86 protein-coding genes (2 of these 86 running past the window's edge) are annotated in these 115,343 nt (G+C 71.7%); 39 read left to right on the top strand and 47 right to left on the bottom strand.

Annotation, left to right across the window (positions count from 1 at the left end; all coding sequences use genetic code 11):
- From IPH07_21800 to IPH07_21785, 4 genes are all read left to right on the top strand, one after another.
- A protein-coding gene (locus tag IPH07_21800; GenBank protein MBK6920048.1) for a hypothetical protein crosses the window boundary here: on the top strand, positions 1-547 show its 3' portion. The gene continues 215 nt to the left of window position 1, outside the view; only the last 547 of its 762 coding nucleotides appear in the window; the start codon falls outside the window, past its left edge; its stop codon occupies positions 545-547.
- 19 nt (positions 548-566) lie between these two features.
- Positions 567-1,283 carry a hypothetical protein gene (locus IPH07_21795; protein ID MBK6920047.1) on the top strand — a complete coding sequence of 239 codons (717 nt, stop codon included), beginning with the start codon at positions 567-569 and terminating at the stop codon, positions 1,281-1,283.
- A gap of 78 nt (positions 1,284-1,361) precedes the next feature.
- On the top strand, positions 1,362-2,027 hold the full coding sequence (locus IPH07_21790; GenBank protein ID MBK6920046.1) for a sigma-70 family RNA polymerase sigma factor: 666 nt from the start codon (positions 1,362-1,364) through the stop codon (positions 2,025-2,027).
- Positions 2,024-4,627, top strand: coding sequence for a serine/threonine protein kinase (locus IPH07_21785; GenBank protein ID MBK6920045.1), 2,604 nt, complete (start codon positions 2,024-2,026; stop codon positions 4,625-4,627). The genes IPH07_21790 and IPH07_21785 overlap by 4 nt, the downstream gene beginning before the upstream one ends.
- Before the next feature lie 90 nt (positions 4,628-4,717).
- On the opposite strand, the gene IPH07_21780 is transcribed toward IPH07_21785, so the two are convergent.
- Genes IPH07_21780 through IPH07_21770 form a run of 3 tightly spaced genes read right to left on the bottom strand, consistent with a single transcriptional unit; the run spans position 4,718 to position 7,577 of the window.
- Positions 4,718-5,737 carry an efflux RND transporter periplasmic adaptor subunit gene (locus IPH07_21780; GenBank protein MBK6920044.1) on the bottom strand — a complete coding sequence of 340 codons (1,020 nt, stop codon included), beginning with the start codon at positions 5,735-5,737 and terminating at the stop codon, positions 4,718-4,720.
- Positions 5,734-6,456: an ABC transporter ATP-binding protein gene (locus IPH07_21775; GenBank protein ID MBK6920043.1), complete on the bottom strand. Its 723-nt coding sequence runs from the start codon at positions 6,454-6,456 to the stop codon at positions 5,734-5,736. Before IPH07_21775 ends, IPH07_21780 begins: the two co-directional genes overlap by 4 nt.
- On the bottom strand, positions 6,453-7,577 hold the full coding sequence (locus IPH07_21770; protein MBK6920042.1) for an ABC transporter permease: 1,125 nt from the start codon (positions 7,575-7,577) through the stop codon (positions 6,453-6,455). Before IPH07_21770 ends, IPH07_21775 begins: the two co-directional genes overlap by 4 nt.
- A gap of 169 nt (positions 7,578-7,746) precedes the next feature.
- On the opposite strand from IPH07_21770, the gene IPH07_21765 reads away from it, so the two are divergent.
- The 3 genes from IPH07_21765 (at position 7,747) to IPH07_21755 (ending at position 10,907) form a co-directional block, all read left to right on the top strand.
- A complete protein-coding gene (locus IPH07_21765; GenBank protein ID MBK6920041.1) occupies positions 7,747-8,418 on the top strand; it encodes a TetR/AcrR family transcriptional regulator in 672 nt (223 codons plus the stop codon).
- Positions 8,419-8,567: 149 nt separating this feature from the next.
- Complete coding sequence (locus IPH07_21760) at positions 8,568-10,241, top strand: right-handed parallel beta-helix repeat-containing protein (GenBank protein MBK6920040.1); 1,674 nt, start codon at positions 8,568-8,570, stop codon at positions 10,239-10,241.
- Positions 10,242-10,319: 78 nt separating this feature from the next.
- Positions 10,320-10,907 carry a hypothetical protein gene (locus IPH07_21755; protein ID MBK6920039.1) on the top strand — a complete coding sequence of 196 codons (588 nt, stop codon included), beginning with the start codon at positions 10,320-10,322 and terminating at the stop codon, positions 10,905-10,907.
- Positions 10,908-10,959: 52 nt separating this feature from the next.
- On the opposite strand, the gene IPH07_21750 is transcribed toward IPH07_21755, so the two are convergent.
- Positions 10,960-11,829, bottom strand: a complete 870-nt coding sequence (locus tag IPH07_21750) for a hypothetical protein (GenBank protein MBK6920038.1) — start codon at positions 11,827-11,829, stop codon at positions 10,960-10,962.
- 250 nt (positions 11,830-12,079) lie between these two features.
- Here IPH07_21750 and IPH07_21745 point away from each other — a divergent pair, with 250 nt between their 5' ends.
- From IPH07_21745 to IPH07_21730, 4 genes are all read left to right on the top strand, one after another.
- Entirely contained in the window at positions 12,080-13,042 is a 963-nt protein-coding gene (locus IPH07_21745; GenBank protein MBK6920037.1) for a calcium-binding protein, read from the top strand.
- A gap of 158 nt (positions 13,043-13,200) precedes the next feature.
- The gene (locus tag IPH07_21740; protein ID MBK6920036.1) at positions 13,201-14,787 is read left to right on the top strand and encodes a DUF3380 domain-containing protein; all 1,587 of its coding nucleotides are present in this window, start codon (positions 13,201-13,203) and stop codon (positions 14,785-14,787) included.
- Positions 14,788-14,822: 35 nt separating this feature from the next.
- A complete protein-coding gene (locus IPH07_21735) occupies positions 14,823-16,460 on the top strand; it encodes a metallophosphoesterase (GenBank protein MBK6920035.1) in 1,638 nt (545 codons plus the stop codon).
- Entirely contained in the window at positions 16,442-16,939 is a 498-nt protein-coding gene (locus IPH07_21730) for a hypothetical protein (protein ID MBK6920034.1), read from the top strand. Before IPH07_21735 ends, IPH07_21730 begins: the two co-directional genes overlap by 19 nt.
- Positions 16,940-16,948: 9 nt before the next feature.
- On the opposite strand, the gene IPH07_21725 is transcribed toward IPH07_21730, so the two are convergent.
- Together IPH07_21725 and IPH07_21720 are read right to left on the bottom strand one after the other, a co-directional pair.
- A complete protein-coding gene (locus tag IPH07_21725; GenBank protein MBK6920033.1) occupies positions 16,949-17,467 on the bottom strand; it encodes a TrkA family potassium uptake protein in 519 nt (172 codons plus the stop codon).
- 10 nt (positions 17,468-17,477) lie between these two features.
- Positions 17,478-19,307: a TrkH family potassium uptake protein gene (locus IPH07_21720; GenBank protein ID MBK6920032.1), complete on the bottom strand. Its 1,830-nt coding sequence runs from the start codon at positions 19,305-19,307 to the stop codon at positions 17,478-17,480.
- A 75-nt stretch (positions 19,308-19,382) separates the two neighbouring features.
- On the opposite strand from IPH07_21720, the gene IPH07_21715 reads away from it, so the two are divergent.
- A complete protein-coding gene (locus IPH07_21715; GenBank protein ID MBK6920031.1) occupies positions 19,383-21,530 on the top strand; it encodes an alkaline phosphatase D family protein in 2,148 nt (715 codons plus the stop codon).
- 9 nt (positions 21,531-21,539) lie between these two features.
- On the opposite strand, the gene IPH07_21710 is transcribed toward IPH07_21715, so the two are convergent.
- Positions 21,540-21,746, bottom strand: a complete 207-nt coding sequence (locus IPH07_21710) for a hypothetical protein (protein ID MBK6920030.1) — start codon at positions 21,744-21,746, stop codon at positions 21,540-21,542.
- 153 nt (positions 21,747-21,899) lie between these two features.
- Here IPH07_21710 and IPH07_21705 point away from each other — a divergent pair, with 153 nt between their 5' ends.
- Genes IPH07_21705 through IPH07_21695 form a run of 3 tightly spaced genes read left to right on the top strand, consistent with a single transcriptional unit; the run spans position 21,900 to position 28,313 of the window.
- A complete protein-coding gene (locus tag IPH07_21705; protein ID MBK6920029.1) occupies positions 21,900-22,313 on the top strand; it encodes a hypothetical protein in 414 nt (137 codons plus the stop codon).
- 4 nt (positions 22,314-22,317) lie between these two features.
- Positions 22,318-27,264 carry a hypothetical protein gene (locus IPH07_21700; GenBank protein ID MBK6920028.1) on the top strand — a complete coding sequence of 1,649 codons (4,947 nt, stop codon included), beginning with the start codon at positions 22,318-22,320 and terminating at the stop codon, positions 27,262-27,264.
- Positions 27,265-27,269: 5 nt separating this feature from the next.
- Entirely contained in the window at positions 27,270-28,313 is a 1,044-nt protein-coding gene (locus IPH07_21695) for a hypothetical protein (protein MBK6920027.1), read from the top strand.
- Between the two features lie 4 nt (positions 28,314-28,317).
- Here IPH07_21695 and IPH07_21690 read toward each other — a convergent pair whose 3' ends face one another.
- From IPH07_21690 to IPH07_21660, 7 genes are all read right to left on the bottom strand, one after another.
- Entirely contained in the window at positions 28,318-30,027 is a 1,710-nt protein-coding gene (locus IPH07_21690) for a DUF1592 domain-containing protein (GenBank protein ID MBK6920026.1), read from the bottom strand.
- 43 nt (positions 30,028-30,070) lie between these two features.
- Positions 30,071-30,811 (bottom strand): hypothetical protein, encoded by a 741-nt coding sequence (locus IPH07_21685; GenBank protein ID MBK6920025.1) that lies wholly within the window; start codon positions 30,809-30,811, stop codon positions 30,071-30,073.
- Entirely contained in the window at positions 30,808-31,344 is a 537-nt protein-coding gene (locus IPH07_21680; protein ID MBK6920024.1) for an RNA polymerase sigma factor, read from the bottom strand. The genes IPH07_21685 and IPH07_21680 overlap by 4 nt, the downstream gene beginning before the upstream one ends.
- Before the next feature lie 59 nt (positions 31,345-31,403).
- Entirely contained in the window at positions 31,404-32,453 is a 1,050-nt protein-coding gene (locus IPH07_21675; GenBank protein ID MBK6920023.1) for a hypothetical protein, read from the bottom strand.
- A 109-nt stretch (positions 32,454-32,562) separates the two neighbouring features.
- A complete protein-coding gene (locus IPH07_21670) occupies positions 32,563-33,306 on the bottom strand; it encodes a hypothetical protein (protein MBK6920022.1) in 744 nt (247 codons plus the stop codon).
- Positions 33,303-34,931 carry a sel1 repeat family protein gene (locus IPH07_21665; GenBank protein MBK6920021.1) on the bottom strand — a complete coding sequence of 543 codons (1,629 nt, stop codon included), beginning with the start codon at positions 34,929-34,931 and terminating at the stop codon, positions 33,303-33,305. Before IPH07_21665 ends, IPH07_21670 begins: the two co-directional genes overlap by 4 nt.
- 49 nt (positions 34,932-34,980) lie before the next feature.
- The gene (locus IPH07_21660; protein ID MBK6920020.1) at positions 34,981-36,294 is read right to left on the bottom strand and encodes a hypothetical protein; all 1,314 of its coding nucleotides are present in this window, start codon (positions 36,292-36,294) and stop codon (positions 34,981-34,983) included.
- Positions 36,295-36,756: 462 nt separating this feature from the next.
- Between IPH07_21660 and IPH07_21655 the strand changes: the two genes are divergently transcribed.
- Positions 36,757-37,782, top strand: a complete 1,026-nt coding sequence (locus IPH07_21655) for an FHA domain-containing protein (protein ID MBK6920019.1) — start codon at positions 36,757-36,759, stop codon at positions 37,780-37,782.
- A 307-nt stretch (positions 37,783-38,089) separates the two neighbouring features.
- On the top strand, positions 38,090-38,731 hold the full coding sequence (locus tag IPH07_21650; protein ID MBK6920018.1) for a hypothetical protein: 642 nt from the start codon (positions 38,090-38,092) through the stop codon (positions 38,729-38,731).
- A 13-nt stretch (positions 38,732-38,744) separates the two neighbouring features.
- Here the strand turns inward: IPH07_21650 and IPH07_21645 are convergent, their stop codons facing one another.
- The 3 genes from IPH07_21645 to IPH07_21635 are packed head-to-tail and all read right to left on the bottom strand — an operon-like array spanning position 38,745 to position 41,781.
- The gene (locus IPH07_21645) at positions 38,745-39,524 is read right to left on the bottom strand and encodes a hypothetical protein (GenBank protein MBK6920017.1); all 780 of its coding nucleotides are present in this window, start codon (positions 39,522-39,524) and stop codon (positions 38,745-38,747) included.
- Positions 39,525-39,574: 50 nt separating this feature from the next.
- Complete coding sequence (locus IPH07_21640; GenBank protein MBK6920016.1) at positions 39,575-40,741, bottom strand: sigma-70 family RNA polymerase sigma factor; 1,167 nt, start codon at positions 40,739-40,741, stop codon at positions 39,575-39,577.
- A gap of 44 nt (positions 40,742-40,785) precedes the next feature.
- Entirely contained in the window at positions 40,786-41,781 is a 996-nt protein-coding gene (locus IPH07_21635) for a hypothetical protein (GenBank protein MBK6920015.1), read from the bottom strand.
- A gap of 206 nt (positions 41,782-41,987) precedes the next feature.
- Between IPH07_21635 and IPH07_21630 the strand changes: the two genes are divergently transcribed.
- Positions 41,988-43,049, top strand: coding sequence for a hypothetical protein (locus IPH07_21630; protein ID MBK6920014.1), 1,062 nt, complete (start codon positions 41,988-41,990; stop codon positions 43,047-43,049).
- Positions 43,050-43,076: 27 nt separating this feature from the next.
- Here the strand turns inward: IPH07_21630 and IPH07_21625 are convergent, their stop codons facing one another.
- Both IPH07_21625 and IPH07_21620 read right to left on the bottom strand, forming a co-directional pair.
- Complete coding sequence (locus IPH07_21625; GenBank protein ID MBK6920013.1) at positions 43,077-44,720, bottom strand: hypothetical protein; 1,644 nt, start codon at positions 44,718-44,720, stop codon at positions 43,077-43,079.
- Positions 44,721-44,730: 10 nt separating this feature from the next.
- On the bottom strand, positions 44,731-46,386 hold the full coding sequence (locus tag IPH07_21620; GenBank protein MBK6920012.1) for an MBOAT family protein: 1,656 nt from the start codon (positions 46,384-46,386) through the stop codon (positions 44,731-44,733).
- Between the two features lie 422 nt (positions 46,387-46,808).
- Between IPH07_21620 and IPH07_21615 the strand changes: the two genes are divergently transcribed.
- Both IPH07_21615 and IPH07_21610 read left to right on the top strand, forming a co-directional pair.
- Positions 46,809-48,344 (top strand): hypothetical protein, encoded by a 1,536-nt coding sequence (locus IPH07_21615; GenBank protein ID MBK6920011.1) that lies wholly within the window; start codon positions 46,809-46,811, stop codon positions 48,342-48,344.
- A 41-nt stretch (positions 48,345-48,385) separates the two neighbouring features.
- Positions 48,386-49,180 (top strand): DUF2470 domain-containing protein, encoded by a 795-nt coding sequence (locus tag IPH07_21610; protein ID MBK6920010.1) that lies wholly within the window; start codon positions 48,386-48,388, stop codon positions 49,178-49,180.
- Between the two features lie 13 nt (positions 49,181-49,193).
- Here the strand turns inward: IPH07_21610 and IPH07_21605 are convergent, their stop codons facing one another.
- Entirely contained in the window at positions 49,194-50,651 is a 1,458-nt protein-coding gene (locus tag IPH07_21605) for a catalase (protein MBK6920009.1), read from the bottom strand.
- 90 nt (positions 50,652-50,741) lie between these two features.
- On the opposite strand from IPH07_21605, the gene IPH07_21600 reads away from it, so the two are divergent.
- On the top strand, positions 50,742-51,716 hold the full coding sequence (locus IPH07_21600) for a LysR family transcriptional regulator (GenBank protein ID MBK6920008.1): 975 nt from the start codon (positions 50,742-50,744) through the stop codon (positions 51,714-51,716).
- Positions 51,717-51,922: 206 nt separating this feature from the next.
- Positions 51,923-53,428 (top strand): peptidase M1, encoded by a 1,506-nt coding sequence (locus tag IPH07_21595; GenBank protein MBK6920007.1) that lies wholly within the window; start codon positions 51,923-51,925, stop codon positions 53,426-53,428.
- A gap of 86 nt (positions 53,429-53,514) precedes the next feature.
- On the opposite strand, the gene IPH07_21590 is transcribed toward IPH07_21595, so the two are convergent.
- Together IPH07_21590 and IPH07_21585 are read right to left on the bottom strand one after the other, a co-directional pair.
- Positions 53,515-54,810 carry a VCBS repeat-containing protein gene (locus IPH07_21590; GenBank protein ID MBK6920006.1) on the bottom strand — a complete coding sequence of 432 codons (1,296 nt, stop codon included), beginning with the start codon at positions 54,808-54,810 and terminating at the stop codon, positions 53,515-53,517.
- Positions 54,811-54,857: 47 nt separating this feature from the next.
- Positions 54,858-55,547, bottom strand: coding sequence for a hypothetical protein (locus IPH07_21585; GenBank protein MBK6920005.1), 690 nt, complete (start codon positions 55,545-55,547; stop codon positions 54,858-54,860).
- Between IPH07_21585 and IPH07_21580 the strand changes: the two genes are divergently transcribed.
- Positions 55,537-56,121, top strand: coding sequence for a hypothetical protein (locus IPH07_21580; GenBank protein ID MBK6920004.1), 585 nt, complete (start codon positions 55,537-55,539; stop codon positions 56,119-56,121). The two genes, IPH07_21585 and IPH07_21580, sit on opposite strands and share 11 nt — an antisense overlap.
- Positions 56,122-56,271: 150 nt before the next feature.
- Here IPH07_21580 and IPH07_21575 read toward each other — a convergent pair whose 3' ends face one another.
- The 6 genes from IPH07_21575 to IPH07_21550 form a co-directional block, all read right to left on the bottom strand.
- Positions 56,272-57,030, bottom strand: coding sequence for a hypothetical protein (locus IPH07_21575; GenBank protein ID MBK6920003.1), 759 nt, complete (start codon positions 57,028-57,030; stop codon positions 56,272-56,274).
- A 108-nt stretch (positions 57,031-57,138) separates the two neighbouring features.
- A complete protein-coding gene (locus IPH07_21570) occupies positions 57,139-59,013 on the bottom strand; it encodes a hypothetical protein (GenBank protein MBK6920002.1) in 1,875 nt (624 codons plus the stop codon).
- Positions 59,014-59,114: 101 nt separating this feature from the next.
- Positions 59,115-60,275: a hypothetical protein gene (locus tag IPH07_21565; GenBank protein MBK6920001.1), complete on the bottom strand. Its 1,161-nt coding sequence runs from the start codon at positions 60,273-60,275 to the stop codon at positions 59,115-59,117.
- A complete protein-coding gene (locus IPH07_21560; protein MBK6920000.1) occupies positions 60,272-60,940 on the bottom strand; it encodes a hypothetical protein in 669 nt (222 codons plus the stop codon). Before IPH07_21560 ends, IPH07_21565 begins: the two co-directional genes overlap by 4 nt.
- Positions 60,937-61,935: a hypothetical protein gene (locus IPH07_21555; protein MBK6919999.1), complete on the bottom strand. Its 999-nt coding sequence runs from the start codon at positions 61,933-61,935 to the stop codon at positions 60,937-60,939. Before IPH07_21555 ends, IPH07_21560 begins: the two co-directional genes overlap by 4 nt.
- Positions 61,932-62,588, bottom strand: coding sequence for an RNA polymerase sigma factor (locus tag IPH07_21550; protein ID MBK6919998.1), 657 nt, complete (start codon positions 62,586-62,588; stop codon positions 61,932-61,934). Before IPH07_21550 ends, IPH07_21555 begins: the two co-directional genes overlap by 4 nt.
- A 163-nt stretch (positions 62,589-62,751) precedes the next feature.
- Here IPH07_21550 and IPH07_21545 point away from each other — a divergent pair, with 163 nt between their 5' ends.
- Positions 62,752-63,357, top strand: a complete 606-nt coding sequence (locus IPH07_21545; GenBank protein ID MBK6919997.1) for a PepSY domain-containing protein — start codon at positions 62,752-62,754, stop codon at positions 63,355-63,357.
- A gap of 30 nt (positions 63,358-63,387) precedes the next feature.
- On the opposite strand, the gene IPH07_21540 is transcribed toward IPH07_21545, so the two are convergent.
- Complete coding sequence (locus tag IPH07_21540; GenBank protein ID MBK6919996.1) at positions 63,388-65,826, bottom strand: hypothetical protein; 2,439 nt, start codon at positions 65,824-65,826, stop codon at positions 63,388-63,390.
- Between the two features lie 215 nt (positions 65,827-66,041).
- Between IPH07_21540 and IPH07_21535 the strand changes: the two genes are divergently transcribed.
- The 3 genes from IPH07_21535 (at position 66,042) to IPH07_21525 (ending at position 69,503) form a co-directional block, all read left to right on the top strand.
- Positions 66,042-67,223, top strand: coding sequence for a DUF4215 domain-containing protein (locus tag IPH07_21535; protein MBK6919995.1), 1,182 nt, complete (start codon positions 66,042-66,044; stop codon positions 67,221-67,223).
- 163 nt (positions 67,224-67,386) lie between these two features.
- Positions 67,387-67,992 carry a hypothetical protein gene (locus tag IPH07_21530; protein ID MBK6919994.1) on the top strand — a complete coding sequence of 202 codons (606 nt, stop codon included), beginning with the start codon at positions 67,387-67,389 and terminating at the stop codon, positions 67,990-67,992.
- 59 nt (positions 67,993-68,051) lie between these two features.
- Entirely contained in the window at positions 68,052-69,503 is a 1,452-nt protein-coding gene (locus IPH07_21525; protein MBK6919993.1) for an NADH:flavin oxidoreductase, read from the top strand.
- Between the two features lie 19 nt (positions 69,504-69,522).
- Here the strand turns inward: IPH07_21525 and IPH07_21520 are convergent, their stop codons facing one another.
- Positions 69,523-72,429: a DUF4215 domain-containing protein gene (locus tag IPH07_21520; protein ID MBK6919992.1), complete on the bottom strand. Its 2,907-nt coding sequence runs from the start codon at positions 72,427-72,429 to the stop codon at positions 69,523-69,525.
- A gap of 103 nt (positions 72,430-72,532) precedes the next feature.
- On the opposite strand from IPH07_21520, the gene IPH07_21515 reads away from it, so the two are divergent.
- Positions 72,533-73,030 carry a GAF domain-containing protein gene (locus IPH07_21515; GenBank protein MBK6919991.1) on the top strand — a complete coding sequence of 166 codons (498 nt, stop codon included), beginning with the start codon at positions 72,533-72,535 and terminating at the stop codon, positions 73,028-73,030.
- 10 nt (positions 73,031-73,040) lie between these two features.
- On the opposite strand, the gene IPH07_21510 is transcribed toward IPH07_21515, so the two are convergent.
- From IPH07_21510 to IPH07_21500, 3 genes are all read right to left on the bottom strand, one after another.
- Positions 73,041-73,577, bottom strand: a complete 537-nt coding sequence (locus IPH07_21510; GenBank protein MBK6919990.1) for a hypothetical protein — start codon at positions 73,575-73,577, stop codon at positions 73,041-73,043.
- Positions 73,570-74,172, bottom strand: coding sequence for a sigma-70 family RNA polymerase sigma factor (locus IPH07_21505; GenBank protein ID MBK6919989.1), 603 nt, complete (start codon positions 74,170-74,172; stop codon positions 73,570-73,572). Before IPH07_21505 ends, IPH07_21510 begins: the two co-directional genes overlap by 8 nt.
- 163 nt (positions 74,173-74,335) lie before the next feature.
- Complete coding sequence (locus IPH07_21500; protein ID MBK6919988.1) at positions 74,336-76,453, bottom strand: protein kinase; 2,118 nt, start codon at positions 76,451-76,453, stop codon at positions 74,336-74,338.
- A 292-nt stretch (positions 76,454-76,745) separates the two neighbouring features.
- Here IPH07_21500 and IPH07_21495 point away from each other — a divergent pair, with 292 nt between their 5' ends.
- Positions 76,746-77,672 (top strand): PEGA domain-containing protein, encoded by a 927-nt coding sequence (locus IPH07_21495; GenBank protein ID MBK6919987.1) that lies wholly within the window; start codon positions 76,746-76,748, stop codon positions 77,670-77,672.
- 29 nt (positions 77,673-77,701) lie between these two features.
- On the opposite strand, the gene IPH07_21490 is transcribed toward IPH07_21495, so the two are convergent.
- Positions 77,702-79,111: a L,D-transpeptidase family protein gene (locus tag IPH07_21490; protein MBK6919986.1), complete on the bottom strand. Its 1,410-nt coding sequence runs from the start codon at positions 79,109-79,111 to the stop codon at positions 77,702-77,704.
- 132 nt (positions 79,112-79,243) lie between these two features.
- Here IPH07_21490 and IPH07_21485 point away from each other — a divergent pair, with 132 nt between their 5' ends.
- Positions 79,244-80,038, top strand: a complete 795-nt coding sequence (locus IPH07_21485) for an SDR family NAD(P)-dependent oxidoreductase (protein ID MBK6919985.1) — start codon at positions 79,244-79,246, stop codon at positions 80,036-80,038.
- 4 nt (positions 80,039-80,042) lie between these two features.
- Here the strand turns inward: IPH07_21485 and IPH07_21480 are convergent, their stop codons facing one another.
- Together IPH07_21480 and IPH07_21475 are read right to left on the bottom strand one after the other, a co-directional pair.
- Positions 80,043-81,158 carry a penicillin-insensitive murein endopeptidase gene (locus IPH07_21480; GenBank protein MBK6919984.1) on the bottom strand — a complete coding sequence of 372 codons (1,116 nt, stop codon included), beginning with the start codon at positions 81,156-81,158 and terminating at the stop codon, positions 80,043-80,045.
- A gap of 76 nt (positions 81,159-81,234) precedes the next feature.
- Positions 81,235-82,179, bottom strand: coding sequence for a hypothetical protein (locus IPH07_21475; protein MBK6919983.1), 945 nt, complete (start codon positions 82,177-82,179; stop codon positions 81,235-81,237).
- A gap of 232 nt (positions 82,180-82,411) precedes the next feature.
- Here IPH07_21475 and IPH07_21470 point away from each other — a divergent pair, with 232 nt between their 5' ends.
- Positions 82,412-83,038, top strand: a complete 627-nt coding sequence (locus IPH07_21470) for a sigma-70 family RNA polymerase sigma factor (GenBank protein ID MBK6919982.1) — start codon at positions 82,412-82,414, stop codon at positions 83,036-83,038.
- On the top strand, positions 83,028-83,981 hold the full coding sequence (locus IPH07_21465) for an AgmX/PglI C-terminal domain-containing protein (GenBank protein ID MBK6919981.1): 954 nt from the start codon (positions 83,028-83,030) through the stop codon (positions 83,979-83,981). The genes IPH07_21470 and IPH07_21465 overlap by 11 nt, the downstream gene beginning before the upstream one ends.
- Positions 83,982-83,992: 11 nt before the next feature.
- Here the strand turns inward: IPH07_21465 and IPH07_21460 are convergent, their stop codons facing one another.
- Positions 83,993-86,890, bottom strand: coding sequence for a serine/threonine protein kinase (locus IPH07_21460; GenBank protein MBK6919980.1), 2,898 nt, complete (start codon positions 86,888-86,890; stop codon positions 83,993-83,995).
- A 218-nt stretch (positions 86,891-87,108) separates the two neighbouring features.
- On the opposite strand from IPH07_21460, the gene IPH07_21455 reads away from it, so the two are divergent.
- The gene (locus tag IPH07_21455; protein ID MBK6919979.1) at positions 87,109-88,827 is read left to right on the top strand and encodes a hypothetical protein; all 1,719 of its coding nucleotides are present in this window, start codon (positions 87,109-87,111) and stop codon (positions 88,825-88,827) included.
- Between the two features lie 52 nt (positions 88,828-88,879).
- Here IPH07_21455 and IPH07_21450 read toward each other — a convergent pair whose 3' ends face one another.
- Positions 88,880-90,649: a DUF885 domain-containing protein gene (locus IPH07_21450; GenBank protein ID MBK6919978.1), complete on the bottom strand. Its 1,770-nt coding sequence runs from the start codon at positions 90,647-90,649 to the stop codon at positions 88,880-88,882.
- Between the two features lie 100 nt (positions 90,650-90,749).
- Here IPH07_21450 and IPH07_21445 point away from each other — a divergent pair, with 100 nt between their 5' ends.
- Positions 90,750-93,359, top strand: coding sequence for a serine/threonine protein kinase (locus IPH07_21445; GenBank protein ID MBK6919977.1), 2,610 nt, complete (start codon positions 90,750-90,752; stop codon positions 93,357-93,359).
- A 10-nt stretch (positions 93,360-93,369) separates the two neighbouring features.
- Here the strand turns inward: IPH07_21445 and IPH07_21440 are convergent, their stop codons facing one another.
- Together IPH07_21440 and IPH07_21435 are read right to left on the bottom strand one after the other, a co-directional pair.
- Positions 93,370-94,281 carry an FHA domain-containing protein gene (locus IPH07_21440; protein ID MBK6919976.1) on the bottom strand — a complete coding sequence of 304 codons (912 nt, stop codon included), beginning with the start codon at positions 94,279-94,281 and terminating at the stop codon, positions 93,370-93,372.
- Between the two features lie 51 nt (positions 94,282-94,332).
- Entirely contained in the window at positions 94,333-96,015 is a 1,683-nt protein-coding gene (locus IPH07_21435; GenBank protein ID MBK6919975.1) for a hypothetical protein, read from the bottom strand.
- A gap of 23 nt (positions 96,016-96,038) precedes the next feature.
- On the opposite strand from IPH07_21435, the gene IPH07_21430 reads away from it, so the two are divergent.
- Positions 96,039-97,973: a hypothetical protein gene (locus tag IPH07_21430; protein ID MBK6919974.1), complete on the top strand. Its 1,935-nt coding sequence runs from the start codon at positions 96,039-96,041 to the stop codon at positions 97,971-97,973.
- On the opposite strand, the gene IPH07_21425 is transcribed toward IPH07_21430, so the two are convergent.
- The 6 genes from IPH07_21425 to IPH07_21400 all read right to left on the bottom strand — a co-directional run bounded on the left by IPH07_21425 (position 97,957) and on the right by IPH07_21400 (position 105,870).
- Positions 97,957-99,306, bottom strand: a complete 1,350-nt coding sequence (locus IPH07_21425) for a right-handed parallel beta-helix repeat-containing protein (GenBank protein MBK6919973.1) — start codon at positions 99,304-99,306, stop codon at positions 97,957-97,959. The two genes, IPH07_21430 and IPH07_21425, sit on opposite strands and share 17 nt — an antisense overlap.
- The gene (locus IPH07_21420; GenBank protein ID MBK6919972.1) at positions 99,303-100,718 is read right to left on the bottom strand and encodes a sigma-70 family RNA polymerase sigma factor; all 1,416 of its coding nucleotides are present in this window, start codon (positions 100,716-100,718) and stop codon (positions 99,303-99,305) included. Before IPH07_21420 ends, IPH07_21425 begins: the two co-directional genes overlap by 4 nt.
- Before the next feature lie 200 nt (positions 100,719-100,918).
- Positions 100,919-101,845, bottom strand: a complete 927-nt coding sequence (locus IPH07_21415; GenBank protein MBK6919971.1) for a hypothetical protein — start codon at positions 101,843-101,845, stop codon at positions 100,919-100,921.
- Between the two features lie 84 nt (positions 101,846-101,929).
- Complete coding sequence (locus IPH07_21410) at positions 101,930-103,555, bottom strand: right-handed parallel beta-helix repeat-containing protein (GenBank protein MBK6919970.1); 1,626 nt, start codon at positions 103,553-103,555, stop codon at positions 101,930-101,932.
- A 152-nt stretch (positions 103,556-103,707) separates the two neighbouring features.
- On the bottom strand, positions 103,708-104,712 hold the full coding sequence (locus tag IPH07_21405) for an endo alpha-1,4 polygalactosaminidase (GenBank protein ID MBK6919969.1): 1,005 nt from the start codon (positions 104,710-104,712) through the stop codon (positions 103,708-103,710).
- A gap of 120 nt (positions 104,713-104,832) precedes the next feature.
- The gene (locus IPH07_21400; GenBank protein ID MBK6919968.1) at positions 104,833-105,870 is read right to left on the bottom strand and encodes a DUF3472 domain-containing protein; all 1,038 of its coding nucleotides are present in this window, start codon (positions 105,868-105,870) and stop codon (positions 104,833-104,835) included.
- 134 nt (positions 105,871-106,004) lie between these two features.
- On the opposite strand from IPH07_21400, the gene IPH07_21395 reads away from it, so the two are divergent.
- Both IPH07_21395 and IPH07_21390 read left to right on the top strand, forming a co-directional pair.
- Positions 106,005-108,056: a serine/threonine protein kinase gene (locus IPH07_21395; protein MBK6919967.1), complete on the top strand. Its 2,052-nt coding sequence runs from the start codon at positions 106,005-106,007 to the stop codon at positions 108,054-108,056.
- A gap of 172 nt (positions 108,057-108,228) precedes the next feature.
- Positions 108,229-110,655 (top strand): hypothetical protein, encoded by a 2,427-nt coding sequence (locus tag IPH07_21390; protein ID MBK6919966.1) that lies wholly within the window; start codon positions 108,229-108,231, stop codon positions 110,653-110,655.
- Positions 110,656-110,739: 84 nt separating this feature from the next.
- Here the strand turns inward: IPH07_21390 and IPH07_21385 are convergent, their stop codons facing one another.
- Positions 110,740-113,610, bottom strand: coding sequence for a serine/threonine protein kinase (locus IPH07_21385; GenBank protein ID MBK6919965.1), 2,871 nt, complete (start codon positions 113,608-113,610; stop codon positions 110,740-110,742).
- Between the two features lie 275 nt (positions 113,611-113,885).
- Here IPH07_21385 and IPH07_21380 point away from each other — a divergent pair, with 275 nt between their 5' ends.
- Both IPH07_21380 and IPH07_21375 read left to right on the top strand, forming a co-directional pair.
- Entirely contained in the window at positions 113,886-114,950 is a 1,065-nt protein-coding gene (locus IPH07_21380) for a hypothetical protein (GenBank protein ID MBK6919964.1), read from the top strand.
- A protein-coding gene (locus IPH07_21375; GenBank protein MBK6919963.1) for a sigma-70 family RNA polymerase sigma factor crosses the window boundary here: on the top strand, positions 114,947-115,343 show its 5' portion. The gene runs 176 nt beyond the window's last position; 397 of the gene's 573 nt are visible here — the first part of the coding sequence; it begins with the start codon at positions 114,947-114,949; its stop codon lies beyond the right edge, outside the window. The genes IPH07_21380 and IPH07_21375 overlap by 4 nt, the downstream gene beginning before the upstream one ends.

The following is a 115,343-nucleotide window of genomic DNA, read 5'->3' as shown; positions in this document are numbered from 1 at the left end:
GTCGCGGGAGCAGCCCGCGGCGCGCGAGCTGGCGCCGCTGCAGCGTGGGCCTGGCATGTCACCGCAGACCGTCGAATCGAACACGCCGCCGGCGCGTGCGCCCGAGCCGGCGACGTTGCCCGAGATCGTTGCCGCGCCCGCCACGGGCGATGCGGACGTGCCGGCAGCGGAGCACGTCGATGCGGATCGCGCTGGTGCGGCCGCGCGATCCGGGCGGGCTGCGGGCGCCGAGCCGCCGGCAGCCCCTCGCGAGCCGGGCGCCAGCGAGCTCGAGCTGGTCCGCGCCGCGACCGCGGCGACGCGGCAGGGCGATGCAGCGCGTGCGCTCGCGCTGCTCGCCGAGGCACAGCGCCGCTTCGGCGACGGTGCGCTGCTGCCCGAGCGGGCCGCCGCGCGCGTGCTGGCGCTGTGCGCCGATGCCCAGCGTTCGCAGGCGCGCCGCGAGGCCGACGCATTCGTCGCGCGCTGGCCCGACTCGCCGCTGGTCGCCCGCGTCCGCCGCGTGTGCACCGACGACGTGACGGACGGACCTACGGGCGGACTATGAGCGTTCGAGGAGTGTGGTGATGACGATGCGTTCGATTGGATTGGTGGCGACGGTGATGATGACGGCCGCGGCGTGCGATCTGCCGCCAAAGAACCTCGGCAACGAGACCGAGGGCAGCGGCTCGGACACCGCGGGTGGCTCGGGCGGCGGCACGGATACTGGGGGTGGTTCGGGCGGCGGCGGCAACGAGTGCCAGCCCGGCGACAGCAAGATGGTCGATTGCAACACCTGCGGCTGCCTCGACGGCTACTGGGCGTGCACCGAGCTCGGCTGCGACGGTGGCGATGGCGGCCCCGCAGAGTGCGAAGACGGCGCGACGCAGGTCGACGAGTGCAACACCTGCGAGTGCTACGAGGGTCACTGGGGCTGCACCAAGATCGACTGCGTCGATCCAGTGCTCGAGGTGTGCGAGGGCCCGAAGGATCCGCTGTTCGTGCAAGGCGCCATGATCGTCGACGATACCCTCGAGGTCGCGGTGAGCTACGGTGGTGGTTGTGAGCCGCACGTGCTCGGTGGCTGTTGGAGCGGCCTCTTCGCAGAGTCGGATCCCGTGCAGATCTGGGCCTTCGTGTCGCACGAATCCAACGACGACCCCTGCGAGGCGGAGCTGAGCGACACCGTCACCCTGGATCTGTCGTCGGTGCGTGCCGCGTACGAGAGCGGCTACCAGACCACCACCGGCGAGATCGTGATCCACCTCGATGGGTGGGCCGACGCGCTGGTCTACAGCTGGTGAGCGAGGGCGTGCGCGGCCCACGGCCCGCCGCCGGCGCGGCCGTGCGCGCGCGGCCGCTCGGCTGCTATCGTGGGGCCGGTGGTCGATGCGACCGATGACGATGCAGCCCTGCTGCTGGCCTGGCGCGGCGGCGACGCGCGGGCCGGCAGCGCGCTGGTGCGGCGCCGGATGCCGGAGATCATCCGCTTCTTCCGCAACAAGGTCACGGCGGAGTCGGACATCGCCGACCTCGTGAACCAGACCTTCCTCGGCTGCGTCGGCAGTCGCGACGAGTTCCGCCACGAGACCAGCGTCCGGCGCTTCATCTACCAGATCGCCAACAACGTCCTGTTCGCGTACATCCGCAAGCGGGCCAAGCGCGAGCGCGAGGGCCTCGACTTCGCGGTCGTGTGCGTGCACGAGCTCGCACCGCAGTCGGCGAGCTCGATCATCTCGGCACGCCGCGAGACGCAGGCGCTGGTCGAGGCCCTGCGCGAGATCCCGATCGAGGACCAGGTGGTGCTCGAGCTGATGTACTTCGAGGGCCACAGCGGCGCGCAGATCGGTGAGCTGCTGGCGCTGCCGGAGGGCACCGTGCGCGGTCGTGTCCGTCGCGGCCTCGCGCGGCTGCGCGAGCGCGTGCACGCGCGCCTCGTCGGGCCCGGTGACGCCTCCCCGCCGAGCGAGGATGACCTGCTCGCATGGGCCGAGCAGGTGCGCCAGCAGATCGCGGGCAGCGGCGGCAACGACGAGTCGCCGGGATGACCACCGGCGGTCCCGGCAAGCCGCTGCTCGCCGACAGCTTCGCCGACGCGGTGATCGCCGCGCAGGTCCACGCCGCGCTGTTCGGGGCCGACGCTCCCCCGACGACCCTCGGTCGATTCCGCGTGGTGCGTGCGCTGGGCTCGGGCGCGATGGGCACGGTGTGGCTGGCCCACGACGACGAGCTCGATCGCGCGGTCGCGGTGAAGCTGTTGCGCACGCCGTTGGCCGGTGATCCCGAGCTGCAGGCGCGGCTGCTCGGGGAGGCGCGCGCGTTGGCGAAGCTGGCCCATCCCAACGTCGTGGTCGTGCACGAGGTCGGCACCGCCCACGGCGGTGGCTTCGTCGCGATGGAGTACATCGAAGGTGAGAGCCTCGCGCAGTGGCAGGCCGAGTGCGCCCGCTCGCCCGACGAGATCGTCGCGATGTACCTGCAGGTCGGCGCCGGGTTGGCCGCGGCCCACGAGGTCGGCGTGGTGCACCGCGACTTCAAGCCCGACAACGTGCTGGTGGGTCGCGACGGACGACCGCGGGTGGTCGACTTCGGGCTCGCGCGGCCCAGTGGCGCCCGCGAGGGCGCCGATCCGCTGTCGCTGATGCAGACCCACGCCGGCGCGCTGCTGGGCACGCCCGCGTACATGGCACCCGAGCAGCTCGCGGGCGCGACCGCCGACGCGCGCTCGGATCAGTTCTCGTTCGCGGTCGCGTTGTACGAGGCCATCGTCGGTCAGCGACCATTCGTGGGTGACGACCTCGCGTCGTTGCGCACCGCGATGGCCCGCGACGGCGTGCCGGCGTGGTCGCCGAAGCTGCCCCGCGCGCTGCGGATCGTGCTCGGGCGCGCGCTGGCGATCGCGCCGGCACAACGCTGGCCCGACATGCGGTCGCTGTTGACCGCGCTGGCGGCAACGCGCCGCCGGCGATGGCGACTCGCGGTGCCGCTGTCGCTGGCCGCGGTCGCGGGGGCGTGGGCGCTCGGCCGCGATGATCGCTGCCGCGACGCCGGATCGGCGGAGCGCGACGCGTGGGGCGAGTCGCGGCGCGCGGCGCTGCACGACTCGTTCGAGCGCTCGTCGATGCCGTTCGCGACCACCGCCTGGGCCACGACCGCGGCGGGTCTCGACGCCGCGTCGGCGCGCATGGTCGACGCAGCCAGGGCCGCGTGCGTCGCCACCGGTGTGCGCGACGACGCCGACTTCGCACCGGCGAGCGCGTCGTGCCTGCGTCAGAGTCGCGACGAGGTGGAGCGCGTGCTCGCGGGCATGGCGAGCGGGTCCCCGGGGGCGATCGCGGCCGCGCCCCACCGGGTGCTGAGCCTCTCCGATGCAACCGCGTGTGCCGACCCGCGTCGCGCCAAGCTGGTCGCGCTGCTCGATCCCGACGACGCGAGCAGCCTGGCGGCGGCGGCCGATGCACTCGCGGCCGCGCGCTTGGTGCACGCGGAGCTGGTGTTCGCGGCATCTGACGACTTCTCGGCGAGGCTCGAGGGCGCGCTCGTCGACGCACGCCAGGCCGCAGCGGGGGCGGAGCGCCTCGGCGCGTGGGCGACCGCGAGCGGGGCCCGTGTGCTCGAGGCCAAGCTGCTGCAGCGCCAAGGCGACATGCTCGCGGCCGAGCGCGCGGCCGCCCGCGCCGTCGAACACGCGACGGTGATCGACGATCCATCGCTGCGCGCGCATGCGACGATCCAACTGATCTACGCCATCGCCAGCGATTCCACCCGCGCCTCGGAGGCCCGCGCGCTCGCGGAGCAGGCTGCCGCGTTGCTGGCCGCGATGGGTGATCCGCCGCTGCTGCGCGGACAGCTCGAGAACGACCTCGGCCTGCTCATCGCACGCGGGGGTGGTGACGATCGCGAGGCCGCGGTCACCCACCACCGCAACGCCATCGCGGCGTTCGAGCAGAGCCTCGGCGCGGCGCATCCCGACACCCTGGCCGCACGCATCAACCTCGCGAGTGCGCTCGGCCGACTCGATCGCGCGCGCGAGGCCCTGACGGAGCTCGAGCCCGCGGTGCCGCAGGCGCTGGCGGTGTGGGGCGAGCACCACCCGAGCACCGCGCGGCTGTTCGGGGTGATTGGCAATGCGTGGCTGCGCGAGGGCGACCTCGAGCAGGCCGGGACTTGGCTGCGCCGTGCGCTCGCCAGTGCGCGGGGTGGTGCGGCCGACGACCTCGAGGTCGCCAACGCGCTCTACAACCTGGCGGCCGTGCTGCGCCGCTCGATGCTGACCACCCCCGCCGACGCCCGCGAGGCGGTCGCGGTGCTGGAGGACGCGATCGCGATCCGCGAGCGCATCGAGGGCGCCGCATCGTCGAACCTCGCGGCCTACCTGGTCGCGCTCGGCGAGTCGCAGCTGGCCGCGGGTCAGCCGGTCGCGGCCGAGCAGGTGCTGCGCCGCGCGCTGCGGGGCTGGGAGCGCGAGGGCGCGGCGGCGGCCGACTTCGCACGGGTGCGACTGATGCTCGCCGAGGCGCTGGTCGGCCGCGACGACGCCGAGGCCCGCGTGCTAGCCCGCGACGCGCGGGCCGACTTCGCCGCGCTCGGCCGCACGAGCGCGGTCGAGCGCTGCGACGCGCTGATCGCCTCGCTGCGGGGGTTGTGACCGCGCATGCGAGGGCCCGACGCGGGCGGTTGCGCCGTTGGTGTGCGGCGGGTTCGCACGGCAACCCGCTGCGGGCCCCGATGCTCGGCTTCAGTCCACCACGAACACGTCGACGCGCAATCCCACGGGTAGCTCGCTGCCCGGATCGAGCTCGATCATCGCATCGAGGACCTTTCGATCCTGGCGCTCCTGCGGGCGCTCGGTGGTGACCGTCTTGCCGCCGACCCGACGCCCGACCCGCGTGACCCGCCCGCCGTAGCGCTGGCCCGGGTACGCATCGGCGACGACCTCGACCCGATCGCCCTCGTGGATCCGCGCGACATCGACTTCGTCGACCTCCGCGCGCACCATGCGATGCGAGAGATCGCCGACCACGAAGAGCACCGTGGGCGGCTGCGTGCCGACGGTCTCGCCTTGGCGACGGAACCGGCGCAGCACCGTGCCCGCCACCGGCGAGCGCACGTACGACTTCTCGATGGCGGCGTCGATGGCCTCGAGCCGCGCCTCGGCGACGGCGATCTGCGCGTCCGCGATCTTCACGTCGTCGGAGCGCGTCGCCGCCTGCAGCAGGGCGAGCTGCTTGCTGGCCTCGGACGACTGCGCGGTCGCGGACTCGACCCGCTCGAGGGCACGATCGAGCTCCGCCGCCGTGAGCACGCCGGTCTGCGCGAGCGGCTCGATGCGCGCGTGCTCCTTGCGAGCGAGGGCGAGCGAGGCCTCGGCCGCGGCGACCCGGGCCTTCGCCGCCTGGCGCTCCTGCGAGCGGGCCCCGTTGACGAGCCGCGCCCGCTCGGCCTTGCGCAGCTCGATCGTCGCGAGCGCCGCGGTGCGCTCGGCCTCGAGATCCGAGCGATCGATCTCGGCGAGTACCGCTCCAGCCTCGACGACGTCGTTCTCGTCGACGTGCACCGCGACCAGCAGGCCAGGCATGCGGGCTCCGATCTCGCGCTCCTCGCCGGCCGGCTCGACGCGTCCCGGGGCGGCGAGGCCCAGCGGCGCCGCAGCGACCACTGGCGCTGCGGGCTCGTCCTGCGCGCGCAGGTTCAGGCTCGCGCCACCTGCAACCGCCGCGGCCACGGCCGCCATGCCCACCCATCGTGACGTCTTCATGCGTGTGCTCCCTGGGCGTCGGCCCCGTGCGCGACGGCGTGATGCGTGCCGGGCACGACCACGCCGTCTTCCATCTCGACGATGCGATCCCCCGCGCCGAGGATGCGGCTGTCGTGGGTGACGATGACCACGGCGCGACCCTGATCGGCCAGGCGTCGGAACAGCCCGACGACCTTTGCGCCGCTGTGCGAGTCGAGCGCGGCGGTGGGCTCGTCGGCGAGCACCACGGCCGGGTCGGCCGCGAGGGCGCGGGCGATCGCCACGCGCTGTTTCTGGCCGCCCGACATCTGCGCGGGAAAGCTCTCGGCCTTCTCGGCGAGGCCGACCTCGGCGAGCAGCTCCCGCGATCGCCTTCGTGCGTTCGCGCCGCGGATGCCGATGAGGTCGAGCGCGACCTCGACGTTCTCGGCGGCGGTCAGCGTGGGGAACAGGTTGTACGCCTGGAACACGAAGCCGAAGTTGGCCAGCCGCACCCGACCGAGCGCCTCGAGGTCGAGGCCGTCGAGCGACTGCCCGCCCAGGGTCAGCGTGCCCGAGGTCGGGCGCAGCAGGCCGCCGATGACCTGCAGCAGCGTGGTCTTGCCCGAGCCCGACGGGCCGAGCAGCAGCACGACCTCGCCGCGCTGGATCTCGAACGAGACCCCGCGCAGGGCCTCGAACGCCGTCGGTCCGCTGCCGTAGACGTGGCGGATGTCGGTTGCGCGCAGGATCGATGTCATCGGAACACCCCCACCGGGTCGATCGCCATCACCTTGCGGATCGACAGCACTGCCGCGCCGATGCACATCACCAGCGTCAACGCGCCCAGGCCGAGCGCGAGCGACACCGGCAGCACCGGCGCCGCACTGGCCTCGCGTGACGCGAACACGAGACCGATGACGATCACGATGCCCGCCGCGTAGCCGATCACCGCGCCGATGCCCGCCTGCGCGACGATGATGCGGTACAGGTACGAGTTGGGCGCGCCCATCGCCTTCAGGGTCGCGTACTCGGGCAGGCGATCGATCGTCGAGGCGTAGAGCGTCTGCGCGACGATCACGATGCCGACGACCAGGCCCAGCAGCGCCGAGATGATGAGCGAGAAGCCGGCCCCGGTCGTGAACAGCCAGTACGATGACGACGACTCGGCGAACGCCGCGCTCTGATAGACCTCGACCTCGGGGATGCGCGCCTCGATCTCGGACTCGACGGCCGCCGCGTCGGCACCGGGCGCCAGCGCGAGCAGCACGTAGCCCACCGTCGTGCCGGGCAGCCCGACAAACTCGCGGGCGTTGGGCAGCGACGTGAACACGTAGGGCGACTGCGTGAAGGTGCGGATGCCCCGGGTGAAGCCGACGACGCGCGCGCGACGGCCGTTGATCTCGACGGTGTCGCCCACCGCCGAGACCCCGAGCTTGCCGGCGTAGAGTCGGTCGACGATGACGCCGTCGGGGCGCCGCAGGTCGTCGATCGATCCGACCTCGAGGTTCCACGGTCCGCCGAGCACGTCACCGAGCTGGTGACCCACGAGCTGGATCGACTCGGTGCCCCCGTCGGGCTTCTTCCAGCGGGCGAAGTTGACGAGGTAGGGTTCGGCCTTCGCCACGCCAGCGACCGCGAGCGCCTGGTAGCGCCGGCGCTCGTCGAGCGGTCCGCCGAGATCCACGTCGAGCGTGCCCTTGGGCACCATCCACAGGTCGGCCCGCGCGTTGTCGACCAGCCCGGTGGTCGTGCGCGTGAAGCCGACCAGCAGACCCGACTGCATCCCCATCAGCACCACCGAGAACACGATGCCGACGAGCGTCACCACCAGCCGCACGCGATCGTGCGCGAGGTTCCGCCACGCGAGCTTCGTGGTCATCGACCACGTCCACGGCGACGCGCGCGAGGCCGGGGCGGCGGGGGCACTCTCGAGGGCGGTGGCGGGCATGGCGAGTCGGAACCGCTCGGTTACCAGTGTTCAGTGAACGCCGTTAACATAGCCGATGTTACCCGTGCCGCAGGGCCGATTTCGTGGCATGAACAGGGGGATGGCGGCGAAGCGGCCCGTGACCCGGCAGCGCAAGAAGGCCGCGCCCAAGAGCGTGCGGAAGCGCCGGGGTGAGGGGGCCGACCGCAAGGACGAGATCATCGCGGCCGCGACCAGTCTGCTGGTGTCCGACGGCTACGAGGGCGTCTCGATGCGCAAGGTCGCGGCGGCCGTGGGCATCTCGTCGACCGCGCTCTACCTCTACTTCCAGGAGAAGGACGAGCTGCTCGACACGGTCTGCCATCAGGTGTTCTCGCAGATCGCTCCGGCGCTCGACGCCCTGTTGGCCCGCGACGACGCGCCCATCGATCTCCTGCGCGAGGGGCTGCGTGCGTACCTGCGCTTCGGGCTGGCCAACCCCGATCACTACCGCGTCGTCTTCTTGACCCGGCGGCCGCGCGACGACTGGGATCACCGAGCGCCGCTGCAGCACATCGATCGCTGGGGGCGGCCGCGCATCAACACGTTCATGTACCTGGTCGAGGGCCTGCGTCGGTGCCAGGAGGCCGGTCAGGTGCGTCAGGGCGATCTCGTGACGATGGCCGAGACCGTGCTCGCGGCCCAGCACGGGCTGCTCGCGCTGCTGATCCTGTCGCCGCAGCAGAAGTGGTCGGATCCCGAGGTGCTGATCGAGGAAAACGTCGGTCTGATCCTCCGCGGGCTGGCGCCCTGAGCCAGCGGATGTTGATCGCGGCGTTCGTTCGCGCGCGCGGGGCCGGTCGGGGCGCCGCAGCGAGGGCACTTTGGGGGGCCGTGGGCGGGAGCTCGACGTTCCCATGAACCGATCGACGCGCCGCGGGTCTTCACCTCCCGAGGTTCACCGTGCCGCGACGCATCACGACCATCCCGTTCCCGCACCTGCTCGCCGTGGCGTGCGCCTCGGATCCCGCCGGCGACTCGGCCATGAGCGACTCGGCCGTCACGGTCTCGACCACCGGCGGTGCCTCGGACAGCGCGTCGAGCACAGCGTCCACCGCGGACGGCTCCGGCACCCTCGACGACTCCGCCTCCGATCCGACCACGGCCACGAGCGACGACACCACCACCGGTGACGCGCCGGATGAGTGCTCGCCGCCACCGGCCGAACCTCCGTGCGAGGCGAGCGGCGACGGCCGCTGCTTCTACATCGATCCCGTCGCGGGCGACGACACTGGCGACGGCTCGGCGGCGTCACCGTGGCGCAGCTTCGTCAACCTCAACAGCAGCATCTACTACGGCGTCTATCCCCCGCCGGCGCAGTGGACTGCGCTCGCGCCGGGGGACGTCGTCTACGTGCGCGACGGCACCCTCACCGACGTGTTCCACCCGGGTGACGACTCGGGCCCCGAGGGCGGCGGCAGCTACGTGCTGTACCTGCGCGGCGTCCACGGCGAGGGCGCACCGATCACGATCAAGCGCTATCCCAGCGAGCGGCCGATCCTCGCACCCGAGGGCGACGCGCTCGGGGTGCTCGTCGCACAATCCAGCGACATCGTGATCGAAGGTCTCGAGGTGCGCGAGGCCCATGGACGCGGCATTCGCATCGAGGAGGCCGAGCGCGTCGACATCGGGAGCGTGCTCGTCTACGACACCGATGGCGTCGCAGCCGACAACGTCGCGGGGCTCGAGATCCTGGGCAGCGGCGACGTCGTCGTCCACGACAGCGTGTTCGCCGACAACTACGACCGTACCGCCGCCGCCGCCGGCACCCAAACCGAGAACAGCGGCAACTTGGTGCTGTTCTCGAACGACGGCGCGGTCGAGCTCCGCCACTGCGCCTTCTACCAGAGCGAGGGCCCCGACTCGCAGTCCTCGGGGTTCGGGGTGAAGTACAAGCACGCGAGCCCCACACCCGCGGGCACCTTCGAGGTCCACGACTGCTACTTCGAGGGCAACGTGTTCGGCGTCGGCATCGGCACGGCGCACGCGCACGTGCACCACAACGTCGTGGTCGACAGCGCGGTCGGGATCTCGAGCATCGACTTCGGCGGTCCCACGCACCAGTGGGATCAGTGGATCGAGGCCAATACGTTGATCACCACGGTGGGGATCTACGTGTCGCCGACGCTCGATTGGCAAGGCGAGGGCTGGGCCGATCTCACCGACAATGCGATCGAGCGCAACCTCGTCGTCGACACCAGCAGCGATCACAGCGGCGAGCGGCGCACCGTGCTCTTCAATCCTTACATGAGTGATGCGCTGCACGACGCCTACGCGGTTGGTGTCACGCTGGCGGCGAACTGCTATCACGCCGAGTCTGGCGCCGCGTCGTTCGGCTTCGCGGAGGCCGAGAACTACGGCGCGGCGGGGGGCGCATTCGACCTGGCTGGGTGGCGCGCGACCTACGGCTTCGATCTCGACGCCGTCGAAGCCGATCCGGATCTCACGGGCTTGGTCCCCTCCGCCCAGGGTCCATGCCAGGCCATGGGCGCGATCGTGGGCGGCCACATGCCGGCCGTGGACCTCGCGGATCCGCTGGCGTGCGGTGATGCGGCGTCCCTGCGACGGTGGGAGTGAGGCCAAGGCGCGATCGAACGCGCCCTGTGAACCGCAGTCGCGCCGGGGCATCCCATCGTCTGCAGCCCAACAGACACCATGAGCACCGACTCGAAGAAGCGTTCCATCCATGTGTTCACCGCGATGCCGTCGAACGACAACGACCAGACTCGCGCGTGGATCCCCGACGGCGGCGCGCTGGTGCTGAAGGACCACCAAGGCGGCTACTTCACCAACGCCTACCTGGGTGCGGTGGACATGGACGACAGCAACATCCAGGCCGGCCAGGGCCAAGGACACATCTCGTTCACCATCGAGGACGGCGGCGACGAGGCCGGCAAGATGCTGATCGACGAGTGGCGACAGGGGCGCATGGAAGTCATCGTGGTCTACCGCGAGTGGAAGCTCGAGGGCGGCACCGGCGTGTGGGAGAACAAGAAGGTCGTGACGGTGTGGGGCTACCTCGACGGCTCACGCCTCGCGCGCGGCACGTCGACGATCTCCCTCGAGGCCCACGTGTTTCGCAGCACCAGCGTCAACGATGCGCTCGGCACCCGCGACTACAGCGTCGACTGCATCACCGGCAGCACGACCATCAAGGGCGGCTCGCTCGGTGTCCGCACGCCGATTCACCTGCCGCCGCCCGGCGTGCCCGAGGCGTCGAACTGGGATCCACCGCTGTCGTGAGCGGCTCGAGCGGCGCGGCCCCCCGCCCGCGTGGGGCGGCATGCGGGCGCCATCACATCTCGAGGTCCGCGAGCGAGCGCGGCGCGAGCTCGAAGTCGTCGTCGGTGAAGCGCAGCACGCCGGTGATCGCGGCGTAGGTGGCCCCGGCCGCCGGCGAGGGTGCCTGCGCGCCGAGGAACAGATCGTCGACCCGCAGCGCGCCGGTGAGGGCGAACTCGCCGGGGCATACGCCGTCGTCGCGGACGGTGGGCGTCGCGATGCGCACGAGCGTGCTCTCCCACGGCGCAGGCCCCGAGCTCGGTGCCGCGAGCTCGTCGGCGGCGAGCGTGGTCGCGTCGGGGATCGGTGCGTCACCATCGTCGACGACCTCGCCCAGCACCTCGTCGACGACGATCTGCGTCGAGCTGAGATCGATTGCGACGCGGCCGACGACGCGCACGCGCATGCCCGGGTCGACCGCCGGCACCGAGGCCGGTACGTGCACGGAGATGCCGGAGTACTCGCCGCCGTCCACCGCTTGTACGAACAAGAGGCTGCCAGTGCCCACTGCGACCACCGGAGCGATCACGACCACGTCGGTGATCTCGATCAGCGTGCCGGGCCCGAACTCACCGCCGCGCACCGCGAACACGGTCGCGCCGATGGGGATGTCGTCACCCAGTCCGCCGCCGCTGTCCTCGGCGCTGCCGCCGGTGTCGCTGGTCATGCTGTAGCCGTTGCTACCGTCGTCGCAGCCCGGCGGCACACCGTCGTCGGCGGCACCCGCGGTGTCGCCGGCACTGATGCCCGACGCGTCGTCCGCGACCCCACCACCGCTGCTGCTCGCCTCTGCGCCACCGGACGACGAGCCCGGCAGCGCGTCCGCCGACTCGGCGCCGACACAAGCGCCGACCGAAGCGACCACAGGAGCACAGTGCAGCACCAGCGCGCCCAGCCTCCATCGCCGGCCCCCGCGGCCTCGGCCACTCCACCCGTCCATACCCACCATGCAAGCCAGCGTAGCAGCGGAGCCCGCGGGCTCGCAACGAGGCGAGGGGCGCGCGATCGCCCGGTCGTGGCCCGAGATTTTTTTCTCCCTCGCCAGCGATCGACGGCCCCGAGGTCGACACTCGTACGGTCGAAGGCGCCCACCTGTCGGGGCGCGGAGGCGAAGTTGGATGCGTAGAGTGTGCATGGTTGGCTTGTGCGTGGGTTCGATGGCGGTGGCGTGCGATGTCGAGAAGGACGACGGCAATGACGTGGTGTCGAACCAGGCCTCGGCGAGCCAGGGCGACACCGACGACGATGGCGACACCGACGGCGACACCGACGACGACACCGATGGCGACACCGACGACGACGCAAGTTCGTCGACCGGCAACGAGGCGCCACCGGTCTGCGACGCGGCCGGCGTGTCGCGGACGTGCGCCAGCGACGAGGTCCCCGAGGGCATGCAGTACTGCGATGGCGAGCAGTGGGGTCCGTGTCTGACGCCGGCGTGCAACCCGGGCGACATCTCGGAGTGCCCGGGCAGCGGGGAGCTCGCGCACTGCGAGCTGGTCGAGGGCGCGCCGACGTGGACCTGCGAAGACCCCATGGGCTGCGTCTGCGCCGGCAACGGCGGCGGCGAAGAAGGCACCCCGCTGGTGTTCTCCTTCGATCGCAGCGAACCCGAATACGCCACCGGCACCGCCGCGTTCGACCTCGACGTGAAGGGCGCGTGCCTCGGCACCGACTGGCCCACCGCCACCACGCCGTGGCTCGCGCTCGATCGCGACGGCGACGGCCTCATCGGCGATGGTCGCGAGCTCTTCGGCTCGGGTACGCGGCTGGCCAGTGGCGCCCGCGCGAGTCAGGGCTTCATGGCGCTCGCCGAGCTCGACGACGATCATGACGGACGCATCACGCCCGCGGACGCCGCGTTCGATCGTCTGGTGCTGTGGAGCGATGTCGACGGTGATCGGCGCGGTGTCGCCGGCGAGCAGCTGCCGCTGTCGGCCTTCGGTGTGCTCGACATCGAGCTGGGCTACCAGGTCGAGCAGCGCTGCGACGATCGGGGCAACTGCGGCGTCGAGCGGGCGTCGTTCACCTTCGTCGGACGCGGCGGCGCGATCGAGCACGGTGCGGTGATCGACGTCCACCTCGCCTGCCAGTAGTGCGGGTCTCCCGAGACCAACCTCGGGCCTGCGCGCCGGTACGTCGGCGCGAACGATCCAACGGCCCACGCTCGCGACCACGGTCGCGGGCGCGGGCCGAACGTCGTCAGGTCGCGCGCGCGTCCGCGTCGCGCGGGCTCCGATACGCTAGCGCGGGCATGGCCACGCCCGAGACGTTTCGCGGTTCGCTCGATCTCTCCACGCTCGAACGCCCGGCCATCGACCTCTCCTTGGCGCGCCGCGGGGAGCTGCGTCTCGAGCTGCTGCGCGACGTCGACGACCCCGAGGAAGTGCCGGCGTCGCAACCCTCGCTCAGCCACGACGGCTTGGCGTGGATCGCAGGTCGAAGCCTCGCGGCGGCTGTTGCGGGTGCCTCGCGCGCAGCGGTGATCCAGGACGCCCGCGCGCAGGCGATCGCGACCGAGTCGACCGTGCGTCGCCTCGTGCAGACTCCGCTGTCGCAGCGTCAGCTCGACGCCATCGTGGCCCACGCGCAGCGCATCGGCATCGACGCGTTCCGACACTCGCCGCTGTTGGTCGACCTCGATGCCGGCGTGCTGGATCGTGTGGCTGCCTACCTGGCGGCCGACGAGCTCGCGATCTTCGAGGGCGGAGACTACGGCGACGTGCCCGACGACCCCGAGATCGACTTCGATCGCGAGATTCCGCTGGCACGCGTCGGTGACGTCGAGACCGTGCTCGATCCCGACGCGGTCGTGCGCGGGGGCCCGCCGGCCTTCGCTTCGCAGGGCCGGCGTATTCCTCGATGGGATCGCGTGCGCATCGACGAGCGCTCGGCCGACGACGCCCACGTGCGGGTCTCGACGCCCGCCGGCGCGACGATCGGCTGGACCCTGCGGACCAACCTGGGCGGCTACTTCAAGGACGACCCCAAGCTCGCTGCGGTCGCGCTGGCGCCTCCGCAGCCGCTCGCGATCGACGACGCGTGGCCCAGCGGCAAGGCTGCGATCGCGCGCGCGTTCAATCGCTTGGGCGGTCTCATGTATGCCATCCACGAGCAGACCGGCATCCCCATCCCCGCGGTCCTCGCAGTGTGGAAGGTCGAGAGCGGTGGCGCCGCGCACACGTCGGGCAAGGCCATCATCCGCTTCGAGAACCACCTCCTCTACAACCGCTGGGGGCGCGAACACGTCGCCGCCTACGACGCGAGCTTCCAGCACGGTGGCCACGCCGGCGTCGGCGGCTCGTCGTGGAAGAACCATCGCTTCCGCGTCGATCCGAGCGCGGCGTGGCAGACCTTCCACGGCGAGCAGAGTCGCGAGTACGAGGTACTGGCCTTCGCGCGGCAGCTCGCGGGCGACGCCGACGCGCTGTCGTGCATCAGCATCGGCGGGCCGCAGATCTTGATCAGCAACCGCAGGCTCATCGGCTACGAGAGCGAGCGAGCGATGTACGACGCGTTCCAGGCCGACGAGCGCGCCCACGTGCTCGGCTTCTTCGACTACTGTCAGTACGCCACCGGGTACATCCACCGGCGCCGCGAGCTGTTGCGGGATCTCCGGGCGCTACGGTGGGTCGAGTTCGCGCGCGGCTACAACGGCGGTGGACAGGCCGAGGCCTACGGGGATGCACTCGCGAGCGCGTACGCGACCGCGGCGAGCCTGCCGCTGCCCCCGCCGTCGGCCCACGCCGCGCCGGCCGAGTCACCGCCGCCGACACCGTTGTCGCCGCTGCTGCTCTCGGCGCGCGTCCGCGCGGTGCGGCTCGGCGCGACGCGACCGTGACAGGTTCGACGCGCTGCCGTTACGCTAGCGCGAGCATGAGACTGCAGCTTGGCGTCCTCCCCCTGTTGGCGATCGGCCTCGGTTGCAAGCACGACCCCGCGGCCGGCGATGGCACCACCGGCGATGACGTCACCACCGCCGCGGCCGACAGCTCGTCGGGCGATGCCACGACCACGACCGGGGTCGCCGACAGCGGCGAGTCGAGCAGCTCCACCGGCGAGCCACTGCCCGAGCCGCTGCCGCCGTTGGACGAAGCATTGCTGACCACCGAGGTGCGACGCGTGCCGGTGCACGCGATCGCCGACATGATGGAGAACGACCCCAAGGATCCCGCCCAGCTCGAGCAGATGATCGTCGATGGCTACGGTGACGAGGACGACGCGCCGGGCGAAGACGTCGTCGACGTCACGATGGACGGCACCGATCCCCCAGCGGCCGGTGCGGCGGCGGCCCGCGTCGCGCGCTTCGTGCATCTGGCGGACACCCAGCTCGCCGACGACGAGTCGCCCACGCGCCTGATCGGCTTCGACAGTCCCGGCGCCGCCGCGGGCGCGTTCCGACCACAAGAGGCCTACGCCTGCCACATGGTCAATGCCGCCGCGCGCACCATCAACGCGGTGCACGCGGCCGATCCGCTCGACTTCGTGATCCTCGGGGGCGACAACGCCGACAACGCGCAGACCAACGAGGTGCAGTGGTTCCTGCAGCTGCTCGACGGCGTCGGCGCGGTCGAGTGCGACTCCGGCATCGACGACGATCCCGTGCCCGGCGAGGCCAACGATCCCAAGGATCGCTTCACGCCGGTCGGACTCGACGTGCCGTGGTACTGGGTGATGGGCAACCACGACGTGCTCGTGCAGGGCAATTTCACGATCGCATCGCGGGCCGACGCTGCCATCGGTGATCACGTCAATGCGCTCACGCGCGACTGGTCGATGCCGGGTGGACCGCCCACGATGGGCCCGATCCCCGCCGACGACAACCGTGCGCTGCTCGACGGCGGGGCGTTGCTCGAGCTGGTTCGCGCCAGCGGTGACGGTCACGGCGTCACCGACGACGCAATCGCGGCGGGCAAGGCCAACTACGTGTTCGATGTGCCCGACACCAACGTCCGCTTCATCGCGCTCGACACCGCGGCGCAGACCGGCGGCGCCGAGGGGGTCGTACGGCAGGCCGAGGTCGACGCGTTCCTGCGGCCGGCGCTCGACGCCGCGGTCGACGACGGCAAGTTCGTGTTCGTCGCCAGCCACCATGCTTCGACCTCGCTCGGCGACGGCGGCGGTGTGGGTGGCGCAGTGCAGCCGGATGCGCTCACCACCGACGAGTTCCAGGCCCTGCTCGGCGAGTACGACAACGTCATCGCGCACCTGTGTGGCCACTCGCACGTCCACCGCGTGATCGCGGTGGAGCCGATGGGCGGCCACGCCTATTGGGAGGTCATCACCTCGGCGATCGCCGATCACCCGCACGAGATGCGCGTGCTCGAGCTGCGCAACGAGGACAACGGCTTCATCAGCCTCACCTCGGTCGCGCTCGATCTGGCGTTCGACGGCGATGCACTCGGCACCGAGGGGCGACTGCGTGCGATCACGGATCTCACCTCGGGTTGGCAGCTGACCGGCGAGGGCACGCCCGAGGATCGCAACGTTCGGCTTTGGCTCCCGCTGCCCTGACGCGCGCGGCGGTGTGCTCGCTCGTCCTCGAACATGTTCGTGATCAGTTCGGGCCTTCCCCCGTCCACACTGACATGCGCCTCTTCTCCACCTCCTTGCGAATCATCTGCTTCACATCCCTTGCCCTTGCGATGGGCCTCGGTGCCTGCTCCGCCGACCCGGACGACACCGCCGAGTTCCAGGACCTCGCGGCCGAACTGGCCGACCACGTCGGCGCCGAGGACTACCAGGTCGTGCGGCTCGACGATGAATTCGTGGTCCCCGCGCCGGGCGATGACACCGACGTGCCGCCGAGCGCCTCGCTCCCCGACGAACTCGTCAGTGACGACGAGCCGCTGATGGCCTGCAGGCTGACGGGCTGGATCGGCCACAGCCAGGTCTGCCAGGTGTGCTCGGTCGACTGGATCTGGTGGGGGTGCGTCGAGTCGGTCAGCTGCTTCGACGGCGGCGCGACGACGTACCGCGTGTGCGAGCGCTAGTCCGCTGCCCTAACGCGGCAGCGGCCCGCCGGGCGGCGGCATCGCGCCCGGCGGTGGTGCGCCCGCGGGCGCGACACCGGCGGCGTGCAGCACCGTCGCGGTCGCCTGGCTGGCGAGGTCGGCTCCGCCGGCGAGCTCGCGGCCCAGCGCGCGGCCCATCTCGGCCTCGATCTCGATCACGCGGTTGGCCCCGGCGGCCATCAAGATACGGCCGTGTCGTGGTGAGATCGCGCGGGCGATGATGGTCTGCACGCCCACCTCGCGCAGCGCCGCGACCGTGAGCACGGCGTTCTCGAAGTGCTCGCCGACCGCGACCACCGCAGCGTGGCAGCTGGTGGGATCGATCGAGCGCAGCGCGTTCACGTCGGTCGCGTCGAGCTCGAGCGCATAGGTGACGCGGTTCTTGATCGCGTCGATGTGGTTCATGTCGTTGTCGGCGGCGACGACCTCGCAGCCGTGCTGGGCGAGCGCCTCTGCGACGGCCGCCCCGAAGCGTCCGAGTCCGATCACGAGGATGCGTTTGGCCATGGGTCTTCCTTCATCCGATGGGCAGGCTCTCGCGAGCCAGGCGATAGGGTGGCTTGCTGTGCTCGGCCGAGGCGACCGCCAGCGCGACGGTGAGCGGACCACAGCGGCCGATGAACATGGTCGCGACGATGACGAGCTTGCCGAACGCGGTCAGCGAGCCGGTGATGCCGGTCGAGAGGCCCACGGTCGCGAAGGCCGACACCGACTCGAACAGGAGCTTCATGAAGTCGTGCTCCTCCGTGAAGCTGAGCAGCGTCACGGCCACCAGCACGATCGCGGCCGAGATCGACACCACCGCGGTCGCGCGGCGGAACACCTCGGGGGCGATGGCGCGGTTTCCGAGCACGGGCTCGTGGCCGCGTAGCTCTGCGCGCAGGGTCGCCAGGAGGGTCGCGAAGGTGGTGGTCTTGATGCCACCGGCGGTCGAGCCCGGCGATCCACCGATGAACATCAGCACGCACGTCCACAGCAACGTCGGCATTGCCATGGCGCCGACGTCCACCGTGTTGAAGCCGGCGGTGCGCGTACACACCGAGTGGAACAGCGCCGCGAGGAAGCGCTGCGGCACGCTCAGGTGCACGAAGCCCTTGCGCCACTCGACCGCCAGCGTGATGGCCATGCCGACCAGGATCAAGGCGGCGCTGGTCCACAGCACCACCCGCGTGGCGAGCGACATCAGCGGCACTGCGACCTGATCCGGTCGTCCGCGGGTCAGGCGGTGGGCGACACGAAGCCGCACCAACAGCACCAGCTCGCGCATCACCGGGAAGCCGATGCCACCGAAGATCACCAGCACCATGATCACGCCCTGCACGCCGAAGTCGTCGGCGAACGGCGTCAGGTTGCCGGGAAACAGCGCGAAGCCGGCGTTGCAGAACGCCGAGACCGCGTGGAACACCGCCAGCCACAGCGCCGAGCCCTGCACGCGCGGGTCGCCGTCGAACTGCAGGTACAGCAGCAACGCGCCGACCGCCTCGATCGCCAGGGTGCCGACCACGATGCTCTGTACGGTGGTGCGCAGGTCGGTGAGCGTGCGCGCGTCGAGCATCGCGGCGTAGCGCAGCTGGGTCGCGAGCGCGGTGTCGCGGGCGAACGCAAGCGTGAGCGCTGCCAGGGTCATGATGCCGATGCCGCCGAGCTGGATCGACAGCAGGATCGTGAACTCGCCGAAGAACGTGTACGAGAGCCCGGGGTCGTTCACCGTCAAGCCGGTCACGCACACCGCCGAGGTCACCGTGAAGAGCGAATCGACGAACGAGACGTAGGAGACGTTCTCCACCGAGACCGGCAGCGTCAGCATCAGCGTGCCAACCAGGATCATCGCCGCGAAGCTGCTGGCGAGCATCATCGCCGGGCGCTGCGCGAGCTTGAGTGCGAGCCGCACCAGGCGCTCGGGCATCGCTGCCGAGAAGCCTTGGAGCGCGCCGATGATGAGGAACACGACGTCGTAGATGCGGGCGGCCTTGTCGTACTCGTCGCTGGGACCACCGAACTGCTGCGAAAGGATGTAGCCGCGCGCGATGAACATCGCGAACAGCGTCAGCAAGATGATGGCGTCGGCGCCGACGAGCGCGCTGGCGAGTCGGCGCACCCGCATCGAGCGGCTCCGCAGCATGCCCGCGAGCAATCCGATGAACAGGCCGAACATCGCGAACTCGGCCAGCATGCCGGTGATCGTGCCCGGCCAGGCGAGGTCGAGCCCGAGGCAGCCCAGCGCGATCAGGACCGCGAGCGCACGACGGATGACCGACTGCGGTTCGTCGCCGAGCGGGCCGTGCACGATCCGCGGCGTGTTCGGCCGCATCGGCGGCGGGGCAGCGCCTGCGTCGCGGGGCTCCATGTCGCGTGATTGAAACACGAACCGCGCGGCTTGGGGGTATGCTCCTCGCCGTTCTTGCAAGGGCAACGGTGGACCATGGCGATGCAGCGGCGGGAGTTCTTGCGTGCGACCCTGGCGAGCGTGGGCGGCTTCAGCGTGGCGTGCGGCTCGGGCGAACCGCGCGCGGCCGTACCGGCGCCCGAGCTGTTCCCGCAGTCGGTTGCCTCGGGTGATCCACAGCCCGACGCGGTGATCCTCTGGACTCGCGTGGAGACGGGTGACGACGGCGACGTCGAGGTCGAGCTCGAGCTCTACCGCGACGTCGAGCTGCGCCAGCGCGCGCAGTGGGATCGCGCGCCCCGGGTGCTGGCCACGCTCGACCACGACCACTGCGTGAAGGTGCGCGCCGCCGGTCTCGAGGCCGACACGGTCTACTATTACCGCTTCGTCGCCGAGGTCGATGGCGAGCTCAAGGCCAGCCAGATCGGGCGCACGCGCACCGCCCCTGCGGTCGACGCCGATCGCCCGGTGCGCTTCGCATTCGTCGCCTGCCAGGACTACGGCGGTCGCTACTACAATGGCTACGCCCACCTCGCGCAGCAGCCCGAGCTCGACTTCTTCGTGCACCTGGGTGACTACATCTACGAGACCGCCGGCGACGCGGGCTTCCAGCAGGGCAGCGAAGGGCGCGAGGTCGTGTTCGAGGACACCGCGGGCGTGCTGTCGGTCGATCGCACCGGCGACGGCGGCTTCGAGGCTGCGCGCTCGCTCGACAACTACCGCCAGCTCTACCGGCTGTTCCGCTCGGATGCCGCCCTGCAGCGCGTGCACGAACAGCTGCCGATGCTCGCGATCTGGGACGACCACGAGTTCTCCGACGACTGCTGGGGCGCGACCGCGACCTATCAGGACGGTCGCGTCGACGAGACCGACGTGCAGCGGCGCAGCAATGCCAACCTCGCGTGGTTCGAGTACATGCCGGTCGACTACGCCGGCGACCCCAGCTTCGAGTACGACCCCGCGGTCGCGCCGCCCGACGACATCCGCATCTGGCGGGACTTCCGGTTCGGTCGTCACGTGCACCTGGTGCTGACCGACCTGCGATCACGCCGCTCCGACCACCTCGTGCCCGAGGACGCTTATCCCGGTGCGGTGGTGCTGACGCAGGCGCAGCTCGAGGGCTCCGGTGGCGTGCCCGACGACGCCGGGGCCTACGTCGAGGACATCGCGACCTTCGCCGGCGGCATCTACCGCGACGCGTTGGTGCAGGCCGCTGATGCGGCCGGCTATCCCAGCGATCGCGTGAGCGGTGCGATCGCTGCCTCGTGGATCAACGACGTCGTCGCCGAGCTCGGTGCGCCCGCGGCCATCGACGAGGCGATGCTCGCGACGCTGCCCCTCGGCTACGCCTGGGCCAACCTCATGAAGGGCAGCCTGTGGTCGCGCATCGGCTCGCGCTACCTGGTCGCGCGTGACGCCTTCGCGCGGCTCGCCGCCGTGCGCTGGCAGGATTCCGGTGGCGCCAGTGAGCAGGCCATGGGCGACGCGCAGGAGCAGTGGTTTCTCGACACCATGCAGGGCTCGGACGCGACCTGGAAGGTGTGGGGCAACGAGTTCTGCCTCATGCCGCTGCAGATCGATCTACGGCTGTTGTCGGTGCCGCCCTCGTTCCAGCGCGTCTTCCACATCAACGTCGACGACTGGAACGGCATGGGCAACCGCCGCGACGCGCTGCTGCGGGTACTGTCCGACGTGCCCGGCGTGGTCGCGATCACCGGGGACATCCACGCCTTCTTCGCCGGTACGCCGGCGGTGCGGGATGATCCCTCGCGCTCGGTCCTCGAGTTCGTCACCAGCTCGATCAGCTCGACCACCTTCCAGCGCCTTCTGCAGAACCAAGTCGAAGACGATCCGGTGCTCAGCATGGTCTCGGGCGCCAGCCAGCTGGCGGGTGCGATCCGCGATCTGCTGCAGCTCACCGACGGACCCAACCCCCACCTCGCCCACGCTGACGTCACCTCGCACGGCTACGCGGTGGTCGAGGCCGACGGCCTCGCGCTGCAGGTGACCTTCCACGCCCACGCCGAGGATGTGGTCGCGGTGCAGCACTACGACGACCCCGGGCTCGACGGCCTGTTCGCCACCACGCAATTCCGGGTCGACGCCGGCACCAAGTTCCTGCAGCAGCGCTTCGGCGACACCTGGAAGCGCTGGGATCCCACGACGCAGACGTGGATCGCGTGATGCCGCCCGTCAGTGGACCGGGGGATCTTCGTCGTCGCGCTCGCCGTCGAGGGTCGGCGCGAGCGCGAGCCCGAGCGATTCGAACAGCGTGGTGAGCTGCGCCTGCGCCAGGCGGATCGTGATCGCGCCGACGCTCACGTGGTACACGCCGCAGGAGCAGCGCTCGATGCGACACTCGGGGCGCTGGACCAGCGTCTTGCGTTGATGCCCGCTCACGGCCGGCATCGTAGCAGAGCCGCTCGACGGCGCCCGTCGCCCTGGCCTCGCCGGATGGTCGGGATCGGGCGTCAGGGGCCGCTGGCGCCCGATCCTGCCTCGATGCCGCCGGCGTGACGGAAATCCCGGGTGGCCCCCACTCAACGGGTGGCCATGCGCTACGCCGCCGAACTCGATGCCGTGCTGCGGATCCGTCGACCGCCGGCGATCACGCGCGCCTTCTGGTCCAAGCGCTGCGCCTGGCCCGGCGACAGCCTGTGGCTGCACGTCGAGACCCGCAACGTCCCGGACGACACGCCCATCACGCTGACGCTGCTCGAGGACGACAGCGACGAGGGCAACCCCGACGACGTGCTCGGCACGCTCGCCGGCTCGCGAACGATCCGTGGTGGCAAGTGGTCGGGCGAGTACGTGCTCGATCTCGCCGAGCAGGCACTGGGAGCCCCGCTCGAGGTCGAGGGCGATAGCTACGAGTTCGTGTTCGAGGTCGCGATCGAGCGCTACGGGCTGCTGCGTCGATCGACCCGTCTGTACGTGCCCATCGAACCCTTCGAGCCCTCGCGCTGACGACATGGCCAGCGAACTCGACATCGACCCGCGCCACTTCTGGGACGTCGCCGCGCTGTTCGTGGACTACGACTACGCGTACGCGGAGCACAAGCTGTTGCCCACCGACGAGGCCGGCTATCCGGAGGATCTGCTCGCGCTCGCAAAGGCCAACGGCGCGGGTGGCTTCGATGGGCCCAACGCCGACGCGATGCGCGGGCGCGACGGCCATCGGTTCACCAACTGCTGCATGTTCGTCGAAGCGGTGCTGGTCGGTGCGGCGCTGCGGACCCACGGCAGTGCGTTCGGCTCGCGCTGGGGCGCCGGCCAGCACGACTGGGCGATGAACAACGCCAACAAGCGCTTCGCGTCCGATGGTGGCTTCGGGCCGCCGCGCGCCTACGTCGAGGCTGGGGTCGCCGAGTTGCTCGACCTCGACGATCGACTCGAGCTGGCGCCGGGCGAGATCTATGTGATCCAAGGCGGTCACCACAACTGGTTGATCGTCGACTACGACCCCGCGACGCAGCTGTGCCTGCGCCTCGAGGCCAACTTCGGCGACGACTTCAAGCCCAGCGGAGCGCGCTACTTCGGCGGCGTCGGGCACCGCGGATGGCGCCACGTCGGCGCGCGGCCGGATCGCTCATGGGTCGCCGGGGTTTCCGCCCGCGCGGACAAGGGCGCCAGCAACAGCTGGCCGGCGCTACGCGCAGGACTCTTGGTCGATCAAGCGTCCGCGGGTGGACGCGCGTACGTCTCGATCGCGCGCGTGCACATGCGCAAGGACGGCGGCGGGCCGTGGTTGCCGATCTCCTACGGCGGAGCCGATGCGCCGCCGACCGGCGAGGTGGCGCTCGCGGGCGCATGGGACAAGCTGCTGGGCGCCAAGGCGCCGTTCCCGATCGGCGGCTCGCGAGCGTGGCACGACGGCATCCACCTGCCCGCCGACGGACCCGTCGACGTGCTGCCCTTCGCGGGCGGCGAACTCGTGGCAGCGCGCTTTCCGGCACGCGTCGCGGGTGGCGTGGATGCCGGCGCAGTCATCGTGCGGCATCGCTTCGATCCCAAGGCCCTCGCGCTGGTGCCACCGGCGGCGCCCCGCCGCGCGGGGGAGAAGCTGCTGTTCAGCGCGCTCGTTCACCTCGAAGGCGGCGCAGCAGGGGCGCAGACGCTGTTGCGTGCGTTGTGTCCGACGGGCGCTCGTCCCGACGCGCGCGTGCGCAAGGAGGCCGGGCTCGACGTGATCGCGTTCGACCGCGACGACGTCGCGCACAGCGTGGCCGCCACGGCCTGGCCGTCCGCGAGCGATCGACCGCGACCCGCGGCACGCGCGATCGAGGTCGCCGGCGTGGGCGAGCGCTTCGCGGTGGCGCTCGGCGACGCGGAGCGCCACGCGGGGGCGTGGACGATGGCCAAGCCGCAGCCGCTGACGGCCCCCGACGACGCGGCGGTCGGCGTGCGCAGCCATCTGAGCGGCGCGTTCATCGAGCTGCCCAAGCGCTGGACCACCAAGGCGCTCGCGCTGCGCGTCGATGCCGATGCGGCGCAACACTGGTCGCTCGCGGTGCTCGACGAGCGCGACGATGGGGCCTGGGTCGAGCTCGCTGGCACGCTGCCGCGCGTCGCTGGTACGCCGGTGTGCAGCCACGACGCCAACGAGCGCAACGCGCTCGGGGCCGCGGGCGGTGACGTGGTGATGACCCGTGATCACGCGCTGCGGGTCGAGCTCACCGTCGCCGGGGCGAAGGTGGCCGGCGTGGTCAAGCTGCCGGCGAAGCACGCCGCGGTGGCGGTCGACGACGCAAGTGCCCAGACCCCGCAGACCCGCTGGCGCGTGTGTGCGACGCCGACGAAGGACGAGCGACGCACGGGTGAGTTCGGACGCAGCGCCCACGCGCTGTTCGTTCACGACGGCCAGCGGGTGATGTCGGTGAACGCCAGCCACGGGCTCGCCGGCATCGTGCTCGGCGAGGCTGTGCCCGGCGCGCCGCTGCAGGTCTTCGTCGATGCCACGGTCGCGGTGGTCGTCGACGCGCGTAGCTGCTGTTCGCATCGCGCGGCCGAGGCCGCCGAGCTGGCGGGTAGCTCGACCAAGCTGTCGATCGCGACCCTGCGCGACGACGGCGGCGTCAGCCTCACGGTGGGCACCGTGACGCAACACGTCGCACCGACGACGCTGTTGCTCGAGCGCGATGGTCGCGGCGACCTCGCAGCGGTGCCGTGCGTGTGGCTGGCCCGCGAGGCCCTCGACGCGTTGCGGCAGGAGCTCGCGGCCGCGCGCACCCACGCCGGCGGTGGCATCCGCGATCGCCTCGCCAGTGGTCACAGCTGCCTCGCCGTCGCGCGACTCGGGGCGACTGGCTTCGCGGTCGGTCGCGACGGTTGCGTGTGCCCTTCGCCGAAGGCGAAGGCACTGGTGTTGGCGTTCGATCTCGACGCCGGGCGCCACGGTTGGCGCTTCATCGGCAAGCAGGAGCTCACGCTCGAGGGCTTCCCGGAGGGCCTCGCGTGGCCGTCGCTCGGCCTGGTCAAGGACGCCCATGGTGCCCAGGGCGCGCTCGTCGAGGTCGTGCTGGGCGCCAGCGGCGATCAGTTCGAGGACGACCTCGGCATCGCATGGGATCGCCGTGACGCGCGGCTGCGCGAGCTCTCCGACGCGATGGTCGCGGGCTGGGTCGACGTGCCGTCGGCGGTCGACGCCGACGTGAAGGAGTTCGGCTGCCCACCGTGGCATCACCTCGAGCAGCGAACGATCGGCCGTGCGGGACACATCACGCCGGCAACCCACGGCGTCCACCTCGAGGTCTTTGCCGACCAGCACGTGCTCGCTGGCGCGGCCAACGGTCGCTGGCGCGTCTTCGGTGCGCAACACGACGCCAAGCCGCTGACCCCCGCGTTCGAGCGAGTGATCGCCGAGCTGGCGGCGCTCCCGAGTCTGGGTGCCAACGCGGCCGCCGCACGCTTGCGCGCCGAGCTCGAACGCGGCGCGCACAACCCCGAGACATTCCACTCGTTCTGTGCCGATCGCGAGGTCGCGGCGCAGCTCGCCGAGCTGGTCGCCGTGCACGAGTGCGAGTGGACGCAGCCGTGGGCCGAGCACGTCACCGCACGCGATCGCGGGGGGCCCGGGCACGCCCATCCGCCGCTCGAGCAGGCATGGCCGCCGGACCCCGCGAAGCTGGGGTTGCCCACGGGGAAGCTCCACTTCTACCACCCGCTACGATTGCTCGAGTGGCTCACCACCGGCGTGGAGCTGACGGTGAAGCTGGCCGACACATCGGCGGACGAGGTCGATGCGACGCTCGCCCTGGCCGACAAGGACATCGCAGTCGTTGCCGACCGTCGCGCCGGTGAGGTGCGCTTCACGATGCACGGCCTGCTGCGGCGCTCGTTGCCGTCGGTGCCGGCGAGCGACATCATTGCCGAGCTCGAGCTCTCGCTGCTGAAGGTCGCGGTGCCGAGCATGGCCGTCAAGCTGCATCGCGGGGAGATCACGCGGGTCTCGGTGTGCGAGCCCGGCGTGCGCGTGATGCCGGCGAGCTCCCCCTTCGCGGGCGTCGAGCCGGACAATGGCTTCCTGCTCGCCGACGACACCCGGCGCTTCGGCGACGCGGCGGCCAACGTGGTGGCGGTCTCGATCGCCCTGCAGTGGGCCAAGGCCCCGCCCGACGAGATCGAGCTCGCGCTCGACGGCAATGACTTCCGCATCCTGCCCGTCGACGGCGCGTACGTCGAGCGTGCAGGCGGTACCGACGGCCGTCGTGTGCTGGTCCCCGGACCCGCGCTCCAGCTGCCTGCGGCGCGCGAGTGGCCGGCGCGCCACGGCACGACGGTGCGGGTCGAGGTGGTTGCGCGTGCGGCCGTCGATGCATCGTCGAAGCTCGAAGTGACGGTGTCGGGGGGCGATCTGCCCGAGACACGTCGTGGTGAGCTGTCGGTGGCGACCCGCCTGCTGGGCAAGCGTGCCGGTGAGCACGGCAACGACGTCGGCAAGCTGCAGCTGTATCTGGCGCGCATACTCGCGGTCGGCCTGCCATGTCTGCGCAAGAAGGAGCCGCGCGGCGAGCAGTGGAAGATCCAGCGCGCCGATGGAGGCTTCGGCCCGGGCACCACCGATGCGTTGTGGCGCTTCATCCTCACGTATGGCGGGCGCTCCGGCTGGTCCGCGGGCTTCACCCGCATCGCGTGCGAACGCGGCGAGCATGTGATCCCGGCCGGCGGCTGGCGACCGAGCGTCGACGGTGATGCGATGTCGCTGCTCGAGGACGAGGTCAAGGCGGTGGCGAGGACCCGCGGTCGACCCACCGTCGACGCGGCGATGATCACCGAGCTGGTGCGCTTGGCGGTGTTGCCCAACCTGGTCCCCGCGATGCAGCTCGAGGTCGGGCAACCCAGCGTGCCCGCGGATGTCGCGGCCTTCGTCGCCCGCCTCGACGCTGTCGGTCGCGCGCGGCCGCTGCCGCTGACGGCGGTGGCGCCGACCCAGGTGATCCAAGTCGACGTGCGCGCGGAGCCGGTCGGTGGCGACGCGAACACGTACATGGTCGACATCGCGTACGCCGGGGAAGGCTTCGCGCTACACGGCGCTGCGTCGCGCTCACTTGCGGACTTGCTCACGCACGGCATCGCGCTGGCGCCCAGCGGCACGATCGACAAGCCGGACGCGAAGAACACCCTGGTGCTGTCGCATCTCGGCCGCGAGCTCGCGAGGCTCGAGCTGCCGGCGACCCGCGATCTGCTGACGGCCGGCGACGGCAAGGGCATCGATGCCCTGCTGGTGCAGCACTGGCTCACGCGGTGGCAAGACGCCAAGCGAAAGCCCTATCTCACCAGCGTCGACGGCAATTGGGGTGGCTCCTCGCGCAGGGCGCTGGTCCGCTTCAAGAACGAACAGCTCGAGGCAACCGCGGACTTCGCCGCGGTCGTGCGTCGGCTGGCCAGCACACCACCGGCCGCAGGGGCGACACCGTGAGCGCCATGGTTGCGATCGACGACGACCTACGTCCGTGGGCGCGCGCCAGCGAGGGTGACACCGACGATGCCGCGCGTCCGTGGTGGACGGATGCCGACGTGCGCTTCGCGGTCCCGATGACCATCGACGAGCTCCACCGCGCCGACGAAGCGCCGGAGGGCCTCGATCCCTGGCGCTCGTGGGAGGAGTGCCCCGGTACCCGGCGCCCGAGCGTCGGCGGCAGTGCCGGGCCGACGCCGGTCGAGAGCACGCCGCTCGAGTCGCTGGCGACCCGCCACCGCGTCGCGTTCATGGTGCTGGACGGCAACGGTCGCGCGTATCCCGGGATCGAATACGTGCTCTATCGTGGCCGTGGCGAGCTCGAGCGCGGCAAGCTCGGCGGCGACGCGACGGTGCGGCGCGACGACGTCGGCGACGACGACTACGAGCTCGAGATCGTCGGCGTCGACGCGGTCACGTGGGCGCAGCCGAGCGTGGACGCCGGCGCGACCGCGACACTGCACGTCCGCGCGAGCGGCCTCGACGCAGAGAGCGTCGAGGCGTGGATCTTCGAGGAACTGCGCGAGCGCGACGAGGACGTGCTGCTGCGCAGCAAGGCGACGGTTCGAGGCGGGGTGGCCGTGCTCGAGATCGCGGTGCCACTCGATCGCATCGTCGGTTTGCCCGGGCACGTCGAATGTGTGCCCTTGGTCGCCGAGGTTCGTCACGCCGGCGGCGCGTGGGCCAAGACCGAGACCCCGCTCTCGGTCGTGCGCCCACGGATCGCAGCCGTGGCATGGTCGTGCCGCAGCGCCGCGGTGGGCGAGGCGGTCGACTTGGTGGTGGAGCTGACCGGGGTCGCCGACGGCACCACGGTTGCGCTCGACGCGTGGCGCGTGCCGTGGGCCGGCGACGACGAGCACCTCGAGACGCTCGCCGAGCCGGCTGCGATGGGCGGCCGCGGGACCGCGACGTGGACGCCTCCCGGCGCCGGCGAGTATTGGTTCTCGGCCACGGTGTCCGGTGACGTGTTGCTCACCGCCAACGCAGGCCTGCTGGTCGTGGGCTGACCGCTCACTCGCTGCGGACGTGACGGAACATGGGTGCGTCGACCAGCGAGATCATCATCGTGCGGAGGTCACCGCCGCTGCTGCGCAGGGTCTCGCGCAGGGTCTCCAGCGTGCACGCATCGGCCTGCTCGAGATCGCGATCGAGCGCGTAGCGGGCGTATTGTCGGACCATGCATGCGGCGACGTCGTCGCTTGCGAGCAGCTGGTTCACCAGGTCTTCGCGGTCGGCGAAGTCGAACCCCTCGGTGGTGCCGCTGGGGTCGACCGGCGCGCCGTCGAGCACGTCGGTCCACGCGCCGACGGGATCGAGGTTGTCGAACGGGAACGAAAGCGGATCGAACAGGATGTGACACCCCATGCAATCGGGGTCGCCGACCGCTGCCTGCCACAGCTCCTTGTGGCCGTGCACGTCGGGCGAGGGATCTGGCAGCGGCGTCTCGATCGGTGGCGGCGGCGGCACCGGTGTGCACAGCAGGTTGGTGCGCAGCCACAGGCCGCGCCGCGAGAAGCCGATCTGATCGTCGGCCGAGTGCACCGCGGCGAAGCTCGGCTGTGTCAGCACACCGCCGCGGCGGGCGGGGTCGAGCGCGACGCGCTCGAAGCTGGCGCCGATCGGCGCGGGATCGACGATGTCATCGCCGTAGATCTGCGCGACCGTGGCGTTGGCGTAGGTGTAGGGCGCGTCGAGCAGCGTCGCGAGCGTCGCGTCGCCCTCGAGCATGACCGACCGCGCGAACGACAAGGTCTCCTGCCGCAGGTCGTCGCGGGCGGCTTCGAAGCTGGGGAACAGTTCCGCGTCCTTCGGGACCCCCGCGAGGTACTGCAGGCCGAGCCACTGGGTGTGGAAGTCGTCGACCATGCGCGTCGCACGGGGGTCCGCGAGCAGGCGCTCGGCCTGCTCGTGCAGCGTCGCGGGCTCGAGCAGCTCACCGGAGTCGGCCAGCGCGAGCAGGACCTCGTCGGGCCCCGAGTTCCACAGGAAGAGCGCCAGGCGCGACGCGAGCGCGTGGGCCGAGAGCTCGACGAGTGCGGCGTCGCCCGGCGTCGGTGTGCCGTCCTGCGCGACCAGCAGGAAGCGATCGTCGGCGAGCACCGACGCGATCGCAGCGCGTACGCCGGACGCGAAGTCCTCTGCGCCTGCGAAGGCGGAGTTGGGGCCCTCGAGGTCGTCCGCCACCACTGCGCGACGCCAGGCGGCGCGGGCGAACGGGGCGATGAAGGCGTCGTAGCAGGCCTGCGCGTCGTCACCGGTCACGGTGCTCGGGTCGCACGGGAGCAGCGCGGCGAGATCGACCGCGGCTGCGACCTCGCTGGCGATGGCGCGGGTCGCCGGGGTCAGCGGCAAGCCCACCGCAAAGCCCGCGACCATCCGGTCTGCACCGGTCGCGAAGCTCGTCGAGAGCCCGGTCAGATCGTGCACGAGGTTGTCGTACTGCGTGATCGTGAGGGTCGGTTCGGTGTAGGTCACCCCGAAGGTGTCGATCGGCATGCACGCGGTCACGCCACCGTCGTCGCTGCTGCCGTCGTCGCCGCTCGCGGACGCCGGGCCATCGTCGCCGACCTGGCCGCTGCTCGACTCGCCCGCCGAGCTGCCACCGCCGGCGTCGCCGCCCATGCCGTCGTCGCCGTAGCCGAGTACGCCAGGGCCGGCCACGCATCCCAGCAAGAGGGTCACCGGCAGCCAGGTCGTGGGGGGACGTCGCGTCGTCGTCATCGCAGCTGCTTCCTCGCGTCGTCGGCGATCCGTCACGTCCCGCTCAATCACCGTTCGTACCGCACGACTCGCGGATCGCACGGTGATGGTGCGAACCGGGAAAGCGCCGTGTGAAGCTCGTGCGCAGGTCGTCGCGATCGCGGTCGCCCCGACGACAGGCGAGCTGCACTGCGTACGCGAGGCGCTCCTCCGCCAACACGCCGCCGGGGTAGCGCTGCGCGTGATCGTCGAGCGCTGCGCCGAGGGCCTCGAGGTCGCCGCGGGCCAGCGCCCGCCGGGCGCGGCCGATGAGCTCGACCTCGTCGCTGCCGGGGACGCCGTCGGATGCCGGTGCCGGTGACACCGGCGGACGCGTCGAGGTGCGCGCGCTGACCCGAGGGGGGATCGCGTCGACCGTCCCCGCATCGCGGCCGGGCTCCGCCGCCGTGGTGGCCGGGTCGGACGTGATCGGTGCGTCGTGCAGCGGCGGACCTGCTCGCACCGCGGTGCCGCCGGTCGGATCGCCGAGGTGTCGATCGACCGATTGCGACGCGCCGTCGGCCTCGGCGGGTCGCACGGAGAAGGCGACCAACAGCGTCCGCAGCAGCAGCAGCAGCGCCGCGGCAATCGCCAGCGCGGCACCTGCGGTCCACCACTGCAGTCGCGGTCGGGCACGTGGGGCCGGCCGTCGGTCGCCGGCCACGCGCGCTTGCACGCGCGCCCAGTTGTCGGCCGCGTGGCCAGGGCCCGGGTGCGTCAGGCGATAGCGGCTCAGCAACTCACGGGGTTCGTCACGCGGCTTCATCGATCCCATCCCGTCCGCGCGTCCTCGCTGCGCAGCTCGAGCACCCGTGCAAACCGACGCCGGGCCAGGCGCAGTCGTGAGTACACCGTGTTGAGGTTGCTGCCGACCATGGCCGCGATCTCGGGCGCCGAGTGCCCCTCGATCTCGGCCAGCACGAACACCGTGCGCTGATCGAGGTCCAGCACCGCGAGGAATCGCTCCACCAGCACGGCGGCCTCCTGTCGCGCGAGCTCGAGATCGACGGCGTCGTCGCTGGCCGCCGCGGCGGCGGCCTCGACCGGGGCGGTGCGCGCGAGCCCACGCGCGGTGCGCTCGCGGTGCTTGAGCGCGACGTTGCGCGCGATGCCGTACAGCCACCCCCGCACCGCGGTGCGACCGTCGAAGTCGGCGCGTCGGCGGTACGCGATCACGAACACGTCCTGCAGGGCGTCGTCGATCTCGGTCGACGCGAGGCCGAACTGCGCCAACGACCGCCACACGAAGTCGTGGTGATCGCGGAACGTCGCGTGCAGATCGAGTGCGTGCTCGCCCATGGGTTGCTGCGGATCGCGGGCCCCCGGCGACCCATCTTCCCTGCGGCCGCGGGGATCCGTCACGGGAATCGTGCCTCGAGTCCGAGCCGGGTCCGGAACGCCGCGGGCCAGGCGCGGTAGAGCGTGCCCTCGTTGGCGATCACGAAGTGCGCGCGGTAGGGCACGACCAAGCCCTCGACGTCGAGCTGGACCGCGAAGCGCCGCGCGAATGCCCAGCGCAGGCTGGGCCCAGCGGCGATCGCCACCCACGGCTGGGTGCGTTGCTGCTGACCCCGCACGTCGTGCCCGACGCCGCGCACGCCGCCGAGCTCGAGCTCACCGCATGCACCCATCGCCAGCGGCCCGATCGGCACGTGACCGCACACGAACGGCGCGACCGCGAGGATGCGAACGCTCGCGTACGCGCCGCTGGCCGTGCGCGCGGTCCGGGTCGCGAACCACCAGGTGGCGGCGAGCCCGAACGCCACGCGGCGCCGCGCGGCACCCACGGCCAGGCCCGCGCCACCGCCGGGGCCCGGCACCACGCCGAGTCCGAAGCTGCCGTCGAGGCGCGCGCTGCCCTGCCATCCCCGGGTCGCGCGTGTCGTCGTCGTCGGGATCGACACGCGCGCCGATCGAGCGGTTGCGTCGGTGGCCGGCGGCGCGACCTCGACGTCGTCGACCGCCGGAGCGGGCGGCATCTCGAGCGTCGTGCGGGGCGAGAGCGGCGGCGTCGTGGGGCCCTCGACCGCGGACGCGCCGGTGTCGGCGTCGGTCGCGACGTTCGGGTCGTCATCGTCGGTCGCGGCGTCCTGGTCGTCGTCGTCGGTCGTGCCGATGGCGTCGGCCGCGATCGCGGCGACCAACACCGTCGTGCGCACGATCTCGGCGCAGTCGTCGGCCTCGACCACGCGCTCGCTGTTGCCCCACGGCGCGCGCACGCTGAGCAGGGCGACCAGCCCCTCGCGCGAGGCCGTGACCTGCACGCGCACGTCGATCGCACCCTCGCGCGGCGGCGCGCCGGCGATCGCAGCCTCGATCGCGCCGACCACCTCGTCGTGGCCGGGGCACTCGCGTGGCGCGTCCCACTCGAGGCGCACGGGTACCGCACGTGCGCCCGTCAGCAGCATCAACGAGGTAGCAGCGACCGCCAGCATCGATCGGGCACGCCGCACGCGATGCACCGCCGGCCAGCGTCGTCGCCGTCGAGCACCGTGCGAACGCGGAATGTAGCAGTGATCAGCCCGGGCCGGGCCGGCGTGGGAACGCGGCGTCGAGCTTGGCCTGACAGGCCGCGCCGAGATCGGGATTCGCCGAATCGGTGTTGGCGATGCTGCCTTCGGCATCCTGCATCGGGCAGCGTAGCTCCGTGCAGTGGGGCAGACCGAAGGTGTGACCGACCTCGTGGGTCGCAGTGTTGGCGACGCGCGTGCGCACGTGCTGTCGATCTCGCGCCTTGCGCTGCAGGCGGAACGACGACACCACCGCGGCCTGGCCCGGTGCGTAGCCGAGCCCGAAGATGCCCCAGTCCGGGTATGGATCCTTCGTCGTCGAGATGTCGACGGCCGTGAGCCCGAGGATCCGCGTGGTCGCGGGTGCGTCGGGAATCTGCTCGAGCAACACCTCGAGCAACACGTCGGCGCGGTAGCGCTTGCGCTTCGGGTACCACGCGCGCTTGGGCAGCTCCATCGGCTCGAGCCGTCGCACGTCGACCTGGAGATGCTCGCGCAGCGCAACCTCGACCGCGTCGACGAGATCGGCCTCGACCTCGCCCAACGAGACCAACACGACCTCGCCGCGGGTGCCCAGGGGCGCGTCGACGCGGACCGGCGCGGGCTCGGGCGCGGCGACCGTGGTGGTGGCAGGGGTTTCGACCGTCGGCGCGGCCGGGTTCGCTGGATCGGGGGCCGCAGCGGTGCCGGTGCCGCGATCGCAGGCCCACAGGCCCGCGCACGCCAGCAGCCACGCGCACGCGGTCTTCACGGCGCGCGCTCGGGCGGCGAGGTGGCAGCGCCGGCCGGGCTCGCCGCGCCGGGGCTCGGCGTGGCCTTGCACGCGGCGGGCTCGAGATCGCAGGCAATCGCACGGTAGTACTTCGCCGAGATCGGATCGGCCTGCACCCCGCGACCCTTGTCGTAGGCGAGCGCGAGCGAGGCGCAGGCCTCCGCGTGACCGGCATCGCACGCGACCAAGAACAGCCGCGCGGCCGCGGCCTCATCGCGGGCGATCCCGACGCCGCGCGAGATCGCCGACGCGAGGCGGTAGCACGACTCCGGCGAGTCGGCCGCGCAGCCCCGCTGGTAGGCCTCGGCGGCCGCGGTGCGCTGCGAGCCCACGACCATGCCGCGCTCGTGCACCTCGCCGAGCACCAGACACGCCTTCTCGTCGAGCTCGCACGCGCGCTCGAGCCAGCGCAGCGGCTCGCGGCCGTGATCGTGACGACCCATCCATGCCAGGTGCACACAGGCGTCGGCGTATTGCGCCACGCAGGCGCGGTCGTACAGCCGCGCGGCCGCGGCCGGATCGGCCGGACCACCGACGCCGTCTTGGTACATGCCCGCGAGGTAGTCGCAGGCATCGAGCGCGCCGTCTTCACACGCGGTGCGGTAGAGCACCCGCAGCTGCTCGGCATCGATGCCGCCCGCCCCGACGAATGCGGCGGCGCGACCACAGGCCTCGTACATGCCGAGCTGGCAGGCGCGCGCGTAGGCCTGGCCGGCGGCTTCGCCGTCGGCGGGGGTCGCCAGTGCCCGCGCGTCGCCCAGCAACGCGCAGCCGCGCGCGTCGTCGGCCTCGCACGCGGCGACCAAGAACTCGGCCGCGGTGGCGTCGTCGCCACGCTCGTGGGCCTCGACGCCGAGCTCGGTGCAGGTGGGGCCGTCGCCGAGCTCGCACGCCCGCAGCGCGAGCTCGTCGCGCAGCGCGGGGTCCTTGGGTACGAACGAACCTTCGGCGTGGAACACCGCCAGCTGGCGACACCCGAGTGCCGCACCCCCCTCGCACGCGGCCCGCAGCAACAAGATGCCCGCCTCGGGATCGCGCGGCACGCCGCGGCCGTCGATGACCGCGAGCCCGAGCTGGTGGCACCCTTGCGGATCGCCGAGGTCGCAGCCGCGCCGGAGGTACTTCGCGGCCCGGCGTGGCGCCGGTGTCTCGGCGTCGGCGGCGTTGGCCAGCTCGCCCGAGCGGGTGCATGCGGTCGCACGACCCGCGATGCAGCCGTGGTCGTAGAGCACGACGGCGCGCGCACGATCGCGGGGCACGAACTCACCGGCGAGGTAGACCGCGGCGGCTTGTTCGCAGGCCGAGCCGACGCCGCGATCGCAGGCGTACTGCCACAGCGACAGCGCGTGGAAGCGATGCTGCTTCACCCCGAAGCCGGCCCAGTAGGCGCCGCCGAGCCGCTCGCACGCGGCCGCGTCGTGTTGCTCGCAGGCGCGCGCGGCGGTGTGCGCCTGACGTTGCGCGGGTGGCAGTCGCTGCAACGACGCTGGATCCACCGGCCGCACCGCCGCGGTCGCGGCCGCCGGCGGCTGCAGGCACGCGGTCGCGCCGAGCGCGACGATCGCGATCGCGAGGCGGGCGGTCCATGCGAAGCCAGCGGCCATCGGGCGGCCTCAGCATAACGAACGGACCGCGCTTTCGCCCTGATCTCTGCTACGGCTGCTCGAGCGCGCGGCGGATCGCTCCGCCCAGCAAGCTGGCGCCGATCTCCGAAGCGCGGGGAGGGGCGAGCCTTGGTGCGTCGAGCGTGCCTTCGATGCGCACCGGCAGTGAGGTCGCGTGGCGGGCCACTGCGCGGTAGGCCCCGCCGCCGAACACTGCCACCAGCGGCATGAGGTCGGCGCGCAGGTCGAGCGTGCCGTCGAAGCCCACGCGACCCGTCAACGGCACGTCGACCTGCTCGCCGTCGGTGGTCACGCGCGCCAGCGTGATCCAACCCTGCGCGGCGGTGAATTCGATGGCGACCCGCCGCAGGTGCACGGCATCACTGCTGCGACCGGCCAGGGCGGCGAGGTCGACGAGCAGCGACTGGGCCGGGAGCGCCACGTCGTGCAGGCGTACGACGCCACTGCCGATGAGGCTCTCGCGCACGCGCGGCCAGTGCAGCCCGGTGGCGCTCACGGTGAGCTCGGCACCGAGCGAGCCACTCGCGGCGGTGGCATCGACACTCGCGGACAGCGGAGGATACAGGCTCGACACCAACGGACGCACGTCGCCGGCCAGGTCGACGTCGGCGAGTGAGATCGCGAAGCGCCAGCTGCGATCGCCGCGCAGGAACAGCTCACCGTGGCCCTCGAGTGTGCCGTGCTCACCGAGACTCGCGTGCAGATCCTGCAGTGCGACCGCGTCTCGGCTGGCCCGTGCCGTCGCCACCACGTGATCGAGCGTGACGCCGTGCAGGCTCACGCGGTCGATCTCCAGCGCGACCTCGGCCTGCGGCGCGTCGTCGCGGTTGTCGAGCAGGGCTCGCACGTCGACGCCCTCGAGCTCGAGCGACTCACCGCGATCGGCGTCTTCGATCCGCAGCTTCGCGTCGTGCAATGCAACGTCGAGGTGGACCTGCGCCACGCCTCCAGTGGATGCGCCGCGGCGGGGGAGCAGGCCCGCGAGGTTGGTCGCGCCGTCACGCTTGGTCACGTGCAGCTCGACCGCCTGCACCGACACGACGCCGACGATCTCGCGATCGAGCAGCGCCGACAACGAGACCTCGAGATCGATGTGCTCGGCGTGCAGCAGCTGTGTGCCCTCGAACGGCGCGACGTCGGCGATCGTGACCTCGTACAGGTCGATCATGCCGCGGGGGTCGATTGCCATCCTTCCGATCGTCACGGGCCGACCGAGTGCCTCGGACAGACGCGACGCGACCTCGGCCGTGAAGTCGCGATGGCTCCACCACCACCACCCGAGCCCGAGCGAGGCCACGAGCACCAGCCCGGCGAGCAGCAGCAGTGTCCTGCGCAGGGTCATCGACGAGACGATCCGAACTGGGATCCGTCGCCGTAGATTGCCTGCGGTCCCCCTCCGGCGCCGCGATCGGCGCGGCCGCCCTCGCCGGCGCGGTTGGGCAGCGCTCGCGCGACCGCCTTCCCGACTTGGGCAATCCCGGCGGGCCGGGTGATCCCAGGTCGTACCACCTCGCCCGTGCTTGCTCGCGTTTTCGGGGGGCACACGGGTTGCTCTTGTCATGGGGACATGGACCGGACCGTCGCCGTGCGCGCCTCAGAACCAATCGATCTCGTTGCGCCCGCCGCCCCTTCGCACCTCCGCCTCGCCGAGCTCGTGCACGACGAGCCGGACGGCGACGGTCCCACGCGCATGTTCACTTCCGAATCGTCCTACCGGGGTCCCGGGGTCGAGTCGACCGCTACCACGGTCTCCTCGAATCCGGCCCCCGTGGCCCCGGTAGGGCATTCGACCTCCGTCATCGACATGGTCGACGAGGTCGTGCGCGAGGTGATCGAAGGTCGACTCGATCTCGACGTCGACGCGTTGCCGCCGACGCACCGTGAGCAGACCGTGGCGGCGACCCACGTGCCGCGGCAGCCGATGCCGATCACCAGCACCGCCAAGGTCGCGCAGCAGCTGCTGCGCACGCCCGATGGCATCGCGGCGCCCGAGGGCACGCAGGTGGTCGCGCACCCGGTCGCGCGCGAGCCCGCAGCCACGGGCACGCAGGTGGTCGAGCGTCCCGTGCTGCTGCACCCCGATCGCGGCAACACCCAGCCGCGCACCCGGCTGCCGGTGCACACCCCGGCCCCGACGCCGCAGGCGATGATGATGGTGCCCGCCGGCGAGGCGTCGGTCGCCGGTGGTGTTGCGACCGCCGCGTGCATCACGATCCTCGGGCGCTATCTGATCGATGGCGAGCCGGGTGCCAGCTACCAGCACGGCGTGGGGGGCTCGTGGGTGTTGGGTCGCTCGGCGACGTCGCCGTTCGCCGACGATCCCTACGTCGACGCCGAGCACGGTGCGCTGTGCTTCCGACCCGACGGCGTGGTGGTCGACGACTTCGACTCCACCAACGGCGTGTTCGTCCGCGTGTACGGCCACGCCACGCTGCGCTCGGGCGATCACTTCCGGCTCGGCGAGCAGCTCATCCGCTACACCGCCCGTCGCAGGGATGGCGGCAGCGGCCGCGCTCCGACCCTCGGCAGCCCCGATCCCGGCTACTGGGGTCGCGTCGACGTGATGCTCTCCGTCGACGACAACGCGGCCAGCTACCCCATCGACGACGCCGAGGTCTCGTTCGGCCAGAGCGAGGGCCACGTGCAGTTCCCCGATGATCCGTACCTCGGCGAGCTGCACTGCCGCATCGTGAAGCAGGAGCGCGGCGCGACCCTCGAGGACCTCGGTGCCGCCGCGGGCACCTGGCTGCGCCTGCGCTCGGGCGACGTGGTGCCCTACGGCGCCGAGCTGCTCGTCGGCCAGACCCGCATCCGCGTCGATGCGGTGTGACGAGATGGCCGAGAACGGTGTCGCCGCCCCGATGCCCACGGCCACGTGCTTGCGGCAGGGGTGAGGTTTTTCGTCGCCTTGGAGAATCGGGACGACGACACGGCTCTCGGCTCGGGCTGCGTAGGAGCATGCGACGTGCCACATGGGTCGGAGCCCGCGATCTCGGTGCTTCGGCGGCGAGCGTCGGGGGATCATCGAGGCGAACTGCGCAGCGCTTGGGCGAACCACCGGGCGGTTCGCCCAGCCCCGAAGGGGATCGCGCGCCGTTCGTGATCAGGTGGGCAGGCCGCCCGTCTTGAAGTCCGAGATGCCGCTGCGAATCCCCTCGCTCACCCTCGCGATCCTCCTATTGCTGCCCGGCTGCGATGCGCTGCAGGAGAAGCTCGGCCTCTCCGATCCGGCGCCTGCGCCCTCGTCGACGGTCCCGACCGCCTCACCCGCACCGGTGGCGGCGCTGACGGACGCCGAGATCGCGTACGCCGCGGGGCGCAAGTTCGGCATGGCCTGCGTGTTCGCGTTGCTCGGCTCCGATGGCGAGGCCGACGCATCTCACGCGCAGGCCAGTGCCGCGGCCACGCGGCTCGGCGTGCAGCTGCCGCCGCGGCCGGGCAAGGACGAAGCGATGGAGCACCTGCGCTCGCTCGCAGTGGTGAAGGCGGTCGAGACGGCGCGCGACCGCGAGGCCGCGCTGGCCTACGGACTCGGCATGAAGGTCACCGATACGTTCCTCGGTGCGGCGCTCGGCAGCGACCTCGGTACCCAGATCGGAGACATCGAGACCGCCGCCCTGCAGCTCCCGGTGCCGTCATCGGTGTGGAAGGGCGCCGTCGATGCCACGCGTGCGAGCAGCACCAAGGAGACCGTCGGGACCTTGAGCAAGGCGTTCGATACCCACTTCCGCTACGACGAGAGCCCGAGCGGTCCCGCGTGGTCGTCGAGCGCTTCGTAGTCGCACGGCGCCTTCAGATGCAGATGGGTGGCGTGTCGTTGCACTGACACTCCTCGACGTCATTGACGCCGTCGGCGCACGTGATCCACCCGTACGGTGGCGTCACCCAGGCATCGAAGAAGAAGCGCGGGCGCTCCTCGAAGACGGTGAGGTAGATCTGGTCGCCGGCGTGCTCGGGCTCGCCGTCGGGGAACCACACACAGGTGCCGCCGGTGCCCTCGCACAGGCATGCGTCGCCGTTCCACTCGGGTGATGCGGTCGCGACCCACGCGGTACAGCCAGCGGCCAGACAGCTGGCCTCGTCGGTGAGGATCGCGCACGCCTGCGGGAAGGCGACCTCCGGTGGCATGCAGATCGAGACGTCGGCGTTGCAATCGTCGGTGCCGCCGCAGCTGCACTCACCGAGCTCGTTGTCCTCGCAGAAGGTCGAGCTCGAGCTGCAGCTGCCGATGTCTCCGAGGCGGACGCAGACCATGCCGTCGTCGCAGGGGTTGGCGTCGCCGCAGCGGGGACGCGGGCAACCCTGCGCGTCCAGGCCCGAGCCGAACGTGCCGCACTCGACGACGCCGTCGCACGGAAGCGGGCTGCTGCAGGTGAAGTCCTCCGACTGCGGGCACACCTGTGCGCCGCCGCTGCTGCTGCTCGCCTCGGCGCTGCCGCCTTCGCTCGAGCTGGCCTGGCCGCCCGAGCTCTCGTCGCCCGGGTTGCCGCCGATGTCCTTGGCCAGCACACAGCCGCCGGTCGCGAATCCACCCCACACCAGACACACCATCCAACGCGCGTTCATCATCATGTCCGAGTCCTCTCCGGGCGGTCGTCGATCCGTCACCCGGCTTCGACGATTCACCAGCATGGGGCGCGACGGGCGGTCGCCACCGAGCTGCTGCCGCGTCGAAGCCGTTGGTCCTGTGCCCGCGCATCCTCCGTGCGACCGGCGGCGCACAGCGCTGCGACCAGGGTGCTGTCGCGGACGTCGGCGAGCTGGCCGTGGCGGAATGCGCTGCGATGGCGGTCGAGCGCGGCGAGTGCGGCCTCGGGGTCGCTGCGCGCGAGCGCGGCGGTGGCCTCGTCGATCAGTGCGAGCTCGGCCGCGAGGTCGTGCGCGGGCTCGGGCGGCTGGTCCTGCGCCGCCGCTGCGGTCGCGGCCTCGATCGCGGCGGCGCGCTGTGGTTCGCGGGGGCGTGGCGTGGGTCGTACGGCCGCCTGCGGCGTGGCGCTCGGCTCGGGCGGTGGCGGCATCACGCGGGGGAGCGTCGCGGGCTCGGGCGCCGTGGGGTCGAGGGCGGGCGCGAGCGGCAGGACGGCCTCGGCCGGGGTCGTCGCCGCATCGCGGCCGCTCGGCGCGTGCAGCCCGATCGCGATCGCGGCCGCCGCAGCGACCGCGGCGATCAGCCATGACGTGCCCGCACCGACCCCGGTGCCCGCGGCCACCGCGGCGTGCCCCAGCATCGGCGCCATCGCGGCCCACATGCGTCGCTCGTCGGCATCGCCGGGACGGTCGTGGGCCCGCGCCGAGGCCACCATTCTCGGCAGCTCATCGCTCGCCGCACGCTCGAGCGCCGTGCGTGCCAGTCGTAGCCGCGAGTAGACCGTGTTGACCGACACGCGGTGGCGCGCCGCGATCTCGGGGCCGCTCATGCCCAGCAGCTCCGACATCACGAAGGTCTCGCGCTGCGTCGACTCCAGCCCCGCGAGCATGCGCTCGAGCGCCCGCGCCGCGTCGTGATCGCGCTGCGGCTCGTGGGGCTGCGCGGCGTGGCTGCGCAACAGCTCGTGGCGCCTCGCGGTGCGGGCCGCAGTGCGACGGTGGCGGAACGCGACCCTGCGCGTGACCGCCCACAGCCATCCGCGCGGCGAGCTCTCCCAGTCGAGCTCGTGCCGCCGCCGATGCGCGGTGAGGAAGACCTCTTGCACGACATCATCGAGCAGCGCCGGCTCGACGCCGAAGCGTCGCGCCGCCGCCCACACGAAGGCGACGTGCTCACGGTAGAAGTGCTCGAAGTCGGGCACCTTGGACCATCATCCTAGTCCTCTCCGGCTCGGGCGGTGTTCCGTCACCGCCGGCCGAACATCACGCGAATTCCCGCCACCACCCGCGCGACCACCGGTGCCGGCGCGAACACGGCCACCGCGGGGCCCGGGCTCCGTAGCTGGAACGACGGTCGCTGCAGCGGGACGCTGGCGGTGGCAGCGATCCCGAGGTCGAGGTTGCGATGGACGCGCCCCCAGAGCTCGAGGCTCGCGAGGGCACCGAGCCACAGCCCCACCCGCGTCCGAGACGACGGCGCGGCGCTGCCGCGGCCCCGCATCGCGCCCAGCTCGACGCCCGCGCACAGCGGCACGTCGATGGCGCCACGGGTGAAGCGACCGCAGCCGCGCAGATCTGCGGTGCCCAGCTGCACCGTGACGGAGCCGCCGGCAACCGCGGCCGTCCGCGGCGACAGCCAGTGACCACCGAGCGCGAGGCCGCCTCGACGCCACCACGCACCGGTCTGCACCACCACGGCGGCGGCCACCGCCGGGGTCGCGCCGACGCCCACACCGCCGGCGAACGCGAGTGAGATCGTCGGCGTCCGGCGCTGCCGCGGCGGGTCGTCGTCGTCGAGTGTCGCGGCGCGCGGGGCCACCGGTGCCGACACGTCACGCGGGGCGATGGATGTCGAGGGCGACGCAGCCGCTGGCGCGACCTGCTCGAGCATGGTTGCCGCCTGCACTGCGTCGAGCGACACCGCCGCGATCAGTGCCGCGGCCTCGGTGAGCGCGCTGCAGTCGGCCGCGGCGAGCGTGCGGGTGCTGGTGCGATCGCCCGTCGCGAGCTGGAGCGTCACCGACCACGCGTCGAGGTCGTTGGCCACCACACCCGAGAGCCGCAGCTCGTCATCGGCGAGCGGACGCCCGAGCCGGCGCTCGATCGCACCGCGCAGGCGCTCGACCCCGGGGCACGCGGCCGGGGCGACCCAGGAGATCGACGGACCCTCTGCCGGCTCGGCATGCGCATGCGATGCGGTGACGAACATCGCGAGTACCAACGAGTCGGCCACGAGCGTCACGCGCGTGACGTCGATCGTACACGAGCATGCGTGCGGCGCGTCGACTTTCGAGGCCTTCGCGCGACGCGCGATGCGGTCGCGTTCTGGGCGAGGGGGCCGATATGACCGTGCTGCGCCCGACGTTGTCGTGCCGCATGGAAGTCCGCCTCATCGTCGCAACGACGCTTCTCGTCGCCGCGTGTGCCCGCTCCGGTCATGACGCCAGCATGCGTCCACCTGCCGCGCCGTCGGCAGCTGCGGCGATTCTGCCTCCGCTCGAGCGGGGTGCCGTCGTGGTCTTCGGTGAGATGCACGGTACGCGCGAACTCCCGGCCTTCGTCGGCGACGTCGTGACCGAGTTGGCCGGCCGCGGCAACGTTGTCTTGGCGCTCGAGGTGCCCGAGAGCGACACGGCTGCACTCACGCGATATCTCGCCAGTGACGGCGGCGACGCGGCGCAAGGCGAGCTGCTCGCGCAGCCATTCTGGGCCGCCGAGTACCAAGACGGTCGGCGCAGCGTGGCGATGCTCGGGCTGCTCGATCGCGTGCGCAGCCACGACGCGGCGGTCGATGTCGTCGGCTTCGACACCGATCGATTCGAGTCCGCCGAGCAGCGCGACCGGCGGATGGCCGAGAACCTCGCCGCATTGCGCAAGCAGCGACCCGACGCTGCCATCGTCGCGCTGGTCGGCAACCTGCACGGGGCACGGGGGGAGCTTCCCGACTTTCCTGGACGCGGTTGGATGGCCGGGTTCTTGGTCACCGCCGGCGTCGAGGTGGTTTCGCTCGACGCCCGCTACGACGGCGGGTCGGCATGGACCTGCGTCGATGGAGATGCGTCGCACTGCGGCGTCGGTGAGGTGCGGGTGGCATCCGCGGAGGCGGGGATCCATCTCGCGCCATCGAAGGACGGCAACTACGACGGATGGTATGGCGTGGGTCGAGTCAGCGCAGCACCACCGGCGATCGCGCCCGACCGCACGACTGCACGCGCGCAGGCACCGGCCATGAATCCCGCGCTCGAGCGCGCATTGGCGGCGTACCGTGCCGGTGACTTCGCGTCGTGTGCGGCGGCGTACGCCGAGATCACCGAACCGACGCCGGTCGACGCGTACAACCATGCGTGCTGCCACGCGCGCGCAGGCGCGGTCGAGGCCGCGTTCGAACGACTGCAGTTCGCGCTCGACCATGGGCTCGACGATCTCGCGACCATGCAGGCGGACGAAGACCTGGCGGTGCTGCGTGCCGATCCGCGTTGGCCCCCCCGTCCGCGGGGCGCCGGGCGCTGACCCGCGTCGAGCTGCCCCCGCGCGGCTTCAATCGCCCACCACGTCGGTGCGGCGGCGGTACTCGACGTAGCGCTGCAGCAGCGCGACGTAGATCATGTGCCCGATCACCTTCTGTCCCGCGTCGGTGAGGTGGGCGAGGTCGCCCGAGATGAGCGGCGGGTTGGTGCGACGCCAGCGGGCCACGGCCCCCTCGCCGCCCATCGCGGCCTGGCTGTCGAAGAAGGCGCAGCCCTCCTCGACGGCGACCTCGCGCTGGATGGCGGTGATCTTCGCGACCATCGGGTTGCTGATGATGCGCTGGGCCTCGCGGATGCCGTGGTCGACCGGCGAGATCACCAGGCACGCCGGCGGATCGTCCTGGGCGCGTAGCCGCTGCAGCACGGTGCGGAAGTCGTTGCGGTAGCCGTCGAGCCGGTGCTCGGGCAGCAGCAGGTCGTTGCCGCCGAACATCAACACCACCAGCTGCGCGCCGCGGTGGGCGACCTGATCGCGCAGGTGGGTGGGCTCGAAGTTCAGCATGCGGCTGGTGAACGCGCCGAGCTGCTCCATACCGTCCCACACCACGCCGGGACCGTCGCGTTCGATCACCACACCGTAGAGGCGGACCTTGCCACCACCGGCGGCGCGCACCTCGAACTCGTGGGCGTCGTCGGGTACTTCGATCGTGTGCCACGCGTCGGCGGCGGTCTCGGACGCCGTCGAGACGATGGTCGGCTCGCCCTTGTCGACCCGCACGCGCACGTCGCCGCCCTTGGGCTCGGCGCGGTACCACAGCTCGAGCTTGCTGGCCTTGCGGCCGTTGGGCGTGCTGTCGGAGGTCTCGAACCGCGAGGTCGCACCGCCGGCCGACCACACCGTGGTGCCGCCGAGGCCGTAGAGGCCGTCGCCCTTGCAGTTGTTGATGATGTAGCAGCGCGACCAGTCCTCGCCGCCCTTGAACGACACGCCCTTGTGGATGTAGCTGGTGTTGGCCTTGGCCAGCAGGTGGAAGCCGTGGCCGGCGTCGCCGAAGCGTTGCTGCAGCTTTGCGCGCAGCGTCGAGGTCACGTGGTCGGCCGCGATCGCCGAGTCGCCCCACTGCACAGCGCGCGTCACCGCACCGGCGTAGCCGGCATCGGTGCGCGCGAGCGCGGCGAAGTAGCGATCGAGCGCCTCCGGGTTCGGCAGCTCGAGCGGCTGCTCGGGCGTCTCGGCGTCGTCCGGGTGGGGGCGGTACGGCGGTAGGCGATCGCCGGCCGGCGTGACGACCTCGCGATCGGCGATCGGTGCCAGATCGGCGTCGTCGACCGCCAGCTCGGCCTCGGCAATCGCGACCGCCTCGTCGGTGTGCTCCTGCGCGGCGGCCTCGGCCGCGGCCTCGCCCATGAACTCGCGCCCGAGCAGGTTCCAGAACGGCACCGCATCGTCGCGCTCGCCGGCGAGGAACTCGAGGCCCGCCGGTGGCGTCGGCGAGGTCCACGGCCGTGCGAACGAGAGATCGGGCACCACGTAGGTCGCCGCGATCGCGAGCACGACGGTGGCCATCCCGCTGCCGACCTTGGTGAAGGTGCCACGCGGTGCGTTGCGCCCGCCATCGTCGTCACCCGTCAACACCACGTCGACGCGGCGATCGTCGCCATCGAGCAACCCGGCGGGGCCCTGGTCGTGCACGGAGGTGGGATCGTTCGGCATCGGCGTCGTGTCAGAAGTTGAAGTAGATGAAGGCCCGCGGCTCGCCTTCCATGAGCAGCATCAGCCCCAGGCACAGCGCCGCGAACGCGAGCCCCAGCACCACGCCGGGCGTGCGCCGCACGATCAGGAAGCCGTAGGTGTCGACCCAGCGCTTGGGCGTGAAGTGGTATGCGCAGCCGAACAACAGCAGGGCCCCGAGCTGCGGCGTGATGAGGCCCGGGCGGATGCCGTGGCCGTCGAACGCCAGCAGGCCCTGACACATGCGCTTGGCGACGTCGAAGCTCTCGGCGCGGAAGAACACGCGCGAGAGCACGGTGAAGTGGAAGGTCAGCAGCACGTGCAGCGCGGCGTTGCCCAGCGTGCTGCGCTCGGGCAGCCACGCGACCACCAGGAACATCGCGATCGCAAAGCCACCGACGCCGGCCGCCATCGGCCACGGGATGTCGAGCACGGCGTGGGTGAGCCCCGCGATCAGCCCACCCAGCGCGAGCACGGCAGGGCTCCAGCGCGCGAGATCGGCGACCGGCGAGCCGGTGCGCACGCGGATGCGGTTCCAGCGGTTGAAGAGGATCGCGCCGGCGTGGAGGTTGGCGTAGATGACGAAGTTCCAGCTGGTGCCCTGGCTGTAGTGCCACATCCCGACCAGGAACATCGTCAGCCACAGGTTGAAGTAGGTGCGCGCCGCCGAGCCCTTGCTGCCGCCGAGCGGGAAGAACAGATAGTCGCGCAGCCAGGTCGACAGCGTCATGTGCCATCGTCGCCAGAACTCGCCGAGGTTCTTGGCCTGGTACGGACGATCGAAGTTCTCCGGCATGTCGTAGCCGAGCAGCCGTGCCACGCCGATCGCGATGTCCGAGTAGCCCGAGAAGTCGGCGTACAGCTGCAGCGTGAAGGCGTAGAGCGCCAGCATCAGCTCGGCCGAGGTGTAGTGCTCGGGCGAGGCGAAGATCGCATCGGTCAGCTGTGCAGCGATCCAGTCGCCGAGGATGACCTTCTTGATGAGGCCCTTGCCGATGCGGAAGAGGCCCTCCTCCATGCGCGCGGCCGTGAGGTGGGGCGCGCGGTGGAGCTGGGGCAGGAACTCGTCGGCGCGCACGATCGGCCCTGCGACCAGCTGCGGGAAGAAGGTCACGAACATCGCGAACTTCACCAGCGAGCGCTCGGGCGTCAGCCGACCGCGCCACACGTCGATGGTGTAGCTGAGGCTCTGGAACGTATAGAAGGAGATGCCGACCGGCAGCAACAGGCGCAGCGAAGGCGCGGCCCACTCGATGCCCAGCGCACCCGCGACGTCGGTCGCGGTGCGTAGGAAGAAGTCGGTGTACTTGAAGTACCCGAGCAGGCCCAGGTTGCCGACCAGCGAGATGCCGAGGATGATGTTCTTGCCGCGTCGGGTGCGGGCCTCGTCCTGGTCGCCGCGACCGCGGCGCGCATCTTGGGCGGCGATGCCGAGCCCGCACGCGTAGTCGAGCAGGGTCGAGAAGACCAGCAGCCCGACGTAGTACCAGGGCGTCGGCGGGGGATCGGTCTTGGGTCCGCCGACATAGAAGAACAAGCTCGCCGCCAGCAGCAGCAGGGTGCGTGCCTTCGGCCGATGCGACAGCGCCCACGCTGCGAGCAGCACGGGCATCGCGAAGATCAGGAAGTCGAAGGTCGGGAACAGCATCGCGGGCCGCTGAAGCCGTCGCGTCGGGGGGGTGGCGGCCAAACCTAACCGCGACCGATCGCCGACGCGAGAAAAGCCGCCCTTTGGCCGCTGCCGACGTGCGAGCGCCCGCCCTGGCTTCCCGCGGGCCCGGCGTGCCGAGGGCGCGCGTGCGGGCGAACTCACGGGCTTCGCGCCGCGGGATCGCGGGGCTCCAGCTCGGGTCCGTGATCGAATCGTCCCCCGGGCTGTCTCCGAGATCGTCGCACGCGTTGCTCCCGCGTCGCGGCGGAAGCCCTCCGATGCCCCACGCCGTGCCCGTGCTCCCCGCTCGGATCCGCCTTCGGATCCGCCCTCGGATCCGCCCCCAAATCCACCCTCGGATCCACCCTCGGATCCGGCCCCGGATCTGGCCCCGGCTCCGCGCCGCCGCGCTCGGTCTCGTGCTCGCCAGCGCCGCGTGCTTCGATCCCGGCCGCGCGATCGTGGTGACCGACGACGACGCGACCACGGCTGGGCCCGACGGCTCGTCGGGGACCGGCGATCCCGTGGCCGACGACAGCGGCGCACCCGCGACGACCACCGGCGCCGAGGGCAGCGACGGCTCCGAGAGCACCGGCGTGCCGAGCGGAGCGGTGTGCGGCAACGACGTGATGGAGGGCGAGGAAGCGTGCGACGGCGACGACCTCGGCGGCCAGGACTGCACCGCAATGGGCTTCGGCGGCGGTGTGCTGGCGTGCGCGGCGGACTGCAGCGTGGACGTCGGTGCGTGCATCACGTGCGGCAACGGGGTCATCGACGGCGACGAACCCTGCGACGGTGAGGTCTTCGCCGCCGCCGACAGCTGCGACGAGGTCGGGCTCGGTGACGCGTCCGAGCCGCTGCACTGCACGGCATGGTGCACCCTCGACTTCGCCGCGTGCTCGGCTTGCGGCGACGGCATCGTCACCGCGCCCGAGTCGTGCGAGCCCGGCATCCTCGGGACCGCGAGCTGTGCCTCGCTCGGCTACGACGGTGGCACGCTCGCGTGCGGCGACGGCTGCAGCTTCGACCTCGCCGGCTGCACGCAGTGTGGCAACGGCGTGCTCGAGGCCGGTGAGGCCTGCGACGGCAGCGAAAGCAACGCGACCTGCGACAGCCTGGGTTGGAACGGTGGCGAGCTCGGCTGCACCGCTGCATGCACCTACGACACCTCGAGCTGCGGCAGCTGTGGCGATGGCGAGATCGCGGGCAACGAGGCCTGCGAGGGCGCCGATCTGGGCGGGGCCACATGCGCGTCGCAGGGCTTCTTCGGCGGCGCGCTGTCGTGCGGGGCCGACTGCAGCTTCGACACCAGCGGCTGCAGCGGCTCGGGCTGCGGCGACGGGGTCGTCGATGCCGGCGAGGACTGCGACGGCAACGCGTTCGGCCACACCTGCCTGGGCGAGGTCGGCCTGCCCGATGGCCTGGTGGTTTGCTCGCCGACGTGCACACTCGACACCAGCGGCTGCTCGGGCACGCCGCCGCTGCGGGTGTTCGTGAGCTCCGGCCACTTCGCGGCCAACTTCGGCGGTGTCGACGGCGGTGACGCGCTGTGCCAGGACGCCGCCGACGATGCTGGCCTCGGCGGCAGCTGGCGCGCATGGCTGAGCGACGGCAGCAGCACCGCAGCCGCGCGTCTGAGCCACTCCGACGGCCCGTACACCCTCGTCGACGGCACGTTGGTGGCGAACGACTGGAACGATCTCGTCGACGGGCACCTCGCGCACGCGATCGACACCACCGAGCTCGGCGTGCTCGCCGACGTGCCCTCGACGTGGGTCGCGACCGCCACCACCGCCGCCGGCGCGCTGCAGATGTTCAACGGCACCTGCGCCAACTGGACCACCACCGCCGCCGGCTCGGCCGGGGTCGGCAACGTGCAGAACACCAGCACGTGGTCCGACTCGGGTGCGATCGGCTGCGGCACGGCGGTCTCGCTGTACTGCTTCGAGCAGTGACGGCCCACGCGCCGCGGGATCGTGCGATGGTGCGGCCTCGCATGAGCAACGACGCGCACGCCTCACCGCCCAGCACCCGACTCGCGCCGCTGTACGACGAGTCGGTGCCGACGCCCAGCCACGCCGAGCGCGCGCGCACCCTCGCGGCGCAGTGCAAGACCGGCACGCTGTGCACGCTCGCGCAGGATCCCGCCGGGCACCCCTACGGCTCGTTCGTGACGGTCGCGTTCGATCGCGGCCACCCGGTGTTCCTCATCAGCGAGCTCGCCGAGCACACCAAGAACCTCCGCGGCGATCCGCGGGCCTCGCTGCTCGTGAGCGCCGGCGAGGCCGTCGATCCGCTCGCCAACGGTCGCGTCACGCTGCTCGGCGAGTGCCGCCCGGCCAGCGATCGGGCCGCGGCTGCGGCGGCCTACCTCGAGCAACACCCCAACGCGTCCTACTACGCCGACTTCGCGGACTTCGGCTACTGGCGACTCGAGGTCACCGGCGTGCGCTACATCGGCGGCTACGGCCGCATGTCGTGGGTTGACGCCGGCGACTGGCTTGCCGCCGTGCCCGACCCGCTCGGGCCCCACGCCGTCGGCATCGTCCGGCACATGAACGACGACCACGCCGACGCGCTGCCGCTGTACTGCCGCGCGTTCTCGAAGGGCACCGCGGTCACGGTCGCCACCATGACCGGCATCGATCGCTACGGCTTCGAACTCTCGGCGCAGACCCCCGAGGGGCCGCGGCCGATCCGCATCGGCTTCGCCGCGCCCATCGCCACGCCCGCCGATGCGCGGCGCGTGCTGGTGGCGATGTTGCACGAAGCCCGCGCCGCGCTGGCGTGAGCGACGACGGACCTCAGACCGCGAGCCCCAGCGCCGCCGCGACGCCGGCGCCGTAGGCCGGATCGGCCTTGGTGCAGTTGGCCACGTGACGGCGCTTGATCGGCTCGGGCGCGTCGCCGAGTGCCCGCGCGGTGTTGTCGAACAGCAGCTGCCGCTGCGCCGGACTCATGCGCTCGAACAGCGCGCGCGGCTGTGAGTAGAAGTCGTCGTCGTCGTCACGATGATCGAAGTGGCCGGCGGCGCCGTGCAGCGGCAGCGGCGGCTCGCGGAAGTCGGGCTGCTCGCGCCACTGCCCCTGCGAGTTCGGCTCGTAGCCCAGGGTCGCACCGGCGTTGCCATCGACCCGCATCGCGCCGTCGCGGTGGTAGCTGTGGAACGGACAGCGCGGGGCGTTGACGGGGATCTGTCCGTGGTTCACGCCGAGCCGGTAGCGCTGCGCGTCGCCGTACGAGAACAGCCGCCCCTGCAGCATCTTGTCGGGTGAGAAGCCGATGCCCGGCACCACGTTGGCGGGGTTGAACGCGGCTTGCTCGACCTCGGCGAAGTAGTTGGCAGGGTTGCGATCGAGCTCGAGCACGCCGACCTCGTGCAGCGGGTAGTCGGCATGCGGCCACACCTTCGTGAGGTCGAACGGGTTGTAGGGGGTCTTGGCGGCGTCGGCCTCGGACATGATCTGCACGTACATGGTCCAGCGCGGGTGCTCACCGCGGTCGATGGCGTCGAAGAGATCGCGCTGATGGCTCTCGCGGTCCTTGCCGATGATGGCCTCGGCCTCGGCGTCGGTGAGGTTGCGGATGCCCTGCTGCGTGTGGAAGTGGAACTTCACCCAGTGACGCTCCATCTGCGCGTTGATGAAGCTGAAGGTGTGGCTGCCGAACAGGTGCATGTGGCGATAGCTGGCCGGGATGCCGCGATCGCTCATCGTGATCGTGATCTGGTGCAGCGCCTCGGGCAGCAGCGTCCAGTAGTCCCAGTTGTTCTTCGCGCTGCGGAGGTTGGTCCGAGGGTCGCGCTTCACCGCGTGGTTCAGGTCGGGGAACTTCAGCGGGTCGCGCAGGAAGAACACCGGGGTGTTGTTGCCGACCAGGTCCCAGTTGCCCTCCTCGGTGTAGAACTTGATCGCGGCGCCGCGGATGTCTCGCTCGGCGTCGGCGGCCCCGCGCTCACCCGCCACGGTCGAGAAGCGCACGAACACCTCGGTGCGCTTGCCGACCTCGGCGAACAGCTTGGCGCGGGTGTAGCGGGTGATGTCCTTGGTGACGGTGAAGCTGCCGTAGGCACCCGAGCCCTTGGCGTGCATGCGGCGCTCGGGGATGACCTCGCGGTCGAAGTGCGCCAGCTTCTCGAGCAGCCACACGTCCTGCAACAGCACCGGGCCGCGCGGTCCGGCCGTCATCGAGTGTTGGTTGTCGGCCACGGGGGCGCCCGCGGCGGTCGTGAGGGTCTTGCGGTCGGTCTTGCCGTCGGTCATGGGGCTAGCCTGCCGCCGTGGTCGTGATTGGTCCAAGACAACGAAACGACATCTGTGATAGGCATTGACTATGAGTGGGAGCCGGGGTCGATGCTCGAGGCGCGCCGTGGTGATGCGCGTGGGAGGGCGCTCGTCGTGACGGGGGCGCCGCTGCCGTTCACGCTGCGGCAGCTGCAGTACGCGGTCGCGGTCGCCGACGCGCTCAGCTTCCGGGCGGCGGCGCAGCTCTGTCGCGTGGCGCAGCCCAGCCTCAGCGCACAGATCGCGCAGCTCGAGGATGCGCTGGGTGTGCGGTTGTTCGAGCGCGACCGCCGACGCGTGCTGGTGACCCCCGCGGGCGCAGAGCTGTTGACGCGCGCACGCGCGCTGCTGGCCGCGAGCGACGATCTCGCCGTGCTCGCGCGTCAGGCCGGCGATCCGCTGGCGGCGACCTTGCGGCTCGGCGTGATCCCGACCGTCTCGCCGTACCTGCTGCCGCCGCTGTCGACCCGGCTTCGACGTCGGCATCCGCGGCTCAGGGCGCTGTGGGTCGAGGACAAGACCGACGTGCTGGTGTCGTTGCTGCAGGCCGGCAAGCTCGATGCGGCCGTGCTCGCGCTCGAGGCCGACGTCGGCGAGCTCGATCACGAGGTCATCGCCCGTGATCCGTTCGTGCTCGCGATGCCGAGCGGGCACGTGCTCGCGCGACGCAGCGCGCCGGTCAAGGCGACCCAGCTGCGCGACGCCGACGTACTGCTACTCGACGAGGGCCACTGCTTCCGCACCCAAGCGCTCGCGTTCTGCGCGCGGGCGCGGGCCCACGAGCTCGAGTTTCGTGCGACCAGCCTCGGCACGCTGGCGCAGATGGTCGCCGGTGGCGCGGGGGTCACCCTGCTGCCGATGCTCGCGGTGGCGACCGAACGTCGCCGCGCTGCGCTCGAGATCCGTAGCTTCGAGGCGCCGGTCCCCAAGCGGACGCTGGCGCTGGTGTGGCGCCCGCGATCTCCGCTGGCCGCAGCGCTGCGGAGCCTGGCGGCGACGATGCGTGACGCATACCCCGCCGATGCCCGCGCGCCGACGGCGTGAACCGTGGCGTGCGCGCCACACCGCAACGCGTCGACGCGATCAGTCGGGCATGGCGACGTGCCGATCGATACCGCGGTTGCAGCGATGATGCGTCGAGTACGTAAACGCGACGCTTGGTCGTGCTGGATCGTCAACCGAAGTGCATGAAGCGGAACGACAGGGGGCGGCGGGCCATCGCCCGTCGCTACGGCAGGAGAACACACGACATGAGACATGCACTTCGCAACCTATGCCTTGGCGCCGGACTCGTCGCTGGCTGCACCAGCGATGGTGGCGGCGACGGAACCGACACCGATCCCTCGAGCTCGACCGGCAACGACAGCGACTCGAGCGCGACCACGGTCTCGGCCAGCAGCGCCGAGACCTCGACCGGCAACCCCACCTCGGACTCGAGCAGCTCGCAGGGCCCGACCAGCGGCACCAGCACCGACACCGATGCCGACACCAGCGCGGGCTCGAGCTCGACGGGCGTCATCGATCTGCCGCCGCCCAGCGAGGACTGGACGCGCGACATCCTCACCACCGACCTGCAGCTCGACCTCGGGGCGCTGTCGGGCGTCGCGACCATCACCATCGCCGGCTCGGCCGACTCCACCGGCGCGTCGCTCGAGATCGGCGGCCTCACCATCGACAGCGTCACCAGCGATCTGGGCGACGTGATGTTCGACGTCCACGACGGCCAGCTCGATCTCGGCATCCCCAGCGGTGGCGACTTCACCTTCGTCGTCAGCTACACGTTCGCATCGGTCGACGGCAGCTTCGATGGCTGGGACCCGACCTCGCAGGTGACGTTCCTGTGGCCGTACTTCTGCGGCAACCTCTTCCCGTGCAAGTCGGATCCGTCCGACGGCGTGCAGTTCACGATGAACGTCACCGGCTTCGCAGGCGATCAGACTGCGATCTATCCCGCGTCGATCCCCGGCGATGCGCCGTCGTATCAGCCTGCGGTCGCGGTCGCGGCATTCACCGAGCTGGTGCTCGATCCGACCACCAACGGCACCGCGGTCTCGACCTGGTACCTACCCGGCGGCCAAGCCGACGCGACCATCGGCTCGCAGCACCTGAGCGCCGTGTTCGACTTCTACGAGCAGACCTACGGCGACTACAGCTTTGGTGATCACGTCGGCACGGTGTCGGCCGACTGGGGTGGCGGCGACTACGGTGGCATGGAGCACCATCCGTACTGGCATGTCTCGAGCGGCTCGATGGACCGCGAGGACGTGCACGCCCACGAGGCCGCGCACGGCTGGTACGGCGACGGCGTGCGCATCGCCTGCTGGGAGGACTTCGTGTTGTCCGAGGGCACTGCGACCTACCTGGCCGCGCGCGGCCTCGCCGAGTCGGGCGTGGATCTGTGGCCCGACTACGAGTGCGGCCTCGTCAGCGTGTGCGACGGTGGCGTGAACCCGGTCGTGCTGCCCGACTCGACCTGCAACGGCATCGACATCCTCAACGACGACCTGTGGTCGTACGCGCCGTACATGAAGGGCGCGTGGTTCTACCGCGGCGTGGCCGAGCTCATCGGCGAGGACCAGCTCGACACCGCGCTCGCGGAGTTCTACGCCGACCACGTCGGCCAGGCCGCGCGCATGCAGGACATGATCGATCACCTGCATGACTACGGCGACGCCGCGGCGATCGACGCCCTGGCGGACGCATGGCTGCGGCAGGTCGAGTGCCCGGTCGACGTCGGCAGCCTCTGCGCGGGCTGAAGACGTCGCCGACTGGAGCGTCGTCACCCCGCATCGGGTGGCGGCGCGTCGCGGTGGGCTCACGGCAGCGCGGTGCTCGACGAGCGTCAGCCCCCGGACAGCAGCAGCGTGATCGACTCGTCGTCGTAGGTCGCGGCGATGATGTCGTGCTGGCCGTCCTCGTCGAGGTCGGCGGTGTGGACACGGATCGCCGGCGACGGCAGGCTGCGTTGCGCCGGCGCGCCGAAGCCACCCGCACCATCGCCCGGCCACCAGTGCACCGACGCGACCGCGTCGTCGACGGTGACGAGGTCGAGCGAGCCATCGCCGTCGACGTCGCCGAGCGTCGCGGCGTAGGGCGATGCACCGCCGAGATCGAGCACCGCGTCGCCCTCGAAGTTGCCGCCACCGACGGCGTGCTGCACCTGCGCTGCACCCTCGTCGTTGCTGGTGACGACGATCTCGTCGAGGCCGTCGTCGTCGAGATCGCCCACCAGTGCGGCCCACGGCGAGAGTGCGACCCCGAGCTCGAGCGGGAACGCGAACGCCGAGGGCGGCGGACCACCGATCAACCGCACGACGTCGTGGCCCTGATCGACCAGCGCGACGTCGAGCACGACGTCGTCGTCGAAGTGGCCGGCCACGAGCGCGTTCGGATCGAAGCCGCTCTGTGCCACGTTGCCGAGCGAGATGGTGCCGCCGGCCCAGAAGCCGGTGCCACCATTGGACTCGAACAGGTCGATCGCGAGCACGTGCTCGATGAAGTCGTCATTGACGCGAACCGACATCACGTCGCCATCGCCGTCACCCTCGAGGTCGGCGATCACGCTCGAGCGCACGCCGATGGCGTCGACGTCGGGCCAGATCGACCACGGCGACAGCGTTGCATTGGCCGCAGCGACCAGCGCGGTGACGGGATGACCGTTGCAGCCGGCCACCAACACGTCGTCGCGGGCATCGTCGGAGAGGCGACCGACCACCGGGTACGCGCTGCAGCCGACCAGGCCGTTGTCGAGCGGTGCCGCGAAGGTGCCGTCGCCGAAGCCGAGCAGCGTCGCCGAGCGCACGACGGTGGACTGCACGCCGGTCACGAGGAGATCGACGTGACCGTCGCCGTCGAAGTCGCCGAGCTCGAGCGACAGCGGCGTGAAGTCGAGGTCGAGCGGGATGACCGTCGCGTCCCCCGGGCTCACGCCGCCGCTGCCACCTCCGCCGGCGGGCTCGCCCGAGCTGCTACCGGCGTCCTCGGTCTCGACGTCGGGCGACGTCGATGGGCCCGAGCCGTCGGTGTCGCTCGTCGCCGCAGTGGCCGACGGATCGTCGCCACCGTTGCCGCCGCCGGGCAGCTGGCAGCCCCACACCGAACCAACGAGCAGCAGACCCGAGCCAGCGATCCTACGCATGCCCCCCGCCATGGTCGCCGCGATGGCGATCCGTGTCGTGCGACTCGCTAGAACCTCGCCACGCCGATCTGGAACGACACCGACTGCAGCGGTCGGGTCTGGGCCAGGATCGCGAGGTCGTAGCCGATGCCGACGGTGAGCGTGAGCTCCTGGGGCAGCGGGATCAGGCCCATCAGCTTGAGCGGCACCGCGAGGCCGGTCTCGCGCAGCGCACCGTCACCGGGGCCACGACGGCCCGCGACCGCGAGGCCGATGCCGGGGATGAACGCGATGTACTTGCGTCGCGCGAGGAAGCTCAGCGCGAAGTGGCCGTAGTGCCCCTTCACGGTCTTCGACGCGAGGTTCGCACCGACGGCACCGCCGACCAGCGCGTATACGCCGAAGCGCTCGCTGAAGTTGAAGCCGACCGCGGCATCGAGGTTGTACGAGGCACCACCGTCGCGCAGCGTCGGCGTGCGCCAGCGGGTGTAGCCGATGCCGTGCAGGGTGAAGAGCCCGAGCTTGTGGTACTTCCACGTCGGTTTGGCGGGCTGCTTGGCCGGTGGCGTCGCGTCGGCCGGAGCCGGCGTCGCCGCCTTGGGTTCGTCGGACGCGAGCGAGGCGACGTCGGCCTTGGCGATCGATACCACCTTGCCGTCTTGCTGCTGCACGACCGCATGCGTGCCCTCGTGCGCGATCAGCTTGCCGCGGACGGGCTCGCCGTCGCGGCGCTCGAGCACCACCGGCTTGTCGCGCATCGCCGCCCATGCGGCGTCGTCGATCGGTGCGGCCGGTGCCGTCGCCGTCTCGGGCGCGGCCATCATCGGCGCGACCTCCGACGCCGGAGGCGTGGCGGCCGGAGGCGTGGTCGCGGGCGGCGTGGCGGCCGGAGGCGTGGTCGCGGGCGGCGTGGCGGCCGGAGGCGTGGTCGCGGGCGGCGTGGTCGCGGGCGGCGTGGCGGCCGGTGGTGTGGTGGCCGGAGGCGTGGTGGCCGGAGGCGGCGTGGTGGCCGGAGGCGTGGTCGCCGGAGGCGTGGTCGCCGGAGGCGTGGTCGCGGGTGGCGTGGCGGTCGGAGGCGTCGCGGTCGGCGGTGGATCGGCCGGTGGTGGCGCGGCGGCGGGCGGCGTCGCGACGGGTGGCGTCGCGGAGGGCGGCGTCGTGACGGGTGGTGGCTGTGGCGTCGGAGCGACCGCGCTCGGTGGTGCGGCCGCAGCGGGTGGGCTCGCACTCGGTGCGGTCGGGCTCGCGATCGCATGGGGCTCGGCCTGGGCCGAGCTCGGCCACGCCAGCAGCCCCAGCGACGCGATGATCACCAGCCGTTGCACCCCATGAGTGTGGCCCGAGCGTGGGTGACCGGGCAACCCGACAGGGACGCTTTGGCGAGCTACATCACAGTGCAACAGGCCCTTGGTGACACGATGGACCGCATCCGGACAGCGTGCTCGCGTCGCGCCGCCGTGGTCGCGCTTCGCTGCGCGCGCGTCAGAGGCAGTTCGCGATCGCGCCGTCGCAGTCGAGCCCTGCGCCGCCCGGGTCGTAGTACGAGCCGAAGCACGCGACCACGGGGTCGGTCTCCTGGTAGCACCACTGGTAGTACTCTTCGCTCTGGTCGTCGGTGCACGGGGTGCCGACGAGGTCGTCGAAATAGCAGTAGCAGAGCACCTGCATGTCGAGCTCGCAGTCGGCATCGGCGAACCCATCGCAGGTGCAGCGCTGTTGGTCGGGCGCGCAGTCGGTGCCGGTGTGCCCGGTGGTCAGGCACGACTCGGCGCAGGTCGATGGAAGCCACTCGCCATCGATGCACTCCTGGAACGTCTGCGTGCCTGCGGCGCAGTAGGTGTCGCCTTCGAAGCAGGACGGCTCGCCGCCGGAGCTCGACTCGCCGGCCCCACCCGAGGAGTCGCCCGGTGCATCACCCGACGAGCTCTCGGCGGCGGCGGTGGTGCCTTCGCCGCTGCTGTCGTCGCCGCTGTCGGTGGGCACGAGGACGCAGAGGCCCGAGTAGCAGGTCAAGCCGTCGAGGCAGACCTCACCGTCGACACACGGGCACGTCTCGTAGCCGGGGATGCACAGAACGTCGCCCGTGGTGGTTTCGACCGCGACCGTGGTGTCGGCGGTGGTCGGGCTCGACGGCGAGGTCGAGCCCGAGTCGCCGTCTGCCGACGTGTTGCCGCCGGTGTTGCAGGCGAGCGTGACGAGGAACCCGAGAAGAAAGGGGGCCAGCAGGGGCGAGTGGTGCACGGGTCATTTCCCCCACGGGCGGGGGGCTCCGACTCCCAGTGTCGTGTCGCGGGATTTCGATCCGTCGGCGCAGCGCTGCGCGTGCGACCCCTGCGGATCGATGCCGCGCTAGTAGCGGATCTCGGTGCGGAACCACACCGCGCCCGAGGGCTTGTCCGGGTTGCCGGCCGCGTTCGCCAGGCCCGGGCCCGGCAACAGCACGCCACCCTGCAGGCCCGCCATCAGCCACAGCTTGCGGATGTCCACGCGCCCGCGGATGCCGACGTCGAGCTCGGTGCCGTAGTAACGCTTACCGCCGTCGCCACCGGAGCTGTTGGTCGGCACGCCGCCGTTCAGGCGTGTGGTGTACGGGTCGATGATCGGCACCGGTGCGACCGCCAAAAGCGGGCCGCCCCAGATCTCGAGGCGCTCGCGGAAGGCCCAGCGCGCCTTGGGCTGGATGTACAGCGCGTTGCTGACTCCGCCGCGCGTGGGCAGGTACTGCGTGCCGTTGAGCGGCACGCCGGTGAGCTGCCCATCGGTGGCGAGCATCTCGGTCTGCGCGCTGCGCCAGGCGTTGACCTGGTTGAACAGCACCAGCCCGACGGTGTGGCCCGGGTCCATCGTGAAGTTGTTGATGAAGCGATCGCTGGGGTTGGGATCGCCGCTGGCGTAGCCGGCATCGAAGCCGACCAACCAGCTGTCGTGCTTGCCGATGTAGCCGCGCGCGACGCCGCCGCCCTGGACGATCTTGTGGGGGCCGTTCTCGTCGCGCGCGATGGTCGAGCGCCCGAAGATGATCGCGGTCTCGAATGCACCGATGAGCTGCAGCTTGTCCGACAACCAGCGCGTGCCTTGGCCCTCGATGTCGACCACACCGACCTCGGTGGTGTCGTCGTGGGGGTACACGTCGCCATCGTCGGCCTTCTTCTGCTTGCGGTAGACCGCGTAGGCACCGATCTGGTTGCCAGGGTTCTTCTCGGGGGCGTAGCGCAGCAGCAGCAGCGCCTGGCCAGCGAGGTCGCCCTTGGTGAGCTCGACCAGCTGGTCGCGGAACACGAGGTCGCCGCCGACGCCGATCACGAGGTCACGAACCTTGCCGCCGCGGTACTGGAACGGCTTGGTCGCGAACAGCAAGCGCTCGTAGATGCCGCCGCGCCCGTCGTCGCCGAAGCGCAGGTCGCCGAATCGATCGACGTAGTTGCCGCTGTTGGCCAGCATGCCCTGGCCCCACGTGAACGCCTGCTGGCCCAGGCGCAGCAGACCAAAGCTCAGGCGGTACTCGAGGTACAGCTCGCGGGGGTCGACGATGCGGAGCTTCGTGCGCTCGGGCGGCTGACCGTCTTGGATGATGCGATCGACGACCGGGTCGTCGCTGCCATCGGGCGCCCAGCGTCCGTTGGCGAGGTCGAGCATGCCGACCAGCTTGAACTTCTTGCCGATCGCCAGCGTGGGGTTCCAGCGGATGCGACCGGTGGTCATGCCGTGATCGCGGTAGCGGTGGCCGAAGCGATCGAGGGTGAACGGCGTGACGGTGCCGACCTGGTTGCGGACCTGGAAGCCGGGCGTGAACTTGACGCGCCGCTTGCCGACCACCGCGATCTCGTCTTCGGGGTAGCCGTAGCCCTCGATGGTCGCGAGTGCCCGCGGCACTGGGCGCTTCTTCTTGGGTACGTAGCCGGGCTCGGTCGGCGGCATGAGGCCGCCCGCGTCGGCACCGGTCGTGGTGCCCGCATCGGCACCGGTGGTGGTGCCCGCGTCGGCGCCGGTCGTGGTACCCGCGTCGGCGCCGGTCGTGGTGCCCGCGTCGGCACCGGTCGTGGTGCCTGCGTCGGCGCCGGTCGTGGTGCCCGCGTCGCCCGCCGGCGCCACGACCTCCGGCATTGCGACGCCGCCTTCGGGCACGACCTGTCGTGGACCCTCGTAGTCGCGGCCAGCCGGGGCTGCCGCGGTCGCAGGCGCGGGGGCTGCAATCGCGAGTGCAAGGCAGACGCTGACGAGCATGCGCGCGGGAGGCTATCCCGCTTTGGGTGCGAGGCTCAAGCGCGGGGGCGTGCACAAGCAGGCGCCCGTGTTCCAACACACGCACGCGGGGCCCCTTGCGTTCAGTGTTCGTGGCGCGACCCGAGTCCGAACCACGCGACCAGCTCGAGTCCCAGCACCACCTCGAGTCCACCCATGCGCAGAACCGACGCGGTCCCGTTGGTCGACGCCACTGCGACGTCGACCGTGCGTGCGCCGTGCTCCGGCACGAACGAGCCGGCCAGCTCGATGCGCGGCCCGATTCGCAGCCAGCTGTCGCCCTGCCGATCGGCCGCGATGCGCAGACCGGGTGAAATCTGCAGCGCACCGCCGACGAGCGGCCGTCGACGCGCCGTGGCGTCGCCGAGCTGCAGGGGTGCTCGCGCACCGTCGCGTCGCAACGCCCACGGCTCGACCGTGAGCGCGCCACCCAGCGCGAGCTCGAAGGCCCGCGCCCGCCACACCCAACCTGCGCCGACCTCGACGCGCGCGCGTAGCAACGACAGCCCCGAGGGCCCGTGTCGCCGCCCGGCCATGCGGACGCCGGCGGTCACCGCTGCCCCGGATCGATGTCGCGCCACGATCGCGACCCGACCGGCGCCGGCGGCCAGCGCATCGGCCTGCACCCGTGGGGCCGCGCCGATCACCACCGCGGCGTCGAGGCTCGGCCCGAGCTCCCAGATCGGCACGAACGCCGGCCGCGGCGGTGGGTCGGCGGGCGGCGGCGCAGCGGCGGGCGGCGGCGTCGCGGGTGGCGTGGGGGCGGGCGCGGGCGCGGGCTCCGGTGGCGGCGGCTGCTCGACATCGACGCGATCGGGCTGCACCTCGCCGGCCTCGATCGCAAACGTCAGGTTGGCGAGCGTGGTCGCGGTCGGCCGCAGCGGATCGTCGCCGGGCGCGAGCGTGATGCGGCGATCGAACGCCGCACCTTCGGCGGTGATCAGCGTGAACACGACCGCATCGTCGTGCCGCTCGACCACGACGTAGTCGGCCACCGGCGGCCGCTCGGCTTGCATCGCGAGCAGCGGCCGCAGCGGCAGGCGCAGCGCCAGCGAGGTTCGCAGGGGCGTCAGCTCGATGCCGTGCACATCGAGCACGAGCGGCCGCGTGCGCATGTCGTTGCTCGGCGGGTCCGCGGCGGTGGCCGGAGGGTCCGCGCTCGGTGCGTCGCCGTCGGTGATCGTCGGCGGACTCGCCGGCGCCGCTGCCAGGTGCAGCGCGAGCACGGTGCCGAGCGCATTCATGCCGGGGTCCTGCACTGCCCGCCGTCGCAGACCTGCGCGGGGTGACACTCGTAGTCGCAGGCGCCACAGTTGCGAGGGTCCGAGCTCACGTCGGTGCAGGCCTTGTCGCACGCGTCGGGGAAGCCATCGCAGCTGGTGATGCACTCGCCGCCACCGCAGAGATCTCCGCCGCAGCCACGGTCGCACTCTCCGCAGTGATTCGGGTCGATCTGCAGGTCCACGCAGGTCGAGCCGCACGGCGCGAGGCCGACGCCACAGGTGCAGCTACCGTCCACGCACAGCATCACGTCGTCGTCGCAGGACTCGTCGCACGTGCGCACGCACGAGCCGGCCTCGCACACCTCGTCGCCGTCGCACCAGCGGTCGCACGCACCGCAGTTGGCGGGGTCGTCGTCGAGCGAGACACAGCTGTTGCCACACACCGTCGTGCCGGTCGTGCACGCAGCCACGCACTCGCCCTCGACGCACAGCTGATCGTCGCTGCAGGCCACTCCGCAGGCGCCGCAATGGTTGCGATCCTGCTCGAGGTCCACGCACCGCTCGCCGCACACGACCTCGAGTCGCTCGCAGATCGCGTCGTCGTCGAGCGGCACGACGTACTGCAGCGCGCATCCCAACGACAGCGAGAGCGCGAGTGAGGCGAGGCGAGCCGAGTCGAACGTCATGGTGGGGTCGCGCGCCAGCGCTCCGCCTCCGAGACGTGTGCGCCGCGGGGATGATGCACGAGATAGTCGGCCCAACACGCGCTCACAGCGTTGGTGTCGCTGGCGCGGTGACAGATGCCGGCGCGCGCGTCATCGGCGAACTCGCCGCGAGGAAAGCGTGCGAGGTAGGCCTTCCACATTGCGACCTGGCCGGCGCTCCCACGGCGCTGGCGCGCGAGCGCGAACAGATCGGCGTAGGCCAGCTCGGCCCGCCGCGAGCGTCCGGCCTTGCGGGCGATTCGCTGCAGGGTCCGCTCGGCGAGCTCGAGCTCACCGGCCTGCCATGCGCGCTCGGCCTCGGCCTCGAGCGCATCGAGATCGTCGGCGGGCCGGCGAGCCGTGGGCATCGGGGTCGGCGCGGGCGTCGTGAGCTGTTCGGTCGGTGGCGGCACGACGATGGGCGTCGGTCGCTTCGGCGTCGGCGCAGCCGCGCGGCGTGCCGTCCACTCTGCGCGGGCCCGGTCGCGCTGCAGTGTGCGACTGGCGGTGTCGCCGTCGATGCGCGAGCGCAGCTGCGGCGATTGCAGGACCGCGGGGCTGGCGAGCCACAGCACCAGCGCGGCCGCCATCGCGAGCACGGTCGCGCCTGCGGCGGCCCACACCGCTGGTCGTCGTCGTCGCAGCGCGGGTGCCTGGGGAATCGCGGCCAAGTCGCGCTCGTGGAGGTCGCGTTCGACCACGCCGCGCAGCGCCGCGGCGAAGCTCGCCACGCCCGGATCGCCGCCCGCCTGCATCGCACGCATGCGCGACAGCGGCATCACGTCGTCGTCGTCGACCTCGTCCGCGAAGGCGTCCCAGCCCGGTGGCACCGCTGCGGGATCCTGCGCGCGGGCGCGTGCGAACACGTCGGCGAGGTCGGGCACCGGCGCGAAGCGGGCGATGTCTCGCTCGGTCGCATTGGCCAGCGCGCGCGCCCACGGCTGCAGCCGCTGCTCGTCGTGGTCGAGCGTGCTCACGACGCACCCGCGGGGCTGGGGTCGAGCCAACCGAGCCGCTCGAGCTCGGCACGGATGATCGTGCGCGCCCGGCTCGCGCGCACGCGGACGTTGCCGACGCTGACGCCAAGTCGCCCGGCGGCGTCGGCGGCCGAAAGCCCCTGCACGTCGATCAACAGGAACGCCTCGCGCAGCGAGACCGGCACCTCCTCGAGCACCGCGCGCAGCACCTGTGCACGGCGGTCCTGCAGGTGGTGCTGCTCGGGATCGTCGGGGGCGTGCCCGAGCGCGCTCGGGGTGACGTGCTCGAGTCGTTCGTACGCGCGCCCGCGTCGGCCCTGTGTGCGCCAGTGCCTGCGCACGAGGTTGTGGGCGATGCCGCGCAGCCACGTCTCGACGCTCGCGCGGCCGTCGAAGCCCTGCAGGCCGGTCAGCGCCGCTGCGAAGGTCTCCTGCACGATCTCCTCGGCGAGCGCCGAGGCCCCGACCATGTACGCGACGTCGCGGAAGACGCGATCGAAGCTCTGTTGGTACAGCCGCGCCCACGCGCGCCCATCGCCCGCCTTTGCCCGCTGCACCAGCTCGGCGGCGCCGTCGGCCGGGCGCACGCCGGTCGATGTGCCCGCTGCGTTCGGCGCGCCCGGCAGGGGCGTGATGGTGTGCGGGCCGCTCATGGGTCTCGTACGCAGGGTGCCCGCACGGCTCCGATCATTACAAGCGCACCCGTGGCGCAGCTGCGGCGGCGGCGGCCGGCCGAGGATGGGCCGTAACGTCGGCCCGGCAGCGGGCACGAGGGGGTCGAAGCGAGCCCACCGGCCGCCGACCCGGAGCCCCACCATGAACCGACGCATCCTTGCCTTCGCGATCCTCTCGACCCTCGCCGCCTGCGACGCCGCCAGCGACGACGCGACCGCGCTTCGCGAGAAGTTCGCGGCCGAGATCGAGAGCTCGTCCGTCGCGTTGACCGACGCAATCGCGACCGCCGAGGCGGCCAGCGGCGGCGTCGCCGTCGAGGCCAAGCTCGAGCTCGAGCACGGCGCGTTCGTCTATCGCGTCGAGGTGGTCGCCGACGCCGGCCAGCGTCGTATCGAGATCTCGAGCGACAGCGGCGAGATCGTCCGCGATCGCGCGTCGAGCTCTGGCAACGCCGACGAGGCCGCCGCCAACGCCGAGCTCGCGACGGGGGCCGACTGGGCCGCGCTCGCGGCCGCGGCCGAGGCCCACGTCGGCGGCGAGGTCTTCGAGCTCGAGGCCGACGACGGTGTGTTCGAGGCCAAGGTCATGGTCGACACGACCGTGATGGAGCTCGAGCTGGCCGCCGATGGCACCGTGCTGAAGTCGCAGGAGGACGACGACTTCAGCGGCGAGTCGGAGGACGAGAGCGAGCACGAGAGCGAAGACAGCGACGACGATCACCACGGCGGCAACGACGACGGCACCTGATCGCCGTCCTCGCCCCGACGCCGCGCGCCGTCACTGCCGCGCGGCCGAGAGCTTCAGCGTGCAGGCCACCAGCGCCACGTAGCAGCCCGCACCGATCGCCAGCGTCGCGGGGATGCCCCACGCCATCGAGCTGGTCAGCGCGAGCCCGCTGGCGACCACGCCGCAGGCCCCGTTCAGGCCCCACATCCACGGGCCCAGCGGCGGCTTGTCGCCGCCGCCGATGCGCTCGCACAGCCGCAGGCCCAGCGGGAAGCACAGCCCCATGCCGAGTGCCGCGACCGCGACCAGCGACACGCCGGTGAGCACGCGCACCGGCGTCGCCGAGGCCGACAGCGCGTGCATCACCGGATCGAGCGCGAAGCCGACGACCGCGATGCCGACCGCCGGCAGCAGTGGGAACCACTTCGCGCCGGCACCTGCGCCCAGTCGCACACGCGAGCTGAGCAGGCTGCCCATGCCGGTGAAGAAGATGATGCCGCCCAGCAGCACCGCGAGCGCCAGCGTCGGGTGGCCGAGGAATACGTTGAGCCGCGACAACAGGCCCATCTCGACGAACATGAAGCCGAGCCCGATGAGCGAGAAGTACGCGCACGCGGTCAGCAGATCGCCGCGGCGGTAGCCCGCCAGTGCGCGCCGCCGCCACGCCAGCGGCACCACCACCGCCAGCAACGTGAGCAGCGCGCTGGCGAGCGTCGCGTAGACCAGGGTCTGGGTCGCGTGCAGGTTGCCGAGGAAGCCGAGATCGAGCTCGTCGATCTCCGGCGGCGGTGCGAACCACGTCGCCGGCCGCAGCATGTTGAAGAAGAACGGACGCGCGTCGGTCGGTGCGCTCAGGTCGAGCAGCTGCGTCGCCGACCAACGCTCGAGGGTCGCCGAGTCGGGCAACTCGGCAACCTCGCGCAGCAGCGGGTTGGACGGCAGCTTGCGCGGCGTCAGCATCATGTTGAAGCCGCGGGTGACCGCGACCTTCTGCATGTGATCGAGATCGGCGCCCGTGAACGGCGTCGGCGACATCAGCAGCGTCGCGATGTGCTGGTTCTGCAGCAGGATCACGTGGCCGCGCGGCTTCTCGACGCCGAGCTGCCACAGCGTCTCGTAGGCGAGCGCGAGCATGCGCGCGGTCTCGCCGGGGGAATCGGGCTTGTACCAGCGCGAGACCGTGAAGATGCCGTCTTGCTGCAGCCGGCGCATGAAGATCTTCCAGCCCTCGACGGTGTACAGCCCGTTCTCGCTGAGCGCGTAGGCGCCGGCGCCGGTCGCCGCCCAGGTGTCGATGAGCGACATCGTGATGACGGCGTAGCTGCGTCGATCGCGGGCGAGGAACGAGCGCGCCTCGTCCTCGACCAGCTCGACCCCGGGCAGATCGGCGAGCCCGGAGAACTCGCGCATGACGTTGCGATGCAGCGCGACGATGAGGCCGTTGAGCTCGATGCCGACCACCGGCTCGTGGCCGACGCGGGCGGCCTCCAGCACGTCGCGGCCACCGCCCACGCCGATCACCGCGGCGGGACCACGCGGTCGCATCGCGTGGGCGAAGGCGGTGACGTCCCACGACAGGTACTCGTGCTCGGCGGGCGAGCCGGGCTGGCCGTCGTCGGGGGTGGTGTCGAGGCCGGCCATCGAGGTGCCCGCGGCCCCGTCGATGAGCAACCACCGCTGCGGGATCGCTCGCATCATCTCCGGCGGGATCGTGCGACCGGCGGCCCAGAACGTCGGCGGGAACTCGACCTGCTGATCCACCGTGACGCGCGAGTAGGTGTTCCAGCCGATGAACGAGTAGCGCGACGGCACCTCCGGGAAGCCCTTGATCCACTGCGGACGCAGCAGCGCGCCGTCGGCCGCGACGTTGACCACCGCCGACAGTGAGAGCGCGATCGCGGCCAGCCAGCCGGCCCGCTGCAGCTTGGGCGAGACCCCGGCGCCGCGGGCAAAGCCCCAGCCCGCCAGCGCGGCCACGGCTGCGGCGACGAACACGGCGCTCGGCGCATCGATCCACGCCAGCAACGGCACCACCGCCGCGCAACCGAACGCGGCGCCGCACAGATCGACGCCGTAGACCACGCCCTCGGGCAGGCCCGCGCGGGTGAGCGCCAGCGTGAGCACGACGCCACCGACCGCGAACGGCAACGCCAGCAGGCAGCCGTACGAGAGCATCGCGACGAAGCCGGCGAGGTCGGCGATCGGTGACAGCGCGATCGACAGCGCCAGGCGCATCGCCAGCGGCATCGCCAGCGAGAAGCCGATCGAGGCCTGGGCCATGCGCTCGCCGACCCGCTCGTCGGGGAACCACTGCGGGCGCATGAAGACGAGCACCGCGCCCGCAGTCATGCCCAGCATCGCCAGCGAGATGACGAAGAACGCCAGGTGGTACCAGGCCACCACCGAGGTGATGCGGGTCAGCAGGATCTCGAGCACCAGCGTGGCGGCGGCCACGAGGAACACGGCGACGTAGGTGTGGCGGCGCGACATCGTGATGTGGCTACGGTGCGCGCGACGTCGAGGGGCCGGTCGCGGGCGGCGCCAGCATACGTCAGCGGCCGCAGGGCTGGCCACGTGGTCGGCCCTTCGAACCGCCGAACCGGTCGACGACCGTGATCCCGCGCGGGAGCGCGCCGCACGAAGGGCACGAGCGGGTGATTGTGCTTGCCCTCGCGCCGCCCCAAGCCCGAGCATGGTGATGGGGCATGGCGATCGTGGGCGACATGTGGCGGAGACTGATGGCGCTCGCGCTGGCGACCTCTGCGTGCGCCGGGGGCCTCGGCAGCGAGGGCAGCGGGGGCGCGTCGATCACCTTCGGCCCGATCACGTTCGGTGACGGCAGCGGCAGCGACAGCAGTGGCGGCGGCAGCGATGGCACCGTGAGCAACACCGGTAACGTCAGCATCACGACCAGCGATGTCACCACCGACACCGCGGGCACCAGTGGCGGCGACGACAGCAGCGACTCGGACACCGACACCGGGGTCCCGCCGGGTTGTGGCGATGGCGTCGTCGATCCCGGTGAGGAGTGCGATCTCGGCCCGGCCAACGCCGACTACGGGCCGTGCAAGAGCGACTGCACCAACGCGTACTGCGGCGACGGCATCCCCGGTCCCGGTGAGGCCTGCGACGACGCGAACATGATCAACGACGACGCGTGCACCAACACGTGCATGCTGACCAGCTGTGGCGACGGCCTGGTCACCGGCGGCGAGCTCTGCGACGACGGCAACACCAACGACGACGATGCCTGCCCCTCGAACTGCCAGCCCGCCAGCTGCGGCGACGGCTTCGTGCAGGCGGGCGTCGAGCAGTGTGACGAGGGCGCCGCGACCGGGACCTGTGACGGCGACTGTACGCTCGTGAGCTGCGGTGACGGCACGCCCAACGGCAACGCCGGCGAGCAGTGCGACGACGGCAACGGCAACGACGGCGACGACTGTCCTGGGAACTGTCACGTCGCGGCCTGCGGCGACGGCTACCTGCATGCGGGCGTCGAGCAGTGCGACGACGGCAACGTCGCGTCGGGCGACGGCTGCTCGGGGAGCTGCGCCGCGGAGTTCCCCAACGTCTGCGACGGCGGCGTGGATCCGGGCAGCGGCGCCGCGTGGGTGGTCTGCGCGGCGGATGCGAACAGCGCGTGGATCTCGGCCAACAGCGCGGGGAACTACCACCCGGTGCAGATCTGCCAGAGCCTCGGCTACGACAACGTCGGCCAGTGGGGTGGCACGTGCGGCAACGTTTGCGGCTACTGCGAGGGTCCGACCTCGTGCGGCGCGACCGGTCAGCAGTACTTCGACAACGGTGCGTGGGGTGGCGTCGGCAACTGCGGTGCCGATGGCATCGGGCAGATCCTCTGCATCACCGTGATGTGGACCTGCGTGTAGTCCCCCCCTTGTGTGGTGCCGCGCGGGCAAGCACGCGCACGCGTTCGGCATCCTCGGGCCCGCGTCGCGTCTGAGCGAGGGGAATCGCGGGCGACGCTCGGTCGCACGCGTTGACCGGCTTCCATCGGCCGCTCTACGCTGCTCGGCTCTGGAGGTCTTCGACATGAACCTACGACTCGATCTCGTGTTCACCCTCGCGCTCGTGGTCGGCTGCGGACCCGGCGAGTCGAACGATGGCGGCAGCAGCGGCAGCGACTCCTCGGGCAGCACCGGCGCCTCGGCGACGATGACCGGCTCGACGGTTTCGGCCACGACCGACACCACCACCGCGAGCACCAGCGCCAGCACGACCGACACCACCGGCATGATGACGAGCTCGCAGGACACCGGCTCGTCGGAGACCACGGCGGCGGACTCGGGCTCGACCGGGCAGGCCGACAGCGGCGGCTCGAGCAGCGGCGGCGGCTCGAGCAGCGGCGGCGCCGAGGGCCTCTACGGCATGTGCGACCAGAACGAGCCCCAGTGCCCCGGCGACCAGCTCTGCGCCGAACTCATGATGGGCAACCTCAACTTCTGCACCGTGCCGTGCATGAACGACGACGAGTGCCCGGCGCCCACCAGCGGCGATGCGGTGGCCACGTGCGGCGGCCCGCCGATGGGCGACACCCGCTGCGAGCTCGACTGCACCGGTGGCGCCACGTGCCCCGACGGCATGATGTGCCAGATGTTCGGTGGCGGGAACTTCGGCCTCTGCGTCTGGCAGGCGTGATGCGATCGCGGCGCGGGTGAACCAGTGTCATTCGCTGGTACGATCGCGCCGCCCTCGCGATGTACAAGCCGCCCGAACGCATCAAGCACGTCCACCCCGACGGCGGCTGGCCCACCGCCGGGGTCGCCGCGACCTCGCGATGGTTCTCGCCGGTCGAGATCGGCGCGCTGACGCTGCGCACGCGGACGTGGGTTCCGGCGATGGTGCCGTGGCGCGCCAGTGACGAGGGCTTCGTGACGCCCGAAGTGTTGTCGTGGTACGGCCGCTTCGCGCAGGGGCGGCCCGGTGCGATCGTGGTCGAGGCCACCGGCATCCGCGATGTCCCCAGCGGTCCGCTGCTGCGCATCGGCCACGATCGCTTCGTGCCCGGCCTGCGATCGCTGGTCGAGACCGTGCGCCGCGAGAGCGACGGGCACACGCGCTTGTTCGTGCAGCTGATCGACTTCCTGACCATCCGTCGTCGCCCCGAGCCGGCGACCTACTTCCGACGTCACCTCGTGCTCGGGGATCACCACCGTCGCGCGGTGCCCCAGGCGCAAGGCGACGCGGCCGTGCGCGAGGCGTTGCTCGCGATGCCCGACGACGAGCTCGCGTCGGTACTGACGGCCCGCGAGCTCGAGTCGCTACGCATGGGCTTCCGCGAGCGCGTCACGGACCTGCACCTGCCGCACATCCGCGCGCTGCCGCAGCAGCTGCCCCTCGACTTCGCGGCCGCGGCCGTGCGCGCGCAGGCGGCCGGCTTCGACGGCGTCGAGCTGCACTACGCCCACGCGTACACCATGGCCTCGCTGCTCTCGCGGCGAAACGATCGCGACGATGGCCACGGCGGCTCGCGCGAGGGCCGATTGCGGGCCCCGCTCGAGGTCTTCGCCGCGGTGCGGACCGCGACTGCGCCGTCGTTCGCGGTCGGCTGTCGCTTCCTCGCCGACGAGTGCATCGAGGGCGGCAGCGACGTCGACGATGCGACCGCCTACGCGCTGGCGTTCGCGCGCGCGGGCATGGACTTCCTGTCGCTCTCCCGCGGTGGCAAGTTCGAGGACGCGCAGCAACCCAAGCCCGGCGCCGCCGCGTATCCGTACACCGGCCGCAGCGGCTACGAGTGCATGCCGACGGTGTTGTCCGACGCCCAGGGTCCGTTCGGTCGCAACCTCGCAGCCGCCGCGACCATCAAGGCCGCGCTGGTGGCCGCGGGCGAGCGCGTGCCGCTGGTGGTCACCGGCGGCATCTGCAGCTTCGCGCAGGCCGAGTCGATCCTCGCGGCCGGCCACGCCGATGTCGTCGGTGCCGCGCGGCAATCCCTGGCCGACCCGGACTGGTTCCTCAAGGTGGAGCTCGGTCGCGGCGATGCCGTGCGCCGCTGCAAGTTCACCAACTACTGCGAGGCGCTCGACCAGCAGCACAAGCCGGTTACCTGCCAGCTGTGGGATCGCTCGTCGCAGGACGACGGCCCCGACGTGCCGATGACCGCCGATGGTCGTCGGCGGCTCATCGCCCCGCGCTGGCAGCGGTAGCCATCGCGCGCGTGTTGGGTCAGCGACGTCGACGTCGACGTCGCGCGAGCAGGGCGAGGCCGAGCACCGCCCAGGCGGGCGACTCGCCGTCGTCGCGCAGCTGGCAGCCGCAGCCGCGGCCCAGCAGGCCGCCGCCGTCGAGGCTCGGATCGCCATCGGTGTCGCCGTCCGTTTCGCCGTCGGTATCGGTGTCGCCGCCACTGGGATCGGTGGTGCCGCCGCTGGGGTCGGTGGTGCCGCCTTCGATCACGCACGCGCTGCTGCAGCCGTCGCCGTCGACGAGGTTGGCGTCGTCGCACTGCTCGCCGGCATCGAGCAGGCCGTCGCCACAGCTGATGAGCGGGGGCTCGCCGACCGAGACCACGCACAACGCGTCGAGGTTCCAGCCGCCGAACTGGAGCCCACCGTCGGCTGCGAGGTCGAACTCGAGATCGATGATGCCGTCGGCCGCGGCCGCGCTGAGATCGAGGTCGTGGAAGCGCCACTCGCGATCGACGTGGTGCAGCGTGGCGAGGAAATCCTCCGACGAGGCGTGGTTCTGCCAGATGTCGGTGCCGTCGACCTTGATGCTCGCGCGGTCGAAGAAGCCATCCTCGACCGTCAACCATCGCCAGTACTGCAGGCGCACGTTGGTCGCGCCCAAGGTCGCGATCTTCGGCGCGAGCGCGGCCGAGAACGACGATGGCAGGTAGAGCCCGGACGCGTTGACGTTGGTGCCGGCGATGACGTCGTCACCGTCGAAGCTGCTGACCGGGTCGCGGTTGCCCGCGTTGCCGGCGGGGTTGCCCACGTTCCAGTCACCGAGGAAGCTCCACTGGCCGGAGATGTCGGTGAAGCCGGTGCAGTACAGCGGCGTGACCTCGCCGACCCACGCCTGGTAGAACGGATCAGCGGCGTTGTCTGGCAGCGTCCGCTCCGCGCCGTTGTCGTAGTTCATGCGGACCTGGTACTCGAGGTGCGAGTTCGCGGGGATGTTCGAGATCGTCGTGCTCCACGCCCCCGAGGCTCCGTCGAGCTGCACGCCGCCGCCCTCGCCGGTGGTGACGTTGTTCCACTCGAGCGTGGGCGTCGCGGACACCGGGCACTGGGGGAAGTTGGGCAGCGCCGCCTGCACCGTGATGGTGAGGCTATCGGTGCCCGCCTCGGCGACGACCTGCTCGCCGGCCTCGCCGATGCTGAACAGGCCGTGGGGCCCGTAGGCGTCGTTGATCTCGCAGACGTTGGGCGTGCCGTTGGCGAGGTTGCCGTCGTCGTCGTCGACCAACAACGCCTCGACGTACATCGACGGGATGTCGACCGCGCGCCGGGTCGACTCGTACCAGATGCGATCGGTCGCGAAGACCCCTGCGCTCTGGCCGTACTTGGCGATCATCGCCTTGCGGAGGTCCCACAGCGCGCCCGCGATGATGCGACCTTCGTCGTGGACCTCGCCGCGATCCTCGGGCCAGCGGAACTCGTAGCCCTGCGGGTCGGCGTCGCGCAGCGGCGTGTCGTCGTAGAAGAAACCACGGGCCATCGGCGACTCGCCCACGATCGTCATCGCGAGGTAGTCCGAGATGCCCTCCGACAGCGCAGTGTCGAAGAACCCGACCCCGGGGATCAGCGATTGCTGGTGCACCGAGTGACCGAACTCGTGGTACATCACATCGGCGATGCGCCCGGTGTTCTCGCACGAGTCGCTCGCGAGATAGAAGTACACCGAGTCGCCGTCCGACATCGCGTTGCACTGGTCGTTGACGTTGACGTGGGCCTGCAGCTGGTTGTCCAGCCACGCCAGTCCCGGCGCGATGCCGCGAACGTAGGCCTTGACCAGCGACAGGTGCACGAACGCGGTGAGCTGGGCGTCGAGCTCGGAGTCGTCGCCGGCGGCCCACACCCAGCCGCTGCCCGGCGAGGCCTGGAACTGCTGGCTCGCGACCGCGCCGGCCTCGTTCACGATGCGCACGAACGGGCCGACCGGCGCGTTGGAGCCGGCGAAGCCGGCGGTCTGGTACTGGTACACCCCGACCGCATCCGTCTGCAGATCGACGCCGTCGAGCTGCAGATCGACGAACGCCGCGCCGTAGTCGGCCGGGGCGGTCTGCGGTGAGCGGACCGGCACGCGGTAGACCAAGCCCGCGGTCTCGAACACGAGGTCCTGCTTGCGCGCGACCGGCTCGCCGCTGGTCGCGTCGGTGAACACGGTCCAGCGACTGCGCGGCGACTCGACCTCGATCGTGACCGGCACGACCTCGCGGTACTCGAATCCGCCGCCCGTGCGTGGGACCGGCAGGATCTCGATCGGCGCGGTCGAGGCCACGACATGCTTGCCGCCATCGACGTCGCCACGGACCCAGTCGCGGGCGCGCGTGCCTGCGAGCGCGGCGGCGGCGGTCGTCGAACGCGTCGCGACCTCGACGTCGGGCAACGCGTCGGAGCCGATCATCACCAAGCGGTCGTGGGCGTAGCGGAACTGGATGGTGCCGCCGCGCACCGGCACGCCGCGATGGTGCTGGGCGAACGCGATCGATCGCTGGCCGCCGGAGAGGTCATCGGTGACGAGCACGAAGTCGTCGGCGCTCGCGCCCGGGGCCAGCAGGGCCACGTGCCGTCGCAGCAGCGCGCGGGCGTGGGCCTGCGCGATCGTGGGGTCGAGCATCGCGCCCGGCACGTCGATGCCTTCGAGCAGGATGCGGTGCGGCGTGCCGGCGTGCTGGTCCCAGGCGATCCACGCCGGTCCCAGCTCGCGTCGCAGCGCGTCGACGCGGCGCGCGGGTGCAGCCGAGGGATCGGCGCGCCACTGCACGTCGCGATCGCGGGCCACCGCGCGGCCATCGGGCGCGCGCAGGACCTGGCCCGCGTGCAGCGTCGCGGCGCGATCGGCCGCCGCTGCAACAGTCGGGACGACGAGGGGGACGAGCGCGAGCGCGGAGAGCAGCCGGATCACAAAACGACGATAACCCACATCCATCGCCGCCGCATCGCGCCTGGGACGCGCGCCGCCGACGCCGGTGCGTGCGCGACGGAGCCGTGCGATCCATGCCGTCGCCATGTTCGACCCGCTGCCCGCCGACGCCGACGATCTCGCCCGCGCCCGACGACACGCCGAGGTGCGCGCGACGATCGAGGCCCTGCTGGACGGCGAGGACGACTGGGTGGCGGCGATGGCGACGGTCGTGTGCGAGCTCCACCACGCCTTCGCGCATCACCACTGGACCGGCTTCTACCGCGTGATCGCACCCGAGCTGCTCGCGGTGGGGCCGTATCAAGGGGGCCACGGCTGCCTGCGCATTCCGTTCTCCCGTGGGGTCTGTGGCGCCGTGGCGCGGACCCGCGCCACCGCGCTGGTCGCCGACGTCGAGGCCTTCGCCGATCACATCGCGTGCTCGTCGACCACGCGATCGGAGCTCGTGGTGCCGGTGCTCGGCCGCGACGGTGCGTGCATCGCCGTGCTCGATCTCGACTCCGATCTGCCCGCGGCGTTCCGCGAGGTCGACAGCGCCGCACTCGAGTCGCTGTGCGCGATGCTCGGGCAGCGGTTCGGGTGAGCGCTGCGCCTCAGCCGTCGAGCGGATCGCAGGCGAGACCGCTCGGCGAGGTGTCCTCGCAGGCGTTGGCGCCGTCGTCGAACGCGGGCTCGGGCATCGTCATCATCGCGATCGCACCCTCGAGCTCGAAGCCGGTCTCGGCGCACTGCGGGCCGCCGAAGCCATCGGGCACGTCGCACGCGGGCGCCTCTTGGGCCACCGACATCGCATGGGTCGCGGCCGAGGCGATGCCGCTGGGCTCGCCGGCATCGAGGGCGATCCACCGCGACGGTAGGCCGAGCCCGAGCACCAGCGAAGCCGCCAGCGCGAGGCCGGCACTCGGTTGCGCCGGCTTGCGCCGCGGCTGCAGCCGCACCGGCTCGGGCGTGGTCGCGACCCCGCCGGCGGCTTCGGTCATGGCGACCTCGAGCCAGGCGTGCTGGCGCAGTCGCTCGGCACACAGCGCGCACGCCATCACGTGGGCCTCGAGCGGCAGCGCGTCGGCATCGGCCATCGCGCCTTGCACGTAGGCCACCAGGCTCGACTCGTCGGGGTGACGCTCAGTCATCGCTCGGCCCCCCGAGGACGCCGCGGATCCGCTTGCGCAGCTCGCAGGTGATCTGGCGGACGCGCTGCAGCGAGATGCCGATCTCCTCGGCGACCTCGCCGGCGCTCTTCTGCGGATCGCCGTAGGACAGCTCGAACACCCGGCGCGCCGTCGGCGACGCAGCCTCGACCACCTTCGCGACCTTGCGTAGCTGCGCCCGCGCGAGCAGCTGGTGCTCGACGTCGGGCGGCTCGCCATGCATGCCCCAGTCGCCGGCGATGCGGGTCTCGACGTTGGCGCGGCGCATCGCGATGCGCTGGGCGTCGCGGGCGAGGAAGAGCGCCTGCATGATCACGATGCCGGGGATCTTGAGCTCGGGCAGGCGGCCGGCGCGGTGCTGCTGGATGATCCGAACCCACGCGTCGTCGGCGAGGTCCTTGGCGCGCTCGAGCGGGAGCCCGCGGGCGAGCAGCGCGACCACCACGCGACGGCCGTGCTGCTCGATGAGCCGATCCCACGGCACGCTGGCGGGGCTCGACTCGGCGGCGGCGCGCTCGAGCGCGCCTTCGGCGAGGTCGGCGAGCCAGGGGACGGCGTCGAGGGTGCGGGCAGTCATCGAGCGGCGTGCGACGGGGACAACGTCGCGTCGCGGCGAAGCATATCGTCGGGTACCGGGCCGTGGCCAACCCCCAATCCGACCATGCCCGCCACGGCAGCGCGCGAGGCCGCGCCGGGACCTCGGCCGCCGGCAGGTGGTCGGTCGGCGCGGGGCGCGGCCGTCAGCCGTCGAGCATCGCGAGACGCCGCTTCGCGAGCGCGTGGCCGAGTCGCTCGGCCTTCTCGTACTGCGCCTTGGCGTCGGCGCGTCGACCCAGCTTGAAGTACGCGTCACCGAGCGCGATGCGATTGCGCGCGCTGCCAGGTGCGGCCGCCACTGCGCGCTTGCCCCATCGCACCGCCTGGGTGAAGTCGGCGCGATCGAAGGCGAGGCGCGTCAGCGCTTCGAGGGCCTGCAGGTTGTCGGGGTCGAGCTCGGCGACCTCCTTGAACGCGTGCGCCGCCTCGGCGCGGCGGCCTGCGCGTCGCGCCGAGGCCGCGCCGGCGAGCAACTCGGCGATCCGCTTCGGGGTGCCGGGCTCGACCGTCGCGTCGACGGGCTCGTCGGCATCGGCGAGCGCGACCGCATCGTCGATCGCGTCGTCGAGCGGAACGATCGGTGCGGCGCCGTCGGTCGCGACGTGATCGCCATCGTCGGTCGCGACGTGATCGCCATCGTCGGTCGCGCTCGGCTCGCGCGCAGCGATTGGACTCGCGCCGACCTCCGCGTCGTCGCGGGGCGTGGATACGACCGGCGGCTGGGGTCGCGACGTCGGTGACACCGATGCCGTGCCGGCGGCCGTGGCGGTGCGTGCGTCGGACACGGCCGCGAGCGCGGACGACTCACCGTGGGTCGCGCCGTCAGGGGTGCGCGCGACCGACCACGAGGTCGCGAGCACACCCAACAGCAGCAGCGCCGCGGCGCCGATGCGCACGTCGGTGCGCTGCCACCATGGCGATCGCGGCGCGAGGGCGCCGGGGGGCGCTGCGATGACGCGATCGGTGGCCGGTGCCGCGCGTGTGGGCGCCGCGGCCAGCCCCGGATCGGGCGGTGCGCCGAGCACCTCGTCGCCGGCCTCGCGCGCCGCCGTGGTGGCCACCGGCGGCGGTGCAGGCTCGGGTGGTGCAGGCTCGGGTGGTGCGGGCTCCGGCGGCGCGATCGCGGTCGCGGGCTTGGGCGGCGCGATCGTGGTCGCGAGCTTGGGCGGAGCCGGCGTGGTCGCGAGCTTGGGCGGAGCCGGCGTGGTCGCGGTCGCGGGCGGCGCGATCGCGGTCGCGAGCTTGGGCGGAGCCGGCGTGGTCGCGGTCGCGGGCGGCGAGATCGTGGTCGCGAGCTTGGGCGGAGCCGGCGTGGTCGCGAGCTTGGGCGGAGCCGGCGTGGTCGCGAGCTTGGGCGGAGCCGGCGTGGTCGCGGGCTTGGGCGGTACGATGCGCGTTGGCGCGGGCGGTACGACCGCTGCGATCGTCGCGGGCTTCGCCGGTGCGTCGGCGGGCTTGCCCGCGGCGGGCAACGGCGGCAGCGCCTCGAGCACGGCCGCCATCGAGGCGGGACGATCCTCGGGGTCCTTTGCGAGACATCGATCGAGCAGCTTCGCGAAGGCGCGATCGATCGCGAGATCCGGACGCCGCGACAGCCGCGGCGGATCCTCGATCGCGTGGCGTCGTCGCAGGCGCACCGCGTCGTCGTCGACCAGCGGCGGTTCGCCGGTCGCGAGCAGGTAGCCCAGGCATCCGAAGGCGTAGATGTCGTCGGAGGCCGAGGGCGGCAGGCCGAGCACACGCTCCGGTGTGATCGGATCGAGCCGCAGCTCGGCCGCGGGCGAGTCCTGCCGCAGCAACATGCCGAGCCCGAAGTCGAGCACGCGCACCTCGTCGTCGCGCCCGACCAGCACCGCCGCCGGCGAGAGCGCTCGATGCAGCACGCCGCCGGCGTGCGCGGCCGTCAACGCGCGCGCGATGCCGTGCAGGATTGCGAGCATGCGCGCGGCGCTCGGGCGCGCGCGCGCGACCAGGCAGTGCAGCGGCTCACCCTCGAAGCCGTCGCAGCGCAGCACCAGGCGCCCCTGCGCATCGATCGTGATCTCGCGCAGCGCCAACAGCCCCTCGCCGACGGTCGCGGCGAGTCGTCGCTGCAGGGCCGCGAGCTGCTCGAGCTCCTTCGCACCGGGCCGCAGCGACGGCGCGAGCACGGTCTCGATCGTGCCGACCTTCGGGAACACGTCGCCAAATGGGTGCGCCCAGGCGCCCGCGATCGCTGCACCCGTAGCCGCGCTCCGCTGCACCGCATCCGCATCGTCCACCGTCGCTCGATGATGGCAGATCCGCGCCGAACGATCATCGCCCGCGCACTCGCTTTCCACGGTCGCGGTGTGTCGAGCACACTCGCCGACATGGCTTACACGCGTCGAGCACTGCGGCACCGATCGCGACGACGCCGACGCATCCGCGGTGGCGCCGATCCACGAAGCGGGTGGGAGCCGTCGGCACCGCGACGCACGAAGGTGGCTCCAAGCCCACGCAGTCCGCCCCTACAGCGGCTTTCACGAAGGTTTCGCTGGCGGCACGCGCGATCGCGGCCTACGATCGAAGACGATGGCGCTGCTCGCCTGGGTGCTGACGCTGGTGCAGGCCGCGGGTCCGACCGACCCCGCTGCTGCGCCCGGGGATGCGCTCGCGATCGAGCCGGTCGGCGCCGACGCAGACGCCAGCGCGCGGCTGGTGACCCAGTTCGAGGAGGCGCTGCACGCCGCGCTCGCAAAGGAGCACGCGCTGCAGGCGTGCACGGGCTCGCCCTGCGAGGAGGCCGCCGCCGACGTGCCGCGGGTGCGCGTGACGCTGCACGAGCGCGAGCGCGACTACGCGGTCGAGATCGTCGTGCGCGATGCCGAGGGGAACACGCGGGCACAGGAGGAGGTCCGCTGCGAGGTGTGCACGCCCAAGGAGGCGGCGCAGCACGCCAGCGAGCGTGTCACCGCGATGCTGCGTCGCCCGGCCGCGGTCGAGCGCGCGAGCCTCATCGTGATGAGCAAGCCGAGCGGCGCAGAGGTCTACCTCGACGGCCGTCGCGTCGGCGTGACGCCGATGGAGGTCGAGGCCGAGCCTGGCCCCCACTCGGTGCAGCTGCGCAAGCAGGGCCACCGCACCCGTGGTCGCGAGATCGAGCTCGTGGCCGGCGAGCACGAGACCCTGCGGCTCGAGCTCGGTCACGATCGTCGCGCGGCGGGCATGCGCATCGCGGGCTGGTCGCTGCTCGGCGTGGGTGCCGGTGCCGTGATCGGTGGCATTGCGATGCTCGCGGTCGACGAGAATCCGGTGAAGCGCGATTGCTCGGGCGCCAACGTCGATCGCTTCGGCAACTGCGCCTTCCGCTGGAACACCGCGGCCGGTGGCGCGTCGCTGCTCGTCACGGGCCTCGCGGCGGTCGGCAGTGGCGTCGCGTTGGTGGTGATCGGTACCCGTCGCGGCCGCATCGAGCTGCGCGGTAGTCCGACCCGCGCGAGCCTGACGGTGCGGTTCTAGTCGGGGCCCTGGGTAGCGCTTCGCGCCGCTCAGCCGTCGAAGCGGCGCACGGCCTCGCGCTTGTCCTCGACCGGCGCGGTGCCCTTGCGGATGCGCACCGTGGTACCGCGGTGGGTCTCGCCCTCGAACGCGTGCAGCCAGCCGGCGCGCGCATGGGGGGCGGTCATCTCGTAGACGTGCCGCGCGTCGCGGGGCGAGAGGTTCACGCAGCCGTGGCTGATGCGATGCCCGAAGCGGTAGTGCCAGAACGCGCCGTGCAGGGCGAAGTTGCCCGAGAAGTACTGCACGAAGGGCACCGCCTCGACGTTGTAGCTCTCGTCGGCGTCGGGGCGCGATTGCATCTGTCCGATCGCCTGCTTCATCCAGATGCGGAACAGGCCCTTGGGGGTCGGGCCCTTGAAGCCGGTCGACACCAGGGTCGCGAACAGCGGCGTCTCGCCGCGCAGCACCGTCAGCACCTGCTCCTCGAGCTCGACGTCGATCCACAGCTCGTCATCGGCGATGTCGGCCGGGGCGGCGAGCAGCATCAAGCGGCCGACGTGCTTGTCGTGGACGAAGCCGCCGCCCTCGATCGCGAACCACTCGGGGTCGGGCGTCGGGGTCAGCAGGGTCTCGGCCTGGTAGTCGAGCGAGGTGTGCAGCGGCGCCAGCTCCTCGGGCCGCTGCTGCGCCGGGGTCTCGGGCCATGTCACCGTCCACGCCAACATGACGCCGTCGGGCACGGGCTCGGCGACGAGGTCGCGACCCTGGAAGCGGCTCGGGCGGTAGCGGGTGACCTCGCGCTCGAGCACCACGCGATCGCGGTCGTCGATCAGCACCAGCTCGCCCTTGCTGCGGCGGCGCGACACGAAGGCATAGTCGTGCTCGGGCTCGAGGAGATCGATGTGCGGCTCACCCTCCTGCCACGCGCGTAGGTTCGACCAGCGGTGCGCGACCTGGCCCTGCTTCACCTTGGCGTAGAAGAACGGCGCGAGGTCACCGTCACGCAGCTCCGGCAACATCCGCGGCGTCGCGTCGGTGGCACGGCGCGTCGGCTCGGTGCACACGTAGGCCTGCTCGCCGACGTCGGCCCAGCCCTTGCCGCCGCACTCGGGGCCCTCGACCCACGCGAAGATCTCGAAGGCCTCGCTGATCGGGATGCGTCCGCGGATCGGTGCGTCGTGATCGGGCGCGTCGCGCAGGATCAGCATCTGACGCGCGATGCGGGTCGCGATCGGCTCGCGCGGCGCGGGTGGAGTGCTCGCGGTCGGGCCGGGCGCGGGCGCCTCGTCGAGCGGTCGCACGGCCGCGACCGTGGGGCTGGTGCCGAGATCGTGGGGGTCGGCCTCGACCTGCTGCACGCGTTCGCTGGCCTCGTACTCCACCGCGCTGGCCTCGCGCGTGGCATCGGGGGGAGCATCGCAGGCAACGAACAACAACGCGGCGAGGGGACGGCGCACGGGATTTCCGATCTGGTAGCGCATCTTCGGGGGCGGTGGGCAAGAAACCAGCGCGAACGCACGCCATCGGCGGGCTGCTACGATGCCCCGCGGCCGCCGCATCGGGCGGGCCGCGTCCGCGAGCACCCCGCCATGTCCGATGAACGCCCCGCCGCCGAGCCTGCCCACGTCGTCGTCACCGGGGCCTCGAGCGGTATCGGAGCCGCCCTGGTCCGCGAGTACGCCGGCAGCGGCGCGCGCGTGACCATGGTCGCGCGCCGCGGGGCCCTGCTCGAGCAGCTCGCCGCCGAGCTCGGCGATCGCGTGGCGGTGGTGCTCGCCGATCTGTCGCGGCCCGAGCAGGCGACCGCGTGGCTCGACGGCGCGCAGGCCCGCTTCGGCCCGGTCGACACCCTCATCAACAACGCGGGCGTGCAGATCGTCGCGCGCACCGTCGAGGTCGAGTGCGATGCGATGCGCAGCCTCTTCGAGGTCGATCTGCTGTCCCCGTTGGCGCTGATCCAGCGGGTGCTGCCGGGCATGCTGGCGCGCGATCGCGGCGCGATCGTCAACATCGCTTCGCTCGCGGCGCTGGCTCCGACCCCCGGCATGACCCACTACAGTGCAGCCAAGGCCGGCATCGCGGCGGCGTCGGAATGCCTGCGCGGCGAGCTGCGCGAGACCGGCGTGCGGGTGCTGACGGTCTACCCGGGGCCGGTCGACACCCCGATGGCGCGCGCGGCCTACGACGTCGTGCCGCCGACCACCGCCGTGAAGCTGCTGCCCGAGGGCGTACCGACGGTGCTGGCGCGGCGCATCCGCATGGCGGTCGAGCGTCGACGGGCGCGCATCGTCTACCCGCGGGTGTACGTGCTGGCACGGCACACGCCCGCGCTCACGCGAATGATGATGGACGCGATGACCCCACTACCGCCGTCACGCGCGTAGGCGTTCACTCCTCGGTGCGACAGCGCGGCTCGTCGTCGCCGCAGCGGATGCGCACGTGGATGTGCGTGTCGTGGCCCTCGCTGTGCTTGACGATCACGTGGCCGCTCCAGTTGGCCCAGCGGATGATCTCTTGCAGTCGCTCGCGCGGGACCCCGAGGATGCGCGCGGCGGTGTAGAGCCGCTCGTGGCGTCCGAGCTCGAGGAACACCGCCTCGACCTCGCCCGTGCGCAGGAACGCGTCGACGATGGCCCAGGTGGCGTACCAGTCGATGTCGTCGACGCCGGGATGCCGTACGTCATCGCCCAGGCCCGCCACCAGTGGCAGCCGGATGTCGATGTCGCGACCCGACTGGTGCGAGCGATGCGGCGCGAAGCGACCCCCGTGGGGCCGACTGAGCGCGCCGATCGTGACCTCGCCGCGGTAGCCGGTGTCGTTGCGCAGCGTCGTGAACGCGTCGCGGAGCACCGCCAGCGTGTGGCTGCTGCCGAACGCGCGGGATGGATGGGCCAGTGTCCACAGCGGCGAGGCGGGCAGGCTCGCACCGTGCTCGAGGCGACCGCGTTGCGGCAGTCCGACGCTGCGGGCGTCGGTCGGCAGCTCGAGCGCGACCTCGAGGGGCGCGGCGTCGGGCTCGAACGCGGGCCCCTCGAGTGGATCGATCCACGTCACCACGGTCGCACCCGCGACCAGCGGACCCCCACGTCGCGCGCTCGCCTGCAGCGCGCGACGGGAGACCCGCAGCTTGGCGGCGACGTCGTCCCAGTCCTCGCCGGACTGCACGACGTATGCGATCTTCATCGGCGCCGGGGGGATGCGCCGGGCCAGCACGCGCAGGGTCTTGCGTCGCTTGGCCGGGTTCTCGTTGGGATCGAGGCGATTCCACGCCCGCAGGTCGGCCAGCTCGACGCCGTACCGCGCCGCGACGCGCCCGAGCTTGTCGCGCGGTCGCAGCGTGTGCACGACCCAGCGCGGCTCGGCGAGCGGCTCGATCGACAGCGGCGATACGAACAGCGCGCTCGGATCGTCGACGCGCAGCGGCGCCTGGGCGGCTGCACCCTGGGTGGCCGCGACGAACGCGAAGCCTTGGAGCACGGCATCGAACAAGGAGGACTGCAGCATGGCAGAGGCGATCCGCGAGCGGCCCGCGATCGCCCAGCGATCTGTGCAATCCAGGGGACACTGTCGCGGGCGAACGTCACCTCACCGACGCTGCCGTCAGCTCCAGCGTGGCGCCGCAGGCGGGCACCGCGACCACCGGTTGGGCACTCTCGCACGCGCGCACGCAGTGGTAGCCGTGCTCCTCGAGTACGACGCCGACGCTGCGCCGCAGCGCGGTGCCCTGCAGCAGGGTCCCCCGCGGCAGCTGCACCTGCGGCGGACGATCATCATCCACGCGCGTGGTGCCGAGCTGCATCGCGGGGGTCGGCGGGGGCGCCGGTGGGTTGCCCACCACGACCGCGGTGTGCAACACCCAGCCGACCACCAGCGCATCGCCGACATCGAAGCGCACGAAGCGGTGATCGTCGGCGACGAACGTGAGCGAGGACGCGATCACCGGCGGGCCGTGGGCATCGACCTCGCCGAACGCAAGGCCGCCGGGGAACGCGAAGATCGAAGCACCGGGCTGCACGGTGGCCGCGCGCCCGCGCGACTCGACCACGTGGGGTGCGGGTCGGAACGCACGGCCGACCCGATCACGCCGCACCCAGCCCCACACCGACAGCCCACCGCGATCGAGCCCGACGTGGACGAGCTCGCCGTCGAGGCTGCTACGGGTCTGCAGCAGCGCGCCGGGGTCGAGCGCGACGCCGGTGGCGGTCGGCAGCAGCGTGTCGGGCACCGACCCCTGCGCGACCATCACCGCGCCGTCGCGTGCGACCACGCCGAGCTCCGCCTCGTCGACGAAGACCGCGACGCGCTCGCCCGCAGTCTCACACAGCACGCGCGGGCGTGGCGGATCGCCATGGGCATCGTCGTCGAGCACGCGCAGCTCGAGCGTGATCGAGCGACCACCACCGTCGGCGACCGGCGTGCCTGCGCGCTCGAGGTACAGCGGGCCTGTGCGAACCATCTTGGCACGCAGCGGATAGAGCGCGTCGAGCTCGGCGTCGAGCCGCAGGTACTCGGCGCCCTCGTGCATCGCCGACGCACCGTCGGGCACGCTCGGTCCCGGCGAGGGCGGCGTGGACGGGGCGGGCGCATGCACGCAGGCGCAGGCCCAGAGTGCAGCGAAGGGCAGGCGAGGGCAGGGCACGTCGACCACGAGCGTGGCATGCCCGCCACCGCCGCGCGCGGGTTCTCGGGGGCCCCGTCGACGCCCGCGCCCGTCGAAGTCCGGGAACATCGGCCCCGGCTGCGGCGAGAACCCCCCCGTGGCCGACGTCGCGTACATTCGAGCGGTTCCGGTGACCGCGGCCCAGCTCGACCGGACGACCCTCGAGGCGGCGCGTGACGGGCAGGCCTGGGCGCAGCACGCGGTGCTCAAGCACTTCGAGCGACCGGTGTGGGCCATCGTCTGTCGCGTGCTCGGCCGCGCGGGTCGCCACGGCCAAGCCGACGATGTCGCCCAGGACGCGCTGCTCGGGGTCCTGCGTGGGCTGCCGCGCTACGACGTCGATCACCCCGCCGCCGTCTCGACCTGGGTGTTGACGATCGCGACGCGCACGGCCCTGACCGCGCTGCGACGCAACGCCCGCGAGCGCGTGCGCTTCGACGACGAGCTGGTCGCGGCCACCGACGAGCGGGCGCCGCACTGCGTCGGCGACGATCGGCCAGACCGCGTGGCCGAGCGTCGCGAGGCCGCCTCGGCGATCGCCGACGCGGTCGAGCACCTGAGCCCGGAGATCCGCGCCGCGTTCGTGCTGCGTGCGTACCACGATCTCGAGTACGACGAGATCGCGCGAATCCTGGAGATCGAGCTCGGCACCGTGAAGTCTCGCCTGTGGCGAGCCCGTGCCGCGCTACAGCAGCGACTGTCCGAGGTGCGTCGTGACCGATGAACACAACCCGGCGCAAGCCGATCTGGAGCTGCCACGGCAGTGGCAGGAGGAGTGGACCGTGCCCGAGATGCCCAGTGATCTTTCCCAGCGCGTGATCTCGCGTGCACGCGAAGCCGCCGTGATCCATCCCCCGCTGGTCGTCACCGGCAATCGCAGTGCGACGATGGTCGCGACCGGTGCGTCGGTGTTTGCCGCGGCCGCGGCCGCGGCCGCACTGGTGATCAGCGTGTCGCGACCAGCCACGCCCGAGGCGTCACCGGCGGCCCCGATCGCCGCGGCCCCCGAGCTCATGCCCGCCGGCGAAGCGGCGACGGCCGGCACGCCGATGGTGTGGCCGGTCGACGTCGACCCCGACCAGCTCGGGCACCTGGTGATCGACGCGGTGCCCCGCGACGCCCGCGTGTTGGTCGACGGCAATGTACTCGCGGGGCCGTCGCCGTTCGTCGCGACCAATCTCGTGTCGGGGCCGCACGAGATCGTCGTCGAGCACGAGGGTTTCGAGACCTGGACCAAGACCATCGACGTGCCCAAGGCGCAGCTGCAGCTGCCGATCGAGCTCAGCCCGCTGGCGGCGGGGGCCACCGCGACGCCACCCCACGAGGCGCAGGATCCCACGAGTGAAGCCGCACAGGGGGTCGCGAAGGTCGTCGGCGGCCTCGATCGAGACATCGCGCGCCGCATCGTGCGTGCGCACATCGACGAGGTCCGCAGCTGCTACGACGAGGGGCTGCGCCGCAATCCCAAGCTCGAGGGCCGCATCGAGGTGCGCTTCGAGGTCGCGAGCTCGGGCGCCGTCGCGACCGCGAGGCTGATCGACGACACGCTCGCAGACGCCAAGGTCGGAGCGTGCGTGGTGGCGGCGGTGAGGCACTGGAAGTTCCCCCGGCCCAGCGACGGCGAGCGGGTCGTGGTCACGTATCCGTTCATGTTCAGCCCCGGTTGATCGCGCGGGCGTCATCGCGCCGCGGTGAACTCCGCCAGCGCGTCGCGCCCCTCGGGACCGGCGGCGACCCAGGCTGCGACCGCGGCCGCCGTCGCAATCGCAGCCTGTTCGCGATCGCTGCTGGCGCGGGCACGGGCCAGCTGCACGCGCCCCAGCACTGCGAATGCCGCGAGGATGTCGGGGTCGTCGGGCGCCAGGCGCCGCAGGCTCGCCGCCAGCGAGGCCTCGGCCTCGACGACCGCCTCGGCGTGGCGGCCCTGCTGCGACAGCACGCTGGCGAGGTTACCCCGCGTGCGTGCGACGTCGGGGTGATCGGGGTCGAGGGTGGCGAGCGAGATCGCCAGCGCGTGGCGATAGGTCTGCTCCGACTCGGTCAGGCGCCCGTCGTCCTCGAGCGAGGCGCCGAGGTTGTTGTACGCCCGCGCGACGTCGGGGTGCTCGCGGCCGAGCTGGCGCTCGAGGCTCTCGATTGCGCGGCGGTACTCCGCCTGCGCCGCCACCCGTTGTTGTCGCTCGTCGAAGCCGACCGCGAGGTTGAGGTGCGCGTTGACGACGTCGGGATGATCGTCGTCGAGCGTGGCCTCGAGGATCGAAAGCCCGTGCCGCAGCGCGGCCTCACCCTCGTCGAAGCGCCGGGCCTCGTTCAGCGTGGCGCCGAGGTTCGTGTAGGCCTTGCCGAGCAGCGGATGGCCCTCGCCGAACGCGAGCTCGCGGATCTCGATCACCCGCCCCAGCTCGGCCAGCGCGGGCTCGACCTGCCCTGCGCTCGCGAGCGCGACCGCGAGGTTCTCGTGGGCGGCTGCGGTCATCGGATCGTCGGGGCCGTAGGCCTCGGTGAGCAGCTCGAGCGCGATGCGGAACTCCGCCACCGCCCGGGCCGCGTGGCCTTGTCGTTCGAGCATGCCGCCGATGCTGTTGTGCGCCTCGCCGAGCAGTCGCGGCTTGCCCGAGTGGGCCGCGACGCCTTTGGCGACCTGCAGCAGCCACTGCGCCTCCGCGAAGCGGCTGTCGCGGTTGCCGAGCATCAGCGCCAGCAGCGACGCCGATGAGGTCGCGGTCGCATCGTCACCGACCGCGAGCGCGGCTTCGAGCGCGGCGCGTAGCACCGCCTCGGCCTCGACGTCGTGCGACACGCTGGTCAGCGCTTGGCCCCACCGGAACCCGACCTCGGCCAGGAGCGGCGGGTGGCCGACCTCGCGGGCCTGCTCGAACAAGCTGGCGAGGCGCGGCTCGGCCTCGTCGGCGCGACCGGCCACGTGGATCGCGACCACGCGCGCGAGCTCGTCCTCGAGCGCGGTGACACGCGCGGCGAGCTCGGGATCGGCGGGCGGCGGCACGCGGGACTGCAGCGCCTCGACGTCGGCGCAGGCCTCCGGCTCGGGCAGGTGCTCGACCAGCTGGATCGCGTGCTCGGCCAGCGCCGCGTCGGCGGTGATCATCAGCGCGGCGGTGCTGCTCAGCGATCGACGCGCGCGCTCGAGGCACGCGACCCGCAGATCGAGCAGCGCCGCACTCTGCACGCCGCGCACGTGGGTGGCCTCGCAGGCCTCGCGGTAGCCCTGCACCCAACGTCCGCGATAGTCCGTGAGCCGGCGATCGACGCGGCTCGCGGTGTCGTCGGCGAAGGGCGTGGCGGTGGCCCGCAGTGCGGCAGCGATCGCCTCACGCCCGGCCTCGTCGAGCGCGGCGTCGATGCGGTCCTCGGCGTCGCGACACGGTCGCGGCCGCGCGACCCATGCGGCGACGCCGAGACCCACGCCACCCGTCACCGCTGCCGTCACGGCGATCCGCCACCATCGTCGACGCCGGGCTGCGATCGGATCGGCGGCCAACGCAGCCAGCAGCGCACGCATGTCGGGGTGGCGTCGCTGCGGATCGGCGGAGAGCCCCTGCACGATCACGGCGCGCAGCCACGCGGGCGCGTCCCCCTGGAGGCCTTCGCCGCGCACGCGGCCGGCCGCGACGTTGCGCATGACCTCGGCCGACGAGTCGCCAGCGAAGGGCCGTGCGCCCCACAGCGCCTCGAACAGCGCCACGCAGAAGCTGAACTGATCGCTGGCGGCGTCGCAGGCATGGCCGCGCCATTGCTCGATCGACATGTACGCGGGCGTGCCCATGACCTCGCCGGTCATGGTGAGCGGCTCGTGCATCGCGCTGCTGCTCGCGGCGGCGGGGCCGGTGCTCGACGACAGGCTCGCGGCGGCGCGCAGCTCGGGGCGGATGCCACTCATCGACGCACTCGCGCTCGATGTCTCGGCGCGGGGATCGAGCGCAGCGAGTCCGAAATCGGCGACCTTCGGACGGCCGTCGCGGGTGACCAGCACGTTGTCGGGCTTGAAGTCGCGGTGCAGCACGCCGGCGTCGTGGGCCGCCGCGAGGCCTTCGCCGATCTGCGAGAACATCGCGAGGATCTCCGCGACGCTGCGGTTCTGCTCGCGCAGCCAGCCGCGCAGCGTGAGACCCTCGACGAACTCCATCGCCAGGTACACTTGGCCCTCGTGGGCGCCGGCCTCGAACACCTGCACGACGTTGGGGTGGCTGAGCTTCGCCATCGCCTGCGCCTCGCGCAGCAGTCGCGCGCGCGCGGCCTCGCTGGCGCGATCGGCCCGGATCAGCTTGAGCGCGACCTTGCGATCGAGCATGTCGTCGTAGCCGGCGTGGACGACCCCCATGCCGCCGGTGGCGATCGGCTCGAGCAACACGAAGCGACCCAGGCGCACGGGCGCGTAGTCCTCGGGCACGAGCCGCGAGAGCGCACGCTGTAGCGCGGCGCGCTCGACCACGTCGGCGGGGCGCTCGCCATCGTTGCCGGTGTCGACGCCTTGCGGCCCGAGGCCGCGCACCGTCAGGGCTTCGGTGCTCGGCGGTCCGCTGTCGGGGGTCCGCGCCACGTCCGTGGACTTTGCCACGGCCGCCCTCCACCTCGCAGGCGGCGCTCGCCACCTCGCGCTGCGCATCGCTGCGCCACCCACCGCCGGGCGACCCCGAGCGCGAGTTCGAACCCGCTCGTCGACCGGCGCGTCGGCCCCACACCGGTCTTGGGTTCGCGCCGCCCCGCTTGCCGCGTCTGCGACTGTCGGCGTAGCCTGGCGAGGTGCGATCGCTACGACTTGTCCTGCCCCTTGCGATGCTCTCGCTCGTGCTTGCCTGCGGTGACGACACCGGCATCGGGTCGGGCAGCCTGAGCGGCACCACGACCTTCACGACCACCGCGGCGGACTCGTCCACCAGCGGCACGACCGGCGGCGACGACAGCTCCGGTGGCATGTCGGCGAGCGCCGACTCGAGCACGGGCGCCGCCGCCGATTCGTCGAGCTCGGGAGCGGACAGCTCGTCGGATGGTGGCAGCTCCGACACCGGCATCGACGCCTGCGACATGGTCGACGAGCCCGATGCCGCCGGACTCGACGAGAACGGCGACGGCATCGACGGTGTGCTGTGCCGCGCGGTGTTCGTGAGCGCGTCGGTCGGTAGCGACCTCAACGACGGCCTGATGCCCGACGATCCGGTCGCGACCATCGCCCGCGGCATCGAGATCGCACAGACCTACAATCCGCCGCGCATGGTGCTGGTGGCCGAGGCCAACTACCTCGAGACCGTGAACGTCGATTCCGGCGTGAGTCTCTACGGTGGCTACGACGCCGTCGACTGGAGCCGCGACACCGCGCTCAACGTCACGACCATCAGCGCCACCGAGGACCGCGCCCTGATCGCGCAGAACCTCGAGCTCGCGGTCGAGGTCGACGGCTTCACCATCAACGCGTCGGACTACGGCGATGGCGGCCTCACCTCCTACGGGGTGTGGGTGCGCGACACGCCCGAGGGGCTGTTCACGCTCGACTACTGCATCGTCAACGCGGGCAGCGGCGGCGCCGGTGACGACGGTGCGACCGGTGGTGCGGGCGGCGATGGTGCCGACGGTGACGACGCGGCGAGCTCGACCGGCGGCGGCGGTGGTGCATCGGCGTGCAATGCCACCGGTGGTGCGGGTGACACCGGTGCGGGGCAGTGCATCGAGAACGTGCAGACCTACGGCGAAGACGGCTCCGCCGGTGGCGACACCACCACGGTCGGCAACGGCGGACCTTCGGGCGCGGATCGCTGCGGCAGCAACGTCATCTCCGACTGCAACGACAGCGGTGGCAACGGCACCGAGGGCGGCAACGGGTTCGCCGGCGTGAACGGTGCCGGTGGCGACAGCACCAACGCCAACCAGGGCACCTTCGGAGGTGATGGCGTGTGGACGCCACCCGGCGGCACCGATGCCACCCGCGGCCGTCACGGCGGCGGCGGAGGCGGAGGCGGTTCGGGCGGCATCGACGAGGACCCCTTCACCTGCGGCGACGCCGATCTCAACGGCGGAGGCGGAGGCGGAGGCGGCTCGGGCGGCTGCGGTGGCGAGCCGGGTCAGACCGGCCAGGCCGGCGGCGGTTCGTTCGCGATGGTCGTGATCAACTCGAGCATCACGATCCGCAACGTCGATCTGAACCTCGCGCAGGCCGGCAACGGTGGCGACGGCGGCGACGGTGGCAATGGCGGCACGCCCGGTGGCGGTGGCACCGGCTGGACCACCAACAACGAGGCCGGCGAGGGCGCCAACGGTGGCAACGGCGGCGGTGGCGGTGGTGGTGGTGGCGGTGCCGGCGGCTGCGGTGGCGCGTCGGTCGGCATCGCGACCGTGGGCAACGCCGAGGTCGGTGTCACCAACGTCAGCTTCAACGGCGGCAACGGTGGCACCGGCGGCGCGCCGGGTGAGGGTGGCATCCGTGCCGATGGCCTCAACCTGCACGCGCCCGCCGGCGAAGACGGCTGCGATGGCTTCCGCGCCGATCAGCACGCGTACTAGCGTACGCGCGCTGCCTCGGGTCCCGGTCTGACGTGCGCGCGTCGGTGCGGTGTCAGAGCACCGGGCCGGCGTCGTCGCCGAGCAGCGCCTGTCGGATCACCGGCAGCGGCGCCGCGCCGAAGCCAAGCAGCGCGTCGTGGAACGCCTGCAGGGTGAACGGCTTGCCCTGCGCCTTCCACTTGGCCTCGACGTCGTCGCGCAGCTTCAGGATCGCGAGCTTGCCCAGGGTGTACGAGAGGTACATCGGATCGAACGTGCCGCGATTGGCCTGCTGGCGCGCGTTGGCGGGATCCTGGAAGGCCTGCGCGCGGAACATCGCGATCGACTGCGCGACCGTCATGCCGCCGGTGTGCAGGCCCAGCGCGCTCAGGTACCGCACGTCGCGAAGCAGCGCGTGTCGCAGCTGGCCGACGTGCACGACCGGATCGTCGGACACACCGGCCTGCCACATCATCTCTTCGGTGTAGTGGGCCCAGCCCTCGCCCATGGCGTAGTTCCAGTGCGAGCGCAGCACCCGTGAGGGGTTGGCCTTCATGTGCAGGCCGTGCAGGAAGTGGCCGGGCCAGACCTCGTGGATCGTGATGAACTGCAGATCCGGCTCGGTCGGAACGTACGCACGTTGCTGGGCCTTGGGCCAGCTGGGGTCGGGCGGACTGATGTAATAGAAGCTCGGCAGCGCGGCGGTCTCGAACACACCGGCGCCGCTGAGGAACGCTGCGTTCCAGCGCATGAACGGCGGGCTGTCCTTGACGATGGCGACGTCGTCGCTGGGGATCGTCACGATCGCGTGCTCTTGCACGAAGCGCCGCATCGCATCCGCCTGTGCGGTCGCGACCGCGAGAACGGTCGACGGCGTGGGGCGCTTGCGATCGATGCGGGCGATGACCTGCGCGACGCTACGCTTCGGTTCGATGCGCGCGGCGGCCTCGCGCAGCGCCGCGAGGTTGCGCTCGAGGTCGGCACGACCCAGCTGCTCGAGTCGCTCGAGGCTCACGTCGAAGCCCTGGGTCTCCCGCAACATCTCGGCGAAGCGCTCGGGGCCGAGCGCGTAGTCGTCGGTGGCGGCCGCGAGCCGACCGACGAGGAACTGCTCGTAGGCCTTCAGTGCGGTCGTCATGCCGGCCAGGGCGGTGGTCAGGGCCTGGCCGCGCTCGGGCGTGAGTCCCTGCATGGCCGCGGGCACGTCGGTCGCGACGAATGCGATCGTGCCGCGGACCTGCAGCAGTGCGGTATCGACGAAGGTCCGCGGCAGCGCAGCCTCGAGGTTGGCCTGGGCCTGCGCGAGGTAGGCCGCGGTGCCATCGGCGATCGCGATCACGGCGGCGGCTCGAGCGTCGATCGGCGCGTAGTCGCGGCTGATGTACGGCGTCAGATCGAGCGCGCCGAGGTAGTCCATGGGGTTGGTCCACGGCTGACGACGTCGCTCGAGCTCGAACAGCTCGCCGCGGATGCTCTGCAGCAGGGTGCCGCGCTCGACCCTGGCGATCGCGTCGAGGGTGCTGGGGTCGATGGCCTCGAAGCGTGCGCGCGCATCGTGCAGCGCCTTGGCCTCCGCCGCGAGTGCGTCGGGGCTCGCATCGGGCAGCTTGCCGTCGTAGGCATGCAGCCCGAGCTCGACGCCGCGCGCCGGATGACGCGCGAGCGACTCGTCGAGCCACCGATCGGCCTGCTCGCGGAACGCGAGGCTGGGATCGGTGGTCGGCGCCGATGGGGTCGAGGCCGCGGCGGCGGTCGGGGTGGTCGTATTGGCCGGCGCCGGCGGCTGGCAGGCGAGCAGCGACGTCGCGAGGGCACAGGCGAGGAATCGGTACCGACGATGCACGAGCCGGCGAGGGTACCGCGACCGCCGCCCTCGCGTCGCGTGCGTCGAAGCTCGAGCCCCGTCGCGCCGTGGTCGTGCGACACTGGTCGGACGCGCGGTGATGCTCGCCGACGACACCGTCATCCGCTCCCCTCGCGGTCTCGATCTCGATGAGGTCGATCGTGCTGCGGGTCAGCGCGTGGGTCGCTACGTGGTCACGCGACGCATCGGTCGTGGCACGACCAGCGTGGTCTATGCCGCGGTCGACCCCGAGCTCGGCCGAACCGTGGCGCTCAAGCTGGTCGCGCGCGAGCTGGGCGAGCCGGTTGCGACCGAAGCACGGGCGCTGGCCGCGATCACACACCCCAACGTCGTGACGGTCCACGATGTCGGCGTCACCGAGGCTGGGCTGACCTTCATCGCGATGGAGCTGGTGCGCGGTCAGACCCTGACCTCGTGGCAACAGACCGCGCCGTCGCAGGCCGATCGTCGACGCGTACTCGCCGACGCCGGCCGAGGCCTCGCGGCGGTCCACCGGGTCGGCTTGGTGCATCGGGACTTCAAGCCCGACAATGTCATGATCTCCGACACGGGCCGCGTCGTGGTGTTGGACTTCGGGCTCGCGGCGGCGATACGAGCCACCGGCGACGCGCGCGAGGGTGACACGGCGGACGCCGCCGACGTCGTCGGCACCCCTGCATTCATGGCCCCCGAGCAGTTCGCCCACGGCACGACATCGTCGATGTCGGACCAATTCAGCTTCTGCGTCGTGGCCTGGGAGCTGCTCACGGACGAGCGGCCGTTCGGTCGCGGCTCGATGGCACAGGTGCAGGCGCGACGCTGCCGCGGCCAGGTCGAGCCAGCGCCCGCCCGTGTGCTCGGCCGCGGCTTGCGACGCGCGCTGCTTCGCGGTCTCGAGCCCGACGCGACGCGGCGGTGGCCGTCGCTCGAGCCCTTGGTGGCGGCGCTCGAGCGCCCGCCCTTGCTGCAGCGGCCGCGGTGGATCGTGGGGACACTCGCGGTGGGCGCGGTCGGGCTCTACGCGGCCGCGACCCGACCCGATCCACGTTGCGTGTCGCCGACATCGGCGCTCGTGGACATCTGGGACGAACCTCGCCGTCGCGAGCTGGTCAGCGCCGTGACGCAGTCGGGCCCGCTGATCCGCCGCGCCGACCACTACGCCGCCCAACTCACCGCCGCATGGGCGACCGCATGCGAGTCGCACGCCCGGGGCAACGACAGTCGGTTTCCCGAGCTGGCCTCGTGTCTGTCCGATCACGCGATGGGCCTGGCCGAGACCATCGATGCCGCGCTCGGAGCCGACCCGCCGGCCTCGGACGTGCTCGCGCGCGCGCTCGGGGAGCTGCCCGATCCCCGACGGTGCGTGTCGATCTCGGCCACGCGGCCCCCGGGCCCGCCGGCCGAGCATCGCGCCGCAGTCGCCGCCGCGCAGCGCCGCCTCGATCGCGCTCGGCGATCGTGGTCGCTCGGGCGCCCCGACGCGGCCAATGCCGAGCTCGACGCGGTCGAGGCCGAGATCGAGGACCTCGCCCATCGACCGCAGCTCGCCGACTTCCGCACGCTCCGCGCGTCGATCGCATGGGAGACGGATGGCGCCGCGGCCGTGCCGGCACTCGAGTCCGCGTATGCGCTCGGTGTCGAGGCCGGTACGCATGATGCGGTCGTGTTGACCGCGCTGGCGCTCGCGCGTCAGTTCGCGTTCAAGGAGAACCGTGCCGACCTCGGGATGGCGTGGATCAAGGTCGCGCGCGCGCATCTACCCAGCAGCGAGCTCGGCCCGGGTGCTGCGCTGCGCCTCGACGAGGTCGAAGCGATCTCGCTGATGCAGGGTGGCGATGCCGAAGCATCGCTCGCGGCGTTTCGTGCGGCCGTGTCGGAGGCCGAGCGGGTGCTGCCGCCCGACGACGCCCAGCGCTTCACGCTGCACTCCAATCTCGCCGTCACCTACGGAAAGATGCGCCGCTACGACGAGGCACGCCAGCACTTCGCCGCCGCGCGCGTGGGCATGGAGGCGCTGTTCGGCGTCGATGGGCTGGTGCTCGCCACCCACCTGGGGAACGAGGCCGCGATCTCCAACGCGATGGACGACATCGAGGACGCCGCGACGTTGCTCGAGCGAAGTCTCGACATCTTCGATCGGCACCTGGGACCCGAGCACCCCTCGAGCGTGACCACGCGTGCGAACTTGGCGTGGACGCACATGGTGCTCGGCGACCTCGAGCTCGGGACTGCGCTCGCACGTGGGTGCGCCGAGTTGGCCCTGCAGAACTTTGGTCCCGCCAATCCGGCCAGCGGCAGCGTCGCATGGCGTGCGGGATGGGTGCTGGCGCGGGCGGGCGAGCTCGACGCGGCCGCTGCTGCCGGGGCGCAAGCCGACGCGGTGCTCCGCGACGCACGCGGTGCGCCGCTACCCACCGCATGGGGCGCGCACGCACTGCTGGGCCACCTGGCGGCGACGCGGGGACAACCGCTCGAGGCCATCGCGCGGCTCGCAGAGGCTGCTCGTCTGGTCCGGATCGAAGATGGCGACGACGAGGCGGCGTTCGTCGACGTGTTGCTCGGCTTGGCTCGGCGCGACGCCGCAACCGGCGATGCGACCGAAGGCGTCGGCTTGGGCGCGGCCGCGTCGCTGTTGTCGCGCTCGAGCGACTGGGACTTCCTCGCGCCCGAGATCGCCTCGGCGCTCGCGCCGGGGCTGCCCGAACGCTGACGATCGCGAATCACGACGCCGGCAACACCTCGAGCTCGGCGATGCCCAGCCGCAGCTGCCCCGAGCTCAGGCGTCGCTCGATGCAGGACGGCGCGTCGACGAAGCCGGCGTCCTCGAGCTGACGACGCAGGCGGTGGATCGCCACGTTCACGTGCGTGCGCTCGGTGGCCATCATGCGCGCGAGTTCATCGTGATAGACCCAGCCCTGTTCCGCGGGCGGCACGCCGGCCACGACGTCGCGTAGGCGCGCGCGTGCCAACGCCAGCGCGACATGGTGGTGGGCACGGCTCTTGAGATCGATCGCTTCGGCCGTCGTGTGGATCAGCAGCGACACGTGTTCTTCGTCGCTGCTGACGCGAAAGCGCAGGCGTGCACCACGGAGCAGTCGTCCCGAGACCTCGGCGGTGCGGTCGCCGAGCGACGGCAGTGACAGCCGCCATGTCACACCCGAAGCGATCAACAGGTCCGCGTGGTGGACTTCGCTGGCCACACCGTCGAGCTCGAGGATCCACCGACCGGCCGCGTCTTGGTGCACGGTCGCCTCGGGGTGCTCGTCGTTGGGGAGCACCAGCATGCGGTGGGCTGCTGCGACCCACGTGCCGGTGTCCTCGCGGCGGGCCATCGCGGGCGGCGGCCCGTCGTCGTCGACCGTGTAGCCCGTGGTGGCGCCGAAGCGAAGCACGGTGCCCGCGAGCAGGCTCGCGCGTTCGCTGGGGTTCAGCCGCTTGCCGGCCACGTAGGTGCCGTTGCGACTGCCGAGGTCGCGGAGCTCCCAGGCGTCACCGACCCAGCGCAGCGTGGCGTGCTCCTTCGAAACGTCGGTGGCGCTCAGCCGGAGCGTACACAGCGGCGAGCGACCGATGAGGGCCTCGGCCGGTGGCATCCACGGCGCGCCGTCGGCGATCGGAGTCAGGCGAGCCATCGCGTGGGTCGGGCGTCGAGCATGCCACGGGGAGCGGAGACCGGCGCAGCGTCACGGCACCCGGCCGAACAGCGGCACGGGGTGACCCACATCAATCGGTTCGTCGTCGCCCAAGGCGATCTGATCGCCCTGTCCCAGCTGCCCGCTGCTGTTCTCACCCCAGCACCACAGCTCGTGGGTGTCGAGCCAGGCGCACGTGGCATAGTTCGCGGCGCCGAGCAGCAGCGCCGGTGCAGGCAGGGGCAGCGGCGCGGGCGGAGTCTCACCCGGCTCGTCGCCGACGCCCGAACCCGTGCCCGCGCCGTTGGCACCCTGGTAGCCGGTGCCGAGGCAGCGGACCTCGCCGATGGTCGAGCGCGCGCACAGGTGCGCGATGCCCATGACCACCTCGAGCGTGTCCGAGGCGACCGGCAAGGATACCGGCGCGTCGTCGAAACCACCGCGCACCTCGGCGGTTGCACCGGTGCCGAGCTGACCGGCCTGGTTGGCACCCCAGCAACGCACCTCGCCGTCGGGTGCGAGCCGGCACGCGCTCATGCCCACCGCGATCGCGTCGGTCTGCGTGATGAGGGTGTCCTGCACCGGCATCGGCGGCATCTCGCCGAGCTGGTCGCCGATCGCCGTCATCGCGTCTACGCCGACGCCGAGTGCCCCCGTTCCCCAACACAGCACGTCGTCGTGGCTCGCGGCGCAGCAGGTGGTGACGCCGCACGCGATGTGCTCGGGTACGGCGTTGCCGAGTGGGACGATGGGCGCAGGTGCATCATCGGTGGGAAGCACGGCATCGGTGTTCCCCTGGCCCAGCACGCCGGCGTATCCCTGACCCCAGCAGCGCACGACGCCGCCATCGAGCAGCGCGCAGTCGTTGGCGAGGCCGGCCGCGAGTTCGCGGACCTCACCACCACCCAGCGCGACGGCGGGCAGTGGGAAGTCCGCGGGCTCGTCGCCGAGTCGATCGCGGCCCACGACGCCCCAACAACGGACCGAGCCGTCCTCGAGTGCGGCGCAGCTGCGCGCCCCGCCGGCCTGCACGGCGATCGCACGTGCACCGAGCTCGACCGCGCGATCCAGCCGATCGTCGGTGTCGTCGCCCACCGCGTCGGTGTGACCGAGCCCGAGCTGGCCCGCCTCGTTGTCGCCCCAGCACAGCACGGCCCCGCTGCGCGTGAGTCCGCAGAAGTGCGCGCGACCGCCATCGATCGCGACGAGCTCCGAGGCCTGGCAGTCAGGGTCGCACCCGTCATCGGCGACGCCATTGGCGTCGTCGCACGCCTCGCCATCGTCGAGGATGCCGTCGCCGCACGTCGCACCGCCGCCATCGATCGCGTTGCCCGTGGATGTCTCCGCGTGGCTCGACCCTGGACCATCGGCATCGCTCGCTGCCGATGCCGAGGTTCCGTCGTCGTTCGACGGCGCCCCGGTACCCGACGACGAATCGCCGCTCGTCCCCGGCGACGTGACCAAAAGCGGTTCGGCGAAGCAGCCGACGACGACAGTGAGGACGAGCATCGCGGGGGCCTTCATGCCGAACGATTGTATCGAGCGGCCGCGGCGCGGCAGCGCGGTTCGAGGCTGGCGGCGATAACACGCGACAACAAACTTCGGCGGGGCGCGAGCGAATGCCGTGGCAAGGGCCCCGAGCAGCCTTTTTGGGACGGTGCTCGAACCCGGTGAACCCGTCGAGTCGGACGACGCCGTCGCGGCGATGTCATCGGCGGTAAGCGACGGCGGCACGGCAGCCTCGCTATCTTGGGACGATGCCGATCGAGTCGACTCCGATGATCGTGCCGTGGGGGCTGTACCCGCTCTGCCTCGCCGCCCGGCTGCTTCCGCTCGCTGCGACCGGCCTGACGGTCGTCGGCTGCGATCCCGCCGACGCGCCTGGGGACGCGGGCGCAGCGGAGGCGAGCCCGTTGCGCGCGGCGGGCATCGTGACCTCGACCTCGTTACCGCTGCCCGCGGCCGTGACCAACGCTTGCGAGGCGCCGTGGTCGGTTCACTTGCTGACGTACGACCCCGGTGAGGGCACGCGGCCGCGCGAGATGTACTTCGCCGCGTGCACCCCCGAAGCCGGCACGCCGCGCCTGTGGGCATCTCTCACCACGGCCACCAGCGATACCGCGCAGACGGCAGGGCTGCTGCTCGAAGCCGAGCTCGACACGACCTCTGGCGAGCTACTGCCGACCGGGATCACGCGCGAGTTCCCCGAGTGCAGCGAGCTGCACGGCGTTGCCGTGCGAAGCGACTGCTCGATGGTGAGTGTCCTGTGCTTGCGTGCGTCCCGGTCGTCCGAGGTCGATCCACTGACCAAAGATCTGGTGGCTTCGCTGCCCGACGAGGGTGAGGGTGGTGCACGCTGGTGGCTCACGCAGCCCGGCTCCGAAGCCGAGGGGCAGGTCAACGGTGAGGAGTGGTTGTACGAGTGGCCGGACGGCGACCTCGCGGCCGAGCCCGCGAGGTACGTCGTCGACAAGGCGATCGGCGGCTGGAACTACGGTCGCCAGGCGTTGCTCTACGCCGAGGCGCAGGACACCTACGCGGCGTCCCTGAAGGCCACCGTATTCGGCGGTGGTGCGTGGCACCAAGGCGACTCCATGCTCGTGGTCGATCGCAGCGACTGGACGCTCGACATGCAACGTGGATGGTTGTGGGCGTGCGCCGCGGGGCACACGATCTTCAACCACGCGGCCTTCAACGGCACCACCGGCAAGTACGCGGTCGGGTGCGGCACCGATCTGCCGCCCTTCGGCGAGATGGGGGCCTACGGCGGCGTCTGGGCACACCTCGAGGGCCGCGAGTCGACCGGCATTCTCACGCTCCCTGCGACGGGGATCCAAAACGGTGGCGGCGCCGGCACGCTGCTGCCGCTCGATGACGGTGGCTTCCTGGGCGTGCTGGTCGGCCCGAGCGACGGCGCCTTCGGTGCCGACCAGGACTTCACGGCCGAGGGCCCACACTCGAGCATCGCCATCGCGCGGCTCGATGCCGATGGGGCGCTGGTCGGCGAGCCGAAGTGGGTCGCGGCACCCGACGATCGGTGGTTGTCGTTTCCCCAGCTGGCGCCGCTGGGGGACGGCGTGTTCCTGCTGGGCTACGGCACGATGTCGAGCGTCGATGCCCTCGACGACTGGGGCCTGCTGCGGACCCCCGCGACCTACCACCTGCAGGAGATCGACATCGACGGCAACGCGCTCACCGAGGCGCAGACGCTGGCGCCGGGCGTGGGCTGGGGTGAGCAGGACGAGTGGGTGTCGCTCGGTCGCGGGCGCGTCGGGTGGGCCTATACGCCCGAGCCCACCCGCGAGGGCACCACACAGCCACCGTGTGCGCACAGCGTGCTCGCAACCCATGTCTATCAAGCCACGCGCGATCCCGGTGGCGGCAGCGACGGTGCGAGCGACGGCGGCAGCGACGGCGGTGCGGAAGGCCATGCCGACGCCGGCAGCGAGGTCACGACCGCGGGGCCGAGCGACGCCACGGCGGCCAGCGCCGACACGTCGGACGCGACCGGTGATGCCGCTGCGGACGGCGAGGCGAATCCCGCCTGTGGCTGCGTCGCGGGAGCGGCTCGAACATCCGGACACCTCGCGTCGTGGTCACTGCTGTGCGGCTTCGGGCTGCATCGTCGTCGCCGCGGAGCTGGCCGGCGCGCCACCCATCGAAGCGGGCCGTGGGCTATCCATCGTCGATGAACTCGTAGGCGCCGAGATCGACCGCGGCGCCCTGCGGCCTTGCGGTGCCATCGAGGTCGTGTGTGACGCCGACGTCGACGCCGGCGTCGATCGCCAGCGCAGTCGCGACGAGATGGTAGTCACCGCCGTCGGCATCGACGAAGAACCCGGCGGTTGGCGTCACCAATGTCGCGACGTCGAAGCCGAGATCGCGCCACTGCGCCCAGCTCGCGCCCTCGCCGTCGTGCACGAAGCTCGCCTCGGGCTCGTATGCGTTGTGATCGAACGCAACCTCGGCGCCGTCGACATCTGCCGCCACGATGGCGCCGAGCACGATGTTGTCGACGATGTGGTTGCCGGTACCGCTGCGCACCCGGATGGCAGGACTCTCGCAGTCGCGGCAATCGAAGGTGTTGTGGGCGACGAGTGCGTCGTAGGAGGCGAACTCGGCCTCGCCGACACCGTCGTCGTCGAGCAGGAGTGCGCCCGACGGGGCGCCCGCGACCACGTTGCCGATGACCTCCGCCTCGCGCACGCTCGCGAGGTGGATCGCCGGATCGCCGCCGCAGGCCTCGAGTCGGTTGTCCACGATGTGAACGCCACGGCTGATGCCATCGAGCACGTCGTCGCCGACCTGCGCCGCGGCAGGCTCGCCGTTGACGCCGATGCAGCCGGCGCCGGCGCGTTGGATGGTGTTGCCGGCGATGGTGATGTCGTCCTGGTGGTTCTGGAAGTCGATGCCGGCGCCCTCGGCATCTCGTACGGTGCAGCGCTCGAAGCTGCAGCCGCTGCACAGCGAGCTACTCATCAGCGCGCGGCCGCTCGCCGTCGCACCTGGCCCAAGTGCGAGCACGTCGATCGCGTGAGCATCCGCGATGGTGGACATCGGCGTGCCCGAGAACACCACTGCGCGTGCCTCGACGCCCACATTGGCCGAGATATCGATCTCGAGATGTTCGAGGCGGACGTGGCTTGCGCGGACGAACAATCCCACGAGGCGCTCGTCGCAGACCACGGGTGCATCGATCCGCGGACGGCCACCGACGCCGAGGATCGTGACATCGTCACGCAGGATGCATGCGCCGGCGTAGCCAGTGCCGGTGGCGACGAGTCGGATCTGCGCGCAACCATCCCCGCGGGCGAGTGCGGCATCGAGGTCTGCGACCGGCGCGGCCTCGGTGCCGGCGGCGGCGTTGTCTCCGGCGACGTTGTCGACCCAAAGGGCGCTCGCGTCGTCGCAACCGCCGGAGCTACCGCCCTCGGCGGAGCCGCCCACCGACGCCACCACCGGCAGTGCGCGCGAGGGTGGCGTGCAGCCGAGCAGCGCCACCAGCCACGCGAACGCAGGCTTCATCCGCCAAAGCACGCGTTGCGCACGCTCGTGGCGAGCACGGCGTGTGGGTGTGCATCGAGATAGCGCTGGGCCAGTGAGCGACCGCGCCGAAGCTGGCCCAGGCCACAGCGGGCCATGGCCTCGTAGGCCTGACGCTGCGCGACGAGGCGTCCGTGCCCGAAGCGCTCGGCGTGGGTCTCGGCGAGCGCGATCGCGGCGGTGTGATCGCCCCTTCGTGTCGCAGCGCGCAGCTCGGCGATGAGCTCGGTTTCTTGCGCGAGTGCATCACCCATCGGTGGTTCGACGGGCCGGACCACGGGCGCAGCGATGCGCTCGGGCGCTTGCGCCTCGCTGCCCGGCGGAGCTGCCGATGCGAGCGGCGGCGTCGCAGCAGCCGCCACGCCGGACCGGCGTGGCCGTGTCGATGCAGGCACTGGCGGCTTCGCGGTGGGTGCACCTGCGGCGACACCACCGGCTACGGGCTCTGCTGCCGGCTGGCGCATGGCGGGCACGCCCGGTGCCGCGTCGGCTGCCTGCGCGGCGCTGCTCGGGCGCCGTTCGAGCTCGCCCACCGTCGATGCCGCGTGCGTCGGCGAGTGGGGCTCGATGGCGGGTCGCTCGGCATCGGGGCTCGTGCGCGTCCGAGCGAGCGCCGCAGCGGGCGTGTGCATCATCCATGCGCCGCCGGTCACAGCGACCGCTGCCGCCGCTGCACCCAGCCACAGCTTGGCCGAGAGCAGCGCGGTCGAAAGTGGTGCCCTGGTCACCGCGCCGAGCTGTGGCGCCAGCAGCATCCATGCCGCCATGCGCTGCTGCGGCCCCGGTTCGCGCGCGCTCGCGGCTGCGATCGCCAGCTCGGGTGCGCCACCAGCCTCGCGGCACGCGAGCTCGAACTCGGCGCGCGCCAGCCGTAGGCGCGAGTAGACCGTGTTGAGGTTCATGTCGAGGCGGCTCGCGATCTCGGGCCCGTTCAGATCTTCGAACGCCCACAGCACGAACACTGCGCGCTTGTCGTCGTCGAGCCCGTCGAGAAACCGCTGCACGCGATCGGCGGCTTCGGTGCGCGCAACGGGATCGTCGAAGCGCATCGGCCCGTCGTCTTCGACGCAGCGCTGGGCTGCGAGCGCGGCGTGCCGACGGGCGGTGCGCCACTGCGAGCGGCGATGGTCGGCTGCGACGCGACGGGCGATCGCAAACAGCCACGTCGTGACATCGGAGCGCCCCTCGAACTCATCGACGCGACGGTGCACGACGACGAACACCTCCTGGCAGGCATCGTCGATCCACCCGGGAGCGACCCCGAGGTGCCGAAGGGTTCGCCACACGTACGCGTAGTGTTCGCGGTGCAGGTGCTCGACCCGTGCACGCCGGGTCGGCTCGAGCGCGCGGTGGCGGCTCACCGCATGGGGCGACGGCGTGAAGCTGAGAGTCATGGCGAATGGGCGCGCCGGGTCAGTGGCCGGCTCGGGCCGTTGTTGTGTGACACCGCAGCCTATCAGCCTCACACGCGCGAATTGACCGTGTTCCCAGCATGGATGCCGCTGGGCGCATCGTGCGCGATACCGCGAGTCCAGCGCGCAACCACGACGCGCGCCCCGTCCGGCCACTCGTCCGGGCGATGCCCCGATGGACCTCACGTCCGCGCGCCACCTCGACCACGGCGCCCGAAGCGGACCTCGAGACCCAACGACGGCCGCACCGCAATCGCACCGGTGCGGGCCAACGACGCGCGGCCCTCGAAGTGAAACCCAGGGCGCCGCAGACCGATGACCGCATCGACGTCGACGAGCAGCGCCAACATGTCACCGAGCCGACGTGGCGCGATGCTCCACACCAAACCAGCACCGAGGTCCAGCGCGACCCAGGCCTCGGTGGCCGCGCCCGCCTCGGCGCGCCCTCGCACGCCGCCGAACTGGGGACCGACGCACAGCGGAAAGCTCACCGACTTCGCCGCCGGCGTCGCGCAGCCGCGCAGGCCCACGGCCCACACCGACAGCTCGGCACTCAGCGCGGCGTCATCGCGGTCTCGAACCTGCACCGCAGCGAGGTAGCTGCCGCGCAGCGCCACGCTCCACCAGCGTCCGAACACGCGCAGTGCAGCGAGTGCGCCAGGGCGCGGCCGCGGTAGGGTGCCCACGTCGAGGGTCGCGAGCGCACCGAGCCCGACCCGCACGCGTGTCGGTGGCGTGTTCGCTCGGGGTGTCGCGTCGGGGTCGAGGGCGATCGTCGCGAGCAGGACGACCACGTCGGCGAGCACCTCGCAGCGCGCCGCCGACATCTGGTCGCGTTCGTGGCCGGCGGTGCTGCGGCGGTCGAGTGCCAGGTGCCACTGCCCGCCGTCTTGCGAGATCTCGGCGACCACCTCGACGCTGCGTGTGGCGGTGGCTTCGGCGTCGGCCAGTCGCGCACGGATTCCGTCGGCGGTGGGGCACCCCGCAGGCGCGCGCCACTGCAGTGACAGTGCCGGCTCCGGGGCCGACAGCGCGAGTGCGAGTGCCACGAGCACGAAGCCGCAGTCTGCACGGTTGCGGGGTGAGCCCGCAACCACGTGCGCTGGCATGGCTAGTACCTCGACACAGCGATTGTGACGGGCCATAACACCGCCCTGACCGCGCCTCGCTGCGTTGCCGCACCTTGATAGGTGTCAGCGTTCGTAGGCACCGATGTCGTGCGCGCCGCCGACGGGCCGCACGACCCCGTCGAGGTCGAACACAGGCGCCGCGACCTCGGCGAGATCGGCGATGCCTGCATCGATCGCGACCGCGCCATCCACCAGGTGATGGTCGCTCGCGCCGACGAACAGCTCGGCCAGATCGCTGACGACGAGCGAGTTCGTGTCGAGGCCCTCGGCCTGCCACTGCGCGAGGTCGACGTCCTCGTCGGCGATCGCGAACGCCGCCCCCAGCACGTTGTAGTCGCTGACGATTGCCGTGCTCTCGACCGAGATGCTGGGGCCGCCACCCTCGACCAGCGCGATGTTGTCGAAGAACACGTGCCCGCCGTCGTCTTCGTGGAGACGGATCGGCGCGCCGGTACCGAACGACGGTACCACCAGCGTGTTGCCGACGATGTGCAGGTCGGCGGGCCCGGCCGCCGCATCGATCGCATAGCCGGTAATCGCGTGGCGCGCGTTCCCGTAGATGAGGTTGCCGGCGATTCGCGACGCACGGACGCCGTCCATGTTGATGCCGTTGTGGTCGGCACCCCAGATGCGATTGCCCTCGATGGTGATGCCCGTGATCACACCGTCACCGCCGCCATTGCCCTCGACGGTGAGGTCGCCGTTGAGGTGGATGCCAGCGCCTTCCGGTGGGCCGAGGGCACCATCCCAGTGGATCGTGTTGCCGCGTAGTACCGAGTCGTCGCAGCCGGCGTTTGCCATGTAGATTCCGTGGCCACGATCGTCACCGTTGGCGCCGGCATCGACGATGTCGTTGCCCTCGATCAGCGACGAGCCCACCTGTGAGAGGTAGAAGCCTTCGTGCCCGGCCTGCGTGCACTTCATCGTGCGGATCACCAGCCGCAGGTGGGGGCTGCTCTCGCCCGCAACGCCGGGGTTGGCCGAACGCGCGACCACGCACGAGCGCGGCATGTCGGCGATCTCGAAGCCCTCGATCACGACATCGTGCACGCCAGCGAGTTCGTCCGAGCCCACGATGCAGATGCCCGCTGGGGCTTCGTCGCAGCTGCTCGCGACCGTCGGGCCGTCGGCGGGGTCGACGAGTTGCACGCCGGGCTCGGCCGCGCGGATCTCGATGCGCGCGCCGGGCTCGCCCGAGTGGTCGACCTGGAACCCGGCGTACGCTCCCGCGAACACCAGCACGGTGTCGCCGCCGACGGCGGCATCGACGGCGTCCTGGATCGTCGAGAACTCGCTGCCCGGCGCATCGTCGACGCACAGCACGTCGGGGTCGTCGCAGTTCTCGGGACACGCACCGCAGTCGTCGGCGCAGCTCGAACAGGTCTCGAGCGCTCCGCACGAGCCGTCGCCGCACTCCGGCGGCGGCGGCGGGCCGGTGTCATCGCCGGTGTCGTCGGAGCCCGTGCTCGAGGCCGTGTCGTCGTCGCCCCCCTCGGTGCTGCCACCACTGGCCGCAGCCGTCGCCGCCTCACTCGCGCCCGAGCTGGCGTCGGCGTCCGTGCCGTCGGCGCTGCCGGTCTGCGTGGTCGCGTTCGAGCCGACGCCCTGGGAGTCGTCGGCGGCCGGCGCACCGCCGCAGGCAGCGAGGCAAGCGATCATGAGTCCGCGGTGGCGCGCGATGTCGGTCATCGCGACATGGGTGGCCACATGCCCGCGGTTCTGTGTGCCGGGCCGCCGCTTGGTCCCGGCGAGGCGAGGGGAGGCTCCGACGAGGGCCCGCGCTCGCTGGCCCGCGCTCGCCGGCCGGCCCTGGCCGTCGATCGGTCGGCAGCCGCCGGGGCTCAGCAGCCGTCGTAGACGTAGCTGCCGTTGCCGGGGGTGGTGAGGTTCACGTCGCGCAGCACGATCGAGTGGTCGGGGTACTGCGCGCAGCCGGTGGCGAAGTCGCCTTCGACGTACTCGATCATCAGCACCGCGCCGCCGTAGACGTCGACGTAGTCGGCGCACTCGTCCCAGGTGCTGCACTCCTCGGCGACCGCGAAGTCGGTGCCCATCTCGACGTGACGGTCGAGGATCTCGGTGGAGTTCTTCTGGGCGATGGCCATGCCGTGCTGGTGCGCGGCGTCGGAGAGCAGGGCCATGTACGCCACTGCGTCGTCCTGGCTCAGCAGATCCATCGAGCGCGAGTAGGAGTCGAGGTTGTCGATCTCGACCGCGTCGAAGCCGTCGGTGCCGCACTGGGCGATCCAGCCGCCCACGATCTCGGCGAGCGCGGTGCGCTTGGCGTCGGTACTGGTATCGAGCAGCATCTCGTCCCAGTCCTGGTCGATCACGGGATCGCCGCTGCCATCGCGCAGTACCAGGTCGGGGTGCTCGTCGAGCCAGAACGACTCTTCGTCGGGCTGGGCCTGGAAGCCGTTCACGTAGCAGATGTTGTAGAGGCCTGCGGCGGGGGTGTCGTTGCGATCGCGCGACACGATCATCACGCCGGCGGGTGGCTCGTAGCCACCGCCGAGCTGGTAGTCGAGGCCGCCGTCGCTCGGTGGCAACACGACCATGCCGGGCTCGCCGGTCGAGCCCGCGCTCGGGTCGGTGTCGGTCGAGTCGTTGCCGGTCGGGTCGGTCGTGTCGGTCTCGGTGCCGCTGCTGGCAGACGTACTCGCGGTGGTGGTGATGTTGCTCTCCGTCGAGCTCACGGGGCCGGTGCCGTCGCTGCTGGCGCTGTCGCTGCCCACGCTGGCCGAGACGGTCGCGGTTGCGGTTGCGGTTGCAGTCGCGCCTTCGCCACCGTCGGTGCAGGCGGGTGCGAGGGCGACAAAGAGGAGCACGCGGCCATGCAGTTGCATCCCGCCATCGTGGCACAGCTCGCGGCGGCCAGCGGGCGACTTCCGGCGCATGCTACGAATGACGCTGTATCGCGCCGTCCTTCGCGACCCGGGAACCTGCGGCGTGCCGGCACCGGCGCGTCACTGGCACAGCGGTCCGGTGCAGCTGCTCGTCGCCACCGCCATGCACGTGCCGTACGTGCCTGCGTCGACGCCGGTCGGCGGTGTGCCGTCGGCGAGCGGCGCGTGTAGCAGTGCGACCGCGTACGGCGTGGTGTCGCAGCTGTCGGTCTCTCCGTAGTACTCGGCGAAGCCGGCAGTGGGGCCGTGGATGCGGCCCCAAGCCGCGGGGGTCGTGATGGTGCCGAGCAGGATCTCGCCGGGGATCGTCGGATCGTGCACGGCGATCGACCACTGCTGCGGCTGCTCCTCGCGCACGATCATGCGGTACGTGACGTTCTCTCGCCACGCGTACGCGAGCCGACAGCTGTAGCCGACGCCCTCGCCGCCAAACGGCTCACACGAGGCCTGCGGCCCGGGTACCGCCGCGGTCGCGTCCCAGATCGAGCCGATGAGCATCTTGCCGACGACCTGGCCGCCGAGGATGCCGTTGGCCTGGACGCCGGTGTAGCCGCCCTGATCGGTGCCATCGAAGAAGAACTGCTGGGCCCAGAACCAGCTCGAGCCGTCGACCGGCTCGTCGGTGATCGTGAACGGGTAGACCAGCTCCGCGAACGGCCCGCCCGCGAAGTACGCGTGCGTGTCGGCCATGCCGCCGGGGGTCAGGCCGCTGCCGGGGGCACCGCCTTCGACGCCGGTCTGCATGCGCACGGTCGCACCGTCGTCGCACACGCCACAATCGAGGCAACAGCTGCTGGCGTCCTCGTCGTCGCTGCAAACGCCGTCGCCGCAGGCATCGTCGCCGCTCGAGCTCGCGGTGTCGTCTGCGGCGGTGGTGGTCGCGGTGGTCGCGGTGTCCGTCGCTGCGGTGGCGGTGCTCTCGGTGTCGCTGTCGGTCGACGTGGTGGCGGACTGCGTGGTCGCCTGCGTGGTCGATGCGGTCTGCGTGCTGGTGCCGTCGGTGTCGGAGCTCGACGAGCTGTCAACCTTGCCGTCGGCGTTGCTGGTGCAGGCGCCGGCGATGGCGAGCGCGATGATCCCTCGGACGTGCGGCGGCATGCAACGAGCCTACACCGGTACGAGCGGTCAGGAACTCGCGGCGCGGCGGCGGCGCTCTGCCGTCGACGCGGCCGCGATCCTCCGGGATCGACCTGCTATCACGGCCGAGAGCGACCCCGGTACAATGGCGCCGCGTGACTTCGGCTCCCGCCAGCAGCACCGGCGCTGCGCCAACTGGCGCGCTCGCAGCCGACGACCCCGCGGTGCTGGTCGGCCGCGTGATCGCGGAGCGCTATCGCGTCGAGGCGGTGCTCGGTCGTGGCGGCATGGGTGCGGTGCTGCGCTGCCACCACCTCGGGCTGCAGCGAGACGTCGCGGTCAAGCTCCTGCACCCCAAGCTCGCCGACGACCGCGAGATCGCGGCCCGCTTCGAGCGCGAGGCCGCGAGTGCCTCGCGGCTCGATCACCCCAACTGCGTTCGCGTGCTCGACTTCGGGGCGTGGCAGGCGGTGCCCGGCGCGGCGCCGGCGAAGTACCTCGCGATGCAGCTGCTGGAGGGCGGCGAGCTGACCGCGCAGCTCGGCAAGCCGCTGCCGCCGCGTCGCGCGATCGCGTTGATGCAGCAGATCCTCGCCGGTCTCGAGCACGCCCATGCGCACGGCATCGTCCACCGGGATCTCAAGCCCGAGAACGTGTTCGTCACGCGCGATCACGACGGCGATGAGCTGCTCAAGCTGGTCGACTTCGGCATCGCGAAGATCACCGAGGCCGACAGCGCGAGTCCCAAGCTCACCCGTGTGGGCTTCGTGTTCGGCACGCCGCAGTACATGAGCCCCGAGCAGGCCGCCGGTGGCACCGTCGATCTGCGGACCGATCTGTACGCCGCGGGGGTCATCCTCTACGAGATGCTGGCCGGCATCCCGCCCTTCATGGGTGACGATCCGACCGCGCTGCTGCGCCAGCATGTGTTCGACGATCCGCCGCCGCTCTCGCACGCGCTACCCCATGGGCTGCGTCAGGTCGTCATGCGCATGCTCGCGAAGGATCGCGACCGTCGCTTCGCCAGTGCCCGCGAGGTCCGCGAGGCGCTGGCCGAGATCGACGCCGAGATCGCGGCCGCGTCGTCGTCGACCGCGCGGCCGGTGTTCGGCACCATCGCGCGGGCGACCACCATGACGCCGATCAGCGCGGTCGGCATGCCGCCGCCGGCCCGCGAGCCCAGCGCGATCGCGCGGCTGTGGTGGGTCGGGGCCGCGGCCGTGGTGCTCGGTGCAATCGCGCTGGCGAAGCTCCCCGACGGTGCCTCGACACCGAGCAGCGCGGACGCCGATCCGCCGGCGACATGGCTCGCCGATCGGCTGCAGGCGTGGCAGCGCGGTGACGCGCCGCCGCCGGTCTCGAAGGCCCCAGGGGCCGCCGCGGTGGTGGCGGCCGATACCCGGCCATCGTCGCTCGCGTCGCTGCTGCCGACGCCGACGCCGACGATCGATCGCACCGCACTCGACGAGGCGCTCGGCCGAGGCGACCACGCGGCGGCGCTGGTGCAGCTCGACGCGCTGTTGGTGCTGCATCCCGACGACGGCAGCCTGCTGCTGCAGCGCGCGCGCGAACTCACCGCGGTGCCGTCGCGCGACGACGACGCGATGCAGGCTTGGTCACGCGCGCTCGAGGTCGACGACGACGCGCTCGACGAGCCGGCTGTGTTGACCGAGCTGGTGACGCTGCTGCAGCGACCGCCGCTGCGCGTGGCAGCGACCGAGCTCGCGCTGACGCGGATGGGTGATCGCGCGCTGCCGGTGTTGCTCGACTTCGTCGCTGCGCCCAAGCCGGTGCTCGAGTACTCGCTGCGACACCGCGCGCTCGATCGCATCGCGGCCGATGCCGATGCGAGCAGCAAGCTCGACCGCAGCCTGCAGCAGTCGCTCGATCTGTGGCAGGCCGGCCAGGCGCCCGCGCCGTGCGTGGCGTTCGGCGCGGCGCTCGACGAGATCCAGGCCGAGCCCAGCCCGGGCGTGCTCGGCACGCTGCACCGGGTCACGCCGCCGGTCGCGGCCGCCGACGCCGACCCTGCCAGCGCCGAGGCCTGTGGTGTGCTGCCGATGCGTCTGCAGGCGGTGCGCGCCCAGGTGCTCGCAGCGCATCCGGTGCCGGCGACGGCGTGGACGGTACCGCCCGCCTACGCCGCACCGAAGAAGAAGGCCGCAAAGAAGCGCCGCGGCGTGCTGCAGCGTCTGTTCGGCGGCTGAGGGCCAGCGGCAGCGACGCGCGTGGGGTGCCAAACCCCCGGGGCCGATCACGGCTTTGCGGCCTCGATGATCGCGCATCGGTGAACCACTGGCCCCATCGTGGTCACTTCACGCCGAAGGCCCTCCCGAAGTGTCCAAGCACCGCGCCACCCTCGCCCTTGCCCTCTGCGCCTTGACCGCATCCGCGTGCCACGAAGACGGCGAGCTCGCCTTCGACGAGCTCGATGTCACCTGCGACGGCAAGTGCGACGGCTTCTCCAGCATCAAGTCGCTCGTGAAGGATCCCCGCGAGCTCTCGCTCGATGATCTGCTCGGTGCCGGCGTGCCGCTGGTGATCGGTCGCTTGAACGATCTGCTGTCGAGCTCGAAGTGGGTCGACGTGAAGCTCGCCGAGCCGGTGCTGCACGACGCCGCCGCGCTCGACTCGCTGGTCAGCGGCCTCGCGACGCTGTACGGCGAGCGCGAGCTGACCACCGAGGTCAACGAGCTGCGTCGCGCCCATCTCGCCGCCGGTGCCGACAAGCTCTACGCGGAGCTGTCGCTGAAGCTCGATGCGTCGTTCGGCAAGCAGTGGCAGGTGCCGGTGAAAGGCCTCGACGTCGGCAACCGCCAGCTGTTGCTGCCGGTCGGCTTCGATGCAGGCGCCACCATCGAGGGCCGGCTGATCCAGGCCCACGCGACTGCGCCGGCCGATCCACTCGCGTCGGCCAAGGTGCTGCGCGGCTTCGTGGTGCCACGTAGCGTCGCCGAGCTGGGCCAGATGAAGCCCGGCGAGGTCGTGGCCCTGCGCGGCAAGGGGCGGCTGGGTGCCAACCTCTCGGTCGGCACGCCGTTGGTCATCGCCGAGCCGCTGTCGGTGCTCAGCTACAAGCTGGTGCTGACCGCAGGCCTGGTCGCGTACGTCGAGGGCGTGCTCGACATCCAGCTGGTGCGCATGGGCGGCAGCGAGATCGTGCTCGACGTCGGCGTGCAGCAGGCCAAGGTCCGCTCGGCGCGCGTGGCCATCGAAGACGGTTGGGGCGTGCAAGGCCTGCCGACCGTCAACGTCGATATCGGTGCCATCAACGTCGACCTCGCGCAGCTGGTCGGCAAGGCCCTGACCAAGCAGCTCGACGACAAGGTCAACCTCGTCTCCGCCCACGCCGGTAGCAGCACCTCGACCACCCGCGCGAGCGTGGCACGCTTCCGCTTCGACCTCGCGCAGGCGAACCCCGCCGAGCTCGAGGCTGCGCTGGCCCAGGCGTTGGTCGGCGACGTCCGACTGGCGCAGGCGCTGGCGAACCGTGGGGCCGCCGGGGTCGAGCAGGACTTCGACCTGCTGCGCTCGGGCGTGGCCTCGACCTCCGAGGCCGGCATCGACCTGCTGGGGCTCTCGTTCTACCGCACGACCATCACCAGCAAGGGTGAGGTGGTCGCGCAGACGCCCGGTGGTGTGCGCTCGCTGCTGTTCGACTCGCTCCACGAAGAGGGCGGCATCTTCGTCAGCTCCCACGGCTACACGCGCGTGGGCCTGGCGGGTCTCACCTTCGCACCCGAGTCGAAGGCGCCACCGGTCGGCGAGACCAACTTGATCGTTCAGCTGCGCGAGGCCGACAAGGGCATGGAGCGCGACAAGCTGGTCGATCATCTCGACGCACTGATCCTCGCACTCGGCGGCGAGAAGGCCTACGCGGCGATCGACGCCCCGGCGAACGCGCTCGAGCGCTTCGCGCAGTCGCTGTGCCCCGGCGCCAAGGTGCACGACACCTGCGTGGTGGAGGCGGCGACCAACGCCGAGCTCGCCGGCATGCGCGACGCGGCGATGGCCGCGTTCACGCCGACCATCGCGAACCTGCCGGGCGACACCCGCGAGCTGTTGGTGACCGCGGCGACCCACAAGCTGTTGGTGCAGGGCACCTTCGAGATCCAGGAGAACGGCTTCGTCGGGCCTGGCACCTCCATCTTCATGGACTTCCGGCTCGACGACGGCGCGCTCGCGCAGCTCGCGACGCAGCGCACCGGCTTCGATCTGAAGCAGGCGCTCGGTGACATCCTCGGCGCCAGCGAGGTCGATCGCGACACCGATCCGGCCGACCTCATGGGCGAGCGCCTGGGCGTGGCGAGCGACGCCGGCAAGGAACTCGATCTCATCGCGCAGCACTACGACGCCTTCGCGGCCGACTACCAACGCTTGCTCGCCGCCGAGGGGGCGAACATCGTCGGCGTCGGCACGCTGGGCCCGAGCGCGCTCGAGATCCGCTTCCCGATCGATGCCGCCAAGCGTCCGCTGTACGCCGACGCCACCGCGCGCTCGCTCGCGCAGGCCCGCAGCGAGCGCGTGCAGGCGCTGTTCGACGCGCTGCTGGCCGACGCCGACGACCTCGGACCCCATCCCGAGCAGACCGTTGCGTACGGCCTCGCGGCGATTGCCCCCGGCGATCATCTCGATCTCCGGCTCGCGGTCGATCACTTCCTCGAGGACACCGCGTTCGGCTGGCGCGAACCCTACCGCGCCGCGATGTATCCGACCCACGTCGGCGGCTACGCGCGCGGCCCGAAGACCGCGCGCATCGACGGCGGGCAGTTCGACGTCGACGCGCTGGTCCAGCTCGCGCAGTGAGCCCCACCGACGACGAGCGCGAGCCTGCCGTCGTCGTCGACACGTCGTCGCCGGCGGCAGCTCGCTCCAGCCGGCGCCGAGGGCTTACTCGCGGTCGTCCGGCTCGAGCCACGCCTCGACGAGCGCGGCCTGGCCGGCGACGCCTTCGCCGAGGCGGCGGTAGACCGCGAGCGATTGCCTCGCGGCCTCGCGGCCCTCGGTCGAGCTGCGCCCGAGGGCGCGGGCGAGGAGGAATCGAGCCTCGGCCAGGTGCACGGTGGGCTCGTCCTCGGGCACGATCGCGAGGACGCCCCGCGCGAGTGACAGTGCGCGGACGCTGTCCCCTTGGACGAGCGACGTGATGCCGAGCTCGATCTCGGCGTTGAGGCGCATCGGGTCGGTGGGCTGCAGGATGCGGCGCGCCTGCTCGACCGCCGCAGTCAGCGACGCCGCCGATGCGTCGAGGCGGCCGAGCTCGCGCTGCAGATTGCCGACGTTGGTCGTCGCGCTCACGACGAGCCGGTGATCGTTGCCCATCACGGCGGCGAAGACGTCGCGCGAGCGCACGGAGAACTCGAGCGCGCGCGCTGCGTCCCCGCGCATGGCGTAGGCGAGTCCGACGTTGCCGAGCAGCTCGCCGAGCCGCTTCGACGGCGGCCTCGACTCCGCCGTCACTTGGGCAAGCATGCGTTCGAGCAGTGCGATCGCATCATCGAGTCGGCCCTGTTGCAGACGCAGCCCGGCAAGCTCGATACCAGCCCAGGCCCCGTCGCCGCGGCGACCCAAGACGTCGCCGAACACAGCCGCCGCCGCGGTCAGGGCCCGCTCGGCGCACTCCCTCTCGCCCGCGTGCAGGCACACGGCTCCGAGCACGCCCTGGGTGTTTGCGAACAGGGGGTGCCGATCGCCGACCGACGTGCCGAGGATCGCCAACGCGGTCTCCGCCTCGGTCCTCGCCTCGTCGAGGCGGCCGATGTCCCGAAACACGATCGCCAGGGCCGTGCGGCTCTCGGCGACGCTCTCGTGCTGCGGACCGTAGACCTGGGTGTTCAGATCGATCGCCTCACGGAACGACGCGATCGCCTCCTCCGCGCGCCGTAGCCGGGCGAGCACGATCCCCGCATTGTTGGCGACGCTGGCGCGTGTGGCCAGCTCGGTGATGTCGCGCGCCGCGCCTTGGGCGAGCTCGAGCTGCGCGGCCGCCTCGTCGAGCCTCCCGAGTTCGGCGAGCGTGGCCGCCGACAGGCTCCACGCGATCGCCATGTCGTCTCGATTGCCCCCGCTGACGGCGAGGGTGGCCGAGCGTCGCAGCAAGGGCTCGGCCTCGGCGTCGTCGAGGAGTCGGCCGGCGAGGCTGAGGGCCTGCGAGGCGACACGGAACTCCTGGGCGGCCTCGGCATCGCGGGCGAGGCGCTCGAGCTCGGCGAGGTCGGCCGGATCGCGCCGAGCCTCGACGCGCAGGGTGAGCTCGGCGAGCGCGCCGGCGAAGTTCGTTGCCTCGGTCGCCTCGGTGCCACCGCCCTCGACCGCCTGCGCGCACAGGACGGGGTCGGCCAGGTGCGTGACGGCGCTCGGGGCGAAGAGCAGCGCCTGCGGCCCCGCGCGCTCGAGGAACTGCAGCAGGGCGCTCAAGCGACCCCGCGCCGAGACCAGGCACGCGTGCACGGCGGGGCGCGTGCAGCCCTGCTGCCACTCGGCGCCCCAACGCGCGGCGTAGTCGTCGATGGCGGTCGCGATCGCCTCGAACCGCGCGGGAGCCGTCGCGTCGTCGTCGACGACCATCGCGGTCTGGATCGCCTCGCGGCGGCTCGGATCCCACACGCCGATCAACTCTGCGGTTGGATCTCCGCACTCGTCCACCGCTCGATCGGCACGCCACGTCGAGGCCTGCCAGCCGCCGAGGGCGACGAGACCGACGACACCGATCGCCGCGGCGGTGCGCCGTCGGGTGCGGCCCGGATCGCGCTCGAGCTCGGCGACCAGCGCAGCCATGTCGGGGAAGCGCTGGGCGTCGTCGACGGCCATGCCGCGGCGGAGGGCAGCGCGGATGTGGGCCGGGGCGTGCTGCGGTGGCAGCTCGCGGGCACGACCTGCGCAGATCGCCGCGGCCACCGTGTCGACGCTATCGCCGTCGAAGGGGCGCGTGCCGGAGAGCGCCTCGAACAGCGAGACGCAGAACCCGAACTGATCGGCGGCCGCGGTGACGGCCGCGGTCCGATACTGCTCGGGGGCCATGTAGGCGGGCGAGCCGACCAGGCCCGCGGTCGCGGCCGGCGCGGACGTCTCGGAGCTCGCGATCGAATCGACCGAGCGCGCGCGCTGCTCGGCATCGTCGACATCGATGCGGGCGAGACCGAAGTCGGCGACGCGCACCCGCCCATCGCGTCCGACCAAGATGTTGTCGGGCTTGAAGTCGCGGTGGATCAGGCCGCGCTCGTGGGCGGCCTGCAGGCCGCGGCCGGCCTTGCAGTACAGCGCGACGATCTCCCGCCAGGACCTGGGCTCGAGCTCGGCCCACTGTCTCGCGGTCCAACCGTCGACGTACTCCATGGCGATCAGGACCTGGTCCTCCCAGGCGCCGGCCTCGTGGACGGTGATGACGTGCTCGTGCTCGACGCGGGCGAGGGCCCTGGCCTCGCGCAGGAGGCGATCGGCGGCGAAGGCCGATCGGGCGCGGTGGATCTTGATGGCGACCTTGCGGTCGAGCACGAGGTGATGCGCGAGGAAGACGACCCCCATCGCGCCGCGGCCGAGCTCGCGCTCGATGCGAAAGGAGGTGCCGATCGAGGCGCCCGGGACGAGGGTGAGCGGGACCTCGGGCGCGGCGGCGAGCCGGACCAACCACGACTCGACGTCGGCGTCGGCATCGGCGTCGTTGTCGGCGTCCGTGTTCGCGTCGGCGTCGGCGTCGGCGTCGAGCGTCGCCGCATTGGCGAGCCCGGCGTCCGAGCCGGCACCACCCGATCGACGACCCACGTCCGCCAAGTTGGTTACGACATCCTCGATCGCCGACGATACCAGCGCGATGCGGGGCAGACAACGCGAGGGGCTCGTGCGTCCGCGGGGCGCTCGCAAGGGCCGCCGCTGCGATGACGCCATGCTCGGCCACCGCGGAGCAGACCACCGATTCAGCTTGATGGACCCCAGGGTCGCCGATGGTCGTCGCGATGGGTGCTCACGGATCCGCCGCCTGCGCGCCATGGCCCCCCACGTCACGCCTCCATCGCAGCCCGCGCACCATGCTCTCCACGTTGTCGGCCGCACTCGCGTGGTCCATCGCGCAATTCGATGAGGTCGACGCAGAGCGCATCACGCTGGCATGGACGGCGCCGCCGGGATGCGGGAGCGCCGAGGTATGGAAGAACCGCACGGAGGCATTGCGCGGCCGTCCGTGGCCGACGGACCGTGCGCTGGTCGCCACCGCGCGGGTCGACGATGACCACGGGCGCCTCACCCTGTCGCTTTCGCTGGCGGACGCGGGCCGGGTTCGTACGCGCACGATCCCCGCGCAGACATGCTCCGATGCGATCGAACTCGCAGCGGTGATCCTCGGCATCAGCCTCGGGGAGCGGGAGAGCGCGTCTGCTCGAGCCTATGAGGGGGTCAGCGCGGTGCCGCAAGTCGACGAGCGAGGTACCGTTGCTGGACCCGGTCAGCGCGTCGCCCCTGCAGCGGTTGGGGGCGCCGCCAGCCCCGGCACCCCGCTGCCCGCTGCGGCGCCGCGGCTGCAGGCGCGCCGTAGAACCAAGCCAGGGCTGCATGGTGGCACAGCAGCTGCGGTGGGTCCGGCGCTTGGGCTGCCGAGGCTCACCGCTCGCGTCGACCTGCTGGGCAGCTTGGCCACGCGCCGACTCCGCGTCGAGTTCGGCCTCGAAGCTTGGCTGCCGTCGACCGTCGCCGGCACTCGCGAGATCACGGTCCGCGTCCATGCGTACGGCGCGGTCGCCCGCGCTTGCTACGTCGCCGGGCGCAACCGCTGGTCCTTTCCGTCGTGTGCGGGTCTGCATGGCGCCGCCCTGGTGGCCCGGGGCATCGACGGGCTCCGCCCCACGCGGCGTGACATCGGGCCTTGGGTGAGCGTCGGGGTGAGCGTCGCGCCGACGCTTCGGCTCGGGGGCACACAGAACGTCGCGTTGTTTGCGCGGGTCGAACCGACAATTGCTGTCGTCCACCCCACCATCGGAACGTCGTCGGGGCGTCTCGTGACGCAAGTGCCGCGGTTCGGCACGTCCTTTGGGCTTGGAATCGAGATCGACCTCGCCCGGCGACATACAGCTGGAACGGTTCGGCGGACTATGAACAGGACGAGGCCGTGATCGCTCACGTGGGCACCGTACCGGCGATCCGCACATCCAGCGAGGCCGATGCGCGCGACACGGCGTTCGTCGAGCTGTATCGCCGGCAGTCGCCCTTCGTATGGCGATGCCTTCGGGCCGCAGGAGTGCCGAGTCATGCGGCCGAGGATCTTCTCCAGGACGTCTTCATTCGCGCCCGCGAAAAAATGTCCCAGTACGACGGCCGTGCTTCATTGTCGACTTGGCTGTTTCACCTGACACGGGGCGTCGTGAGCAACTGGCGTCGGGGCGCCGCTCGGTATGAAGCCCGCTTGAGCCGGATCGACCCACCCGTCGTGCTCGACGCGGACCCAGAGGTGCGGCTGCGACAGCGACAGGCGGCACAGTTCGTCTGGCGCTTTCTCGACACACTCG

The sequence above is a fragment of the Deltaproteobacteria bacterium genome (genome assembly GCA_016709225.1).
GTDB lineage: Bacteria > Myxococcota_A > Polyangia > Nannocystales > Nannocystaceae > Xiheibacterium > Xiheibacterium phototrophicum.
Note: the sequence above shows the minus strand (reverse complement) of the source record. Positions and strands in the feature narration are given on the sequence as shown.

Excerpts from the sequence above, each read along its gene's own strand:
- IPH07_21455 (MBK6919979.1), top strand. The coding sequence starts at position 87,109 with ATGCTCTCGCTCGTGCTTGCCTGCGGTGACGACACCGGCATCGGGTCG.
- IPH07_21785 (MBK6920045.1), top strand. The coding sequence starts at position 2,024 with ATGACCACCGGCGGTCCCGGCAAGCCGCTGCTCGCCGACAGCTTCGCC.
- IPH07_21795 (MBK6920047.1), top strand. The coding sequence starts at position 567 with ATGACGATGCGTTCGATTGGATTGGTGGCGACGGTGATGATGACGGCC.
- IPH07_21630 (MBK6920014.1), top strand. The coding sequence starts at position 41,988 with ATGCGTCCACCTGCCGCGCCGTCGGCAGCTGCGGCGATTCTGCCTCCG.
- IPH07_21475 (MBK6919983.1), bottom strand. The coding sequence starts at position 82,179 with ATGCACGAGGGCGCCGAGTACCTGCGGCTCGACGCCGAGCTCGACGCG.
- IPH07_21745 (MBK6920037.1), top strand. The coding sequence starts at position 12,080 with ATGGTTGGCTTGTGCGTGGGTTCGATGGCGGTGGCGTGCGATGTCGAG.
- IPH07_21400 (MBK6919968.1), bottom strand. The coding sequence starts at position 105,870 with ATGCCGCCGCACGTCCGAGGGATCATCGCGCTCGCCATCGCCGGCGCC.
- IPH07_21695 (MBK6920027.1), top strand. The coding sequence starts at position 27,270 with ATGGTTGCGATCGACGACGACCTACGTCCGTGGGCGCGCGCCAGCGAG.
- IPH07_21610 (MBK6920010.1), top strand. The coding sequence starts at position 48,386 with ATGAGCAACGACGCGCACGCCTCACCGCCCAGCACCCGACTCGCGCCG.
- IPH07_21625 (MBK6920013.1), bottom strand. The coding sequence starts at position 44,720 with ATGCCGAACGATCCCACCTCCGTGCACGACCAGGGCCCCGCCGGGTTG.
- IPH07_21530 (MBK6919994.1), top strand. The coding sequence starts at position 67,387 with ATGAACCTACGACTCGATCTCGTGTTCACCCTCGCGCTCGTGGTCGGC.
- IPH07_21420 (MBK6919972.1), bottom strand. The coding sequence starts at position 100,718 with ATGACTCTCAGCTTCACGCCGTCGCCCCATGCGGTGAGCCGCCACCGC.
- IPH07_21675 (MBK6920023.1), bottom strand. The coding sequence starts at position 32,453 with ATGCTGCTGACGGGCGCACGTGCGGTACCCGTGCGCCTCGAGTGGGAC.
- IPH07_21680 (MBK6920024.1), bottom strand. The coding sequence starts at position 31,344 with ATGGGCGAGCACGCACTCGATCTGCACGCGACGTTCCGCGATCACCAC.
- IPH07_21740 (MBK6920036.1), top strand. The coding sequence starts at position 13,201 with ATGGCCACGCCCGAGACGTTTCGCGGTTCGCTCGATCTCTCCACGCTC.
- IPH07_21535 (MBK6919995.1), top strand. The coding sequence starts at position 66,042 with ATGGCGATCGTGGGCGACATGTGGCGGAGACTGATGGCGCTCGCGCTG.
- IPH07_21725 (MBK6920033.1), bottom strand. The coding sequence starts at position 17,467 with ATGGCCAAACGCATCCTCGTGATCGGACTCGGACGCTTCGGGGCGGCC.
- IPH07_21515 (MBK6919991.1), top strand. The coding sequence starts at position 72,533 with ATGTTCGACCCGCTGCCCGCCGACGCCGACGATCTCGCCCGCGCCCGA.
- IPH07_21560 (MBK6920000.1), bottom strand. The coding sequence starts at position 60,940 with ATGACGTTCGACTCGGCTCGCCTCGCCTCACTCGCGCTCTCGCTGTCG.
- IPH07_21650 (MBK6920018.1), top strand. The coding sequence starts at position 38,090 with ATGCCGCTGCGAATCCCCTCGCTCACCCTCGCGATCCTCCTATTGCTG.
- IPH07_21430 (MBK6919974.1), top strand. The coding sequence starts at position 96,039 with ATGCCGATCGAGTCGACTCCGATGATCGTGCCGTGGGGGCTGTACCCG.
- IPH07_21705 (MBK6920029.1), top strand. The coding sequence starts at position 21,900 with ATGCGCTACGCCGCCGAACTCGATGCCGTGCTGCGGATCCGTCGACCG.
- IPH07_21780 (MBK6920044.1), bottom strand. The coding sequence starts at position 5,737 with ATGAAGACGTCACGATGGGTGGGCATGGCGGCCGTGGCCGCGGCGGTT.
- IPH07_21550 (MBK6919998.1), bottom strand. The coding sequence starts at position 62,588 with ATGAGCGGCCCGCACACCATCACGCCCCTGCCGGGCGCGCCGAACGCA.
- IPH07_21410 (MBK6919970.1), bottom strand. The coding sequence starts at position 103,555 with ATGACCGACATCGCGCGCCACCGCGGACTCATGATCGCTTGCCTCGCT.
- IPH07_21505 (MBK6919989.1), bottom strand. The coding sequence starts at position 74,172 with ATGACTGCCCGCACCCTCGACGCCGTCCCCTGGCTCGCCGACCTCGCC.
- IPH07_21570 (MBK6920002.1), bottom strand. The coding sequence starts at position 59,013 with ATGCTCGTCAGCGTCTGCCTTGCACTCGCGATTGCAGCCCCCGCGCCT.
- IPH07_21775 (MBK6920043.1), bottom strand. The coding sequence starts at position 6,456 with ATGACATCGATCCTGCGCGCAACCGACATCCGCCACGTCTACGGCAGC.
- IPH07_21720 (MBK6920032.1), bottom strand. The coding sequence starts at position 19,307 with ATGGAGCCCCGCGACGCAGGCGCTGCCCCGCCGCCGATGCGGCCGAAC.
- IPH07_21495 (MBK6919987.1), top strand. The coding sequence starts at position 76,746 with ATGGCGCTGCTCGCCTGGGTGCTGACGCTGGTGCAGGCCGCGGGTCCG.
- IPH07_21755 (MBK6920039.1), top strand. The coding sequence starts at position 10,320 with ATGAGCACCGACTCGAAGAAGCGTTCCATCCATGTGTTCACCGCGATG.
- IPH07_21735 (MBK6920035.1), top strand. The coding sequence starts at position 14,823 with ATGAGACTGCAGCTTGGCGTCCTCCCCCTGTTGGCGATCGGCCTCGGT.
- IPH07_21545 (MBK6919997.1), top strand. The coding sequence starts at position 62,752 with ATGAACCGACGCATCCTTGCCTTCGCGATCCTCTCGACCCTCGCCGCC.
- IPH07_21590 (MBK6920006.1), bottom strand. The coding sequence starts at position 54,810 with ATGCGTAGGATCGCTGGCTCGGGTCTGCTGCTCGTTGGTTCGGTGTGG.
- IPH07_21480 (MBK6919984.1), bottom strand. The coding sequence starts at position 81,158 with ATGCTGCAGTCCTCCTTGTTCGATGCCGTGCTCCAAGGCTTCGCGTTC.
- IPH07_21485 (MBK6919985.1), top strand. The coding sequence starts at position 79,244 with ATGTCCGATGAACGCCCCGCCGCCGAGCCTGCCCACGTCGTCGTCACC.
- IPH07_21685 (MBK6920025.1), bottom strand. The coding sequence starts at position 30,811 with ATGAAGCCGCGTGACGAACCCCGTGAGTTGCTGAGCCGCTATCGCCTG.
- IPH07_21525 (MBK6919993.1), top strand. The coding sequence starts at position 68,052 with ATGTACAAGCCGCCCGAACGCATCAAGCACGTCCACCCCGACGGCGGC.
- IPH07_21415 (MBK6919971.1), bottom strand. The coding sequence starts at position 101,845 with ATGCCAGCGCACGTGGTTGCGGGCTCACCCCGCAACCGTGCAGACTGC.
- IPH07_21445 (MBK6919977.1), top strand. The coding sequence starts at position 90,750 with ATGCTCGCCGACGACACCGTCATCCGCTCCCCTCGCGGTCTCGATCTC.
- IPH07_21595 (MBK6920007.1), top strand. The coding sequence starts at position 51,923 with ATGAGACATGCACTTCGCAACCTATGCCTTGGCGCCGGACTCGTCGCT.
- IPH07_21700 (MBK6920028.1), top strand. The coding sequence starts at position 22,318 with ATGGCCAGCGAACTCGACATCGACCCGCGCCACTTCTGGGACGTCGCC.
- IPH07_21620 (MBK6920012.1), bottom strand. The coding sequence starts at position 46,386 with ATGCTGTTCCCGACCTTCGACTTCCTGATCTTCGCGATGCCCGTGCTG.
- IPH07_21715 (MBK6920031.1), top strand. The coding sequence starts at position 19,383 with ATGGCGATGCAGCGGCGGGAGTTCTTGCGTGCGACCCTGGCGAGCGTG.
- IPH07_21585 (MBK6920005.1), bottom strand. The coding sequence starts at position 55,547 with ATGCGCGACAAGCCGGTGGTGCTCGAGCGCCGCGACGGCGAGCCCGTC.
- IPH07_21405 (MBK6919969.1), bottom strand. The coding sequence starts at position 104,712 with ATGCAACTGCATGGCCGCGTGCTCCTCTTTGTCGCCCTCGCACCCGCC.
- IPH07_21770 (MBK6920042.1), bottom strand. The coding sequence starts at position 7,577 with ATGACCACGAAGCTCGCGTGGCGGAACCTCGCGCACGATCGCGTGCGG.
- IPH07_21690 (MBK6920026.1), bottom strand. The coding sequence starts at position 30,027 with ATGACGACGACGCGACGTCCCCCCACGACCTGGCTGCCGGTGACCCTC.
- IPH07_21660 (MBK6920020.1), bottom strand. The coding sequence starts at position 36,294 with ATGACCCTGCGCAGGACACTGCTGCTGCTCGCCGGGCTGGTGCTCGTG.
- IPH07_21540 (MBK6919996.1), bottom strand. The coding sequence starts at position 65,826 with ATGTCGCGCCGCCACACCTACGTCGCCGTGTTCCTCGTGGCCGCCGCC.
- IPH07_21600 (MBK6920008.1), top strand. The coding sequence starts at position 50,742 with ATGCTCGAGGCGCGCCGTGGTGATGCGCGTGGGAGGGCGCTCGTCGTG.
- IPH07_21605 (MBK6920009.1), bottom strand. The coding sequence starts at position 50,651 with ATGACCGACGGCAAGACCGACCGCAAGACCCTCACGACCGCCGCGGGC.
- IPH07_21510 (MBK6919990.1), bottom strand. The coding sequence starts at position 73,577 with ATGACTGAGCGTCACCCCGACGAGTCGAGCCTGGTGGCCTACGTGCAA.
- IPH07_21655 (MBK6920019.1), top strand. The coding sequence starts at position 36,757 with ATGGTCGACGAGGTCGTGCGCGAGGTGATCGAAGGTCGACTCGATCTC.
- IPH07_21665 (MBK6920021.1), bottom strand. The coding sequence starts at position 34,931 with ATGGCCGCTGGCTTCGCATGGACCGCCCGCCTCGCGATCGCGATCGTC.
- IPH07_21765 (MBK6920041.1), top strand. The coding sequence starts at position 7,747 with ATGGCGGCGAAGCGGCCCGTGACCCGGCAGCGCAAGAAGGCCGCGCCC.
- IPH07_21425 (MBK6919973.1), bottom strand. The coding sequence starts at position 99,306 with ATGAAGCCTGCGTTCGCGTGGCTGGTGGCGCTGCTCGGCTGCACGCCA.
- IPH07_21645 (MBK6920017.1), bottom strand. The coding sequence starts at position 39,524 with ATGATGATGAACGCGCGTTGGATGGTGTGTCTGGTGTGGGGTGGATTC.
- IPH07_21565 (MBK6920001.1), bottom strand. The coding sequence starts at position 60,275 with ATGAATGCGCTCGGCACCGTGCTCGCGCTGCACCTGGCAGCGGCGCCG.
- IPH07_21440 (MBK6919976.1), bottom strand. The coding sequence starts at position 94,281 with ATGGCTCGCCTGACTCCGATCGCCGACGGCGCGCCGTGGATGCCACCG.